Origin of the sequence: Pseudomonas sp. PDM14 (assembly GCF_014851905.1) — a bacterium.
GTDB lineage: Bacteria > Pseudomonadota > Gammaproteobacteria > Pseudomonadales > Pseudomonadaceae > Aquipseudomonas.
Genome location: NZ_JACVAQ010000001.1, coordinates 2074084 through 2188578, shown reverse-complemented (window position 1 = coordinate 2188578; position 114495 = coordinate 2074084). Strand labels below are relative to the sequence as shown.

104 protein-coding genes and 3 pseudogenes (2 of these 107 cut by a window edge) are annotated in these 114495 nt (G+C 64.5%); 59 read left to right on the top strand and 48 right to left on the bottom strand.

Annotated features, from left to right (window positions below; translation table 11 throughout):
* Window positions 1–1707, bottom strand: the 5' portion of a protein-coding gene (prlC, locus tag IB229_RS10330) for an oligopeptidase A (RefSeq protein ID WP_192327915.1). 357 nt of this gene lie to the left of the window's left edge; the window shows 1707 of its 2064 coding nt (coding positions 1–1707); its start codon is at window positions 1705–1707; its stop codon lies off the left edge, out of view.
* A gap of 124 nt (window positions 1708–1831) precedes the next feature.
* Between prlC and IB229_RS10325 the strand changes: the two genes are divergently transcribed.
* From IB229_RS10325 to IB229_RS10315, 3 genes are read left to right on the top strand one after another with little or no spacing between them, the layout of a single operon-like run.
* Window positions 1832–2374 (top strand): gamma carbonic anhydrase family protein, encoded by a 543-nt coding sequence (locus IB229_RS10325; RefSeq protein ID WP_192327912.1) that lies wholly within the window; start codon window positions 1832–1834, stop codon window positions 2372–2374.
* Entirely contained in the window at window positions 2371–2799 is a 429-nt protein-coding gene (locus IB229_RS10320) for a hypothetical protein (protein WP_192327909.1), read from the top strand. Before IB229_RS10325 ends, IB229_RS10320 begins: the two co-directional genes overlap by 4 nt.
* Before the next feature lie 20 nt (window positions 2800–2819).
* Window positions 2820–3467, top strand: a complete 648-nt coding sequence (locus tag IB229_RS10315) for an HAD family hydrolase (RefSeq protein ID WP_192327906.1) — start codon at window positions 2820–2822, stop codon at window positions 3465–3467.
* Here IB229_RS10315 and IB229_RS10310 read toward each other — a convergent pair.
* Genes IB229_RS10310 through IB229_RS10285 form a run of 6 tightly spaced genes read right to left on the bottom strand, consistent with a single transcriptional unit; the run spans window position 3457 to window position 10309 of the window.
* On the bottom strand, window positions 3457–4845 hold the full coding sequence (locus IB229_RS10310; protein WP_192327903.1) for an efflux transporter outer membrane subunit: 1389 nt from the start codon (window positions 4843–4845) through the stop codon (window positions 3457–3459). The genes IB229_RS10315 and IB229_RS10310 overlap by 11 nt on opposite strands.
* A 13-nt stretch (window positions 4846–4858) precedes the next feature.
* The gene (locus tag IB229_RS10305; protein WP_192327900.1) at window positions 4859–6829 is read right to left on the bottom strand and encodes a MacB family efflux pump subunit; all 1971 of its coding nucleotides are present in this window, start codon (window positions 6827–6829) and stop codon (window positions 4859–4861) included.
* Window positions 6823–7995 carry an efflux RND transporter periplasmic adaptor subunit gene (locus tag IB229_RS10300; protein WP_192327897.1) on the bottom strand — a complete coding sequence of 391 codons (1173 nt, stop codon included), beginning with the start codon at window positions 7993–7995 and terminating at the stop codon, window positions 6823–6825. The genes IB229_RS10305 and IB229_RS10300 overlap by 7 nt, the downstream gene beginning before the upstream one ends.
* A gap of 30 nt (window positions 7996–8025) precedes the next feature.
* Window positions 8026–8352, bottom strand: coding sequence for a DUF3325 domain-containing protein (locus IB229_RS10295; protein WP_192329375.1), 327 nt, complete (start codon window positions 8350–8352; stop codon window positions 8026–8028).
* A gap of 17 nt (window positions 8353–8369) precedes the next feature.
* Window positions 8370–10016, bottom strand: coding sequence for a PepSY-associated TM helix domain-containing protein (locus IB229_RS10290; protein ID WP_192327894.1), 1647 nt, complete (start codon window positions 10014–10016; stop codon window positions 8370–8372).
* On the bottom strand, window positions 10013–10309 hold the full coding sequence (locus IB229_RS10285) for a DUF3649 domain-containing protein (protein ID WP_192327891.1): 297 nt from the start codon (window positions 10307–10309) through the stop codon (window positions 10013–10015). Before IB229_RS10285 ends, IB229_RS10290 begins: the two co-directional genes overlap by 4 nt.
* 321 nt (window positions 10310–10630) lie before the next feature.
* On the opposite strand from IB229_RS10285, the gene IB229_RS10280 reads away from it, so the two are divergent.
* The gene (locus IB229_RS10280; RefSeq protein WP_192327888.1) at window positions 10631–11599 is read left to right on the top strand and encodes a hypothetical protein; all 969 of its coding nucleotides are present in this window, start codon (window positions 10631–10633) and stop codon (window positions 11597–11599) included.
* A gap of 40 nt (window positions 11600–11639) precedes the next feature.
* Here the strand turns inward: IB229_RS10280 and IB229_RS10275 are convergent, their stop codons facing one another.
* Together IB229_RS10275 and IB229_RS10270 are read right to left on the bottom strand one after the other, a co-directional pair.
* Window positions 11640–11855, bottom strand: coding sequence for a DUF1161 domain-containing protein (locus IB229_RS10275; RefSeq protein ID WP_225579110.1), 216 nt, complete (start codon window positions 11853–11855; stop codon window positions 11640–11642).
* Window positions 11856–12107: 252 nt separating this feature from the next.
* Complete coding sequence (locus IB229_RS10270) at window positions 12108–13181, bottom strand: aminopeptidase (RefSeq protein ID WP_192327886.1); 1074 nt, start codon at window positions 13179–13181, stop codon at window positions 12108–12110.
* A gap of 119 nt (window positions 13182–13300) precedes the next feature.
* Between IB229_RS10270 and IB229_RS10265 the strand changes: the two genes are divergently transcribed.
* Window positions 13301–13714, top strand: a complete 414-nt coding sequence (locus tag IB229_RS10265; RefSeq protein ID WP_192327883.1) for a hypothetical protein — start codon at window positions 13301–13303, stop codon at window positions 13712–13714.
* A gap of 40 nt (window positions 13715–13754) precedes the next feature.
* Window positions 13755–14171 carry a hypothetical protein gene (locus tag IB229_RS10260; protein ID WP_192327880.1) on the top strand — a complete coding sequence of 139 codons (417 nt, stop codon included), beginning with the start codon at window positions 13755–13757 and terminating at the stop codon, window positions 14169–14171.
* Between the two features lie 224 nt (window positions 14172–14395).
* On the opposite strand, the gene IB229_RS10255 is transcribed toward IB229_RS10260, so the two are convergent.
* From IB229_RS10255 to IB229_RS10240, 4 genes are all read right to left on the bottom strand, one after another.
* The gene (locus IB229_RS10255; RefSeq protein ID WP_318652106.1) at window positions 14396–14821 is read right to left on the bottom strand and encodes an OsmC family protein; all 426 of its coding nucleotides are present in this window, start codon (window positions 14819–14821) and stop codon (window positions 14396–14398) included.
* 88 nt (window positions 14822–14909) lie between these two features.
* Complete coding sequence (locus tag IB229_RS10250) at window positions 14910–15905, bottom strand: LLM class flavin-dependent oxidoreductase (protein ID WP_192327874.1); 996 nt, start codon at window positions 15903–15905, stop codon at window positions 14910–14912.
* Between the two features lie 137 nt (window positions 15906–16042).
* Window positions 16043–16267 (bottom strand): DUF1161 domain-containing protein, encoded by a 225-nt coding sequence (locus IB229_RS10245; RefSeq protein WP_192327871.1) that lies wholly within the window; start codon window positions 16265–16267, stop codon window positions 16043–16045.
* A 130-nt stretch (window positions 16268–16397) separates the two neighbouring features.
* Window positions 16398–16613 carry a dodecin gene (locus IB229_RS10240; RefSeq protein WP_192327868.1) on the bottom strand — a complete coding sequence of 72 codons (216 nt, stop codon included), beginning with the start codon at window positions 16611–16613 and terminating at the stop codon, window positions 16398–16400.
* A 139-nt stretch (window positions 16614–16752) separates the two neighbouring features.
* Between IB229_RS10240 and IB229_RS10235 the strand changes: the two genes are divergently transcribed.
* The 10 genes from IB229_RS10235 (at window position 16753) to IB229_RS10190 (ending at window position 30323) form a co-directional block, all read left to right on the top strand.
* Window positions 16753–17088 carry a DUF883 family protein gene (locus IB229_RS10235; protein WP_192327865.1) on the top strand — a complete coding sequence of 112 codons (336 nt, stop codon included), beginning with the start codon at window positions 16753–16755 and terminating at the stop codon, window positions 17086–17088.
* Between the two features lie 144 nt (window positions 17089–17232).
* Complete coding sequence (locus tag IB229_RS10230; protein WP_192327862.1) at window positions 17233–17739, top strand: sigma-70 family RNA polymerase sigma factor; 507 nt, start codon at window positions 17233–17235, stop codon at window positions 17737–17739.
* On the top strand, window positions 17736–18704 hold the full coding sequence (locus IB229_RS10225; protein WP_192327859.1) for a FecR domain-containing protein: 969 nt from the start codon (window positions 17736–17738) through the stop codon (window positions 18702–18704). The genes IB229_RS10230 and IB229_RS10225 overlap by 4 nt, the downstream gene beginning before the upstream one ends.
* Window positions 18705–18824: 120 nt before the next feature.
* Window positions 18825–21245 (top strand): TonB-dependent siderophore receptor, encoded by a 2421-nt coding sequence (locus tag IB229_RS10220; protein ID WP_192327856.1) that lies wholly within the window; start codon window positions 18825–18827, stop codon window positions 21243–21245.
* Between the two features lie 310 nt (window positions 21246–21555).
* On the top strand, window positions 21556–22074 hold the full coding sequence (locus tag IB229_RS10215; RefSeq protein ID WP_192327853.1) for a sigma-70 family RNA polymerase sigma factor: 519 nt from the start codon (window positions 21556–21558) through the stop codon (window positions 22072–22074).
* Entirely contained in the window at window positions 22071–23036 is a 966-nt protein-coding gene (locus tag IB229_RS10210) for a FecR domain-containing protein (protein ID WP_192327850.1), read from the top strand. The genes IB229_RS10215 and IB229_RS10210 overlap by 4 nt, the downstream gene beginning before the upstream one ends.
* A 360-nt stretch (window positions 23037–23396) precedes the next feature.
* Window positions 23397–25874, top strand: coding sequence for a TonB-dependent siderophore receptor (locus IB229_RS10205; protein ID WP_225578946.1), 2478 nt, complete (start codon window positions 23397–23399; stop codon window positions 25872–25874).
* Window positions 25875–26169: 295 nt separating this feature from the next.
* Entirely contained in the window at window positions 26170–26682 is a 513-nt protein-coding gene (locus tag IB229_RS10200; RefSeq protein WP_192327847.1) for a sigma-70 family RNA polymerase sigma factor, read from the top strand.
* Complete coding sequence (locus IB229_RS10195; protein WP_192327845.1) at window positions 26679–27605, top strand: FecR domain-containing protein; 927 nt, start codon at window positions 26679–26681, stop codon at window positions 27603–27605. Before IB229_RS10200 ends, IB229_RS10195 begins: the two co-directional genes overlap by 4 nt.
* A gap of 306 nt (window positions 27606–27911) precedes the next feature.
* Complete coding sequence (locus tag IB229_RS10190; RefSeq protein WP_192327841.1) at window positions 27912–30323, top strand: TonB-dependent siderophore receptor; 2412 nt, start codon at window positions 27912–27914, stop codon at window positions 30321–30323.
* 261 nt (window positions 30324–30584) lie between these two features.
* Here IB229_RS10190 and IB229_RS10185 read toward each other — a convergent pair whose 3' ends face one another.
* A complete protein-coding gene (locus IB229_RS10185) occupies window positions 30585–31469 on the bottom strand; it encodes a LysR family transcriptional regulator (RefSeq protein WP_192327838.1) in 885 nt (294 codons plus the stop codon).
* Between the two features lie 2 nt (window positions 31470–31471).
* Complete coding sequence (locus tag IB229_RS10180; RefSeq protein ID WP_192327836.1) at window positions 31472–32140, bottom strand: DUF3592 domain-containing protein; 669 nt, start codon at window positions 32138–32140, stop codon at window positions 31472–31474.
* A 134-nt stretch (window positions 32141–32274) separates the two neighbouring features.
* Between IB229_RS10180 and trpB the strand changes: the two genes are divergently transcribed.
* Window positions 32275–33498: a tryptophan synthase subunit beta gene (trpB, locus tag IB229_RS10175; RefSeq protein ID WP_192327833.1), complete on the top strand. Its 1224-nt coding sequence runs from the start codon at window positions 32275–32277 to the stop codon at window positions 33496–33498.
* On the top strand, window positions 33495–34304 hold the full coding sequence (trpA, locus tag IB229_RS10170) for a tryptophan synthase subunit alpha (protein WP_192327830.1): 810 nt from the start codon (window positions 33495–33497) through the stop codon (window positions 34302–34304). The genes trpB and trpA overlap by 4 nt, the downstream gene beginning before the upstream one ends.
* Window positions 34305–34459: 155 nt before the next feature.
* Here trpA and IB229_RS22245 read toward each other — a convergent pair whose 3' ends face one another.
* Both IB229_RS22245 and IB229_RS22240 read right to left on the bottom strand, forming a co-directional pair.
* Window positions 34460–35164, bottom strand: coding sequence for a methyl-accepting chemotaxis protein (locus tag IB229_RS22245; RefSeq protein WP_412547794.1), 705 nt, complete (start codon window positions 35162–35164; stop codon window positions 34460–34462).
* 198 nt (window positions 35165–35362) lie between these two features.
* A pseudogene (locus tag IB229_RS22240) lies at window positions 35363–36235 on the bottom strand (methyl-accepting chemotaxis protein); the annotation flags it as partial.
* Window positions 36236–36720: 485 nt separating this feature from the next.
* Here IB229_RS22240 and IB229_RS10160 point away from each other — a divergent pair.
* The 4 genes from IB229_RS10160 (at window position 36721) to IB229_RS10145 (ending at window position 41087) form a co-directional block, all read left to right on the top strand.
* Window positions 36721–37623, top strand: a complete 903-nt coding sequence (locus tag IB229_RS10160; protein WP_192327824.1) for a LysR substrate-binding domain-containing protein — start codon at window positions 36721–36723, stop codon at window positions 37621–37623.
* Window positions 37624–37772: 149 nt separating this feature from the next.
* Window positions 37773–39059 (top strand): NAD(P)/FAD-dependent oxidoreductase, encoded by a 1287-nt coding sequence (locus IB229_RS10155; protein WP_192327821.1) that lies wholly within the window; start codon window positions 37773–37775, stop codon window positions 39057–39059.
* 96 nt (window positions 39060–39155) lie between these two features.
* Window positions 39156–39716 (top strand): helix-turn-helix domain-containing protein, encoded by a 561-nt coding sequence (locus tag IB229_RS10150; RefSeq protein ID WP_192327819.1) that lies wholly within the window; start codon window positions 39156–39158, stop codon window positions 39714–39716.
* A gap of 18 nt (window positions 39717–39734) precedes the next feature.
* Complete coding sequence (locus IB229_RS10145) at window positions 39735–41087, top strand: glutamine synthetase family protein (protein ID WP_192327816.1); 1353 nt, start codon at window positions 39735–39737, stop codon at window positions 41085–41087.
* 33 nt (window positions 41088–41120) lie between these two features.
* Here the strand turns inward: IB229_RS10145 and IB229_RS10140 are convergent, their stop codons facing one another.
* The 6 genes from IB229_RS10140 to hemF form a co-directional block, all read right to left on the bottom strand.
* The gene (locus tag IB229_RS10140; protein ID WP_192327813.1) at window positions 41121–41591 is read right to left on the bottom strand and encodes a DUF2388 domain-containing protein; all 471 of its coding nucleotides are present in this window, start codon (window positions 41589–41591) and stop codon (window positions 41121–41123) included.
* Window positions 41592–41761: 170 nt separating this feature from the next.
* Window positions 41762–42643, bottom strand: a complete 882-nt coding sequence (gene pbpG, locus IB229_RS10135; protein WP_225579108.1) for a D-alanyl-D-alanine endopeptidase — start codon at window positions 42641–42643, stop codon at window positions 41762–41764.
* 159 nt (window positions 42644–42802) lie between these two features.
* Window positions 42803–43663 (bottom strand): carboxylate/amino acid/amine transporter, encoded by an 861-nt coding sequence (locus IB229_RS10130; protein ID WP_192327807.1) that lies wholly within the window; start codon window positions 43661–43663, stop codon window positions 42803–42805.
* A gap of 5 nt (window positions 43664–43668) precedes the next feature.
* Window positions 43669–44487, bottom strand: a complete 819-nt coding sequence (aroE, locus tag IB229_RS10125) for a shikimate dehydrogenase (RefSeq protein ID WP_192327804.1) — start codon at window positions 44485–44487, stop codon at window positions 43669–43671.
* A gap of 170 nt (window positions 44488–44657) precedes the next feature.
* Window positions 44658–45038, bottom strand: a complete 381-nt coding sequence (locus tag IB229_RS10120; protein ID WP_192327801.1) for a VOC family protein — start codon at window positions 45036–45038, stop codon at window positions 44658–44660.
* Between the two features lie 7 nt (window positions 45039–45045).
* Window positions 45046–46002, bottom strand: a complete 957-nt coding sequence (gene hemF / locus IB229_RS10115; RefSeq protein WP_225578945.1) for an oxygen-dependent coproporphyrinogen oxidase — start codon at window positions 46000–46002, stop codon at window positions 45046–45048.
* Between the two features lie 81 nt (window positions 46003–46083).
* On the opposite strand from hemF, the gene IB229_RS10110 reads away from it, so the two are divergent.
* Entirely contained in the window at window positions 46084–47061 is a 978-nt protein-coding gene (locus IB229_RS10110; RefSeq protein ID WP_192327795.1) for an NADPH:quinone reductase, read from the top strand.
* A 9-nt stretch (window positions 47062–47070) separates the two neighbouring features.
* Here the strand turns inward: IB229_RS10110 and IB229_RS10105 are convergent, their stop codons facing one another.
* From IB229_RS10105 to IB229_RS10095, 3 genes are all read right to left on the bottom strand, one after another.
* Window positions 47071–47628, bottom strand: a complete 558-nt coding sequence (locus tag IB229_RS10105; RefSeq protein ID WP_192327792.1) for an L-threonylcarbamoyladenylate synthase — start codon at window positions 47626–47628, stop codon at window positions 47071–47073.
* A 39-nt stretch (window positions 47629–47667) separates the two neighbouring features.
* Window positions 47668–48756 (bottom strand): DNA-processing protein DprA, encoded by a 1089-nt coding sequence (gene dprA / locus IB229_RS10100; protein ID WP_192327789.1) that lies wholly within the window; start codon window positions 48754–48756, stop codon window positions 47668–47670.
* A 71-nt stretch (window positions 48757–48827) separates the two neighbouring features.
* On the bottom strand, window positions 48828–49853 hold the full coding sequence (locus IB229_RS10095; RefSeq protein WP_192327786.1) for a LysM peptidoglycan-binding domain-containing protein: 1026 nt from the start codon (window positions 49851–49853) through the stop codon (window positions 48828–48830).
* 134 nt (window positions 49854–49987) lie between these two features.
* On the opposite strand from IB229_RS10095, the gene def reads away from it, so the two are divergent.
* The 5 genes from def to IB229_RS10070 are packed head-to-tail and all read left to right on the top strand — an operon-like array spanning window position 49988 to window position 54542.
* The gene (def, locus tag IB229_RS10090; protein ID WP_192327782.1) at window positions 49988–50494 is read left to right on the top strand and encodes a peptide deformylase; all 507 of its coding nucleotides are present in this window, start codon (window positions 49988–49990) and stop codon (window positions 50492–50494) included.
* Window positions 50495–50554: 60 nt separating this feature from the next.
* Entirely contained in the window at window positions 50555–51487 is a 933-nt protein-coding gene (gene fmt / locus IB229_RS10085) for a methionyl-tRNA formyltransferase (protein WP_192327779.1), read from the top strand.
* Complete coding sequence (gene rsmB / locus IB229_RS10080; RefSeq protein ID WP_192327776.1) at window positions 51484–52812, top strand: 16S rRNA (cytosine(967)-C(5))-methyltransferase RsmB; 1329 nt, start codon at window positions 51484–51486, stop codon at window positions 52810–52812. Before fmt ends, rsmB begins: the two co-directional genes overlap by 4 nt.
* 13 nt (window positions 52813–52825) lie before the next feature.
* Window positions 52826–54199, top strand: coding sequence for a Trk system potassium transporter TrkA (gene trkA / locus IB229_RS10075; protein ID WP_192327774.1), 1374 nt, complete (start codon window positions 52826–52828; stop codon window positions 54197–54199).
* A 13-nt stretch (window positions 54200–54212) separates the two neighbouring features.
* The gene (locus IB229_RS10070) at window positions 54213–54542 is read left to right on the top strand and encodes a tetratricopeptide repeat protein (RefSeq protein ID WP_192327771.1); all 330 of its coding nucleotides are present in this window, start codon (window positions 54213–54215) and stop codon (window positions 54540–54542) included.
* A gap of 55 nt (window positions 54543–54597) precedes the next feature.
* Here IB229_RS10070 and IB229_RS10065 read toward each other — a convergent pair whose 3' ends face one another.
* The 4 genes from IB229_RS10065 to IB229_RS10050 all read right to left on the bottom strand — a co-directional run bounded on the left by IB229_RS10065 (window position 54598) and on the right by IB229_RS10050 (window position 57770).
* On the bottom strand, window positions 54598–54867 hold the full coding sequence (locus tag IB229_RS10065; protein ID WP_192327768.1) for a PilZ domain-containing protein: 270 nt from the start codon (window positions 54865–54867) through the stop codon (window positions 54598–54600).
* 61 nt (window positions 54868–54928) lie between these two features.
* On the bottom strand, window positions 54929–55816 hold the full coding sequence (locus IB229_RS10060; protein WP_192327765.1) for a lysophospholipid acyltransferase: 888 nt from the start codon (window positions 55814–55816) through the stop codon (window positions 54929–54931).
* Between the two features lie 130 nt (window positions 55817–55946).
* Window positions 55947–56495: a DNA-3-methyladenine glycosylase I gene (locus tag IB229_RS10055; protein ID WP_192327762.1), complete on the bottom strand. Its 549-nt coding sequence runs from the start codon at window positions 56493–56495 to the stop codon at window positions 55947–55949.
* A 57-nt stretch (window positions 56496–56552) separates the two neighbouring features.
* Window positions 56553–57770, bottom strand: a complete 1218-nt coding sequence (locus IB229_RS10050) for a class I SAM-dependent methyltransferase (protein ID WP_192327759.1) — start codon at window positions 57768–57770, stop codon at window positions 56553–56555.
* A 217-nt stretch (window positions 57771–57987) separates the two neighbouring features.
* Between IB229_RS10050 and glyQ the strand changes: the two genes are divergently transcribed.
* From glyQ to IB229_RS10000, 10 genes are all read left to right on the top strand, one after another.
* Window positions 57988–58935 carry a glycine--tRNA ligase subunit alpha gene (gene glyQ, locus IB229_RS10045; RefSeq protein ID WP_192327757.1) on the top strand — a complete coding sequence of 316 codons (948 nt, stop codon included), beginning with the start codon at window positions 57988–57990 and terminating at the stop codon, window positions 58933–58935.
* Window positions 58935–60989, top strand: a complete 2055-nt coding sequence (gene glyS / locus IB229_RS10040; RefSeq protein WP_192327753.1) for a glycine--tRNA ligase subunit beta — start codon at window positions 58935–58937, stop codon at window positions 60987–60989. The genes glyQ and glyS overlap by 1 nt, the downstream gene beginning before the upstream one ends.
* Before the next feature lie 100 nt (window positions 60990–61089).
* Window positions 61090–61620 (top strand): D-glycero-beta-D-manno-heptose 1,7-bisphosphate 7-phosphatase, encoded by a 531-nt coding sequence (gene gmhB / locus IB229_RS10035; protein WP_192327751.1) that lies wholly within the window; start codon window positions 61090–61092, stop codon window positions 61618–61620.
* Window positions 61621–61634: 14 nt separating this feature from the next.
* Window positions 61635–62408 carry a lysophospholipid acyltransferase family protein gene (locus tag IB229_RS10030; protein WP_192327746.1) on the top strand — a complete coding sequence of 258 codons (774 nt, stop codon included), beginning with the start codon at window positions 61635–61637 and terminating at the stop codon, window positions 62406–62408.
* Between the two features lie 228 nt (window positions 62409–62636).
* Window positions 62637–63260, top strand: a complete 624-nt coding sequence (locus IB229_RS10025) for a CDP-alcohol phosphatidyltransferase family protein (RefSeq protein ID WP_192327744.1) — start codon at window positions 62637–62639, stop codon at window positions 63258–63260.
* A gap of 10 nt (window positions 63261–63270) precedes the next feature.
* Entirely contained in the window at window positions 63271–65028 is a 1758-nt protein-coding gene (locus IB229_RS10020; RefSeq protein WP_192327741.1) for a bifunctional alpha/beta hydrolase/class I SAM-dependent methyltransferase, read from the top strand.
* Complete coding sequence (locus IB229_RS10015; protein ID WP_192327738.1) at window positions 65028–66389, top strand: phosphatase PAP2/dual specificity phosphatase family protein; 1362 nt, start codon at window positions 65028–65030, stop codon at window positions 66387–66389. The genes IB229_RS10020 and IB229_RS10015 overlap by 1 nt, the downstream gene beginning before the upstream one ends.
* On the top strand, window positions 66379–66834 hold the full coding sequence (locus IB229_RS10010) for a hypothetical protein (RefSeq protein ID WP_192327735.1): 456 nt from the start codon (window positions 66379–66381) through the stop codon (window positions 66832–66834). The genes IB229_RS10015 and IB229_RS10010 overlap by 11 nt, the downstream gene beginning before the upstream one ends.
* A gap of 9 nt (window positions 66835–66843) precedes the next feature.
* Window positions 66844–67467 carry a lysophospholipid acyltransferase family protein gene (locus IB229_RS10005; RefSeq protein ID WP_192327731.1) on the top strand — a complete coding sequence of 208 codons (624 nt, stop codon included), beginning with the start codon at window positions 66844–66846 and terminating at the stop codon, window positions 67465–67467.
* Window position 67468: 1 nt separating this feature from the next.
* Window positions 67469–68401, top strand: coding sequence for a phosphatidate cytidylyltransferase (locus tag IB229_RS10000; protein WP_192327728.1), 933 nt, complete (start codon window positions 67469–67471; stop codon window positions 68399–68401).
* A gap of 63 nt (window positions 68402–68464) precedes the next feature.
* Here the strand turns inward: IB229_RS10000 and IB229_RS09995 are convergent, their stop codons facing one another.
* The 5 genes and pseudogenes from IB229_RS09995 to dnaA all read right to left on the bottom strand — a co-directional run bounded on the left by IB229_RS09995 (window position 68465) and on the right by dnaA (window position 75997).
* Window positions 68465–69658 (bottom strand): GGDEF domain-containing protein, encoded by a 1194-nt coding sequence (locus IB229_RS09995; RefSeq protein ID WP_192327725.1) that lies wholly within the window; start codon window positions 69656–69658, stop codon window positions 68465–68467.
* A gap of 236 nt (window positions 69659–69894) precedes the next feature.
* Window positions 69895–72315, bottom strand: a complete 2421-nt coding sequence (gene gyrB, locus IB229_RS09990) for a DNA topoisomerase (ATP-hydrolyzing) subunit B (protein WP_192327722.1) — start codon at window positions 72313–72315, stop codon at window positions 69895–69897.
* A 4-nt stretch (window positions 72316–72319) separates the two neighbouring features.
* Window positions 72320–73421: pseudogene (recF, locus tag IB229_RS09985) on the bottom strand (DNA replication/repair protein RecF).
* Between the two features lie 7 nt (window positions 73422–73428).
* The gene (gene dnaN / locus IB229_RS09980; RefSeq protein ID WP_192327716.1) at window positions 73429–74532 is read right to left on the bottom strand and encodes a DNA polymerase III subunit beta; all 1104 of its coding nucleotides are present in this window, start codon (window positions 74530–74532) and stop codon (window positions 73429–73431) included.
* A gap of 31 nt (window positions 74533–74563) precedes the next feature.
* Window positions 74564–75997, bottom strand: a complete 1434-nt coding sequence (gene dnaA / locus IB229_RS09975; protein ID WP_318652094.1) for a chromosomal replication initiator protein DnaA — start codon at window positions 75995–75997, stop codon at window positions 74564–74566.
* Between the two features lie 523 nt (window positions 75998–76520).
* Between dnaA and rpmH the strand changes: the two genes are divergently transcribed.
* From rpmH to glmS, 21 genes and pseudogenes are all read left to right on the top strand, one after another.
* A complete protein-coding gene (gene rpmH, locus IB229_RS09970; RefSeq protein WP_003246698.1) occupies window positions 76521–76655 on the top strand; it encodes a 50S ribosomal protein L34 in 135 nt (44 codons plus the stop codon).
* A gap of 13 nt (window positions 76656–76668) precedes the next feature.
* A pseudogene (gene rnpA / locus IB229_RS09965) lies at window positions 76669–77072 on the top strand (ribonuclease P protein component).
* Window positions 77065–77301: a membrane protein insertion efficiency factor YidD gene (gene yidD / locus IB229_RS09960; RefSeq protein ID WP_192327706.1), complete on the top strand. Its 237-nt coding sequence runs from the start codon at window positions 77065–77067 to the stop codon at window positions 77299–77301. Before rnpA ends, yidD begins: the two are co-directional and overlap by 8 nt.
* A 3-nt stretch (window positions 77302–77304) precedes the next feature.
* Window positions 77305–78981 (top strand): membrane protein insertase YidC, encoded by a 1677-nt coding sequence (yidC, locus tag IB229_RS09955; protein WP_192327703.1) that lies wholly within the window; start codon window positions 77305–77307, stop codon window positions 78979–78981.
* A gap of 73 nt (window positions 78982–79054) precedes the next feature.
* Window positions 79055–80422, top strand: coding sequence for a tRNA uridine-5-carboxymethylaminomethyl(34) synthesis GTPase MnmE (gene mnmE, locus IB229_RS09950; RefSeq protein WP_192327700.1), 1368 nt, complete (start codon window positions 79055–79057; stop codon window positions 80420–80422).
* Between the two features lie 490 nt (window positions 80423–80912).
* On the top strand, window positions 80913–82805 hold the full coding sequence (gene mnmG / locus IB229_RS09945; RefSeq protein WP_192327697.1) for a tRNA uridine-5-carboxymethylaminomethyl(34) synthesis enzyme MnmG: 1893 nt from the start codon (window positions 80913–80915) through the stop codon (window positions 82803–82805).
* Window positions 82805–83452: a 16S rRNA (guanine(527)-N(7))-methyltransferase RsmG gene (gene rsmG / locus IB229_RS09940; RefSeq protein WP_192327694.1), complete on the top strand. Its 648-nt coding sequence runs from the start codon at window positions 82805–82807 to the stop codon at window positions 83450–83452. The genes mnmG and rsmG overlap by 1 nt, the downstream gene beginning before the upstream one ends.
* A 13-nt stretch (window positions 83453–83465) precedes the next feature.
* Window positions 83466–84254, top strand: coding sequence for a ParA family protein (locus tag IB229_RS09935; protein ID WP_192327691.1), 789 nt, complete (start codon window positions 83466–83468; stop codon window positions 84252–84254).
* Between the two features lie 8 nt (window positions 84255–84262).
* Window positions 84263–85135: a ParB/RepB/Spo0J family partition protein gene (locus IB229_RS09930; protein ID WP_192327688.1), complete on the top strand. Its 873-nt coding sequence runs from the start codon at window positions 84263–84265 to the stop codon at window positions 85133–85135.
* Between the two features lie 164 nt (window positions 85136–85299).
* Window positions 85300–85707 carry a F0F1 ATP synthase subunit I gene (locus IB229_RS09925; protein WP_192327685.1) on the top strand — a complete coding sequence of 136 codons (408 nt, stop codon included), beginning with the start codon at window positions 85300–85302 and terminating at the stop codon, window positions 85705–85707.
* A 16-nt stretch (window positions 85708–85723) separates the two neighbouring features.
* Window positions 85724–86593 carry a F0F1 ATP synthase subunit A gene (atpB, locus tag IB229_RS09920; protein WP_192327682.1) on the top strand — a complete coding sequence of 290 codons (870 nt, stop codon included), beginning with the start codon at window positions 85724–85726 and terminating at the stop codon, window positions 86591–86593.
* Between the two features lie 60 nt (window positions 86594–86653).
* Complete coding sequence (atpE, locus tag IB229_RS09915) at window positions 86654–86911, top strand: F0F1 ATP synthase subunit C (protein ID WP_003097235.1); 258 nt, start codon at window positions 86654–86656, stop codon at window positions 86909–86911.
* 57 nt (window positions 86912–86968) lie between these two features.
* Window positions 86969–87439 carry a F0F1 ATP synthase subunit B gene (locus tag IB229_RS09910; protein WP_192327679.1) on the top strand — a complete coding sequence of 157 codons (471 nt, stop codon included), beginning with the start codon at window positions 86969–86971 and terminating at the stop codon, window positions 87437–87439.
* Window positions 87440–87451: 12 nt separating this feature from the next.
* Window positions 87452–87988, top strand: a complete 537-nt coding sequence (locus IB229_RS09905) for a F0F1 ATP synthase subunit delta (RefSeq protein WP_192327677.1) — start codon at window positions 87452–87454, stop codon at window positions 87986–87988.
* Between the two features lie 21 nt (window positions 87989–88009).
* The gene (gene atpA / locus IB229_RS09900; protein WP_192327674.1) at window positions 88010–89554 is read left to right on the top strand and encodes a F0F1 ATP synthase subunit alpha; all 1545 of its coding nucleotides are present in this window, start codon (window positions 88010–88012) and stop codon (window positions 89552–89554) included.
* A gap of 50 nt (window positions 89555–89604) precedes the next feature.
* Window positions 89605–90465: a F0F1 ATP synthase subunit gamma gene (atpG, locus tag IB229_RS09895; RefSeq protein ID WP_192327671.1), complete on the top strand. Its 861-nt coding sequence runs from the start codon at window positions 89605–89607 to the stop codon at window positions 90463–90465.
* A gap of 30 nt (window positions 90466–90495) precedes the next feature.
* Entirely contained in the window at window positions 90496–91872 is a 1377-nt protein-coding gene (gene atpD, locus IB229_RS09890) for a F0F1 ATP synthase subunit beta (protein WP_192327668.1), read from the top strand.
* Window positions 91873–91914: 42 nt separating this feature from the next.
* The gene (locus IB229_RS09885) at window positions 91915–92340 is read left to right on the top strand and encodes a F0F1 ATP synthase subunit epsilon (protein WP_192327665.1); all 426 of its coding nucleotides are present in this window, start codon (window positions 91915–91917) and stop codon (window positions 92338–92340) included.
* A 111-nt stretch (window positions 92341–92451) separates the two neighbouring features.
* A complete protein-coding gene (gene glmU, locus IB229_RS09880) occupies window positions 92452–93810 on the top strand; it encodes a bifunctional UDP-N-acetylglucosamine diphosphorylase/glucosamine-1-phosphate N-acetyltransferase GlmU (protein ID WP_192327662.1) in 1359 nt (452 codons plus the stop codon).
* A gap of 113 nt (window positions 93811–93923) precedes the next feature.
* Window positions 93924–94694 carry a DeoR/GlpR family DNA-binding transcription regulator gene (locus IB229_RS09875; protein ID WP_192327659.1) on the top strand — a complete coding sequence of 257 codons (771 nt, stop codon included), beginning with the start codon at window positions 93924–93926 and terminating at the stop codon, window positions 94692–94694.
* 11 nt (window positions 94695–94705) lie between these two features.
* Window positions 94706–96541 (top strand): glutamine--fructose-6-phosphate transaminase (isomerizing), encoded by a 1836-nt coding sequence (gene glmS, locus IB229_RS09870; RefSeq protein ID WP_192327656.1) that lies wholly within the window; start codon window positions 94706–94708, stop codon window positions 96539–96541.
* A gap of 121 nt (window positions 96542–96662) precedes the next feature.
* Here glmS and IB229_RS09865 read toward each other — a convergent pair whose 3' ends face one another.
* From IB229_RS09865 to tssH, 13 genes are all read right to left on the bottom strand, one after another.
* Window positions 96663–97451 (bottom strand): hypothetical protein, encoded by a 789-nt coding sequence (locus tag IB229_RS09865; protein ID WP_192327653.1) that lies wholly within the window; start codon window positions 97449–97451, stop codon window positions 96663–96665.
* Window positions 97451–100579, bottom strand: a complete 3129-nt coding sequence (locus IB229_RS09860; protein ID WP_192327650.1) for a glycoside hydrolase family 19 protein — start codon at window positions 100577–100579, stop codon at window positions 97451–97453. Before IB229_RS09860 ends, IB229_RS09865 begins: the two co-directional genes overlap by 1 nt.
* Window positions 100580–100640: 61 nt before the next feature.
* On the bottom strand, window positions 100641–102797 hold the full coding sequence (gene tssI, locus IB229_RS09855) for a type VI secretion system tip protein VgrG (RefSeq protein ID WP_192327647.1): 2157 nt from the start codon (window positions 102795–102797) through the stop codon (window positions 100641–100643).
* A gap of 13 nt (window positions 102798–102810) precedes the next feature.
* Window positions 102811–103773, bottom strand: coding sequence for a serine/threonine-protein kinase (locus IB229_RS09850; protein WP_192327644.1), 963 nt, complete (start codon window positions 103771–103773; stop codon window positions 102811–102813).
* Complete coding sequence (locus tag IB229_RS09845; RefSeq protein ID WP_192327641.1) at window positions 103770–104501, bottom strand: PP2C family protein-serine/threonine phosphatase; 732 nt, start codon at window positions 104499–104501, stop codon at window positions 103770–103772. Before IB229_RS09845 ends, IB229_RS09850 begins: the two co-directional genes overlap by 4 nt.
* A complete protein-coding gene (gene tssM, locus IB229_RS09840) occupies window positions 104501–108028 on the bottom strand; it encodes a type VI secretion system membrane subunit TssM (protein WP_192327638.1) in 3528 nt (1175 codons plus the stop codon). The genes IB229_RS09845 and tssM overlap by 1 nt, the downstream gene beginning before the upstream one ends.
* A 6-nt stretch (window positions 108029–108034) precedes the next feature.
* A complete protein-coding gene (icmH, locus tag IB229_RS09835) occupies window positions 108035–108895 on the bottom strand; it encodes a type IVB secretion system protein IcmH/DotU (RefSeq protein WP_192327635.1) in 861 nt (286 codons plus the stop codon).
* 2 nt (window positions 108896–108897) lie between these two features.
* On the bottom strand, window positions 108898–110229 hold the full coding sequence (tssK, locus tag IB229_RS09830; RefSeq protein WP_192327633.1) for a type VI secretion system baseplate subunit TssK: 1332 nt from the start codon (window positions 110227–110229) through the stop codon (window positions 108898–108900).
* A gap of 3 nt (window positions 110230–110232) precedes the next feature.
* Complete coding sequence (gene tssJ, locus IB229_RS09825; RefSeq protein ID WP_192327630.1) at window positions 110233–110703, bottom strand: type VI secretion system lipoprotein TssJ; 471 nt, start codon at window positions 110701–110703, stop codon at window positions 110233–110235.
* Window positions 110704–110708: 5 nt separating this feature from the next.
* Window positions 110709–111932: a type VI secretion system-associated FHA domain protein TagH gene (gene tagH / locus IB229_RS09820; RefSeq protein WP_192327627.1), complete on the bottom strand. Its 1224-nt coding sequence runs from the start codon at window positions 111930–111932 to the stop codon at window positions 110709–110711.
* 19 nt (window positions 111933–111951) lie between these two features.
* Complete coding sequence (locus tag IB229_RS09815) at window positions 111952–112086, bottom strand: type VI secretion protein (protein WP_192327624.1); 135 nt, start codon at window positions 112084–112086, stop codon at window positions 111952–111954.
* 49 nt (window positions 112087–112135) lie between these two features.
* On the bottom strand, window positions 112136–113641 hold the full coding sequence (locus IB229_RS09810) for a sigma-54 interaction domain-containing protein (protein WP_192329369.1): 1506 nt from the start codon (window positions 113639–113641) through the stop codon (window positions 112136–112138).
* 22 nt (window positions 113642–113663) lie between these two features.
* A protein-coding gene (gene tssH / locus IB229_RS09805; RefSeq protein ID WP_192327620.1) for a type VI secretion system ATPase TssH crosses the window boundary here: on the bottom strand, window positions 113664–114495 show its final stretch. 1778 nt of this gene lie beyond the right edge of the window; 832 of the gene's 2610 nt are visible here — the last part of the coding sequence; its start codon lies beyond the right edge, outside the window — the gene reads right to left on this strand; it ends in the stop codon at window positions 113664–113666.

Sequence of the window (114495 nt, the reverse complement as noted above, 5' to 3'; positions counted from 1 at the left end):
GGCGTGCAGTTCGAAGTCGAACAGGCTGAATTCCAGCTGGCGCACCATCATCAGGCCGGACTGGAAGTTCTTCGCCGCCAGCATCTTGTCCAGCAGGTCCTGGGGCAGCGCCTCGCCGGTCTCGTAGTGGGCGGAAATCAGCGCCAGGCCGTCCGGCTCCCAGCACCAGTTCTCCATGAACTGGCTCGGCAGCTCGACCGCGTCCCAGGCCACGCCGTTGATGCCCGAGGCGCCGGCGTGCTCGACGCGGGTCAGCAGGTGGTGCAGGCCGTGGCCGAATTCATGGAACAGGGTGGTGACTTCGTCGTGGGTCAGCAGTGCCGGCTTACCAGGCGCCGCCGCAGTAACGACTGGCGGGGTGAAGTTGCAAACCAGATTGGCCACCGGACTGATCAGCTCGCCCTGCGCGGTGCGGCGCTTGTCGCGGGCGCCGTCCATCCACGCACCGCCCCGCTTGTTGGCGCGGGCGTAGAGGTCGAAGAAGAAACGCCCGACGTGCTGGCCGTTCTCCTTGATCTCGAACAGGCGCACATCCGGGTGCCAGCCGTCGAAGCCGGACAGCTCCTCGATCTGGATGCCATAGAGCTTCTCGACGATGGCGAACAGGCCGGTCAGCACCTTGTCGATGGGGAAGTAGGCGCGCAGGGTTTCCTGGGAAATGCTGTAGCGCTGCTCGCGCAGCTTCTCGCTGTAGTAACCGACGTCCCAGCTCTGCAAGTCGCTGACGCCCTGCTCGGCGGCGAAGGCGCGCAGCTCGTCGAGGTCCTGCACGGCGAACGGCTTGCTGCGCACGGCGAGGTCGCGCAGGAAGCTCAGCACCTGCTCGGTGGACTCGGCCATCTTGCCGGCCAGCGACAGCTCGCTGTAGCTGGCGAAACCGAGCAGGCGCGCCAGTTCCTGGCGCAGGTCGAGGATCTCGCTCATCACCGGGCCGTTGTCGTTCTGCCCGGCATTCGGGCCCTGGTCGGAAGCGCGGGTGCAGTAGGCGGTGTAGACCTCTTCGCGCAGGGCACGGTCGTTGGCGTAGGTCATCACCGCATGGTAGCTGGGGAACTCCAGGCTGATCAGCCAGCCTTCCAGTTCCTTGGCTGCCGCGGCCTGCTGCATCTGCGCCTTGGCCGAGTCGGTGAGGCCGTCCAGCTGGGCTTCGTCGGTGACGTGCTTGGTCCAGGCCTGGGTGGCGTCGAGCAACTGGTTGGAGAAGCGGCTGGTCAGCTCGGACAGGCGCATCTGGATCTCGCCGTAGCGCTTCTGCTCGGCCGGCGGCAGGTCGATGCCGGACAGGCGGAAATCGCGCAGGGCGTGTTCGAGAATGGTCTTCTGCGCCACGTCGAAACTGGCGGCTTCGGGGCTGCTGGCCAGCGCCTCGTAGGCCTCGAACAGCGGCTTGTTCTGGCCCATCTCGGTCCAGTATTCGGACAGCTTGGGCAGGCAGGCCTCGTAGGCCTGGCGCAGCTCGGCGCTGTTGCGCACCGCGTTGAGGTGGCTGACCGGGCTCCAGGCACGGCCCAGGCGTGCGCCCAGTTCGTCGAGGGCCAGCACCAGGCCGTTCCAGCTCGGCGCCCCTTGCTGGGTCTGCAGCAGTTCGGCGATGGCCGCGCGGCTTTCCTCGAGGATCAGGCTGACCGCCGGCTCGACGTGCTCGGGCTTGATCTGGGAGTAGGGGGGCAGGTCGAAATCTTGCAGAAGAGGGTTGCTGGCGGACACGGCAAGGCACCTTTGATACGCGAAGTCATGGACAGGTTATGGGGGCGCGACGGGCTTTTCACAACCGGAATGCCCCGCATGTTAATTACAATCCAGACAAACCGCAGCCAGAGAGGTTTCTATCGTGGCGATTCGCAAATACCAGAATACGACTCCGCAGCTCGGCCCACGGGTGTTCGTCGACAGCTCGGCGGTGGTCATCGGCGACGTGCAGCTGGGCGAGGACAGCTCGGTGTGGCCACTGACCGTGATCCGCGGCGACATGCACCGCATCCGCATCGGCGCGCGCACCAGCGTGCAGGACGGCAGCGTGCTGCACATCACTCACGCCGGGCCGTTCAATCCCGATGGCTTTCCGCTGCTGATCGGCGACGACGTGACCATCGGCCACAAGGTGACCCTGCACGGCTGCACCCTGGGCAGTCGCATCCTGGTCGGCATGGGCAGCATCGTCATGGATGGCGCCGTGGTCGAGGACGAGGTGATCATCGGCGCCGGCAGCCTGGTACCGCCGGGCAAGGTGCTGCAGAGCGGCTTCCTCTATGTCGGCAGCCCGGTGAAGCAGGCACGCCCGCTGAGCGACAGGGAGCGCAGCTTCTTCACCTACACCGCCGGCAACTACGTGAAGCTCAAGGACCTGCACCTGGCCGAGGGCTACGACCAGTGAAAGCCGTCCGCCATGCCCTGCTGGTGCTGCTGTCGACCGGCGCATTGGGCGCCACGGCCAACGACGTGCGTTGCCTGCAGTCGACCGGCACCCGCACGCCGATCCAGCTGCAGATGACCCTGTTCAGCGGCGCGCAGGGCGGCTGGAGCCGCGCCGGCGAGGTGCAGTACCGCGGCCAACCCAAGAGCCTGCCGATCGTGTTCAAGGACAGCGAGGAGGTAATGGCGGTACAAGGCCGCCCTTCGGAGTTCCGCAGCACCTGGCTGGAAGTGCTGCCGGAGCAGGAACGCATCGGCGGGCGCTACCAGTTCCATCATCAGGGCGCCGTGGTCTTCGCCTTCACCTACACCAGCGCGGCCGGCAAGGTCTTCTCATTCGAGGACGTGCCCGGCGCCCTCGACTCCGGCGACAATTGCACCTGGTAACCCGAACGACAGAGTCATCCATGCACGCACAGACCATCCTCTTCGACCTCGACGGCACCCTCACCGACCCGCGCGAAGGCATCACCCGCTCGATCCAGTACGCCCTGGCCCAGCTCGATATCCATGAACCGGATCTGAGCGCCCTCGAACACTTCATCGGCCCGCCACTGCTGCAGTGCTTCATGAGCAGTTACGACCTGAACGAGGCCACCGGCTGGCAGGCGGTCAACCATTACCGCGAGCGTTTCAAGGTCACCGGGCTGTACGAGAACCGCGTGTTCGACGGCGTCGCCGAGCTGCTCGGCATGCTCGGTGAGCAGGGCCGTACGCTGTACATCGCCACCAGCAAGCCGCGCGTGTTCGCCGACGAGATCGCCCGGCATTTCGACTTCGCCCGCCACTTCAAGGTGATCTACGGCAGCGAGCTGGACGGCACGCGCACCGACAAGGTCGAGCTGATCAAACACCTGATCGCCGAAGAAGGCCTGGACCCGGCCGACACGCTGATGATCGGCGACCGCAAGCACGACCTGATCGGCGCACACCGCAACGGCCTGCAGGCGGTCGGTGTCGGCTATGGCTTTGGCAGCCAGGCGGAACTGATGGCCGAGTCGCCGGCCTGGTACTTCAGCAGCCTGGCCGAGTTGCACCAGGCCTTCACTCGCTAAGCCTCGCCAGGTCGCTGGCCTGCCAACCACCGCCAAGGGCGCGGTACAGCGCCACGCCGGCCTGTAGCCGCGCCAGTTGCAGCTGGGCGCTGTCATCCTGGGCGGCGTACAGGGTGCGCTGGGTGTCGAGCAGGGTGAGCAGGGTTTCCGCACCGGCCCGGTAGCGCGACTCGGACAGACGGAAGGCCAGCTCGGCCTGCTCCAGCACCGCCTGCTGCGCCTGCCACTGCGCCTCGATGCCGGCCAGGGCGTTGAGCGCCAGCTGCACGTCGGCGAAGGCACTGACGACCTGGCTGCGGTAGTCGGCCAGCAATTCCGCGTGGCGCGCCACGGCGAGATCGCGGTTGGCGGCCAAGTAACCGCCGTCGAAGATCGGCGCGACCAGCGCCGCCGCCAGGGAATAAACCGGGTCGGCGAACACATCGGAAACCCGGCGGGCATTGCCACCGGCATTCGCCGTCAGGTTCAGGCGGGGCAGCAACGCGGCGCGGGCGGCCTGCACATCGGCGTTGGCGGCAGCCAGTTGCGCTTCCGCACGCGCCAGGTCCGGGCGCCTTACCAGCAGTTCGCTGGGCACGCCGGCGGCAACCGTTGGCAGGTACAGAACCTCCAAGTGTTGCTCGGCCAGGCCCAGCTGGGCGCTGCTGCCCTGACCCAGCAACACGGCGAGGGCTACGCGACTGTCCTCGCTCTGCTGGCTCAGCGCGGCGAGGGCGCGGCGTTGTTCGGCGACCACGCCGCGCTGCTGTGCCAGCTCCAGGCGCGTGGCGGCACCGGCGTTCTGCCGCGACTCGACGGTACGCAGCACGCGCTCGGCGTTGTCCAGATTGAGCACGGCGATGCGCAGGCGCTGGTCCAGGCCGACACGCTGCAGCCAGCTCGACACCACACCGGCACTGAGGGTGATCTGCAGCGCCGCGCGATCGAACTGGCTGGCCTGCAGCTGGGCCAAGGCGCTGTCACGCCCCGCGTGCAGACGGCCCCAGAGGTCGACCTCGTAGCTCGCCGCCAGACCGGCCGAATAGCCGGTCCCGGCCACCTCGGCATCACCGCCCAGAGGCCCCTCGCGGCCGGCACCGAGGTTGCCGTCGAGCTGCGGCAGCAACGGTGCGCCGGCCATGCGCGCGCTGGCTTCGGCCTGACGCACGCGGGCCACGGCGGCGGCCAGGTCATCGTTGGCCTGGAGCGCCTGCTCGACCAGGCGATCCAGCTCGGCATTGGCGAAGCCGTGCCACCAGTCGCTGCTGATCGGCGTTGCCGCCTGCGCGGCGTGCTGCCACTGCGTCGGGGCAAGCGGCATGGCGCTGGCGAGCGGTTCCTGGCGGGCACAACCGCCCAGGACGAGCGCGGCAAACAGGGGCAACAGGCGATGCTTCATGGAGGACTTCATCCTATTCCGCCGCCAGCGCGACAACCGGGTCGAGGGCGGCGGCGGTCTTCGCCGGCAGGTAGCCGAACAGCAGGCCGGTGGCCACTGCGCAGGCGAAGGCGGCGAGCATGGCGCTCAGGGAAAAGATCAGCGGCACGCCAGCGACGATCAGCGCCGCGCCGACCAGCAGGCCGAGCAGCACACCGATGCTGCCGCCGACCAGGGTGACCAGCACCGCCTCGCCGAGGAACTGCTGGAGAATGTCGCGCTGGCGCGCGCCGGTGGCCATGCGGATGCCGATCTCGCGGGTGCGTTCACGTACGGTCATCAGCATCACGTTCATCACGCCGATGCCGCCGACCAGCAGCGACACGGCGGCGATCAGGCCGAGCATGCGGGTCATGCTGTCCTGGGTGTCGGCCTCGGCCTGGACCTTGGCGGCGGCGTTGTCGACGGCGAAATCCTCGCGGCCATGGCGCGCCAGCAGCAGCTCGCGCACCGCCTCGCCCGCGGCGTTGACCTGGCTGGTGGAGATCGCGGTGAGGGTGGCGTATTCGGGCTCGAGAATGTCCTGGTAGACCCGCGCGCGGCCGGCCTTGTAGGGAATGAAGACCATCTCGTCGTAGTAGTCGGCGCCGGATTCCTTGCCCTTCTCGGCCATCACCCCGATGACCTCGAACGGTGCATCGCCGATCAGCAGCTGCTTGCCCAGCGGCTGCGGTTCGTCGCGGAAGAACTGCTGCCGCGCCTTGTGCCCGAGCACCACCACCGGCGCCAGCGCCTCGTCCTCGGCGGCGTTGAAGAAGCGCCCCTGCGCCAGCGGCCAGTGGTGGATGCCGGGCAGTTGCTCGTTGCTGGAATACACGTAGATGTCGCGCGAGGCGTTGCCGTACTGCACGGTGAGCTGGTTGCCGATCACCGGCGTGGCCAGGTCGACCTCCGGCAGCTTGGCCACCGCGATCATGTCCGCCTCGGTGAGCACACCCCAGGGCCCGCCTTCCTGCGGCTGCGCGCTGTACAGGTACAGCGTGGTGGCGCCCATCGAGGCCATCTGTGCCATCACCTTGTGCTTGGTGCCCAGACCGATGGCGAGCATGACGATCACCGAGGCCACGCCGATGACGATGCCGAGCAGGGTCAGCGCGGTGCGGAAGCGGTTGAGCCACATCACCCGCCAGGCCGAGCGCGACACCTCGTCGAAGGTCTTCCACCAGGGCAGGCGTTCACCCTGCCCGGCCTGCGCCATGTCCGGGACCGGCAGCGCCGGCGCCGAAGCCTGGGCCCGCTCATCCGGAGCGCCGCTGTCGCTGATGATCGCGCCGTCGCGGATCTCGATCACCCGCTGCGCCTGAGCCGCCACGTCGCGGTCGTGGGTGATCAGGATCACCGTGTGCCCGGCCGCCGCCAGCTCGCGCAGCAGGGCCATGACTTCCTGGCCGCTGTGCGAATCGAGGGCGCCGGTGGGCTCGTCGGCGAGGATGATGCGCCCGCCGTTCATCAGCGCGCGGGCAATCGATACCCGCTGCTGCTGGCCGCCGGAGAGCTGGCTGGGACGATGTTCCAGTCGCTCGCCGAGGCCCAGGCGGGCGAGCAGGGCGCTGGCGCGTTCGCGGCGCTGCTCGGCGGACATGCCGGCGTACAGCGCAGGGACTTCGACGTTCTCGCGCGCCGACTCGGTGGCGATCAGGTGGTAGCCCTGGAAGACGAAGCCGAACGCCTCGCGGCGCAGCCAGGCCAACTGATCGGCGTCGAACGCGGCGACATCGCGGCCGGCGAAACGGTACGTGCCCGAGGTCGGCCGGTCGAGGCAGCCGAGCAGGTGCATCAGGGTCGACTTGCCGGAGCCGGAGGTACCGACGATGGCGACGAACTCACCGGCGCCGATGGCCAGGCTGACGCCGCGCAACACCGCCACTTCCGGGGCGCCATCGTGGCCGCCATAGCAGCGGCGGATGTTCTCCAGCTCGATCAATGGCGTGCCGGCAGCTACCACTGGAACCTCGCCACGTGGGTGTCCGGCAGCTCGGCGGTGACCAGTTGTTCGTCCTCGCGCAGGCCATCCAGCACCTCGCCGCGCTGGCGGCTGCGCGCACCGATATGCACCTCGCGCGCTTCCGGGCGACCCTTGGCATTCAGCACGCGGGCGCGAAACAGGCCGACCTGGCCTTCCACCGCCTGCAACGCCTCCAGCGGCACGGTGAGCACGCCCCGCGCGGCGGCGGTGACGAAGGTGACCTGGGCGGTCATCTGCGGCATCAGCTCGCCGTCCTGGTTGTCGACGTCGAACAGCACGGTGTACTGCACCGCCTTCATCACCGGCGCCGCAGCACCGGCTTCCCCGGATGCGGCCGGCGGCAACGGCGGCGACGGCAGGATCTGGCGCACCGTCGCGTGCCAGCGGCGGCCGTCGCCACCGAGGGTGGTGAAGTAGAGGCCGAGGCCCGGCTTGAGCTGGCGGATATCGGCTTCGGAGACCTTGGTCCAGGCGGTCATCGCCGAAAGGTCGGCGATGCGCAGCACGGTCGGCGTCTGGTAAGTGGCGTTGAGGGTCTGGCCCTGCTTCACGTCGACGCCGAGCACGGTGCCGGCAATCGGCGCGTACAGCCGCGTGTAGCTGAGCTGCGCCTCGTTGCCCTTGAGACGCGCCTGGCTCTCGGCGATCTGCGCGCGCAGCTGCTTGAGGCGCGCCTGGGCGGCCTTGAGCGCAGCAGCGGCGACCTGCACGTCTTCCTCGCGGGTCGCCTCGTCCACCACCAGGCGCTGCTGGCGCTGGTGCTGCTGGCGCGCCAGGTCGAACTGCGCCTGCTGCTCCTCGAGCTGCGCACGCAGGCCGTCGAGGGCCGCGCGGTCGGCTTCGACCGTGGCCTGGTGCAGGCTGGCGTCGATCTCGGCGAGCAGCTGGCCCTTCTCGACCCGGTCACCCGGCTCGACATGCAGGCGGGTGACCTGACCGGATACCTGGGCGCCGACATCCACCGACTCACGCGGCTGCAGGGTACCGATGGCCACCACCGTGGCCTCGACATCACCACGGCCGACGGCCTCGGTGGCGAACGCCGGGTCGGGCTCGGCGTTCCACCGCCACAGCGCCGCGAGCACGACAACAGGCACCGCCAGCAGCAGGCTGCGGCGCAGAAACAGGCGGGAAGGGGCACTCATACGACGTTCGTCCTTGCACAAAACAGCGGGTCAGGCAGCGCTCCACACCAGCACGGGCAGGCTGCCCAGCAGGGCCAGGCCCATCAGCAGGGCCGCGCCTTTTGGTCGATACGGCAACAGCAGCACCAGCACCAGGGCAGCGGCGGACAACAGGCCGAACCAGATGACCACGCCGACCGAGCTGCCCCAAGCCTGAATGCACGGCCACAGAGCCACGGCCAGCAGCAGCCAGCCAAGCAGGCGCAGGCCTCGCTGGCGCAGCGGCGCCTTGCGCGACCAGACCTGCTGGTGATGACGGTCCATGCCCAGGCACAGCGCGGCCATGCCGGCGTAGCACAGGGCGCTACCGAGGAGCAGGGCGAGGGTGATCGTCATCACGCCACCCCCGCGTCGGCCGTGCGCACGCTGTCGCGGCGCGACGTGGCCTTCGCCGGTTGCCGGCTCTTCTGCCAGACGCGGCGCGCGGCCCACAGGTTGAGCAGGCCGAGGGCGATGGCCACCAGCTCGACGCCGGCACGTTCGCCGTCGCCACGCTGCAGGTAGCTGACGAACTGGTCGCCAACTACCAGCCAGTTGAGCAGCGGCAGGGCCAGGCAGAGCAGGGCGGTGACCACCAGCTGCTCGATCCAGGCGCGGGTCGCCGGGCGCAAGGCGGCGTGCACGAAGGTCGCCAGCCAGACGGCGAAGAAGGTGGCGATTTCCCACTCCGGCCGGTCGCTGACACCCAGCGGGATGATCCGGTTGCCCCAGAAGAAGGCGATGCAGGCGATACCCAGGCCGGTGATGGAGCCGATGTTGAGCACCTCGATCACCCGGTAGACCTGCGGCGTGCGCGCGCCGAACTCGTTCAGCGAACGCTGGCGCCGCTTGACCATGAACAGGATCGCCCCGGTGGCCATCATCGCCGCGCCAGCCAGGCCACAGATGAAGTACAGCCAGCGTGCGGCGTGCCCGCCGAATGCGGCGAAGTGCAGGTTGGCCATCACCGACTGCACGTCCTGCGAGGCGCCACCGCGCAGCTCGCCCGGCATCTGGATGTCGGTCTGCTCGCCGGTCACGCCATTGAAGAACACCCGGCCGCCACCGTCGCCGAGCAGGCGGTACTCGCCCGTCTTCTCGATGAAGCGACCGAACAGCTGCACCGAGGCGCTGGTGTCGTTGGGGTGCTCGATGCTGACGAAGCTCACCGGGCGTTGCAGCTGCTGCTCACCGCGCACCAGCAGCTCATCCGCCTTGGCCAGCGGCGCGGCAATGCCGGTGATTTCCTGGTGTTCCGGCTGGGCCAGCAGGTCGGCGAAGTAGGCGTCTTCGTTGCTGTAGTGGGTGGCGATGCCCACCGGCATGTACAGCGCGTAGAAGGTGGCCAGGCCGGTGTAGGCGATCATCAGCTGGAACGGCAGGCTCAACACCGACACCGCGTTGTGCGCATCCAGCCAGCTGCGCTGGCCCTTGCCCGGACGGAAGGTGAAGAAGTCCTTGAAGATGCGCTTGTGGGTGATCACCCCGCTGACCAGGCCGACCAGCATGGCCATGGTGAAGAAGCCGACCAGCCAGATGCCGGCGGTGCCACCGTGGAACTCGAAGTGCATGTGCACGAAGTGGTGGCCGCCCTCGCTGTCGCGCTCCTGCGAGCCGTCCACCGGTGCGCCGGTCTTCGAGTCGATGCGGGTGTTGTGGAAGTTCTCCTGCGGGTCCTGCCAGAACAGGCGGATCGACGGGTCCTCGTCGGACGGCAGGCCAACCCCCCAGAAGTGCGCGCCGGGCTGGTTTTCCCTGAACCAGGCGAGGCCCATGCGCACCGCTTGCGGCCGGTCGAAGCCATCGTCCATGCCGGTATCGCCGGTGGCCTCGGCGGCCTGCGGCAGGTGCGGCTTCATCCAGCGCGTGATCGGCTCATCGAACACCCCGAGGGTACCGGTGAGGAACACCACGAACAGCACCCAGCAGGCCCACAGCCCGCCCCAGGTGTGCAGCCAGGCCATGGACTGGCGCAGGCCTTCCTTCTCGACGGTCTGCGTCATGCCATGCCCCTCCCCAACCACCAGCCGGCCACGGCCAGTACCACGGCCGGCAGCAGCAGGCCGAGCCAGGCGCGGCGGTTGTCCTGCACCGCGAAGACCCAGACGATGGCCAGGGTGTAGACGGTGAAGCTGGCCAGCGAGGCGGCCAGGATGGCCTGGCTCTTGGGCAGCGGCAGCACGGCGCCGAGGAAGATCACGGCGCCCGAGGTCAGGGCGTAGCCACCGAAAATAGCGGCGGCGACCCGCGAGAGCAGCACGAGCGAACGCGCGCGGGAAGTAGATATGGGTTTCATGGGCTGGACAGTCGTGGCGGTGAAAGAAACGTGCAGGCGTTATGCAGGCGCGGCGCGAAGGCCGCGGAAAATGCGCGCCTGTACTTCAAAGACGGACGAGAGTATCTAAACCCCCCATCCGTCCGTCGACAAGTTGCAACAGATTGTTTCGCAACTGCGGATTTTTCGCATCTACAAATATTCACGGGCCGCCATGCCAGGCCCCAAGATCGCGGCCCGGCAATAGCGTGACCCATCGCACAGCCGTGCCCAGGCCGCCTGGGTAAGCCGACGGCTGGACCTTATCCTCGACCCTCGCTCCGCCCTGACAAGGATTGCCCGATGCACGCCAACCCGTTCGCCCTCGACACCGCCACGCCCGCGCCGAGCGCCGCCACGCAACCAGCCTCGCGCCTGCCGTTCGCCTTCGCCGGCGCGGCCGTGCTCGCCGGCCTGTTCCTGCTGCTGTTCGGCATCGCGGTAACCGCGCGCATGCTCGACGAGGAACAGTTCGCCAGCTACCTGGAGAGCCTGCCGGTGGTGCTCACCTACGCCATCGCCAACCTGCTGCTGACCGGCCTCGCCGCGCTGCTGATCTGCCGCAGCTACCTGGAGCGGCACAACCTGGCCGGCTTCAGTCAGCGCAATGCGCTGCTCGGCCTGACCCTGCTGCTGGTGACGCTGTTCGCCCTGGTGATCGGCTGGGGCACCTCGCCGCTGCTCGGGCGACTGATGCAGTGGAGCTACGACAACCTTGGCAGCTTCGACCTTGGCCGCCTCGCCACCGAACCGCTGCACTGGGCGCTGTTCGCCCTCGGCACCCTGCTGCCGCTGTGGCTCAGCCTGCACCTGCTGCGCCGCCGCGGCGTGCCCAGCGCCGTACCGCGCCACGTGGCCGGCTGGGAGCCGGCGCTGGCCTTCGGCCTGTGCTTTGCCGTGGTGTGCATGAAACTGCTGATGCTGCTGCCCAGCAGCCTGATCAATCCGTATGGCGCGCCGTGGCTGTCCCTGCTGCTGGCGAGCGGCACGCTGATCTACGGCGGCATCGCCTTCATCGCCGCCCTCACCGGGCTGCCGGCGCGCCTGGCGCGGCACAATCCGGGGCGCCTGGTCTGGGCGGCGCTGCTGTGCCTGGTGATGTGGCTGGTGGCCTGCGTGCTGGCCGCCGCTGCGGTGCTGCTGGCGGCGCTGGGCAACAGCGATCTGGTGCAGCCACCGCTGTTCGTGGTGCTCTCGCTTGGCCTGCTGGCGCTGATCTGGCCGCTGACCCGCCTGAGCCTGCGCTGGGTCTACCGCGCCCAGCCGGCGTGATGCGCGAGGCGCCCGTGTGGCGCCTTAGCCGTTCTTCTGCTCAACCGTTCTTCTGGTAGATGATCTTGCGCGTGCCGTTGGCGCAGCTGCCGACCACCATGTTGTCGTCCTCGACCTCGTCGTTGGCGACGATCTCCAGGGTGTAGCTGGCCACGCCGGCGGCCTGCACCTTCACCTCGATCTCCTGCTTGAGTGCCTCGCAGGACTTCGGCGCCGCCAGCGTCGCACCGCTGAGCAGGCCGAGCGCCACGGCCATCGCCACCCGGCCGCTGATCATCCTCGTCGTGTTCATCGCCCACCTCCACTGTTTTGCGCATACCGCCTGATTGAGACCGAGCCGGCGCGCGGCAAGTTCTGCGCGAGTCCAAGAGCCTGTTCACGATCTTCTGAACTAGCGCCAAACGAGGGCTAGGCGCCCCCGCAAAAATGGCCGAGGAACGCACTGGGCTCGCATCCGAGGCCGTTTTTAACGCTGTTTGGCCGACGGGCAGGAGATCGTGAACAGGTTCTAACGGGCATTCAGGCGTTGCAGAGCCTGCAGCCGCGCCTCCGGTGCCAGCCGCCCCAGCTGTTCGGCGCGAGCGTAGAAGGCCGGCCAGTCGCCCTCGACCTCGCGGAACAGCGCAGCGAAGGCCGGTACCCACTGGTCATAGAGGCCGAAGGGCAACAGCTTGGCGTTGTTCAGGGGCGCGTTGATCCAGGCGTCGTAGCGCCGGTCGCCCTGCCACTGGCCGTCGCGCAGCTGGCGGTATTCGGCACGCAGGCGTTCGAACTCGGCGGCCTTGGCCGCACGCTTGTGGGCGTCGTCGAGCGGGCCGTCGTAGAGCTGTTGCAGGCGCTCGCGGCTGGCCAGGATCAGCGCGGTGAACTGCCGCCGTTGCTGCTCGCCACCGGCATCCGTTTCGGCGAGCCCCTGGCTGGCACGCCACTGCTGCAGGCCCTGCTCCTCGACGAAGCTGGCGAAGGACTCGTTGAAGGCGGTGTCGTCCTGCACGTACAGACGCTGGTGGGCCAGCTCATGGAAGATCAACGCGGCCAGGCGCTGGTCGTCCCAGCGCAGCATGGTGCTGAGCAGCGGGTCATCGAACCAGCCGAGGGTCGAATAGGCTTCGACACCACCGACGTAGGTGTCCAGCCCCTGCCGCTGCAACAACGCCGCCGCGCCGCGCGCACGACCGAGGGCGTAGTAGCCGCGGTAGGCGACGCAACCGGCGATGGGGAAGCAATGGGTCTGCGGCGCCAGGGAGAGTTCAGGGGTGGCGAACACGTTCCACACCACGTAGGGACGCTGCAACGGGGCGTACACCCGGTAGCTGCCGTTGTCGGGCAGGGCCAGGTGGCTGCTGGCGAAACGCCGGGCCAGCTGCGTCTGCTGCAGACGGCGTTGCAGGGCGGGGTCCTGCGCCGGATCGGCGAGCAGGTCGGCCACCGGCTGGCGGGCACGGAGCAGGTCGAGATGGCCGCGACCGAGCTGCGCGTAGTACTCCAGCGAGGCGCAACCGCTCAGCAGCGCGGCGAGCAGCAGGGGAACCGAGGCGCGCCGGGTGCGGTCGAGTAAGGCGATGAGAGAGGGCGGCAACATGGCCATGAGCCTATGGCATCGCCCCCTGTTCGCGCTACCGCGCTGCATCGCGCGCCCTCGTCACGCACCGTCCGGGCAGAGCCCGCCCGGTTGTTTTCCTGCCGCACCGAGGAGCCACCATGACCCGTTCGCCCCTGCTCTGCCTGCCGCTTCTGCTCAGCGGCTGCAGCCTGCTGCCCAGCCACGACCCGAGCCAGGCCTGGATCGACCTCACCAGCCAGGAGCACGAAGCGCTGCAGGCCACGCAGGTGGACGAGAAGGAACTGGAGGATGATCGCTATTTCCAGATCAGCCCGGGCAAGCACGAGCTGGAGGTGCGCTTCAGCTTCGAGGTCGACCCGAGCAACATCGGCCCGGACAGCCAGGCGCTGCCGCGCACCTGCCTGCTGACCCTCGACTACGACGCCTTCACCGCTGGCGAACGCTATCGCCTGCAGGCCGGCAGCCGCGGCTTCCGCCCCTGGGCGCAGCTGTACAACGCCCGCGGCGAGCGTCTGGCACGAGCCCGCGAGGGGCGCTGCGGGGAGGTCTGATCAGGGTTATGCTGACGTCATCATTTTCGAGGACCCCGCCATGCGCGCCTTGCTGCTGCTTTCGCTGCTGACCCTGGGTGCCTGCGCCAGCACGCCGCCACCAGAGCCCGACCCGCAACAGGCTTGGGTCACCCTGGCGACCGAGCCGGGTGACAGCCTCACCGCCCATGAACTGGACGGCACGCGCCTGAGCGACGGGCGCTATTTTCAGGTGCCCGCAGGCGAACACAGCCTGCAAGTGCGTTACCGCTTCGAGCGTACCGTGGCCGGCAACCCGATGAGCATGGAAGCCACCGAGATCACCTGTTTCCTGCGCGTGCGCTATACCGGTTTCGCTGCCGGCCAGCGCTACCGTTTCGAAGCCCGACCACTGGCGGCAAAAGCCCAGGGCTGGCTGTACGACGAGCAGCGCCAGGCTGTCGCCCGCGCCAACGTGCTGCGCTGCGGGCCGTACTGACACCACGGCACCACCGCAATGCGCATGGAGGGTGACGTGCAGGTACAAACCCGCAGGGCGGAATAGACGCCAACACCAGACCATCGGCTACCGAACCGAATGCGCCGGCAGGCCTCTGGCGGGTGAGGTGACACCCAGCCAATGCCGGCGCTTGCCTGCACGGAAACGGCGTCACTAGCACCCGACGAAATCATGACGGCTGGCAACCAGCCGTCACCTGGGGCTCAGCTTTCCAGCGAAGCCTGCAGGGTGATCTCGGCGTTGAGCAGCTTGGACACCGGACAACCGGTCTTCGCCGCTTCCACGGCCTGCTCGAACTTGGCGCGGTCGGCGCCGGGGATCTTGGCCTTGAGGGTCAGATTGACGGCGGTGATGGTGAAGCCGCTGTCGTCCTTCTCCAGCACCACTTCGGCCTGGGTGTCGATGCTCTCGGCGGTCATGCCCGCCTCGCCCAGCTGCAGCGACAACGCCATGGAGAAACAGCCGGCATGCGCCGCACCGATCAGCTCTTCCGGGTTGGTCCCCGGTTGGCCCTCGAAGCGCGTGTTGAAGCCGTAGGGGTTGGCCTTGAGGGCGCCGCTCTGGGTCGAGATGGTGCCCTTGCCGTCCTTGATGCCGCCTTGCCAGTGCGCCGATGCCGTCTTCTTGATTGCCGCCATGATGCGTCTCCTCGATGGGGGGTGGTCTAGTTCAGAGAGACCACGGCGGCACAAGTTCGACCCGTATTCGGTTGGTGGCTCAGCGCAAGCCGGCAAGGATCTCGAAGCTGCGCAGGCGATCTGCCGATTCGTAGACGTCGCAGGTGAAAATCAGCTCGTCGGCCTGGGTCTGCTCCAGCAGCACGTCCAGCCGCGCGCGGACCTTCTCCGGCCCCCCGATCACCGCCAGGCCGAGGAAGTCGCCCACCGCCTGCTGCTCGTGCGGCTGCCAGCGGCCGACCATCGACGCCACCGGCGGGCGCAGCACCAGGCTCTCGCCACGCATCAGGGCGAGCACGCGCTGGTATACGCTGGTGGCGAGGAATTCGGCCTCCTCGTCGGTGGGCGCGGCAATCAGCGGTACGCCGATCATCACGTAGGGCTTGTCGAGCACCGCCGAGGGCTGGAAGTTGTCGCGGTAGATACGGATCGCCTGGTGCAGGTAGCGCGGCGCAAAGTGCGAGGCAAAGGCGTAGGGCAAGCCCTTCTGCGCGGCCAGCTGGGCACTGAACAGGCTGGACCCGAGCAGCCAGATCGGCACGTTGGTATCGGCGCCGGGCATGGCGATCACCCGCTGGCCAGGCTGACGCGGGCCGAGCAGGGCCTGCAGTTCCTCGACATCCTGGGGAAAGTCGTCGGCGCTGCCCAGGCGATCACGGCGCAAGGCACGCGCGGTGGCCTGATCGGCGCCTGGTGCTCGGCCCAGGCCCAGCTCGATGCGCCCGGGGTACAGGCTGGCCAGGGTGCCGAACTGTTCGGCCACCACCAGCGGTGCATGGTTGGGCAGCATGATGCCGCCGGAGCCGAGGCGCAGGGTGCTGGTATTGGCCGCCAGGTAGCCCAGCAGCACGGCGGTGGCGGAACTGGCGATGCCGTCCATGTTGTGGTGCTCGGCGACCCAGTAGCGCGAGAAACCCAGGCGTTCGACGTGCTGCGCCAGGGCCAGGGAATTGTGCATGGCCTGCGCCGGGCTGCCGTCGTCGCGAATCGGCGCCAGGTCGAGCACGGCGAGTGGAGTAGTGGCCAATCGAGTCATACAGCCTCCTCAGGTTGATCACCTGTATCTGGGGACAGTCGCGGCAAACACAATCCTGACCACTCGAATCGGTTCATGCCACGGATCGACGGGCAGAAAAAAGCCGGCAGGCGCCGGCTTTTTCAGGATCTCGTCACTCAGCCGCGCTGGTAGACGATTTCCTTGCTTCCCGCTTCGCAGCTGCCGACCACGGTCTTGTCGGTGACGCTGCCCTTGTCGACGACCTCCAGGGTGTAGGCGGCGACGCCCTTGTCCTTGAGTTTGGCGTCGATCTCGGCCTTCAGTTCGTCACACGGCTTGCCCGCGGCAAGGGCGGAACCGGCGAGGGAAAACAGGGTTGCTGCCAACAGCAGTCGTTTCATGGTTAACGCTCCTTCGTATGCAATGGAAAAACTCAAACAAGGCAGAACACGGGCCAGCGGCCCTGGGGTTGAATGCGCGTACGATCCTCTTGCAACTACGCCGCAACACGCCTTGCACCAGCGAATCGCCTTAGCTGTCGCCGATGCGGAAGCCGACTTTCAAGGTCACCTGATAGTGGCCAACCTTGCCGTCGACGATATGCCCACGGGTCTCCACGACTTCAAACCATTCGAGGTTGCGCACCGATTTGGCGGCTTCGGCCAGCGCATTGCTGACGGCGTCCTCGATGCTGGTTTTCGACGATCCGACCAGGTCGATGAGCTTGTAAGTGTGATGGTCCGACATTGCAATTCTCCTCAGTCAACTGAACAGGGTGCTCGTCCTCTTGAGTCACGCAGGCCGACGGATTAGTTCAGATTAGCTGCACTTCCTGCACCTGGCGCAGTCGGACCTTTTACCTTCACTCGGCTAAAGGAGCCCGCTCATGGCCTTTTTCACTTCGCACAAAGCGCACCAGAAAGCCCTGCACAGCATTGAAACCGAGATCGAACACCTGATTCGCAGCCTCGACACGCTGAAAGGCGAACTGGGCGAAGAGTCCAGCAAATCCCTGCGCGGCCTGCGCAGCGGTGCCGAACGCGCCCTCGGCCACTCCCGCGCCCTGCTCGGCGAGGCCTATGAAGAAGTCCGCGAGCGCACCCTGCAGGCCGGCGCGGCCACCCGCGACTACAGCCGCGAGCATCCGGTGGCCACCGCCAGCATCGTGGCCCTCGGTGTTGCCGCCGTCGCCGGCTGGCTGCTGCTGCGCGACCACGAGTAAACCCGGCAGGCAGCGCCCGAGCGGGCGTTGCCTCACCTCTCCAATCTGCCGCCGACCCGCGCCAGCGTCGACGGTCGATTGCTGCTGTGGGCGATACCTCTGTAAGATGAGAACGATTCATATCTAGCAGTTGGAATTACCCGCGTGGCCATTCCGTCGAGCAGCAAGCTCGGTTTCTTCTTCAGCGACCACCATCGTTGGCTCCTGCAGCACGTGCAGCGCCGCCTGCGTAGCCGTGCGGATGCCGAAGACACCGCCGCGGAAACCTTCTGCCAGCTGCTCGCCTCACGCGTCGACCCGGACAGCATCGAACAACCGCGGGCCTACCTCTCGACCATCGCGCGCCGGTTGATCTTCGACCGCCATCGCCGCCGCCAGCTGGAACTCGCCTACCTCGAACGCCTCGCCGCGCTGCCGGAACAGCTGGCGCCATCGCCGGAAGAACAGGCGCTGCTGGTCGAAGCCATCGCCGCCATCGACCGCAGCCTCGCCGGCCTGCCGCTGGTGGTGAAGACCGCGTTCCTCTACAGCCAGCTCGACGGCCTCAGCTATGTGGAGATCGCCCGGCGCCTGGACCTCTCCGAACGCACCGTCAGCCGCTACATGAAGCAGGCCCTGCGCCAGTGCTACCTCAGCGGGGCCACGCCATGAGCGCCAGCCTCGACCGCGCCAGCGAAGAAGCCATCGACTGGATGGTGCGCCTGCGTGCCGGGCACATCGAGCCGCAGCAGCAGGCACGCTTCGAGCGCTGGCTGGCCAGTGACCCGAGCCACGCCGACGCCTGGGCTCGTCTGCAGGAGCGCCTCGGCGGCCACTACGACACCCTGCGCAACCTGGAGCGTCGCGCCCCCGGCCAGGCCGGCGAGGCACGCAAGGTGCTGCTGCAACCGGCCACCTCGCGCCGCGACGTGCTGCGCGGCCTGGTCGGCGTCGGTCTGTTCGGCGGCGGCCTGTGGCTCGCCGCGCGCAGCCAGCCGGGCCAGGCGCTGCTCGCCGACCTGCACACCGGCAACCAGCGCGGCCGCTTCACCCTCGCCGATGGCAGCCAGCTGAGCCTGAATGCCGGCAGCGCGGTCGACCTCGACTTCGATGCCAGCCGCCGCCTGCTGCACCTGCGCCACGGCGAACTGGTGGTGCAGGTCGCACCGGATGCCGCACGACCGTTCATCGTGCGCAGCGCCCAGGGGGACATCCGCGCACTGGGCACGCGCTTCCTGGTGCGCCAGGACGAACAGGCAACACGCGTGGTGGTGCTCGAACACGCGGTGCGCCTGAGTCTGCGCAGTGGCGCCAGCAGCGCCGATCTGCAGCAGGGTGACGCCGCTCTACTGCACCCGGCGCGCATCGAACTGCTCGGCAGCGGCCAGCTGCACCGCGCCGACTGGCTCGACGGCCGTCTGAGCGTGCTCGACGAGCCGCTGGGCAGCGTGATCGACGCGCTGCGCCCCTACCAGCCGGGGCTGATCCGCGTCGCCCCGGCGGTGCGCGATCTGCGCGTGCAGGGCGTGTTCCTCCTCGACGACCCGCAGCGCACGCTCACCGCTCTGGCAGAAACCCTGCCGATCCGCGTCGAGCGCTATGGCCCGTGGCTGACCCTGCTCGGCCCACGGGAGTGAGTCGCGGGCTCTGCGGCGGGTCGCGAAAAATATTTATGAAAATTATTCCCATCCGTGTCCGGTTTTCATTTCTCATCCCACCTATCTCCTGATATCGCCCACTTACTCAGGAGAAACCTCGTGTCCAAACCCTGGCCCCGCGCCATTGCCATCGCCGTAGCGCTCGCCGCCAGCGGCCCGCTCGGCTACGTCTACGCCCAGCCTGCCGCGCAGCAGCAGGTGCTCGAATTCAACCTGCCGGCCGACAGCCTGGGCGTGACGCTGAATGCCATCGCCAGCCAGAGCGGCCAGGTGGTATCGCTGGAGCCGGTACTGGTGAAGGGCAAGCAGGCACCGGCGATTCGCGGCAGCATGACCGCCATCCAGGCCATGCAGCGCGCGCTGGAAGGCAGCGGCCTGGAGCTGCGCACCACCGAGAGTGGCAACTTCAGCGTGCAGCCCGCCAGCGCAGGTGATGGCTCACTGGAGCTGGGCGCCACCAGCGTCAATGCCGACCTGCAAGGCGCCACCACCGAAGGCAGCGGCTCCTACGCCGCCCGCGCAGTGACCATCGGCAAGGGCACGCATACGCTCAAGGAAATTCCCCAGTCGGTCACCGTGATCACCCGCCAGCAGCTGGACGATCAGGACATCACCGACCTGCGTGACGCGGTCAACCACACCACCGGCCTGGTCGGCGCCACCGGCATCGGCCCGGGCATGGTGATTTCCTCGCGCGGCTTCCAGATCGACGACTGGCAGTACGACGGCGTGCCGGTCCCGCGCAACTTCTATGTACTGGGTAACTGGGCGACCCAGGACCTGGTGTTCTTTGACCGCGTGGAAATCCTCCGAGGTGCCGCCGGCCTGCTGCAGGGCGCCGGCAGCCCCGGCGGGGCGATCAACCTGGTGCGCAAGCGCGGTCAGATGGCGCCGACCGTCAGCCTTACCGGCAAGGCCGGCTCGTGGGACCGCTACGGCCTGCAGGCCGATGCCGGCGGCCCGCTGAACGACAGCGGCAGCATCCGCGGGCGCATGGTGGTCGACCAGGACGACAGCCACTCCTTCACCGACTACGCGTGGAGCAAGACCACCTCACTGTACGGCTCGCTGGACGTCGACCTCAGCCCGGACACCACCCTGGGCATCGGCATGAGCAACTCCGACCTCGACTCGCGGCCGATGGTGCGCGGCCTGCCGCGTTACCCGGACGGCAGCGACATCGGCTTCTCGCGCTCGACCTACAGCGGCGCCAGCTGGAACCGCAACGACATCGAGCAGACCACCGTCTACCTCGACCTCGAACACCGCTTCGACGACAACTGGCGCGTCAAGGCCTCGGCCCTGCGCATGAACGAGCACAACGACTCGGTCCACCAGCGCATGCACGGTGATGTCGCCGCTGACGGCAGCGGCCTGAACTTCGCCGACTGGATCACCAACTTCGAGTCGAAAAAGCTCGGCCTGGACATGTACCTCAACGGCACGTTCGAGGCCTTGTCCCTGGAGCAGGAAATCACCGTCGGCGGCAACTACTCCAAGTACACCTCGAACGACTTCTACGCGCGGCGCTTCGTGGCGGGCGGCAATATCTTCGACATCGACCACCACCGCCCCGAGCCGACCCTGGCGGACATCCTCGCCTCGCCAGGCGGCCGCGCCACCAATGCCGCCTACGACGTGCGCCAGAAGGGCCTGTACGGCAGCTGGCGGGTGAAGCTGGCCGAACCGCTGACCGCCGTCATCGGCGGCCGTGTGAGCTGGTACGACTACGCCTACATGCTGCCCGACGACGACTACAAGGACAGCATGAGCGAGACCGGCGAGGTCACCCCCTACGTCGGCCTGGTCTACGACCTGACCCGCGAGTGGGCGGTCTACGCCAGCTACACCGACGTGTTCGAACCGCAGAGCGGGCGCACCGCGCAGCAGCAGATGCTCGAACCGGTGATCGGCAGCAACTATGAAGTGGGCCTCAAGGGCGAACTGCTCGACGGCCGGGTCAACACCTCGCTGGCGCTGTTCCGCTACGACCAAAAGAACCGTGCAGTGACTGACGAAGCCTCGGGTTACGCCTGTGACGGCTGGTACTGCTCGACGACCTCCGGCAAGGTGCGCAGCCAGGGCCTGGAAGCCGAGATCAGCGGTGAAGTGCTGACCGACCTGCAACTGTTCGCCGGTTACACCTACAACACCACCAAGTTCATCGACGATCCGGAAAACGAGGGCAGCATCTACAGCCAGTGGACGCCCAAGCACATGCTGCGCATGTGGGCCGACTACCAGCTGCCGGGCGATTGGAACCGCGTCAGCGTCGGTGGCGGCTTCACGTCGCAGAGCCATACCGTCAGTTTCGACCGTGAGTTCGACGTACCCGGCTTCACCGTGTGGAGCGCGCGCCTGGGCTACGAACTGACCCCGGAGATCGACCTGGCGCTCAACGCCAACAACCTCTTCGACAAGCGCTACTACCTGCCCGGCTTCGCCGCCGTGGACGGCAGCAACAACTTCGGCGACCCGCGCAACCTGATGTTCAGCGTCAAGTACACGCCCGAGTTCTGAGCCCCGCCGTCACCGAACGCCGCAATTGATCGTTCCCACGCTTTGCGTGGGAACGCACCTGAGGACGTTCCGCGTCCGTGGCTCACGAGGCTTCAGGTCGACCGTAGGGTGGGCCGGGCGGCGCTCCGTTTCAGCCCACCATTCCCTCATCTCATCGGTGGGCTGAAGCCCACCCTACTCTCCGTTCCCGAGGCGCTGAGAAGGCGTCGAAACCAAAACGCCCTCTACCTTCGAACCATTCCCAATCCCGCCGCACACCCGTAGACTTGAGACACGTTCTTATTTGCGTCTCATGTTCATGGAGGGGCGAATGTCCACGACATTCCCCGACGTACCGCCCCCGCAGGATCTGCACGATCTCTATCGCGACCACCACGGCTGGCTGCAGGGCTGGCTGCGCAAGCGCCTGGGCGACCGCGAGCGCGCCGCCGACATCGCCCAGGACACCTTCCTGCGTCTGCTGGTGAGCCGGCGCCTGCCGGCATTGGGCGAAGGCCGGCTCTACCTGGCGCAGATCGCGCGCAACCTGGTCATCGACCAGTGGCGCCGCCAGCGCATCGAACAGGCCTACCTCGACAGCTTCGCCGCGCTGCCGGAACCGGAACTGCCCTCGCTGGAAACCCGCGCCATGATCATCGAGACCCTGCTGCAGATCGACGCCATGCTCGACGCCATGCCGGCCAAGGTGCGCGAGGCCTTCCTCCTGTCGCAGTTCGAGGGCCTGACCTACCCGCAGATCGCCGAGCGCCTGCAAGTCAGCGTCAGCTCGGTGCAGAAGTACATGCAGCGCGCGATCACCGCCTGCTACCAGGTGCTGTACGCCGAATGAACCACGCCGACGCCCCAATTGCCCCCGCCATCGTCGAGCAGGCCAGCCACTGGCTGATGCTGCACTGGGGCGGCGAGCTGAATGGCGAACAGCAGCGCCGCTTCGCCGAATGGCAGGCGGCCAACCCCGAGCACAGCCGCGCCTGGCAACGCCTGGAACGCCTGCAGGGCACCCTCGGCGCGGTGCCGACAGACACCGCCCGCCGTGTGCTGCGCGACATGCCGGACGCACGACGGCGGCAGACGCTCAAGCTGCTCGGCAGCCTGCTGCTGATCGGCGGCACGGGCTACCTGGCGCAGTCGCAGCTGCCCTGGCGCGAGGCGCTGGCCGACCTGCGCAGCGGTACCGGCGAGCGTCAGCAGTACACCCTGACGGATGGCAGCCGCCTGAGCCTGAACAGCGCCAGCGCGGTGGACATCCGCTACAGCGCCCACGAGCGGCGTATCCGCCTGCTCGATGGCGAGCTGCTGCTCGACAGCGCGGAGGACCCGGCCCGGCGGCCGCTGATCGTCGAGACCGCTGCCGGTGAAATCCAGGCGCTGGGCACGCGCTTCTCGGTGTACCAGGTCGACGGCGGCAGCCGCGTCGACCTGTTCGCGGGCGAGCTGGAACTGCGTCCGCGGCACGCGCCCGTCACGCGCCTGCAGGCCGGGCAGCAACGCTGGTTCTCCGCCGTGCGCCTGGGCAAAATCGGCCGCGCGGACCCCAACGCCATCGCCTGGAACGACGGTCGCCTGGTGGCCGAGCGCATGCCGCTGGGACGCTTTCTCGCCGAGCTGGCGCGGCACCGCCCTGGCGTGCTGCGCTGCGACCCGGCCGTGGCCGAGCTGCCGCTGACCGGGGTGTTTCCGCTGGCCGACACCGACCGCGTACTGACCGCCCTGCAGCAATCGCTGCCCGTGGATGTCCACAGCCTGACCCGCTACTGGGTCACGGTCGGCCCGCGCGCACGCCTTGCGTAGGAGGGCTGGCGGCGCGCGCGACTATCCATCGTTTTTAGCCATCCGGACGTGCGTGATGGCTACGTTGATCGTTCCCACGCTCCGCGTGGGAATGCCGCCCGTAGCGCTCCGCGCCGCAGACCATCCTCCAGCGCTGGACCTTACGGACGCAGAGCGTCCTCAGCATGCGTTCCCACGCAGAGCGTGGGAACGATCAACAACGATCAACAACCGGCTGTACACCTGCACCTGACAACCCACGCCCACAGCAGCCCAGAAGCCACCCGCAAAAAACTTCACTCTGGCCTTGTCGGTTTTGCCGACTCGTTCGGGATACCCCTTGAAATCAATCAAGAAGCATTCTCAAGAGGATCATCCAGAATGCCGTACCTGCCCACTTCGCACCGTACCCGGCTCCACCTTTCCATTCGCCGCGCGCTGTTCACCGGCCTGCTGGCCGCCAGCCCGCTGCTGATCGCTCCGCAGGCCCAAGCCGCGCCTGCCGCCAGCGAACAGGTGCGCAGCTACGCCATCCCCGCCGGAAACCTCGACCAGGTGCTCAACCGCTTCGCCAGCGAAGCCGGCATCCTGCTCTCGGCAGACTCGCGCCTGACCGCCGGCAAGCACAGCGCCGGGCTCAACGGCAGCTTCGCCGTGGATGAAGGCTTCAGCCGCGTGCTCAGCGGCACCGGCCTGCGCGCCATCAACGCCCAAGGCAACTACGCACTGGAGGTGGCGGTCGACAGCGGCGACTCCCTCGAACTCGGCGCCACCAGCGTCAACGCCACCGGCCTGGGCAGCACCACCGAAGGCACGGGCTCCTACACCACCGGTGCCGTGACCATCGGCAAGACCGCGCAATCCATTCGCGAAACCCCGCAATCGGTCAGCGTGATGACCCGCCAGGTGATGGACGACAAGAACCTCACCAGCCTCGAGCAGGTGATGGCCAAGACTCCGGGCATCACCTTCAGCCAGCGCAACTACGGCGCCCACGTGTTCCAGTCGCGCGGCTTCGTGCTCGGCGAGGAAAGCTACCTGATGGATGGCGTGCCCGGGCAGGCCTACACAGTGACCGGCTGGCTGCCGCCGGACATGGCGATCTACGACCGTGTCGAAGTGCTACGCGGGGCCGCGGGGCTGCTGGTCGGCGCCGGCGATCCGGGCGGCGCAGTCAACCTGGTGCGCAAGCGCCCCACCGCCGAGCCGAAGTTCTCGGTCAGCACCCGCGTCGGCTCCTGGGACAACTATCGCCTGGACCTGGATGGCAGCCGCAAGCTCAACGACGCCGGCACCCTGCGCGGGCGCTTCGTCGCCGCCTACGAGGACAAGGGCTCGTACCTCGACCAGAAGAAATCGAAAACCCCGCTGCTCTACGGCATCGTCGAAGGCGACCTCAGCGACGACACCACGCTGACCTTCAGCCTGCGCCGGCAGACCGGCCGGATCGACGGCTATTCGATCTTCGGCCTGCCGCGCTACAGCAACGGCCAGTCCCTCGACATCTCCCGCTCCACCGCCCTGGTGCAGGATTGGAACCGCCATGAAACGGAGATGAACGAAGCCTTCGTCGAACTCGACCACCGCTTCAACGACGACTGGACCAGCACCACCTCCTTCACCTATTCCGACGGGGGCTTCGAGCAGGACCTGGCCTACGCCCGCGGCGCGATCAACCCGGTGACGCAGGCCGGCTCGACCTTCCGCGGCGTGCAGTTCCGCGAACTCGACGTGACCAGCAAGAGCGTGGACAGCCACGTCGACGGCAGCTTCGAGGCCTTCGGCCTGACTCACCAGGTCACCATCGGCGCCAACTGGTCGCAGCAGAACGTGAACGACAAGATGGCCGACATCTTCTTCTCGGTGGCCGATCGCGTGCCGGTCGACGTGTTCGACGTCAACCACCACGCCTTCGCCAGACCGGCGCGCCCGGCCTGGACCTCGATCACCGACCTGGTGGACGAGCGCTACGGCCTCTACGCCAACACCCGCCTGCACCTGTCCGAGCCGCTGAGCCTGATCCTCGGCGCGCGGGTCAGCTGGTTCGACTATGACTTCGACTACAAGCGCCAGGTCTACAGCAACATCGACGACTACGTCACCAAGGAGACCGGCCAGGTCACGCCATTTGCCGGCCTGATCTACGACATCGACCAGAACTGGTCCTGGTACGCCAGCTACGCCGACATCTTCCAGCCGCAGAGCCGCTACCGTGACGTCAGCGGCGCGGCGCTCAAGCCCGCAGTCGGCGTCAACTACGAAACCGGTATCAAGGGCGAGCTGTTCGACAAACGCCTGAACCTCTCCGCGGCGCTGTTCTACGTGAAGCAGGAAGACGTGATGGCGGAAGATACCGCCAACAGCGGACTGTGCCCGGACAACGACGAGTGGGACACCTGCTACATCAACGGCACCGTGCAGCGCAGTAAGGGGGTCGATCTGGAAGTCAGCGGCGAAGTGCTGCCGGGCCTGCAGATGCTGGCCGGCTACACCTACAACATGACCCGCAGCAGCAGCAGCAGTGGCGGCCCGGTCTCCAGCGATACGCCCAAGCACCTGGCACGGGTGTCGACCAGCTACACCCTGCCGGGCGACTGGAACCGCCTGACCGTCGGCGCCGGTGTTTCCGCGCAGTCGCGCTACGAGAACGAGACCTGGGATGGCTACACCTACGGCGCCGCCGGGCGGGCGATCTGGGATGCGCGCGTGGCGTGGAAGCTCGACCAGAACTGGCAGGTCGCGCTGGTTGGCGAAAACCTGCTCGACCGCAAGTACTACGTAGCCGCCGACGGCACCGACCGGGTCAACCTGTTCGGCGCCCCACGCAGCTACATGCTGACCCTGCGCGGCGACTTCTGATCCGATCGTTCCCGCGCTCCGCGTCCGGTTTGCCCGCACGGACTTCATCTGCCGCGCATGACGCGGAGCGCCATTCGGCGGGGGTCCACACAGAGCGTGGGAACCATCAAAATCTCTTCGTAGGGTGGGCTTCAGCCCACCACTCTGAGCCCGTATCGGTGGGCTAAAACCCACCCTGCGACGAGCAAGCCCGCCGGTTTTTCACCCGCGCCCTTCGCAAGCATTCCCAACCGACCACCCGCACCCGTAGAATTGCGACAAATTCTTATTCGCGAATTTGTCTCCAGGAGTCGGGATGTCCACGCTGTACCCCGATACGTCCCACGCTCAGGTGGATGCGCTCTATCGCCAGCACCACGGCTGGCTGCGTGGCTGGCTGCGCCAGCGCCTGAACTGCTCTGCCGATGCCGCCGACCTGGCGCAGGACACGTTCATTCGCGTGCTGCTGGCGCGCACTGCCGGCTCCCTGCGCGAGCCGCGTCACTACCTGGCGACCATCGCCCGCGGCCTGGTGATCGACCTCTACCGCCGCCGCAGCCTGGAACAGGCTTACCTCGACGCACTGGCCGCGCGTCCCGAGCTGTACGCGCCGTCTGCCGAAACCCGCGTGCTGATCCTCGACAGCCTGATGGCTATCGACCGCCTGCTCGACGGCCTGGGCCCGCGCACACGGGCGATCTTCCTCGCCGTGCAGCTCGACGGGCTCAGCTACGAAAAGGCCGCCGAACGCGTCGGCGTGTCGGTCAGCACCGTGCGCAAGCACTTGGCTCGCGCACTGCTGCACTGCCTGCTGCTGGACGACGCATGAAGGCCGTCCTCAACGATGCTGTGCACTGGTACGTGCGCCTGCACGACAGCAGTGCCAACGACTTCACGCGCGCCCAGTGGCAGACCTGGCTCGCCGCCGACCCGCAGCATGTGCAAGCCTGGGCGCGTATCGAGCAACTGCAGCAGCGCCTGGGCAGTGCACCTGCCGGGCTGGCCAGCGTCACCCTGGAGCAGGCGCGCCAGCAGCGGCGCAGCGCGATCAAGATGCTCGTGCTGCTGGCTGGTGCCGGTGCCGTCGGCTGGCAGGGCTATCGGGTATCGCCGCTGAGTGCCGACTACGCCACCCGCGTTGGCGAGCGTCGGCAGTTGACCCTGGCCGATGGCAGCCGCCTCGACCTCAACACCGACACGCGGGTGGATATTCGCTTCGACGCGACGCAGCGCCTGATCCACCTGCGCCAGGGCGAAGTCCTCATCCACACCGGCAAGGATGCGCGCCCGCTCAGCGTGCAGACCGCCGAAGGCCGCATCCTCGCCCTCGGCACCCGCTTCAGTGTGCGCCAGGAGCCCGGCCTGAGCCGCGTGGTGGTCAGCGAACATGCCGTGCAAGTGCGCCCGCAACTGGCGCCCGAGCAGGTGGTGCGCGTGGATGCCGGGCAGAGCCTGAGCTTTGCCGCCGACCGCTGCGGTGCGCTGCAACCCATGGCCCCGGATGCCCAGGCCTGGACCCGCGGCATGCTGGTGAGCGTGGACTGGCGCCTGGCCGATGTGGTCGCCGAACTCGCGCGCTATCGCCCCGGCTACCTCGGCTGTGCCGAGCAGGTCGGCGAGCTGCGTCTGTCCGGCGCCTTCAACCTCGACGACAGCGAAGCCGCCCTGGCCAGCCTGCAGGACGCCCTGCCGATCCAGCTGCGCCGCCTGACCCGCTACTGGGTGCGCATCGAGCCCAGGCAACACACCTAGGGTGGCCTCTACGGTTAGCGGAAGTGCTCGCGAAACCATCACGCTCTGCAATCCACGCTCCGTACGCGGCGAAACATCGCCTGCTCGATTACGCAGCGCACACCCATTCGTATTGCGTGCTGCATCGACGCTCAGCGTCGCTGCCCCACTCTACACAGCCGTGCCGCTCGGCCTGCCACTGATCGTTCGTCGCTCAGCCCGGCGAGATTTTTTCGCGCCAGGGGTAACAGATTTTTCTCACTGCTTCGGCTCCACCTGCACGCGCGCATCAGACGACGCCCATGCCAACCCAACAGGAGCCCCTTGATGTCCACCCGACCTTCCCCGCTCGCCCGCAGCATCCGTCACGCCGCTCTGGCCCTGAGCCTCTGCGGCTCGGCTCTCGCCACCAGCGCGGCCTGGGCCGAACCGCTGGCCTACAGCATTCCTGCCGGCAGCCTGGCCGCGGCGATCAGCCAGTTCGCCGCCGCCAGCGGCGTGACCATAAGCTTCAGCAGCGAGGAGACCGCCGGCCTGCAATCGCCCGGCCTGCAGGGCAGCTTCGAGCTGGAGCAAGGGTTTGCCCGGCTGTTGCAAGGCAGCGGGCTGCAGGTGCAGCAGGCGGGGGAGAAACGTTACGTGCTGATCAAGCCGCAAGGCGGCAGCGCACTGGAGCTGGGCGCCACCAGCGTCAACGCGGCCGGCCTGGGCGCGACGACCGAGGGCACTGGTTCGTACACCACAGGCGTTACCAACACTGCCACCAAGATGAACCTGTCGATCCGTGAGACACCACAGACGATAAGCGTCGTGACACGTCAGCGCATGGACGATCAGCACTTGGCCAGTGTGACCGATGTGTTGAACCAGACCCCGGGCATCACCATGTCCCAAGATGGCGGTGAGCGCTTCAACATCTATTCCCGCGGCAGCGCCATCGACACGTACCAGTTCGATGGCGTCACTACCAGCCAAGAAAACCAAACGCGCAACATGCCCAGTACCCTGCTGGACATGGTTCTGTATGACCGGGTCGAAATTATCCGCGGTGCCACCGGATTGATGACCGGAGCCGGTGAGCCAGGCGGTGTGATCAACCTGATCCGCAAGAAGCCCACTCGTGAATTCAAGTCCTATATCCAAGGCAGCGTTGGCTCGTGGGACAACTACCGCAGCGAAGCGGATGTCTCTGGCCCGCTGACCGAAAGCGGCGATGTACGCGGTCGCCTGGTCGCTGCCAAACAGGACAATCAGAGCTTCATGGACTGGTACGGGCAGAAACGCGAACTTGCCTACGGGGTCATCGAAACCGACCTGACCGACACCACCCTTGTGCGCTTTGGCATCGACTACCAGAAATACAAATCGACCGGCTCCGCTGGTGTTCCTCTGCTGTACACAAATGGTCAGCAAACTGATTTTTCGCGATCCACCAGCTCCGGTGCGCGCTGGATGTACGACGACTTCGAAACACTGAACTACTCCTTCGCTCTGGAGCAGCAGCTGGGTAATGACTGGACGCTCAAAGTCGCTACCAATTACATGGATGTTGATCGTGATGCCGACCTGGGTTGGTACCGCAGCACATCGGGCTTCAGCTACCTGAACCAGGCGACCGGAGCGGCCAGCGCCGAGCGCGCGAAAATCTCGGCTCACCAGGTGCAGAAAGGGGCGGACGTGAACCTGCAGGGCACCTACGAGCTGCTAGGTCGCGCCCACGAGCTTGTCTTTGGTTACAGCTACGCGGAATACGAAAACAACCACGACTCCCTGTCAGGCGGCATAGCAAGTTTCAACTTCTACACGTGGGACAACCAACTGGCCCGGGGAGCCTATACACCATCCTTGATATTCGATATCAAGACCCGCCAAAGCGGCTATTACATAGCCAACCGTTTCAACCTCACGGATGAGCTGCATCTGCTGTTGGGCGCGCGGGCCTCGAACTACAGCTATGACTCCAGCCTCACCTCGCTGATAGCCAAAACTCATACCCCTAGCAAGATGCGCGCGAGCGGTGAAGTAACCCCCTACGCGGGCTTGGTCTACGACCTGACGCCTGAGCAGTCCGTCTATATCAGCTACACCGACATCTTCAAGCCGCAAACGGCCATGGACAAGGACGGCCAAGTGCTCGATCCAGTGGTCGGCAAGAACTACGAACTGGGCTGGAAAGGCGAATTCTTCAATGGTCGCCTGAATGCCAATGCCGCCATGTTCAGGGTAGAGCGGGACAACTTTGCAGAGCTGGATCCGGGCCAAACGACACCCACTGGAGCCGCTGCCTCACGAGCAGTCGACGGCGCTAAAACCAAAGGCCTTGATCTCGAAATTGCAGGCGAGGTCACTCCGGGCTGGAACGTTCAGACTGGTTACGCCCATACCCGAACTGAGAACGCTGATGGAGAGCGCCTGACCACCCAATTACCCATGGACACCTTCCGGCTCTGGAGTACCTATCGCCTTCCTGGGGATTGGGAAAAACTGACGGTAGGCGGGGGCGTCAACTGGAACTCTGGCAAATCGCTGACCTTCTCCCGCTACAACAACGCCAAGGTGAAGGATGACGACTATGCCGTCGCCGGCCTTATGGCCCGCTACCAGATCAACGAGCACCTCACCTCGACGTTGAACATCAACAACCTTTTCGACAAGAAGTACTACGCCGGTATGGCCGGGAGCTATGGCCACTACGGCGCGCCGCGCAACGCCATGCTGGACCTGCGCTACGACTTCTGAGGCACAGGGGAAAACCTGATCACCGTTACTCCCGCCGGTATCAGCCCAGGATCGCGGCAGCATCTTCGGCGCCCCACGCAGCTACATGCCGACCCTGCGCGGCGACTTCTGATCTGATCGTTCCCACGCTCCGCGTGGGAACGCATTTCAGGACGCTCCGCGTCCGTACAAGCCACACGAAAGCTGCGCCTGACACGAAGCCCACCCTACGACGACACATAAGCCTTCCTGAAGCTCGGCAGAATGCTGGGCCGCAGCGTTCTAGCTCAGCTCGTTGCGCAGCCATTCGGCCAGGCGTTCGGCACGGCGATCCAGGCGCCGCGCCGGCACCCACAGCGCCAGGCGGGCCGAGGTTTCGGCGAAGCCCCAGGGCGCAACCAGGCGCCCGGCCGACAGGTCATCGACCACCAGCTGCTGCGGCGCGATGGCCACGCCGAGGCCGGCAGCCGCCGCTTCGAGGAGGAAATACAAATGCTCGAAGCCCTGCCCCTGCTGCAGCTTGTCCACCTGCAAGCCATACGCTGCCGCCCACTGCGGCCAGGCCTGCGGGCGCGACACGGTGTGCAGCAACGGTTCGCCGAGCAGCGCGCTGGCCGGTGCCCCAGCCAATTCGGCATGCCGGGCATAGCGCGGGCTGAGCACCGCGCCGATGCGTTCGGCCGAAAGTTCGTAGACCTGCATGTCGGCCGGCCACGGCGGCTCGGCGAACAGCAGGGTGGCGTCCACGCCGGGGCGCCGTGGGTCGAGTTCGCCTTCGCTGGCGGACAGCTGCAGGCGCAGCTCCGGCAGGTCGCGGTTGAGGCGGTCCAGACGCGGAATGAACCAGCGCGCCAGCAGGCTGCCGGGGCAGGCCAGCACGAAGGGCGCGTCGTGGGTCTGCCGTTTCAGCTCGCTGCACACCTCACGCAGACGGCCGAAGGCATCGCCGGCGGCATCGCGCAGGCGCACACCGGCGTCGGTGAGCTTGAGGCCGCGGCCATCCTTGACGAACAGCACCACGCCAAGCTGCTCCTCCAGCGCACGGATCTGCCGGCTCACCGCGCCGTGGGTGACGTGCAGCTCGTCCGCCGCGCGGCTGACGCTGAGCAACCGCGCAGCCGCCTCGAAGGCGTGCAGGGCATTGAGCGAGGGCAGCTCCTGGCTCATGCTCAGTCGGCCAGCTGCGGCAGGAAGCTGACATCCATGCTGTAGCGCTTGGGTTTTTGCGGGTCAATCAGTACGCGCATCTGCTTATCCTTGAGGTAAGGGCTGGGGTCGAACCAGAGGTTCTCGCTGGAGAACAGGTGGACCTTCTGCGTCGCCGGGTTATGCCACTGCGCGACGATCTTCCAAGGATGCCGGCCGTTGACGCTGAGCGCCTCGTTGCGCGCCACTTCCATCAGCTCGGCATACACCGGCGTGCCGCTCACACGCAGCTCGGCGGCCCGTCGACGCGCCAGCAGCGGCGGCAGCACGAACAGCGAACCGAGAAGCAGGAACACGCTGCCAATACCACCGACCACCAGGCTGGCAAACCAGTTCTCCATGAACGTGTCGAGGTGCGCCTGGTCCGGCTTGAGCGGCTCGTAGAGCACCGCCACCGACTCACCCACATCGAAGCTCGGCGGGTTGCTGCAGACCCCGGCACGGAATTGCACGGCCTCGCCGCGCTCGGTGGAAAACTCAATGGTAGGGCAGCCACCGCTGACATCCACCACCGTACCCTGCCCGGCGACCATCACCGTCTGCGCCTCCAGGCGAAGCAGCAGTAGACCAATGGCCAGCGCCAGCATCAAGGCACCAATACCCGGAAAAATCCACAACCAGCCCATGCGCATCGGTACACTCCTTGTCCGCCAGATCATTTGATTATTGATCAAAACTCACAGTTACGCGCGCAATAATCGGTTTTTCATCCCGCCTTGCCGCCGTAAACTGGCGCCATTGTCTGACTACCCCACGGATGCCTGCCATGCCTGGTTCACAGAATTCCTACCGCAACGGCCCTGACGCCAACGGCCTGTTCGGCTCGTTTGGCGGCCAGTACGTTGCCGAAACCCTGATGCCGCTGATCCACGACCTGGCCGCCGAATACGAGAAGGCCAAGGCCGACCCGGAATTCGCCAGGGAACTGGCCTACTTCCAGCGCGACTACGTCGGCCGGCCGAGCCCGCTGTACTTCGCCGAGCGCCTGACCGAGCACTGCGGCGGGGCGAAGATCTACCTCAAGCGCGAAGAGCTGAACCACACCGGCGCGCACAAGATCAACAACTGCATTGGCCAGATCCTCCTGGCCAAGCGCATGGGCAAGAAACGCATCATCGCCGAGACCGGCGCCGGCATGCACGGCGTGGCCACCGCCACCGTGGCCGCGCGTTTCGGCATGGAATGCGTGATCTTCATGGGCACCACCGACATCGATCGGCAGCAGGCCAACGTGTTCCGCATGAAGCTGCTGGGCGCCAAGGTGATTCCGGTCACCGCCGGCACCGGCACCCTCAAGGACGCGATGAACGAAGCCCTGCGCGACTGGGTGACCAACGTCCACGACACCTTCTACATCATCGGCACCGTGGCCGGCCCGCACCCGTACCCGGCGATGGTGCGCGACTTCCAGGCGGTGATCGGCAGCGAAACCCGCGACCAGATGCAGGCCCAGGAAGGCCGCCTGCCGGACTCGCTGGTCGCCTGCATCGGCGGCGGTTCCAACGCCATGGGCCTGTTCCACCCGTTCCTCGATGACGCCAGCGTGCAGATCATCGGTGTGGAAGCCGCCGGCCACGGCGTCGAGACCGGCCAGCATGCGGCCAGCCTGAACGGCGGCGTCCCCGGCGTGCTGCACGGCAACCGCACCTACCTGCTGCAGGACGACGACGGTCAGATCACCGACGCCCACTCGATTTCCGCCGGCCTGGATTACCCCGGCATCGGCCCCGAACACGCCTGGTTGTTCGACATCGGCCGCGTCGAGTACACCTCGATCACCGACAAGGAAGCGCTCGCCGCCTTCCACCAGTGCTGCCGCCTGGAAGGCATCATCCCGGCGCTGGAAAGCTCTCACGCCCTGGCCGAAGTGTTCAAGCGCGCACCGAGCCTGCCCAAGGATCATCTGATGGTGGTCAACCTCTCCGGCCGCGGCGACAAGGACATGCAAACCGTCATGCACCACTACGACGAACAGGAAGAACATATATGAGCCGCCTGCAGACGCGCTTCGCCGAGCTGAAACAACAGAACCGCGCCGCCCTGGTGACCTTCGTCACCGCTGGCGACCCCAACTACGACACCTCGCTGGCGATCCTCAAGGGCCTGCCGGCCGCCGGCGCCGACGTGATCGAGCTGGGCATGCCGTTCACCGACCCGATGGCCGACGGCCCGGCCATCCAGCTGGCCAACATTCGCGCCCTGGCGGCCAAGCAGAACCTGGTGAAAACCCTGCAGATGGTCCGCGAGTTCCGCAAGGACGAGCAGGCCACGCCGCTGGTGCTGATGGGCTACTTCAACCCAATCCACAAGTACGGCGTCGAACGCTTCGTGGCAGACGCCAAGGAAGCCGGTGTCGATGGCCTGATCGTGGTCGATCTGCCGCCGGAACATAACGTCGACCTGTGCGACCCGGCCCAGGCTGCGGGCATCGACTTCATCCGCCTGACCACGCCGACCACCGACGACAAGCGCCTGCCGACCGTGCTCAACGGCAGCTCCGGCTTCGTCTATTACGTCTCCGTGGCCGGCGTCACCGGCGCCGGATCGGCGACTCTGGAACACGTACAGGAAGCCGTGGCGCGCCTGCGTCGCCACACCGACCTGCCGATCAGCATCGGCTTCGGCATCCGCACCCCGGAACACGCGGCGACCATCGCCCGCCTGGCCGACGGCGTGGTGGTCGGCTCGGCGCTGATCGACCAGATCGGCAAGGCCGAGAACGACCAGCAGGCCATCGACGGCGTGCTGAGCCTGTGCGCCGCCCTGGCCGAAGGGGTCCGCGGCGCCCGCGCCTGATCCATTGCGCCAACAAAAAGCCGCTGCTTCCGTGAGGAGGCAGCGGCTTTTTCGTGGGCGCCGCGTCTGGTGGATCGGTAAAGCGTGACCCCACCCTACGCCTGCATTCCTCACGCGCCTTTCAGCTGACCTCTAGCACCGCACCACTGCGCGCGTCACACGCGGAAGTGGCTGACCAGGGTCTGCAACTGCGTCCCCAGGCGCGCCAGCTCGACGCTGGAGGCGGCGGTTTCGTCACTGGCCGCTGCGCTCTGCTCGGAGACGTCGCGCACGTTGATCACGCTGCGGCTGATTTCCTCGGCCACGGCGCTCTGCTCTTCGGCGGCGGCGGCGATCTGCAGGTTCATCGACTGGATGCTCGACACGCGCTGGGTGATGCCCTCCAGCGCCTCGCCGGCCTTGCGCGTGAGGGCCACGCTGCTGTCGGTGAGGGTGCGGCTGTTGTGCATCACCTCGGCCACCTGCTGCGTGCCGCTCTGCAGGCCAGTGACCAGCTCGGCGATTTCCTCGGTGGACTTCTGCGTGCGCTGCGCCAGGCTGCGCACCTCGTCGGCGACCACGGCGAAACCACGCCCGGCCTCGCCAGCCCGCGCTGCCTCGATGGCCGCGTTGAGCGCCAGCAGGTTGGTCTGGTCGGCGACCGCGCGGATCACGTCCATCACGCCGCTGATCTTGTCGCTTTCCTGCTGCAGCACCTGCAGGGCATCGGTGGAGCGGCCGACTTCCACGGCCAGGCGCTCGATTTGCGCCACCACCTCGGCCACCACGCGGTCGCCCTCACGGGCTTCGCCGTCGGCTTCGTTGGCCGCCTGCGAGGCGCTCTCGGCGTTGCGCGCAACCTCCTGCACGGTCGCCGCCATCTCGTGCATGGCGGTGGCGACCTGGTCGGTCTCGACCTTCTGGATATTCACCCCGGCACTGGTCTGCTCGGTCACCGCGGACAGCTCCTCGGCGGCGCTGGCGATCTGCGTGACGCTGTCGCGGATGCCGCCGATCAGCTCGCGCAGGCTCACGCCCATGCGGTGCACGCCCTGTTGCAGCAGGCCCAGTTCGTCGCGGCGCTGGGTGTTGAGGTCGGCGGTCAGGTCGCCAGCGGCGATGCGCTCGACCACGCCCAGGGTTTCGCGCAGCGGACGGGTGATCTGGCGGGTGATGATCACCGCGGCCAGGGCACCGAGCACCAGCGCCAGCAGGGCACTGAAGATCTGCAGGGAGAGGGCGCTGGCACTTTCGGCATCGCGGCGCTCGAACTGGATCTTCATCAGCTCCTCGTCGAGTTTGACGATGACCTGGCCCTGGGTGGTCATTTCCGCACGGGCGGTGTTGATCGTCTCGATGCTGGCCTTGTACTGCTTCACTGCCGCTTCGTAGCGAGCCAGGGCCTGGGTGGCTGGCGCGATCAGGCTGGCGTCGAAGCTGTCATCCAGGCGCCCGAGCATGGTTTTGGCCTGCTCCAGCTGCTGGATGGCCAGCTGCTCGGACTTGGCATCCGCGGTGAAGATGTAGCCGCGCACTTCGTAGCGCGCCAGCAGCAGCTCCTCACGGGCCTTTGCCACAGCCTGGAAGTCACTGAAGCGATCCGGCTCGTCCGGGCGCTGCCCCACGGCTGCGGCCAGGGCATCGAAGGCCGCCAGCGCCGCCTGGGCACTGCCGACCATTTCCAGACGCGCCGCGGCACGGGCCTGGTAGCCGGCGCGCATGGCGTTCAGCGAAACGCGGTAGTCGTCGATGACCTCGCCCTGCTGCTGCAGGCGCTGCAGGTTTTCCGGGCTCTTGAAGCGCGCGGTCACGTCTTCCTGCAGGCGCTCGTAGTTGTCCAGCGCGGTGAGCACGGTCTGCGCCACGGCTTCGTCGCCGTTGGCGACCATGTACTGCAGGCGGGTGACGCGCAGCTTGGTCAACTCGGAGTCGAGGCTGGCGATATCGCCCATCCAGTTGCTGCGGTTGATCAGGCCGTTGATGCTGTTCCAGCTGGTGATCGCCAGCAACAGCGTAAGGGCCAGCACCAGGCCGAAGCCCAGGCCGAGTTTGTAGGTGACAGTAAGGTTGCCGAACCAGGTCTTCATGGGAGGCCTCAAGAAGTCGAAAAAACCATTGTGTGACTGGTGTTTTGTTCTTCTTGAGCCAGTCTCCGCCAGCGCGGGGGCGAACTTGAGCACAAATTGAGCAGCACTGACAAGTCACTGACGCCAACAAATGATCTATCAGGATATGTCCGGCAGCGCGGAATACCCGTGGCAGAGCACAGCGGACCGGGTCGTGCCGGTGCTGGGCATAGGGCCGGACAAGCACCTCACAGCGTCATCGCTCAACTGGGCCACATCGTCATGGCGCCCGTTGCCGACACCGCCTTTCCTCGCCAAACTCATGCGAGAAAACCCATCCTGTCCCGTAAACAATTGCTTGAAGATCAACAATGAAAACCACCCTCGATGAACTGCTCGCCCTCACCTGCGTGGTCGACAGCGGCTCCATCACCGCGGCCGCCGAGCAGTTGGGGCAGACGCCATCGGGTGTCAGCCGGGCGCTCAGCCGGCTGGAGGAGAAGCTCGACGTCACCCTGCTGCGCCGTACCACCCGGCGCCTGGAGCTGACCGAGGAGGGCGAGGCGTTTCTCGCCCAGGCGCGGCGCATTCTCGCCAGTGTCGAGGAGGCCGAGGAACAGATGGCCTTGCGCCGCCAGCGGCCGGCGGGGCGCCTGCGCGTCAACGCCGCCTCGCCATTCATGCTGCATGTGATCGTGCGCCTGGTCGCGGGCTTTCGCGCGCGCTACCCGGCCATCGAGCTGGAGCTGCACAGCAGCGAGCAGATCATCGACCTGATCGAGCAGCGCACCGATCTGGCCATCCGCATCGGCCCGCTGCGCGACTCCAGCCTGCATGCGCGACCACTCGGCAGCAGCCGCATACGCGTGCTGGCCAGCCCGGCCTACCTCGCCGCGCACGGCACGCCCGACTCGGTGACGGCCCTGGAGCACCACGACCTGCTCGGCTTCACCCAGCCGGACAGCCTCAACCTGTGGCCGCTGCGCCACGCCCTCGGCGACAGCCTGAGCATCGTGCCGACGCTCAAGTCGTCCAGCGGCGAAACGCTGCGCCAGCTGGCCCTGGCCGATGCCGGGCTGGTCTGCCTGTCGGACTTCATGACCGCCGGGGATCGCGCCAGCGGCGCGCTGGTCGAGGTGCTCGCGGCCCAGACCCTGGAGGTGCGCCAGCCGATCAACGCGGTCTACTACCGCAACACGGCGCTGGCCTCGCGAATCGCCTGCTTCGTCGATTACTTGAGCGAATGCCTGGCGCAGGAACCCTGGCTGAACTGATCCGCGCCGCAACTCCATGAATCCTGAAAACACCCGCACCCGGTGATTGCTGGGCATTTGCGCCGATTTCGGACGCCTGCGCTTGGCCGCGTGAATTCTATCGTGTATTTTTTCATGAACTTTCTAACAAGAAATTTCACGAGCCTTTCATGTTCAAGCAGTCTGCACAGCACATCGGCACCTATTACGCCGCGACCTACGGCAGCCTTCCACTGCGCCCGCGCCTGGAGGGTCGCAGCGAGACGCAGATCCTGATCATCGGCGGCGGCTTCAGTGGCCTGCACACCGCCCTGCGTCTGGCGCTAGCCGGCAAGAGTGTTGTGCTGCTGGAGGCCAGCCGCCTGGCCTGGGCCGCATCCGGGCGTAATGGCGGACAGGCGCTGCCGGGCTGGTCGTGCGACATGCCGCCGTTCGAGAAGGCCCTCGGCCTGGAAGGCGCACGGCAACTGTGGGACAGCATGGTCTGGGCCGCCGAGGAAATGCGCGAGCTGCCGCAACGCCATGGCTTCGATATCGACTACCGCGCCGGCGCGCTCTACACCGCCGTACTGCCACGCCGTGTGCGGCAACTGCAGGAAAGCCAGGAGGAGGCGACAGACAAGTACGGCTACCGGCAGCTGCGCTTCATCCCCAGGAACGAGCTGTCGGAGTGGATCGCCAGCCCGCGCTACCTGGGCGCGCTGTACGACAGCGGTGCCGCCCACCTCAATCCATTGAAGCTCGCCCAGGGCCTGGCCGATGCCATCGAGAAAGCCGGTGGGCGCATCTTCGAGCAGAGCCGGGTACTCGACTACCGCGAGACGGCCGACGGCTATGTGGCACGCACCGAGCAGGGCGAGGTACAGGGCGACGTCCTGGTACTGGCCTGCAACGCCTACATTGATCGCCTCGACCGTAGCCTGGCGAAACGCCTGTTGCCGGTCGGCTCCTACCAGGTGGCTACCGCACCGCTGGACCCGGAACTGGCGCGCTCGCTATTCCCGCGCGGCACCTGCGCCATCGACAACCAGTTCGTCCCCGACTACTTCCGTGTAACCCCGGACAACCGCCTGCTGTTCGGCGGCGGCTGCACGTACCTGGGCGGCATCCCCAAGGACGTGCCGGCGGCCACGCGGCCGTATCTGGAGCGGGTGTTCCCACAGCTGCGCGGTGTGCAGATCGACTACGGCTGGGGCGGGCACATCGACTGCACGATGCAGCGCACCCCGGATGTCGGGCGCAGCGGGCAGAAGTACTGGCTGCAGGGCTTTTCCGGCCACGGCATCCTGCCGACCCTGGCCGCCGCCCGCGCGGTGAGCGATGCCATTCTCGGTGACGAACGCCTGCTCGGCCTGTACCAGGGTCTGAGCAACCCGCGCTTCCCCGGTGGCGACCTGCTGGCCGCGCCAATCGAGGCGGTGGGCAAGGCCTGGTATCGGCTGCGCGACAGCTTCTGATCTTCCCGTACGGTGCGCCGTGCGCACCACAAGGCCACGCTCAGGCAAACACCGCTCAGCACCCAGCTGAGCCTGACGGCAACACAGGAAATACCGATGGACATGCAGGATGAAATCGAAGGCCTGGCGATCCTGGTGCGCGATCTGCGCAAGCACAAGAACGTCACCCTCAATGAACTGGCCGAACGCATCGGCCGTTCGGTGGGCTTCCTCTCCCAGGTCGAACGCGGCCTGTCACGCCCGACCGTGGCCGACCTCACCACCATCAGCGAAGCGCTGGGCGTGCCGACCACCTATTTCTACAGCCTGAACAAGCCCCGCGCGGTGCGCTGGGTGACCCGCCCGGACGAGCGCCGCACGCTCTACTACGCCGGCGGCATCACCGATGTGTTGGCCTCGCCGAGCATGTCGGCCGGTTTCTCCATGCTCGAAAGCCATCTGGAGCCCGGCGCCACCAGCGGCGAGGGCCATCTGGACGATAGCTCCGAGCAGGGCGGTTTCGTCCTCGAAGGCGAGCTGACCGTCTGGTACGGCGATGACCACGCCGAGCCGGTGACCCTCTATCGCAACGACAGTTTCCAGCTGCCGCCGCACGCGCAATTTCGCTACGCCAATCTTTCCGACCAACCGACGCGAGTCCTCTGGGTCTTCACCTGACCCGTGCAGATAGCCACCATGACCACAACAACGACATTCCCCGACCTGCTCAGCGAAGTCCGTGCCTTCCGCGCCGCCAACCCCGATGTGCGTTATGTCGAGCTGATCTGCCTGGACATCCCCGGGCATTTCTACGGCAAGCGCTACCCGCTGGAGATGCTCGAGAAGGTCGCCGCCGGCGGCCCGCTCAAGGTGCCGCAGAACTGCGTGCTGCTCGGCGCCCAGGGTGGCCTGCACCCGATTGGCGACTACTGTTTCAACGATGGCGACCCGGACGCGCCGCGCCGGCTGATCCCCGGCACGCTCAAGCCAGTGCGCTGGGAGAAGCAGCCGATGGGACAGATGCTGATCAGCTCCGACGGCACCGAGGCGCCCATCGAGTTCGAGCCGCGCGAGGTGCTGGCCCGCGTGCTCAAGCGCCTGCAGGCCCGAGGCATTCGCCCGGTGGTGGCCTTCGAGCTGGAGTTCTACCTGTTCGACCGGGCACTTTCAAACGGCCTGCCACAGTTCCCCCGCGACCCGCTGACCGGTGACGCCGACGACCAGCCGAACATGCACATCGAACGCCTGACGCGCTTCTCCGACGTGCTCCACGAAACCGTGGAGGCGGCGCTGGAGCAGGGCGTGGCGGCCAACGTGATCACCGCCGAGCTCGGCCCCGGCCAGTTCGAGATCAACTTCGCCCACTGCGACGATGGCCTGCAGGCCGCCGACTGGGCCGCGCTGTTCACCCGCAGCACCCGCGGCGTGGCCATGCAGCACGGCTACCGCGCCAGCTTCATGAGCAAGCCCTACCTGCAGGCGCCGGGCAGCGGCATGCACGTGCACGTCAGCCTGTACGACGCAGCCGGCAACAACCTGCTCGACGGCGACCAGCAGCGCCCGCTGCGCCATGCCGTGGCCGGCTGCCTGGAGCTGCTGCCGCACTGCATGCCGATCTTCTCCGCCAACCACAACGCGTTCCGCCGCTATGGCGCCATGGTCAACTCGGCGAGCAAGGCCAGCTGGGGCTTCGAGGACCGCGACGCGTGCATCCGCATCCCCGAGTCGGACGGCAAGAACCTGCGCATCGAACACCGTATCGCCGGCGCCGACGCCAACCCGTATCTGGTGCTGGCCGCCATCCTCAGCGGCATGGAGTACGGCCTCGATCAGGCACGCGAGCCGATCCCCTCGCTCAACGAGGACCGCGGCAGCGGCATCGACTTCCCCAAGGACATGCTCACCGCCGTGGCGGCGATGGCCTCGCACGAGGTGATCAAGGAGAAACTGGGCAGCGAGTTCGTCTTCGTCTACTGCGAGAACAAGCGCCAGGATCACCTGGACTTCATGAATGAGGTCAGTGCGCGGGAGTACCGCTGGTTCCTTTAGGCCAACAGGCCAACGCCGGTAGGGCGGCCGGCGTTATACGCCGCCGTCTGCTCGCGGCAAAGACACCAGCAGGAGCAGCTCGCTCAGCGCCTGCCGCGAATAGGTATCGAACTGACGAAACCGACGCAGGTGCTCGATTGCAGCCTCCAGGTGCACGCCTTCGTAGCGGCCCTCCGTTGCCAGGTACAAAGCAGCATCATCGTGGGCTCCGACGATCTTTTCCTCTGCGCCGGCAAATACTTCCGAGGTCAACTCGCTGCTGAGATGCAGACAGATGAAACCCGACAACACGACATCCAATACCGTGCCTACCGGTAGCAACGTGGACTGCCAGCCATTGTCGTGCCCAAAGGCGCTGTCGACGGACGTCTGCGCAGTCAGCGGCAGGTCGGTGTCGTAGCCGAGAATTTCATCCGGCATGAATGCCTGCGCATGCAGGCTGACAGCCAGAGCAAGTAGCCCGGTCAGGGTAGGTCGCAGTACGAGTCGTACAGGTGTGGCCATGAATATTCCTCCTTGAATGGCTGATTCACGAGCGCCTTCCTGGCGCCGGCGCAGAATCTAGAGGCACGCGACCAACAGAACGCTGCGCCCGGTCACATCCCGGCCAGCTGACTCACAGAAACAAAAAAGCCCGGCATAGAGCCGGGCTTTTTTGTGCGACGAACCGACGCCTACTGCGACGCCTGCATGGTCCGCGCGCGTTCCACCTGACGTTGTTGCTTGTAGGCCAGTGCGGCCGGCGCCACCGGGGTGATGCGGCCGGTTTCCACCCATTTCTTCAGGCGGTTGGCGTCGGCCATGTGGGTGTATTTGCCAAAAGCATCCAGCACCACGAAGGCCACCGGCCGACCGTTCATCACGGTGCGCATCACCAGGCAGTGGCCCGCCTTGTTGGTGAAGCCGGTCTTGGTCAGCTGAATGCTCCAGTCGGCCTTGTGCACCAGGCGGTTGGTGTTGCGAAAACCCAGGGTGTAGTTGGGCTTGCGGAAAGCCACGGTCTTCTCCGGGGTGGAGCTGAACTGGCCGATCAGCGGGTACTGCTGGCTGGCCTTGAGCAGCTTGACCAGATCGCTGGCGTTGGACACGTTCTTCTCCGACAGGCCAGTCGGCTCGGCGTAGCGTGTGGAGGTCATGCCCAGAGCACGGGCCTTGGCGTTCATCGCCGCGACGAAGGCCGGCACGCCACCCGGGTAATGGTGGGCGAGGGCGGAGGCGGCACGGTTCTCCGAGGACATCAGGGTCAGCAGGAGCATTTCGCGGCGGCTGATCTGGCTGCCGACCCGCACGCGCGAATACACGCCACGCATCTCGTGCACGTCACGGATGATCACCGGCAGCTCTTCGTCCAGCGGCAGCTTGGCGTCCAGGGTGACCATCGCGGTCATCAGTTTGGTCACCGAGGCGATCGGCACGATCAGGTTGGGATTGCTCGAATAGAGCACCTGGTTGGTGTTCAGGTCGACCAGCAGGGCGCTGCCGGAGGCCAGTTCCTGGGTCGGTTTGCCGGCGGCGGGCGCGGCGTTGGCAGTGGCGGCCACTAGGCCAAGGAGCAGGACGCTCAGGACGGACTGGAGAATGTTCACTAAGGCGCTCCACTGGGCTGGGAATGGGAAGCCAGAGCGGTCCTTGCCGGCCGGCGCAGTATACGGAAAGCCGCCGCGCGCTTGAAACCTGTCGTCAGGTCGCCCGTTGGATACTGATGGCCAGCTTGATCAGGCCAGCGCGGGGCGCCGACCGAGACGGCTGAGCCACAGCGAGGCGAGGATGATCGCGCCGCCCAGGGCCAGGCGCGGCAGGTCGGCGTCGCGGTTCCAGATCAGCAGGTTGACCACCAGCCCGGCCGGCACGTGCAGCTCGTTCATCACCGCCAGCGTGCCGGCATCCACCCGCGTGCTGCCCTTGACCCACCAGAACATCCCCAGCGCCGTGGCGAACAGCCCCATCCACAGCAGCACGCCCCACTGCACGGCAGTCTGCGGCAGCTTGCCGGCATCGCCGAAGAGCAGGAACGACGGCACCACCAGCAGCATGGCGCCGAGGAAGAAGTGGCCGAAAAAGCAGTGCAGCGGCTGCTCCGGCTGATAGCGCAGCAGCAGGCGGCGACACAGCACCTGGCCAGCCGCGAAGGTGACGTTGGCCAGTTGCAGGAGCAGGAAGCCGATCAGGTACTCGCCTTCCAGCGGCTCGAAGCGAATGATCACGCCACCGCCGACCGCCACCAGCGCGGCGACCAGCGCCCAGGGGTTGAGGCGACGTACCAGGGCATCGTCGAGCAGGGTCACGTAGATCGGCGTGAGCACGGTGAACAGCAGCACCTCGGGCACCGTGAGCACCTGAAAGCTGCGGTACAGGCACAGGTAGGTGATGCCGAACTGCAGAGCGCCGGCCAGCCAGAATCCGGCCAGCAACCGCAGCGGCAAACCGCGCCAGCGGGTGAACGGCAGAAACACCAGGGCCGCCACGACGACCCGCGCGAGCACGGCGAAATCGCTGTCGACGCGACCCGCCAGGTACTCGCCGATCAGGCTGAAGGAAAAGGCCCAGAGAACGGTGACGATCAGCAGATACGGCATCGTGATCAGACCAGTTGGCGGCGCAGTTCGGCCAGCACCGGCGCGCTGTCGGGGCGCACGCCGCGCCAGAGGAAGAACGCCTCGGCGGCCTGCTCGACCAGCATGCCCAGGCCATCGATGCAGCGCGCAGCGCCGTGCTCGGTGGCCCAGCGGTTGAACGCGGTCGGCTCCTTGCCGTACATCATGTCGTAGCAGACCGTGTGACCAGGGCGGATCAGGCTGGCGTCCAGCGGCGGCAGCTCGCCGGCCAGGCTGGCCGAGGTGCCGTTGATGATCAAGTCGACCGGCTCGCTGAGCCAGTCGAAACCACTGGCGGCCACCGGACCGAGGCTGGCGAACTCGTGGGCCAGTTGCTCGGCCTTGGCCACCGTGCGGTTGGCGATCACCAGCGCCTGCGGCGATTGCCCCAGCAGCGGCTCGAGCACCCCGCGCACCGCGCCGCCGGCACCGAGCAGAAGAATGCGCGCGTCGTTCAGGTCGAGGCCGGCGTTGATCGTGAGGTCGCGAACCAGGCCCGCGCCGTCGGTGTTGTCACCGAGCAGGCGGCCATCGTCGAGCTTCTTCAGGGTGTTCACCGCACCTGCGCGGCGCGCACGCTCGCTGAGTTCGTCGGCCAGGCGAAAGGCTTCTTCCTTGAACGGCACGGTGACATTGCCGCCACGGCCTTCGGCGAAGAACGCGCGGGCGAACCCGGCGAAGTCGTCGAGCGGCGCCAGCAGCGGCTCGTAGCTGAGCGCTTCGCCGGTCTGTGCGGCGAACAGGCGGTGGATCAGGGGCGACTTGCTGTGGCCGATGGGATTGCCGAATACGCCATAGCGATCCATGAATCACCTTCCGAGTTGATTCGTATGCCGCCGGCAGTGGACGGTGTACGCGAATGATGGAGACCGCCGCGAGCAGCCCCTCTCGGGCGCAGACACTGGCTGGCGCGAAGCGGGCCGCCGGGCTCAACCGATTCGGGCTGGCGACTCGCCGCGAGCAGCACTCCAGGGTGCTATTGCGGGCGGGACAGCTCGATCAGGTTGCGGTCGGGATCGCGAATGTACACCGAGACGATGGGTCCGGTCGCGCCGGTGCGCGCGACAGGCCCCTCTTCGATGGCCACGCCACAGGCGTGCAGGTGCTCGATCACCTGCTCCAGCGCAGTGCTGACGATGAAGCACAGGTCGGCCGAGCCGGGCGTGGGCCGCTCGGCCTTGGGCTCGAACTCGGCGCCGCGCTGATGCAGGTTGATCTTCTGCTCGCCGAAATTCAGCGCCGTGCGCCCTTCGCCGAAGCGGATGGCGCGCATGCCCAGCACGTGGCTGTAGAAGTCACAGGTGACCTCGATGTCCGCCACGGTGAGCACCAGATGGTCGAGCCGCTCGATGCGCATGCGCGGCTCAGCCCTGCAGGCCGAGCCAGTCGCGGTCGGTGAGGAAGTACTCGGTCAGGCGCGCTTCCTCGCTGCCCGGTTCGGGCTTCCAGTCGTAACCCCAGCGCACGTGCGGCGGCAGCGACATGAGGATCGACTCGGTACGCCCGCCCGACTGCAGACCGAACAGCGTGCCGCGGTCGAACACCAGGTTGAACTCGACGTAGCGCCCACGGCGGAAGGCCTGGAACTCGCGCTGCTGTTCGGTGAATGGCGTGGCCTTGCGCCGCTGCACGATGGGCAGGTAGGCGTCGATGTAGGCATCACCGATGGCGCGGATGAAGGCGAAGCTGGTGTCGAAGTCCCACTGGTTGAGGTCATCGAAGAACAGCCCGCCGATGCCGCGCGGCTCGCCGCGGTGCTTGAGGTGGAAGTAGCGGTCGCACCATTCCTTGTAACGCGCATAGACGTCGTCGCCGAACGGCGCGCAGGCGTCGCGGGCGACCTGGTGCCAGTGCACGCAGTCTTCTTCGTTGCCGTAGTAGGGGGTCAGGTCGAAGCCACCACCGAACCACCAGACCGGCTCCTCGCCTTCTTTCTCGGCGCTGAAGAAGCGCACATTGGCGTGGGAGGTCGGCACGTGCGGGTTCTCCGGGTGGATCACCAGCGACACGCCCAAGGCCTCGAAGCCACGCCCGGCCAGTTCCGGGCGATGGGCGCTGGCCGACGGCGGCAGGCTGTCGCCGAACACATGGGAGAAGTTGACCCCACCCTTCTCGATCAACGCGCCGTTTTCCAGCACGCGGGTGCGGCCACCGCCACCCGCGGGCCGTTCCCAGGCATCCTCGAAGAAACTGGCGCGGCCATCCTCGGCTTCGAGGGCGGCGCAGATACGGTCCTGCAGATCGAGCAGATAGGCCTTCACGGCCTCGGTACGTTCACTCACGGCATCAACCCGGATGATCGAAAAGGAGGGCGCAAGCATACCATCGCCACCCCCGCCCAAGGCTTGACGGGGATCAGCCCAAGCGCTTGGATGGCAATCTTTGCAGACGGAGCGCACGACATGGCCAAACGTATCCAGTTCTCCCGCCACGGCGCCAGCGACGTGCTCGACTACCTCGACTACAGCGCCGCCGAACCAGGCCCGCAGGAGGTGCGCGTGCGCAACCGCGCCATCGGCCTGAACTTCATCGACACCTACTACCGCAGCGGTCTCTATCAGCCACCAGCGCTGCCCTCCGGGCTCGGCACCGAGGGCGCGGGGGAAGTCGAGGCGGTGGGCAGCGAGGTCAGCCAGTTCCGCGTCGGCGACCGCGTCGCTTACGCCACCGGCCCGCTCGGCGCCTACAGCGAGCTGCACGTGCTACCGGCTGCCAGCCTGGTACGCCTGCCCGACGCGATCAGCTTCGAGCAGGCCGCCGCACTGATGCTCAAGGGGCTTACCGTGCAGTACCTGTTGCGCCAGACCTTCGAGGTACGCGCCGGCCAGACCATCCTCTGGCATGCCGCCGCCGGCGGTGTCGGCCTGCTCGCCTGCCAGTGGGCGCGCGCCCTCGGCGTGCAGCTGATCGGCACCGTGTCATCCGCGGAAAAGGCCGAGCTGGCCCGCACCAATGGCGCCTGGGCGACCATCGACTACAGCCGCGAGAACGTGCCGCAACGGGTACTGGAGCTGACCGGCGGGCAAAAGTGTCCGGTGGTCTACGACTCGGTCGGCAAGGACACCTGGGAGATGTCGCTGGACTGCGTGGCCCCACGCGGCCTGCTGGTCAGCTTCGGCAACGCTTCGGGCGCGGTGAGCGGGGTCAACCTCGGCATCCTCGCGCAGAAGGGCTCGCTGTACGTCACACGACCGACGCTGTTCTCCTACGCCAACACCGCCGAACGCCTGCAAGCCATGGCCGACGAGCTGTTCGCCCTGGTCGCTGACGGCAGCCTCAGCGTGGAGATCGGCCAACGCTTCGCCCTCGCCGACGCGGCCAAGGCGCACGACGCGCTGAGCAGCCGGCAGACCACCGGCTCGACCATCCTCCTGCCCTGAGTACGCGCTCTAGGAGGGGCGAATCACGTCGCCGCTGCGCAGGTCACGGATCAGGCTGGGGTTCTTGCGCCCACCGAGGGCGCCGCCGAGCACGCCGTCGAGCTCAGCGGGAAAGTACTGCTGCACCCGCAGGCGCGAGCGGGCGGCAGGGCGGCCGCTGCGGTTGGCCGAGGTCGACACCAGCGGCCCGGTCAGTGCGCACAGGTCACGCACCAGCGGGTGCGCGCTGACACGCAGGGCGACGCTGTCGTGCTCACCAACGATCCACTGCGGCAACCGGTTCTGGTGCGGCACCAGCCAGGTGTTCGGCCCCGGCCAGCTGCCGGCCAGGCGCTCGATCCAGCGCTCGGGCAGGTCGTAGAGGAGGAAGTCGAACTGGTGGATGTTGTCGGCGACCAGGATCAGGCCCTTGTGCATCGGCCGCTCCTTGAGCGCCAGCAGGCGGTCCACCGCCAGCTCGTCCCACGGGTCGCAGCCCAGGCCCCAGACGGCCTCGGTCGGATAGGCGATGACCCCACCCGCGCGCACGATCTGCGCCATTCGCTGTACTCGCCACCTGTGCATCATCCACCCCCACCGATTCATCTGGCGGCGAGTGTACCTAGCTCAGCCGGCGCGGTGTACCCAGCGCCCGGCTTCGCAGGTGACGCGCCCTTCCAGCTCCAGATCGGTCAGGGCAGCCAGGGTCTGGCCCAGGTCGAGGCCGCAGGCGAGCGCCAGGCTCTCGCTGCTGTGCGGCGCCGCACGCAGCTGTACCAGCAGCGGATGTTCATCGGTTACCTCGGGCTCGGCTGACGGTAGCGGCGTCTGCCAGCCACGCAGGGCTTCGAGAATGTGCTCGACGCTTTCCACCAGGGTCGCACCGTCGCGGATCAGCTGATGGCAGCCACGTGCGCCGGGATGGTGAATCGAGCCGGGGATGGCGTACACCTCGCGGCCCTGTTCGGCCGCCAGGCGCGCAGTGATCAGCGAACCACTGGAAGGGCTCGCCTCGACCACCAGCACACCCAGAGAAAGGCCGCTGATGATGCGGTTACGCCGCGGGAAGTTGCTCGCCTGTGGCGGGCAATCCAGCGGCAGCTCCGAGACCAGCGCCCCACCTTCGGCGGCGATCCGCGCAGCCAGGCCGACATGCCGCTGCGGGTATAGCCGCAGCAGGCCGGTGCCGAGTACGGCCACGGTCTTGCCGGCGACGGCCAGGGCACCCTCGTGCGCCGCGCCATCGATCCCCAGGGCCAGGCCACTGGTGATGACGAACCCACCGCCTGCCAGGCTGCGGGCGAAGGCACTGGCGGTGTCCAACCCGGCCCGGCTCGCGCGACGGCTACCGACCATGGCCAGCTGCGGCCGCTCGAGCAGGCTTGGATCGCCGGCCACGAACAGCAGCGGCGGGGCGTCGCTTAGCTCGGCCAGCAGCGCCGGGTATTCCGCGTGGTCCCACATCAGCAGATGCTGGTCCGGCTGCTCCAGCCAGGCCAGCGCCTCGGCGGCACGCTGGCGAACCAGCGGGCTGCGCCGCGCTTCGGCACATGCGGCCGGCAAGCCAAGGGCTCGCCAGGCAGCGGCGGGTGCACTGAGCGCGGAGGAGGCAGAGCCGAAGGCATCGAGCAGGCGGCGAAAACGCCGTGGCCCGAGTTCGGGCAGGCAGTGCAGACGCAGACGCGCCTCGAGTTCGGAGGGCGATATCGGGGTCATGGCGATCATCCTTGATCGGTGACGAAGCGGGGGCAGAAAGCAGAACCCCCGCAGTGCGGGGGTTCGGGGTTTTACGGGTTCTTCACCTTGTCGAGCAAGGCCAGGTCGCGGGTGGCGTAGAGCACCAGACCGTAGCTGAGCTTCTCGTAGGCGCGGAATACCATCAGCAAGCCGGAGCGCTCATCCGGGATCTTCAACAGTTCACCAGTGATGCGATCACGCACGGTCTCGCCAGTCTTGTAGACGGCGAGGACGTTGCCTTCCTTGAGGCCGTCGACCTTGCCCTTGTTGATGGTCACCACGTCGAACTGACCGACACGGTTGACGCCACGCGGCACATCGAGAATCAAGCCATTGATGTCGCCTTCCGGCTCGCTCGGCATGAAGGTCGAGTTCACCGCACGCTCTTCGGTGGGGAACAGACGGTCACCGAGGCGCACTTCCTGAGTGGAACGGCTAACAGCGATGGTGGCGATATCGCCTTCTTCGGCTACGACTTCACCGGTACCGATGTCGTCGGCGTTGATACCGAGGAATTCCTTGGTATCCGGGTCGGTGTAGATCTTGCCCTGACGGAAGATGCCATAGACCGGGTCGGTTTTACTGAAGCTGCCACGCGCGTAGATCCGGTCACCCGAGCCACTGACCACGCGCTCGGCGTTGCCGGCGACAATGTAGGGCTGACCAGCGAACTCTTCCGGGGTGTCGACGATGCGGTTGCTCAGCAGGAAGCTATTGATCGCCTCCAGCGGGATGGTCGGGATGGCATCGGCGATCGGGGTGCTGCGCACATGCGGCGACAGCTTGACGGTACCGCGCGAGGCGCCGCGATTGAGCTGCAGGCGCGGCTGGCCGTCGATGTAGACGAGGCTCAGGGTATCGCCCGGGTAGATCAGATGTGGGTTTTCGATCTGCGGGTTGGCGTGCCACAGCTCCGGCCATTTCCAGGGCTGGCTGAGGAACTTGCCCGAGATATCCCAGAGGGTATCGCCCTTGACCACGGTGTAGCGGTCCGGATGACCTTCCTTGAGCTGCACTTCTGCCTGGGCCAGACCGCCAACGGCGAGAAGCAGCAGGGCGAGTAGTGATTTCCTCATGCGGTGAATCCCTTTATTATGTGGCGGACGCCTGTAAGCCGCTGAAGACGCGGCTTTAAAGCCGTTTTTCAAAGCTGCTCAGCATATTAGCAGCGGTTTTTGACTTTATTCCACAAGTGCATCACAAACATCCTATGGCGATTCTAAACATCCTCGAATTTCCCGATCCGCGCCTGCGCACCATTGCCAGGCCGGTCACCGTGTTCGACGACGCGCTGCACAAGCTGATCGACGACATGTTCGAGACCATGTACGCCGCACCGGGCATCGGCCTCGCTGCAACGCAGATCAATGTGCACAAGCGCCTGGTGGTCATGGACCTCTCGGAAGACAAGAGCGAGCCGCGGGTTTTCATCAACCCGGAGTTCGAATCGCTGACCGAGCAGATGGACCAGTACCAGGAAGGCTGCCTGTCGGTACCCGGCTTCTACGAGAACGTCGACCGCCCGCAGAAGGTCAAGATCAAGGCCCAGGACAAGCACGGCGAGCCCTATGAACTGATCGCCGAAGGCCTGCTCGCAGTGTGCATCCAGCACGAGTGCGATCACCTCAACGGCAAGCTGTTCGTCGACTACCTGTCTACCCTCAAGCGCGACAGGATCAAGAAGAAGCTGGAAAAGCAGCACCGCCAGCAGGCTTGATCGCCGAACCCCAAAGGCTTGCCTCGGCAAGCCTTTTTCTTTTCACCTAGCGAGTCCTCCATGCGCATCGTCTTTGCCGGCACCCCCGAATTCGCTGCCCAGCACCTGCAGGCCCTGCTCGACGCCGGGCGTCAGGTGGTGGCCGTCTACACCCAGCCCGACCGCCCCGCAGGCCGTGGGCAGAAGCTCACGCCCAGCCCGGTCAAGCAGCTGGCGCTGGCGCACGACATCCCCGTGCTGCAGCCGCCAACCCTGCGCGCCGCCGAAGCCCAGGCCGAACTGGCGGCGCTGGCCCCGGACCTGATGGTGGTGGTCGCCTACGGCCTGATCCTGCCGCAGGTGGTGCTGGATATCCCGCGCCTGGGCTGCATCAACAGCCATGCCTCGCTGCTGCCGCGCTGGCGTGGCGCCGCACCGATCCAGCGCGCGGTGCAGGCCGGTGACGCTGAAAGCGGTGTCACGGTGATGCGCATGGAAGCGGGGCTCGACACCGGCCCGATGCTGCTCAAGGTGACCACGCCGATCTCCGCCAGCGATACCGGCGGCAGCCTGCACGATCGTCTCGCCGAACTCGGGCCACAGGCGGTGCTGCAGGCCATCGACGGCCTGCAGGCCGGCACGCTGCACGGCGAGGTGCAGGACGACAGCCTCGCCACCTACGCCCACAAGCTGAACAAAGACGAAGCGCGCCTCGACTGGGCGCGCCCGGCACTTGAGCTGGAACGCCTGATCCGCGCCTTCAACCCCTGGCCGATCTGCCACAGCACGCTGAATGGCGAGCCGCTCAAGGTGCTCGCCGCCAGCCTGGGCGAAGGCAGCGGCTTACCAGGAACCATCATCGCCGCCAGTCGCGACGGCCTGACCGTGGCCTGCGGCGCAAGCGCCCTGCGCCTGACCCGCCTGCAACTGCCCGGCGGCAAGCCACTGGCCTTCAGCGACCTGTACAACAGCCGTCGCGAGCAGTTCGCCCTAGGCCTGGTTCTCGGTCAATGAATCCGCGCCTGGCCGCCGCCCGCGCCCTGGCCAGCGTGCTCAACGGCAAGGCTTCTTTGGGCAGCAGCCTGCCGCCGCTGCTGGACAAGGTCGACGCCCGGGACCGCGGCCTGGCCCAGGACCTGGCCTTCGGTGCCGCGCGCTGGCAACCGCGCCTGGCCCTGCTCGCCGAGAAGCTGTTGCAGAAGCCGTTCAAGGCCGCCGACCGCGATGTCGAGGCGTTGCTGCTGGTCGGTCTGTACCAGCTGTTCTACACGCGTATCCCGGCTCATGCCGCCATCGGCGAGACCGTCGCCTGCATCGACACGCTGAAGAAGACCTCGCTCAAGGGCCTGCTCAACGCCGTGCTGCGCAACGCCCAGCGCGACAGCGAAAGCCTCTTCGCCAGCCTGGACCGCGACCCGGTGCTGCACACCGCACACCCGCGCTGGTTGCAGAAGGCGCTCAAGGCGCACTGGCCAGAGCACTGGCAGGCGATCTGCGCCGCCAACAATGCCCATCCGCCGCTGATCCTGCGCGTCAACCGTCGCCACGGCAGCCGTGACGCCTACCTCGCCGAACTGCGCGAAGCCGGCATCGCGGCCGAGTCCTGTACGTTCAGCCGCGACGGCATCCGCCTGCTCGAAGCTCAGGATGTGAAGACCCTGCCGGGCTTCGCCGAAGGCCGCGTCAGCGTGCAGGACGAGGCTGCGCAACTGGCGGCCGACCTGCTCGACCTGGCGCCCGGTCAGCGCGTACTGGATGCCTGCGCCGCGCCCGGCGGCAAGACCTGCCACCTGCTCGAGGCCGAGCCAGGGCTGAGCGAAGTGATTGCCCTCGACCTGGAACCCAATCGTCTGCTGCGGGTGCGCGAGAACCTCGAGCGCCTCGGTCTGGATGCCACGCTGATCGCCGCCGATGGCCGTGACACGGCGCACTGGTGGGACGGCAAGCCGTTCCAGCGCATCCTCCTCGATGCACCGTGTTCCGCCACCGGGGTGATCCGTCGCCACCCGGACATCAAGCTGACCCGCCAGCCCGACGACATCGCCGCGCTGGCCGTGCTGCAGGGCGAGCTGCTCGATGCCCTGTGGGCGACGCTGGAGGTCGGCGGTGTGCTGCTCTACGCCACCTGCTCGGTGCTGCCGCCGGAGAACAGCGACACCATCGCCGCCTTCCTCGCTCGCACACCGGGCGCCCGTGAGCTGGATATCGCCGCCCCGCCCGGCCAGCCTACCGCCGGCCTCAAACCGGCTCACGGCCGTCAGCTGCTGCCACAGGTCGACGGCCATGACGGCTTCTACTATGCCAAGCTGATCAAGATCGCCGCGGCAGCCCGCGGCTGAGGAAAGGAAGCGCATGAAAATCATCATTCTCGGCGCCGGCCAGGTTGGCGGCACACTGGCGGAACACCTGGCCAGCGAGGCCAACGACATCACCGTGGTCGACACCGACGGCGACCGCCTGCGCGACCTCGGCGACCGCCTCGACATCCGCACCGTGCAAGGCCGCGGCTCGTTCCCCACGGTGCTGCGCCAGGCCGGTGCCGACGATGCCGACATGCTGGTGGCAGTGACCAACAGCGACGAAACCAACATGGTCGCCTGCCAGGTCGCCTACACCCTGTTCCACACGCCGACCAAGATCGCCCGCGTGCGCGAGTCGGCCTACCTGACCCGCGAGGCGCTGTTCAACAACGAGCACATCCCGGTCGACGTGCTGATCAGCCCCGAACAGGTGGTGACCAACTACATCAAGCGCCTGATCGAATACCCCGGCGCGCTGCAAGTCATCGACTTCGCCGAGGGCAAGGCTCAGCTGGTCGCGGTCAAGGCCTACTACGGTGGGCCCCTGGTCGGCCAGCAGCTCAAGCAACTGCGCCAGCACATGCCCAACGTCGACACCCGCGTCGCCGCAATCTTCCGCCGCAACCGGCCGATCATGCCCAAGGGCGACACCATCATCGAGGCCGACGACGAGGTGTTCTTCATCGCCGCCCGGGCGCACATCCGCGCGGTGATGAGCGAGATGCGCCGCCTCGAGGACAGCTACAAGAAGGTGGTGATCGCCGGCGGCGGGCACATTGGCGAGCGCCTCGCCGAGGCCATCGAAAGCCGCTACCAGGTGAAGATCATCGAGATGAATGCGGCGCGCTGCCGCCACCTCTCGGACAGCCTGGAAAGCACCATCGTCCTGCAGGGCAGCGCCTCCGACCGCGACCTGCTGGTGGAAGAGAACATCAACGACGCCGACATCTTCCTCGCCCTGACCAACGACGACGAGGCCAACATCATGTCGTCCCTGCTGGCCAAGCGCCTGGGCGCGCGCAAGGTGATGACCATCATCAACAACCCGGCCTACGTCGACCTGGTCCAGGGCGGCGACATCGACATCGCCATCAGCCCGCAGCTGGCCACCATCGGCACCCTGCTGACCCACGTGCGCCGCGGCGACATCGAGAGCGTGCACTCGCTACGACGCGGCGCGGCCGAAGCCATCGAGGCCATCGCCCACGGCGACGCCAAGTCGAGCAAGGTGGTGGGCAAGGCCATCGGCGAAATCGACCTGCCGCCAGGCACCACCATCGGCGCGATCATCCGCGACGAGGAAGTGCTGATCGCCCACGACGCCACGCGCATCGAGAGCGGTGACCACGTGATCCTGTTCCTCGTCGACAAGAAGTACATCCGCGACGTGGAGCGCCTGTTCCAGGTCGGCCTGACCTTCTTCTGACACGGAGTCACCCATGCTCGAATCCCTGGAGAGAATGCTGGCCAAGGGCGTCGACAACGCCCTGCTGCGCTTTGGCCTGGGCAAAGGCTACCTCGACGCCGGCGAGCCGGCGCAGGCCGCCGAACACCTGCAGAAATGCCTGGGCTTCGACCCCGGCTATTCGGCGGCGTGGAAGCTGCTCGGCAAGGCTTGCCAGAGCCAGGGGCTGATCGAGGAAGCGCGCCAGGCCTGGCACAACGGCCTGGAAGTGGCGCGCAAGCGCGGTGACAAGCAGACGGAAAAGGAGATGCAGGTATTCCTGCGCAAGCTGGACAAGCAACACCCGGAACGGGGTAGCGACTAGCTCGGTTCGATTCGGCAGGGCGCCAACCTTCAGGCCGGCGCGGACGAGCGGGGCGTTATTGCTTTTCCAGGAAGCTCAGGCCGACGCCGAGCGGCTCGACCCGTACCACCTTCATCTTCAGGATGGGCGCCTCGATCGGCAGGCCCTGGACCTGACCGCTGACTTCCTCGTCGACCTGCAGCAGGCTCTGCGCATCGTCGACCACCACGAACACGCCGGTCTCGGAGATATCGCGGGTCATCACCAGCAGTTGGCCATGCACCGGGTGGTCGATGCGCAGCTGGACTTTCAGCGGCGTACGCAGGTGATCGCGCTTGTTATCCATGACTATCCTGTCGACTGCTGGAATGAAGTGGCTCAAACGGTACTGACTAACCGCCGCCGGATCAATACCACTTCTCTTCGCCAGGCGGGCGCTTCTTGAAACGCTTCATCGTCCACATGTACTGACTGGGGGCGGCGCGCACCTGTTTTTCGATACCGGCATTGAGCGCCGCCACGGCTGCTTCCACATCATCGCCGTACAACGCTTCGGCAGGCGCTTCGAATACCAGGCGATAACCGCTGCCATCGTCGAGGCGCAGGGCATGCATAAACACGCCGGTCGCCTTGTGCCCATTGACCAGCGATGGCACGAACTTGCTGGTCAATGCAGGAACGCCGAGGAAGGGCACGAATACGCCACTGGAGAGGCTCGGTTCCGGATCGGCGGCGATCCCGGCTACACCACCACGGCGCACGGTCTTGATCAGGCCGAGAATGCCTTCCTTGGTGGACGGCGCCACGCTATTGCCCAGGCGCACACGCTGTTTGACCAGCATGTCGTCGACAGCCTTGAGCTTGAGTGGACGGTAGAGAATCACTGGTTTGCACAGCGAGCTGACGTACTGCAACAGCAGCTCCCAGTTGCCCAGGTGGCTGGTAATCAGTACCACGCCCTTGCCGGTATCCAGTGCCTGCTGCAGCACCTCCATGCCTTCGACATGGCGAATCAGGGTAAAGGCTTTCTGCGACGGCCAGATCCACGCGCAGGCGCTTTCCGTGAAGGTCTTGCCGATATCGCGCAGGCTCTCGCCAACCAGACGCTCGCGGGTGGCTTCGTCCATGTGCGGGAAGCAGTGGCGCAGGTTGATGCGCACCACCTCGCGCGAGCGGGTCGGCAGTTTCCAGTTCAACCAACCGATCAGCGCGCCAATGGCCTGCACCGCGCGCCATGGCAACAGGGCGAACAGACGCAGCAGACCGACGACCAGCGCGCCTTTGAGCTTCTCCACGGAGCACTCCCGAGTAAATAAAGCCGGGCATTGTAGCGATTGTGACCGCCCGGTCCAGCCATGCGCTGCCGGCAGCACCAACGCCGCCGTCAGGCTCCGTGGAAAAGCGCGGCGCAGAGCCTTCGGCAGATCAGCTCAATTGAGCGTAGCGGTCACAGTCGCGGGTGTGGTCCATGACCATGCCGGCGGCCTGCATGTAGGCGTAGCAGATGGTCGGCCCGACGAAGTTGAAGCCCAGTTTCTTCAAAGCCTTGCTCATCGCCTCGGCTTCCGGGGTTACCGCCGGCACGTCGCCACGGCCGCTGAAGTGATTGATCTTCGGCGCACCGCCGACGAAGGACCAGAGCAGCGTCACCGGGTCTTCCAGCTTGAGCCAGGCCTGGGCGTTCTGTCGCGCGGACTTGAGCTTGAGGCGGTTGCGGATGATGCCCGGGTCCTGCATCAGGGTCTCGATCTCGTCATCGGTCAGGCGCGCCAGGCGCTGCGCGTCGAAGCCGAACAACACCTTGCGGTAGTGCTCGCGCTTCTTCAGCACGGTGATCCACGACAGCCCGGCCTGAAAGCCTTCGAGCAAGAGCATTTCGAACAGCCATTGCGGGTCGCGCTGCGGCACGCCCCACTCTTCATCGTGATAGGTCATGTACAGCGGATCGTCGTTACACCAGAAACAGCGCGGCATGGCGTTTACATCCAAAGGGAGTCGTGCCGCACTGTAGCGCAGAGCACGAGGTGACCGTTAAAAGCGCCCGTCCGCCTGCAACAGGGTTTCCAGGCAGTGCTCCTGAATCCCGTAGAACTGCTTGATGCCCTGGATCTTCTCCAGCAGCGCACTCGGCTCCACCGGCTCGGGGCGCTTCACCGCCAGAATCATCTTGTTCTTGTTGGTGTGCTCCAGGGAGACGAACTCGAACACCTTGGTCTCATAGCCGCTGGCTTCCAGCAGCAGGGCGCGCAGGCTGTCGGTGACCATCTCGGCTTCCTGGCCAAGGTGTACGCCGTATTGCAGCATGGGTTTGAGCATGGCCGGCGTATGCATCTGCGGGCGGATCTGCTTATGGCAGCAGGGCGAGCACATGATGATCGCCGCGCCGCTGCGAATGCCCAGGTGCAGGGCGTAGTCGGTGGCCACGTCGCAGGCGTGCAGGGCGATCATCACGTCGATGGCGGCGGGGGTGTAGGTGCGCACATCGCCGTGCTCGAAGCGCAGCCCCGGCTGCTCCAGGCGGGCGGCAGCCGTGTTGCCCAGGCGCACCATGTCTTCGCGCAGCTCCACACCAGTGACTTGGCCTTGCAGGCCCAGGCTGTTGCGCAGGTAGTCGTGCATGGCGAAGGTCAGGTAGCCCTTGCCCGAACCGAAGTCGACGGCATGGATCGGCAGCTGCGGATCGCGCTGCTGCAGCGGCGAGTGACTCAGGGCGTGGGAAAACACCTCGATGAACTTGTTGATCTGCTTCCACTTGCGCGCCATCGCCGGCACCAGTTCGTGCTTGGCGGTGGTCACTCCCAGATCCGAGAGGAACGGTCGGCTCAGTTCGAGGAAGCGCTTCTTCTCCCGGTCATGGCCGGCGGCCGGCGCCTCGCGCTCGGTAGCCTTGCCGACGAACAGGCGCGCCTTGTCCTTCTTGCCGAAGGTCAGCTGCACATCCTCGGTCAGCGACAGCAGGTGGGCGTTCTTGAACGCCGCCGGCAGCAGGCTGGCGATATGTGCGAGGGCTTCGGCCACAGGCAGGTTCTTGGTCAGGTCGCGGGTCTTGTAGGTGGAGACGAACGATAGGCAGGCCTGGCCTTTGACCGTTACCGGGCGAATGGTCAGGCGCTGCAGCTCGGCTTCCTCGCCCTGGTACTTGCTCAGCAGCAGCTTGACCAGGGTGTTCTGCACCACGCTGATTTCCAGCAGGGCGAGAAACTCGTCGCGAGCGGCAGTGGCGGCGGAGGGCAGAGGTTCGACTGACATGGAAAAGGCCTGAGTAAGCGCTGCCGGTACTGGCAAGGGGCGTAATGCTACAGGGTCCATCGCATCCCGTGCGCACTGGCTGATCAACACCCGCCGGGCAACGCAGGCAGCACCCGACTTTGCGCGATCTCCCGGCCTGGCGGCCGCCATCTCCCGTGCGGGTTTCATCGGGTATACTGCGCGGCTTTATGCCAACACCCCGATACCGGTGAAATTCGTGAGCCAGACAACGCCCGACGTAAGCACCTTCCAAGGTCTGATCCTTGCCCTGCAAAGCTACTGGGCCGAACAGGGTTGCGTGATCCTGCAGCCCTACGACATGGAAATGGGTGCAGGTACCTTCCACACCGCCACCTTCCTGCGCGCCATCGGCCCGGAAACCTGGAACGCTGCCTACGTGCAGCCCTCGCGGCGCCCGGCTGACGGCCGCTACGGCGAGAACCCCAACCGCCTGCAGCATTACTACCAGTTCCAGGTGGTGCTCAAGCCGAACCCGGACAACATTCAGGACCTGTACCTGGAGTCGCTGCGCCGCATCGGCGTCGACACCCTGGTGCACGACATCCGCTTCGTCGAAGACAACTGGGAATCGCCAACCCTCGGCGCCTGGGGTCTGGGCTGGGAAGTCTGGCTCAACGGCATGGAAGTCACCCAGTTCACCTACTTCCAGCAGGTCGGTGGCGTCGAGTGCTACCCGGTCACCGGCGAGATCACCTACGGCCTTGAGCGCCTGGCCATGTACCTGCAGGGCGTCGACTCGGTGTATGACTTGGTCTACTCCGACGGCCCGTTCGGCAAGGTCACCTACGGCGACGTGTTCCACCAGAACGAAGTGGAGCAGTCCACCTTCAACTTCGAGCACGCCAACGTCGACAAGCTGTTCGACCTGTTCGACTTCTACGAGTCCGAGGCCAACCGCCTGATGGAGCTGAAGCTGCCGCTGCCAGCCTATGAAATGGTGATCAAGGCCTCGCACAGCTTCAACCTGCTCGATGCCCGCCGCGCGATCTCGGTGACCGCGCGCCAGCAGTACATCCTGCGCGTGCGCACGCTGTCGCGCAGCATCGCCCAGAGCTACCTGCTGGCCCGCGCCAAGCTCGGCTTCCCGATGGCCACGCCGGAGTTGCGTGATGAAGTGCTGGCTCAGTTGAAGGAGGCCGAATAATGAGCGCTCAGGATTTTCTGGTTGAACTGGGCACCGAAGAGCTGCCACCGAAAGCGCTGAAAAGCCTCGGTGACGCCTTCCTCGCTGGAATCGAAAAAGGTCTCAAGACTGCAGGCCTGAGCTACACCAACGCCCGCGTCTACGCCGCGCCGCGCCGCCTCGCCGTGCTGGTCGGGCAGCTGGCCGCGCAGCAGCCGGATCGCACCGTCAACCTCGACGGCCCGCCCGTGCAGGCGGCGTTCGATGCCGACGGCAACCCGACCCAGGCCGCCTTGGGCTTCGCCAAGAAGTGCGGCGTCGACCTCGCCGAGATCGACCGCAGCGGCGCGAAACTGAAATTCAGCCAGTCGATCGCCGGCCAGCCGGCTTCCGGCCTGCTGCCTGGCATCGTCGAAGCCTCGCTCAACGACCTGCCGATTCCCAAGCGCATGCGCTGGGGCGCGCGCAAGACCGAGTTCGTCCGCCCGAGCCAGTGGCTGGTGATGCTCTTCGGCGACGCGGTGATCGACTGCGAGATCCTCGCGCAGAAGTCCGGCCGCGTTTCGCGCGGGCATCGTTTCCACGCCAACCGTGACGTCGCCATCGGCAGCCCGGCAAGCTACGCCGAAGACCTGCGCGCCGCCTACGTGATCGCCGACTTCGCCGAGCGTCGCGCGCAGATCGCCGCCCGCGTCGAGGAACTGGCCCGCGCCGAGAACGGTAGCGCCATCGTCCCGCCGGCCCTGCTCGACGAAGTCAGCGCCCTGGTCGAATGGCCGGTGCCGCTGGTCTGCTCCTTCGAGGAACGCTTCCTCGAGGTGCCGCAGGAAGCGCTGATCACCACCATGCAGGACAACCAGAAGTACTTCTGCCTGCTCGACGGCAACGGCAAGCTGCTGCCGCGCTTCATCACCGTGGCCAACATCGAATCGAAGGACCCGGCGCAGATCGTCGCCGGTAACGAGAAGGTCGTGCGCCCACGCCTGACCGACGCCGAGTTCTTCTTCAAGCAGGACAAGAAGCAGAAGCTGGAAACCTTCAACCAGCGCCTGCAGAACGTGGTGTTCCAGGCCCAGCTCGGCACCGTGTTCGACAAGGCCGAACGCGTCTCCAGGCTGGCCGCGTTCATCGCCGAGCGCATCGGTGGCGACGCCGAGCGTGCCGCTCGCGCCGGCCTGCTGTGCAAGTGCGACCTGGCCACCGAGATGGTCGGCGAGTTCCCGGAAATGCAGGGTATTGCCGGCTACTACTACGCCCTCAATGACGGCGAGCCGGACGACGTGGCCCAGGCGCTGAACGAGCAGTACATGCCGCGCGGCGCCGGCGCCGAGCTACCGCAGACCCTGACCGGTGCCGCCGTGGCCGTGGCCGACAAGCTCGACACCCTGGTCGGCATCTTCGGCATCGGCATGCTGCCCACCGGTTCCAAGGATCCGTATGCCCTGCGCCGCGCCGCGCTCGGCGTACTGCGCATCCTCATCGAGAAGGACCTCGACCTCGACCTCAGCGCCGCCATCGCCTTCGCCATCCAGCTGTTCGGCGACAAGGTCAAGGCCGACGGCCTGGCCGCACAGGTGCAGGACTTCATCTTCGACCGCCTGCGTGCGCGCTACGAAGACGAAGGCGTGGACGTTGCCGTGTACCAGGCCGTGCGTGCTCTGAACCCCGGTTCGCCGCTGGACTTCGACCAGCGCGTGCAGGCGGTGCAGATGTTCCGCTCGCTGCCGGATGCCGCCGCCCTGGCCGCCGCCAACAAGCGCGTGTCCAACCTGCTCGGCAAGTTCGAGGGTGAGCTGCCGGCCAGCGTCGAGGCGCACTACTTCGACAACCCCAGCGAATTCGCCCTGTACGCGGCGATCCAGCAGGCCGATCACGCGGTGCAGCCACTGGCCGCCGAGCGTCGCTACCGTGAAGCACTGGAACGCCTGGCGGGCCTGCGCGAGCCAGTGGACGCGTTCTTCGACGCGGTGCTGGTGAACGCCGAGGACGCCTCGGTACGCGCCAACCGCTATGCCCTGCTGGCGCGCCTGCGCGGGCTGTTCTTCGGCGTTGCCGATATCTCTCTGCTCGGCTGAGGAAACGGCGGATGGGTTGAGGGCGCAGTCCCGATACCCATCTTGCCCACGCCATGCATAGCGCTCCGCTCAACCACCCAACGGAACGGAAACCGCTCCGATGAAACTGCTGATTCTCGACCGTGACGGCGTCATCAACGAAGACTCCGACGCCTACATCAAATCCCTCGACGAATGGCTGCCGATCCCCGGCGCCATCGACGCCATAGCGCGCCTGAGCAAAGCCGGCTGGACCGTGGCCGTGGCCACCAACCAATCGGGCCTGGCGCGCGGCTACTACGACCTGCCCACTCTCGAGTCGATGCACGCCCGGCTGCGCCAACTGGTGGCAGAGCAGGGCGGCGATGTCGGCCTGATCGTGCACTGCCCGCATGGCCCGGACGATGGCTGCGACTGCCGCAAGCCGAAACCCGGCATGCTCCGGCAGATCGCTGCGCACTACGGCACGGAACTGGCAGGAACCTGGTTCGTCGGCGACAGCGCGGGTGACCTGCAGGCGGCGGTGGCCGTCCATTGCCAGCCAGTGCTGGTAAAAACCGGCAAAGGCGAACGGACCCTGGGCAAGCCATTGCCAGCGGGAACCCTGATATTCGATGATCTGGCGGCCATCGCCGATCAGCTTCTTCTCTAGAGAACCCGAGCCCCATGACGACAGTGCAGGCCATCAGAACCTTCTTCTTCTACCTGCTGCTGTCATCCAGCTCCTTCTTCTGGTGCATCCTCTGCGTGTTCGTCGCGCCGTTCCTGCCATTTCGCGCGCGCTACCGCTTCGTCATCCAGACCTGGTGCCGCAGTGCCACCTGGCTGGCCAGGGTGGTCGTCGGCATCCGCTATGAAGTGCACGGCCTGGAAAACATCCCGGACACGCCCTGCGTGATCCTCGCCAAGCACCAGAGCACGTGGGAAACCTTCTTCCTCTCCGCGTTCTTCGAGCCGCTGTCGCAGGTGGTCAAGCGCGAGCTGCTGTATGTGCCGTTCTTCGGCTGGGCGATGGCCATGCTGCGGCCGATCGCCATCGACCGCAGCAACCCCAAGGCCGCGCTCAAGCAGCTGGCCAAGCAGGGTGCCGAGCGCATCGAGCAGGGCGCCTGGGTGCTGGTGTTCCCCGAGGGCACGCGGATTCCGCCGGGGCAGATCGGCAAGTTTTCTCGTGGCGGTGCAGCCTTGGCGGTGAACGCCGGCCTGCCGGTGCTGCCCATCGCCCACAACGCCGGCGAATTCTGGCCCAAGCAGGGCTGGGCCAAGTACCCGGGCACCATCCAGGTGGTCATCGGCCCGCTGATGCATGCTGAAGGCAGCGGCCCGCGGGCCATCGCCGAACTCAACGAACGCGCCTTCAACTGGGTCAGCCAGACCCAGGCACAAATCACCGGCGACGCCGTGGAAGTGGCCGCCACAGACGTCTCCAGCGTGGCCTGACACCGCTGTGGATAAGCTGTGCACGAAAAGCCGGCAGAACGCCATTAATCAGCTCAACTATCTGATTTTCATGGTTTTTAGCCTAAAAACAGTTACCTCCACTGCGGGGCATAAGTTTTCTCGATAGCGCCGCCCATATCGGCAAATAGGCGAGCGGCGCACGCCGGTGCTGGCCGCAAAGGAATAAGCTACGGCGAACCCGCCGGGCTGCTGAAAAGGAATTTCTACATGCTGTCGATTTACCAGCTCAAACCGCGCTTCCAGAACCTGCTGCGTCCCGGCGTCACCCGCCTGCACGCACGCGGCGTGACCGCCAACCAGGTGACCCTCGTCGCCGGTATCGTCTCGGTTCTGCTTGGCGTTCTGCTGACCCTGTTCAGCGAGCAGCTGTGGCTGTTCGCCCTGATCCCGCTGTGGATGATCCTGCGCATGGCGCTGAATGCCGTCGACGGCATGCTCGCCCGCGAATTCGGCCAACAGTCCAGACTCGGTGCCTACCTCAACGAACTCTGCGACGTGATCGCCGACAGTGCCCTGTACCTGCCGTTCGCCCTGCTGCCCGGGGTTTCGCCGCTGCTGGTGATCCTCGTGGTGCTGTTCGCGGTGATCAGCGAATACACCGGCGTGCTCGGGCCGATGGTCGGCGCCTCGCGGCGCTATGACGGGCCGATGGGCAAGAGCGACCGCGCCTTCTGCTTTGGCGTGCTCGGCGCCGGCGTGGCCTGCGGGCTGCTGGCCGCCGCCTGGATCAACGGCGCGCTGGCGGTGATCCTCGCCCTGTTGCTGTACACCCTGTTCAACCGCGTGCGCCAAGGCCTGGCCGAAGTCGCACAACCCTCCCATTCGGAATAAGGACATTTCGATGCGCGAAGCCCAGAACCTCGTTTTCACCACCCACGATGGCGTCGAGCTGCTTTATCGCCACTGGCCCGCCACCACCGCCGATATCCGCACGCCGCGCCGCGCCGTGGTGATGTTCCACCGCGGCCACGAACACGGTGGACGCATGGCCCATCTGGTCGATGAACTCGACCTCGCCGACTTCGACTTCTACGCCTGGGACGCCCGCGGCCACGGCCTGTCGCCCGGTGCGCGCGGCGACAGCCCGAGCTTCGCCACCAGCGTGCGTGACGTGCAGACCTTCATCGACCACATCGCCACGCGCCACGGTATCGCCGTCGAAGACATGGCCGTACTGGCACAAAGTGTCGGCGCGGTGGTGGTGTCCACCTGGGCCCACGACTACGCGCCGAAGATTCGCGCCCTGGTGCTCGCCTCGCCGGCCTTCAAGGTCAAGCTCTACGTACCCTTCGCCCGCCCCGGCCTCAAGCTGATGCGCGCCTGGCGCGGCAATTTCTTCGTCAACAGCTACGTCAAGGCGCGCTTCCTCAGCCATGACCCGGCGCGCATCGCCTCGTTCGAGAACGACCCGCTGATCACACGACCGATCTCGGTGAACATGCTGCTCGGCCTCTACGAAGCAGCCGACCGCGTGGTGGCTGACGCCCAGGCGATCCAGATCCCCACGCAGCTGCTGATCTCCGGGGCCGACTTCGTCGTCCACCGTAAACCGCAGGAACAGTTCTTCGAACGCCTGGGCAGCCTGCGCAAGGAGAAACACATCCTGCCCGGCTTCTTCCACGACACCCTGGGCGAGCGCGACCGCGCCCATGCCCTGGTCCGTGCGCGGCGCTTTATCCTGCGCAACTTCGAGGAACCGCTCAGCCGCCCTTCGCTGCTGGATGCCGACCGTCTCGGCCTGACCTGCGCCGAATCGGAAACGCTGGCCGCGCCGCTGCCGAAGAACTCCCTCGCCGACCTCTACTGGCGCAGCACCCGCGCCGGCCTCAAGCTCGGCAGCGGTCTGGCCGACGGCGTCAAACTGGGCTTCGCCACCGGCTTCGACTCCGGCAGCACGCTGGACTACGTCTACCGCAACCATCCCAGCGGCAAGGGCGCACTGGGCCGGCTGATCGACCAGAACTACCTGAACTCCATCGGCTGGCGCGGCATTCGTCAGCGCAAGGTGCACGCCGAAGAGCTGCTGCGCCTGGCCATGGCCAATCTGCGCGAACAGAGCAAGGCCGTGCGCATCGTCGACATCGCCGCCGGTCACGGCCGCTACATCCTCGAATCCCTCGACGGCCTCGAGCACAAGCCGGACGCCATCCTGCTGCGCGACTACAGCGACATCAATGTGCGCGACGGCGCCGCGCTGATCGAACAGAAAGGCCTTGGCGCCATCGCCCGCTTCGTCAAAGGCGATGCCTTCGACAAGGCCGATCTCGCTGCCCTGGAGCCGAAGCCGACGCTGGCGGTGGTCTCCGGCCTCTACGAGCTGTTCGGCAGCAACCAGATGGTCGGCGATTCGCTGGCCGGCCTGGCCGCCGCGGTGGAAGAGGGCGGTTACCTGGTCTACACCGGCCAGCCGTGGCACCCGCAACTGGAGCTGATCGCCCGTGCGCTGACCAGCCACCGTGACGGCCAGCCCTGGGTCATGCGCCGCCGCAGCCAGGCGGAAATGGATCAGTTGGTCGAGGCCGCAGGCTTTCGCAAGATCACCCAACGCATCGACGAGTGGGGCATCTTCAGCGTCTCCCTGGCGCAGCGGGTGTCCTGATGAACAGCGACTCCACTGCACGAGAAACCGGGTTGTGGAAGCGTGGGGTGCTCTGGCTGCTGTTGCTCGGCCCGCTGTTTTTCGCCAGCTACGGTTTCGCCAACTGGCTGACCCAGCAGCGCAGCGACGTCGGCAGCCTGGTCTTCGCCTGGGAGAGCCAGACGCCGCTGTGGCCTTGGACCATCGTGCCCTATTGGTCGATCGACCTGCTCTACGGCCTGTCCTTCCTGCTGCCCAGCAGCCGACGCGAGATGGATCGCCACGCCCTGCGCCTGCTCAGCGCCCAACTGATCTGCGTTGCCTGCTTCCTGCTCTGGCCGCTGCGCTTCACCTTCGAGCGCCCGGAGCTGAGCGGCGCCTTCGGCTGGATGTTCGATGTGCTGATGGGCTTCGACAAGCCCTTCAACCAGGCGCCTTCGCTGCACATCGCGCTGCTGGTGGTGATCTGGGTGATGTTCGCCCAGCACACCCGCGGCCTGCTGTTGCGCGGCCTGATGCATGGCTGGATGGCGCTGATCGGGATTTCGGTGCTGACCACCTGGCAACACCACTTCATCGACGTGCCCACGGGCGTGCTGGCCGGCCTGCTATGCGTTTGGCTGTGGCCGCAGGAGGGCATCCGCCCGCTGCTCGGCTGGCAGACCACGCGCGTGCTGCAACGCTGGCGTCTGGCCCTGCGCTACGCCTTCGGCGCGGCGCTGTGCAGCGCATTGGCAGTCAGCCTGGGTGGTTTCGCATTGTGGTTGCTGTGGCCGGCGACGGCGCTGCTGCTGGTGGCGCTGAACTACCTCGGCGTCGGCCAGGCCGGCTTCCAGAAGCAGGCTGATGGCCGCCTGACCCTGGCGGCACGCTGGCTGTTTGCGCCTTACCTGCTCGGTGCCTGGATCAATTCCCGGTTGTGGACGCGCCGTCATCCGCACGCCGGCGAAGTGGTCGCAGGTATCTGGCTCGGCCGTCTGCCCCGTGCGCAGGAAGCCTGGCAGTATCCAGCGCTGCTCGACCTGTGTGCCGAGCTGCCGATGGACAGCTCCGGGCAATCGACCTATCGCTCGCTGCCGCTGCTGGATCTGCTGCCACCCACGGCAGAGGACTGCCAGCGCGCGGCGCATGCCATCGAGGCGCTGCGCGAGCACGGCCCGCTGCTGGTCTGCTGTGCGCTAGGTTACTCGCGCAGCGCCTGCGCTATTGCCGCCTGGCTGCTGCAGTACGGCGGCTGCCAGAGCGTCGACGACGCGCTGCTACGGATTCGCCAGGCGCGCCCGCAGATCGTCCTTGGCGACGAGCATCGGCAGGCCCTGACACTGATGCAGCGGCTGCCCGACTCTCAACCCATCATTCGCGAGGTGGTCCATGGCCTCTGAAATGTCCTTGCTGCTGATCGCCAGCCTGCTGCGCCGCGGCCGCCAGATCGACCAGCTTTCTACCGGCCTGACCCTGCTGGGCCTGGCCGGCGGACTGCTGCCGATGCTGATCGGCCGCGGCAACCTGCTCATGGCTCTGCCCTGCGTGCTGCTGATCCTGCTTGGCCTGGTGCAGAAGTACTGGGCCATCCGCACGGCCCTCGATGCGGAGCTGTTCGCCGCCCTGGCGGCGGATCCGGCGCAGCGTGGGGTACGTATCGCCGAGCTCGACAGCGCCCTGCTCGAGCTGCACCTGCAACCCGCCACACACGCCTCACGCCCCTGGGATGCACGCATCCGCGGCGCCTGGCGTCTGCTGCGCCTGCAAGCCCTGTGGCTGGCCGCGCAACTGTTTCTGGCCCTGACCATGATCCTGGTCGTGCCCTGGTTTTCCTTCGCTGGATAGGAGTTGTCCATGCTCGCTTCACTCACCGCCTTCGCCATCACCTCGGGAGCACGCCTGCTCACCGGGGCTCGCGCGCTCTGGCTGGGCTGCACTGCGCAGCCGGTCCAGCGCCTGTACTACGCCAACCACAGCAGCCACGGCGACTTCGTCCTGCTCTGGGCCTCGCTGCCGGACGAGCTGCGCCGGCGCACCCGTCCGGTCGCAGGCGCCGATTACTGGCAGAAGGGCGGGCTGCGCAGCTTCCTGATCAACGACGTGTTCAACGGCGTGCTGGTCGACCGTGACCGCAGCAATCCCGAGCACAACCCGCTGCAGCCGATGCTCGACGCGCTGGAGCAGGGCGACTCGCTGATCATCTTCCCCGAAGGCACGCGCAACCTCAGTGACGAGCCGCTGCTGCCATTCAAGAGCGGCATCTTCCACCTGGCCAATGCCGCACCGCAGGTCGAGCTGGTCCCGGTATGGATCGCCAACCTCAACCGCGTCATGCCCAAGGGCAGGGCGCTGCCGCTGCCACTGCTGTGCACGCTGAGTTTCGGTGCGCCGCTGGAGCGGCTGGCCGACGAAGACAAGGCCGCGTTCCTCGAACGCGCGCGCAACGCCCTGCTGGAACTGGCGCCCGAGGAGGCCTGAGATGGATCGTAATACCCTGCTGCTGTTCGCCGGTATCGGTGCCGTCCTGCTCCTGGCCTCGCTGATCGGTTTCATCCTCAAGCGCCGCTCCGGCGGCGCGCCCAACGCGGTGATCGACAACCTCAACGCCCGCATCAACGCCTGGTGGGTAATGGTGCTGGTGATCGGTATCGCCTTCCTGTTCGGCAATATCGGCGTGATCATCCTGTTCTACGGCGTGTCGTTCTACGCCCTGCGCGAGTTCATGACGCTGACCCCAACCCGGCGCAGTGACTACCCGGCACTGGTGGCCGCGTTCTACTTCGCCCTGCCGGTGCAGTACCTGTTGATCGGCATCGACTGGTACGGCATGTTCAGCATCTTCATCCCGGTCTACCTGTTCCTGCTGCTGCCGATCCTGGCCTCGCTGGGTGGCGATACCACGCGTTTTCTCGAGCGCGCGTCGAAGGTGCAGTGGGGGCTGATGATCGCGGTGTACTGCATCTCCGCGGTGCCGGCGCTGCTGACCCTGGACATCCCGGGCTACGAAGGGCGCAACCTGCTGCTGATCGCCTGGCTGGTGATCGTCGTGCAGCTCTCCGACGTGCTGCAGTACGTCTGCGGCAAGCTGTTCGGCAAACACAAGATCGCGCCGCTGCTGTCGCCCTCGAAGACCGTGGAAGGCTTCGTTGGCGGTGTGGCCCTGGCCACCCTGGTCGGCGCCCTGCTGTGCTGGATTACCCCGTTCAGCTTCTGGCAGGCCGCCGGCCTGGCACTGACCGTCAACCTGCTCGGCTTCGCCGGTGGCCTGGTGATGTCGGCGATCAAGCGCGATCGCGGCGTGAAGGACTGGGGCCACATGATCGAAGGCCACGGCGGCATGCTCGACCGTCTGGATTCGGTGTGCTTCGCCGCACCAATCTTCTTCCACATGGTGCGTTACTGGTGGGCGTGATCGTCAGCGCCTGACAAAAAAGCCCGGCACATGCCGGGCTTTTTCATGCCGCGTGAACACCGCTCAGAGCGCTGCACCCGCAAGGCTGCGGAAACCATCCTGGGCATCGCCTGCCTGCAGCAGGCGCAAGGTGTTGCGCCCATCCTGCTTGGCTGCATACAGCGCCGCATCCGCCCTGGCGATGAGGCTGTCGGAGCTATCCCCGGGACCCGGCACACCGCACCAGAGCCCGGCGCTGAAGCTCAGGGGGATGCTGCGCTTGCCGAACAGGGCAGGGTTGGCAGCCAGGGACTGGCGAAGTGCATCGACCACGGTCATGGCCCCTGCAGGTGGGGTATCGGGAAGCAACAGGAGAAACTCTTCGCCACCGTAACGGCCGATGGTGTCGGACTGGCGCAGTTGCTGCGACAGGTGACGTACGCAGTGGCAGAGCACTTCGTCGCCGGCAAGGTGGCCGTACTGGTCGTTGATCTGCTTGAAGTGGTCGATGTCGATCATGGCGATCGCCAGCGAGCTGCCGGCACGCCGTGCGCGCTCCAGCTCGCCCGACAGCTGCTCGAGGATCGCCCGGCGGTTGAGCATGCCGGTCAACGCATCGCGCAGGGCCATGTGGTGCAGCGAAGCCTCACTGCGCTCCTTGGACAGCAGCACCAGGCCCAGCGAGAACATCATCACCGTCACCGTGCCGATGCTGACGGAGATGGTCTGCTTGAGGTTGCTGACGTCGTACTGCATCTCCGGCGCCGTGCCGAACAGAATGGCCACTACCCGCAAACCGAGGCCGATCAGGCTGATGCCGCCGCCGATGATAAGCAATACATGCGCGCGGCCGCCTGGCGAGGCACGTCGCTGCGCAACGACAACGATAAGTAGACATTGCAGCATCAGCACACTGGAGGAGGCGAGCATGCGCGGCTCGCGGTGCTCGATCAGCACGACCATCAGCAAGGCCATCAACAGCGGCAGGCTCAGGACCATCCACCAGGGCACCGCCAGCGCACGGATGCGATAGATGCTCGCCAGGTAGAAGGCCAGGGCTACTGCCAGCAGCGTGTTGGCCACGCTGTAGGTCAGCCAGAGTGGTGCATGGCCGTAGAGGGTGTAGCAGACGTAGGCCAGCGCATGGGCCAACAGGCCGCAGCCGGTGGTGAACAGGCCGTCACGGTGATTCACCTGGCCAGCGAGGATCAGGCAAAAGGCCATGACCGTGGCGACGAGGGCAACGCAGGCAAAAATAGTGGGCGTATGGGCAATCATGGGAGCCTGGGGTCGTGGCTGTCAGCCCTGGTTGGCGGCCCTGTGGCGGCCCTCGCGGTCTTCAGCTGCATCTGGTTTCAGCCACTATAGAAGAAGCTGTCCACCCGCGAACAGCCAGATGATGCGACGCCCATGCGAGACGGGTGGCGAAGCTCACTCGTAGATGCCGCAACTACCTGATTGAAAACAAAAAACCCGGCAGATGGCCGGGTTTCTCGCGACAACGAAGCAGTGAATCAGAAGTCCAGGTTGGACACCGCCAGGGCATTGCTTTCGATGAAGTCGCGGCGCGGCTCCACGGCATCGCCCATCAGGGTGTTGAAGATCTGGTCTGCAGCGATCGCGTCCTCAATGGTGACCTTGAGCATGCGGCGCACGGACGGGTCCATGGTGGTTTCCCACAGCTGCTCCGGGTTCATCTCGCCCAGCCCTTTATAGCGCTGGATGCTGTGACGCTTGGTGCTTTCGGTCATCAGCCAGGTCAGGGCTTCCTTGAAGGTGGTGACCGGCTTCTTGCGCTCGCCACGCTGCACGTATGCACCGTCTTCCAGCAGGCTGTTCAGCTGCTCGCCGAGCGTGGTTACCGTGCGGTAATCGTTGCTGGCGAAGAAATCACGGTTGAAGGTGATGTAGCTGGACAGACCGTGGGCCATGATCTCGACTTCTGGCAGCCACAGGTGACGCTCGCGATCTTCACGCAAGCTGGCGGTGAAGGTCTGGCCGGATTTCTCCACGCTCTTCAGGCGTGCCTGCAGGCCTTCCAGCCAGGTTTGCATGGCGGCCTGGTCGGCCAGTTGCTCGACCGGCACGCGCGGCAGGTAGACGAAGTGCTCGGTGATGTCCTGCGGGTAGACGCGGGACAGACGGCCGAGGGTCTTCATCACACTGCGGTAATCGTTGACCAACTTCTCCAGCGCTGCGCCGGAAAGACCCGGGGCATTCTCGTTGACGTGCAGGCTGGCCTCGTCGAGGGCCGACTGGGTCATGTATTCCTCCATGGCCTCGTCGTCCTTGATGTACTGCTCCTGCTTGCCCTTCTTGACCTTGTACAGCGGCGGCTGGGCGATATAGATGTAGCCACGCTCGACCAGCTCCGGCAACTGACGGAAGAAGAAGGTCAGCAGCAGGGTGCGGATGTGCGAGCCGTCGACGTCAGCGTCGGTCATGATGATGATGTTGTGGTAGCGCAACTTGTCGATGTTGTACTCGTCGCGACCGATACCGCAGCCAAGTGCGGTGATCAGCGTGCCGACTTCCTGAGAAGAAATCATGCGGTCGAAACGGGCACGCTCGACGTTGAGGATCTTGCCCTTGAGCGGCAAGATCGCCTGGGTCTTGCGGTTACGGCCCTGCTTCGCAGAACCGCCCGCGGAGTCCCCTTCCACGATGTAGAGCTCGGACAGTGCCGGGTCTTTTTCCTGGCAGTCGGCCAGCTTGCCGGGCAGGCCGGCGATGTCCAGCGCACCCTTGCGGCGGGTCATCTCGCGCGCTTTACGGGCTGCTTCTCGGGCACGGGCGGCGTCGATCATCTTGCCGACCACGGCTTTGGCTTCGTTGGGATTTTCCAGCAGGAAGTCGGAGAAGTACTTGCCCATCTCCTGTTCCACCGCGGTTTTCACCTCGGAGGAGACCAGCTTGTCCTTGGTCTGCGAGCTGAATTTCGGGTCCGGCACCTTGACCGAGATGATCGCGGTCAGGCCTTCACGGGCGTCGTCGCCGGTGGTGGCCACCTTGAACTTCTTCGCCAGGCCTTCGGCCTCGATGTAGTTGTTCAGGTGGCGGGTGAGGGCGGAGCGGAAGCCGGCCAGGTGAGTACCGCCATCACGCTGCGGGATGTTGTTGGTGAAGCACAGCAGGTTCTCGTTGAAGCTGTCGTTCCACTGCAAGGCGACTTCCACACCCACGCCATCTTCCTCGCGCTGGATGTTGAAGTGGAACACTTGGTTGACCACGGTCTTGTTGGTATTCAGGTATTCGACGAACGCCTTGAGGCCGCCCTCGTACTTGAATAGCTCTTCCTTACCGCTGCGCTCATCCTTGAGGACGATACCGACACCGGAGTTGAGGAAGGACAGTTCGCGCAGGCGCTTCGCCAGGATGTCCCAGCTGAAGTGGATGTTGTGAAACGTCTCTTCGGACGGTTTGAAGTGGATCTGTGTACCCGAGCCATCGGCATCGCCAACCGCCGCCAACGGGGCTTGCGGTACGCCGTGCACGTAGGTCTGTTCCCATATCTTGCCGCTGCGGCGAATGGTCAGGATCAGCTCTTTCGACAGAGCGTTGACCACCGAGACACCCACGCCGTGCAGGCCGCCGGATACCTTGTAGCTGTTGTCATCGAACTTACCGCCGGCGTGCAGCACGGTCATGATGACCTCGGCGGCGGAGACGCCTTCTTCCTTGTGGATGTCCACCGGAATACCGCGGCCGTTGTCACGTACGGTGATCGATTCGTCCGGATGGATGGTGATGCTGATCTCGCTGCAGTGACCGGCAAGGGCTTCGTCGATCGAGTTGTCGACCACCTCGAAGACCATGTGGTGCAGACCGCTGCCGTCATCGGTATCACCGATGTACATGCCTGGTCGCTTGCGTACGGCATCCAGTCCCTTGAGGACCTTGATACTGTTGGAGTCGTACGTTTGGTTTTCGCTCATGCCTTCACTCCCGGTGGTCGTGTCTGGGTGATACAGCCATGTTCCACGTGGAACATAGCGACCGGCGTGTCCGTGCGCCAGCCATCGCTCAATAGTTCGTGGTCGACACAGGTGATGAACACCTGACACTGCAAATCTTCGAGCAGTCGGCACAAGGCCTGTCGATGTTGCTCATCCAGCTCCGACGGCAAGTCGTCCACCAGATAGATGCATTGGCCATGTTTGGCCTGATTCAGCAGATGCCCCTGGGCAATGCGCAAGGCGCATACCACCAGCTTCTGTTGGCCGCGGGACAGAATCTCCGCGGCATTGTGTGCCCCCAAACGCAGGCGCAGATCTGCACGCTGCGGTCCGGCCTGGGTGTGTCCCAGTTGCTGATCGCGGGACAGGGTGGCGGCCAGTACATCGGTCAACGCCTTGTCCTTATCCCAGCCGCGGTAGTAACTCAGGGTCAGCCCCTGCAGATCCACCAGCTCACTCAGCACCTGTTCGAATACCGGCTTTAACGCCTGGATATACGCCCTGCGATAGCCGTCCAGTTCATCGCTGGCCAGGCAAAGTTCGCGGTCCCAGGCCGCTTGTGCAGCGCTGTCCAGTGTACCATGCCGCAGCCACGAGTTCCGTTGGCGCAGGGCCTTCTGCAGGCGTTGCCAGGCCGGGAGGAAGCGTTGTTCCACGTGGAACACTCCCCAATCGAGGAACTGCCGACGAATCTTCGGTGCCCCCTCGAGCAGACGAAAGCTGTCTGGATTGATCACCTGCAGCGGCAGCACTTCAGCCAGTTGCGCCATGCCACGCGCATTCTGCCCATCGATACGAATCTGCAGCTCGCCCTGGCGGTCGCGGGAAATTCCAAGGTTGCTGGAGCGCTGCGCATCCAGAGCGACCTGACCGAAGACGGTACAGGCAGGTTGTTCGTACTGGATCATCGGCAGCAGCTTGTTGCTGCGGAAAGAGCGGGCGAGGCCGAGCAGGTGAATGGCTTCCAGCAGGCTGGTCTTGCCGCTGCCGTTGTCGCCATGAAGGATGTTGATGCGCGGGGAGGGGGAGAGCGTCACCGGGTGCAGATTTCGCACCGCGGTGACGGTGACGCTGGAGAGGGACATTCAGGGGTTACAGGCGCATCGGCATAACGACGTAGGACGAATCGTCATTGCCTGCTTCCTGAACCAGCGCGCTGCTGTTGGCATCGGAAAGGATCAGGCGCACCTGCTCGGTGGTCATCACGCCCAGCACATCGAGCAGATAGCTGACGTTGAAACCGATTTCCAGCGAGCCGCCGTTGTAGTCGACCGCCACTTCTTCCTCAGCCTCTTCCTGTTCCGGGTTGTTCGCCTGGATCTTCAGTTGGCCGCTGGCCAGCTGCAGGCGAATACCCCGGTACTTCTCGTTGGACAGGATCGAGGTACGGCTGAAGGCTTCACGCAGTGCCTGGCGGTCGCCGATCACCAGCTTGTCGCCACCACGCGGCAGCACGCGTTCGTAGTCCGGGAACTTGCCGTCGACCAGCTTGGAAGTGAAGGTGAATTCGCCAGTGGTAGCACGGATGTGATGTTGGCCGAGCACGATGGCCACTTCGCCATCCTGCTCGGTGAGCAGACGGGCGAGTTCCAGGATGCCTTTGCGCGGCACGATCACCTGGTGCTTTTCGGTGTGTTCGATGGCCGCTTCCATGGAGCACATCGCCAGGCGGTGACCATCGGTAGCCACGGCACGCAGGATGCCGGTCTGCACTTCGATCAGCATGCCGTTGAGGTAGTAGCGCACATCCTGCTGGGCCATGGCGAAACTGGTGCGCTCGATCAGGCGACGCAGCTTGCTCTGCACCAGGCTGAAGTTGAACGAGCCCGGGCCTTCCTCCACGGTCGGGAAATCGTTGGCAGGCAGGGTGGAAAGGGTAAAGCGGCTACGGCCAGCCTTGACCACCAGCTTCTGCTCGTCGAGGCGAATATCGATCAGCGCGTCGTTCGGCAGGCTTTTGCAGATATCCATCAGCTTGCGCGCCGGGACGGTGATCTCACCCGGTTCCGCGCTGTCTTCCAGAGTCACACGGCCGACCAGTTCGACTTCCAGGTCGGTGCCGGTCAACGACAGCTGCTGGCCCTCGACGACCAGCAGCACGTTCGAGAGTACCGGCAAGGTCTGACGGCGTTCGACGACGCCCGCGACCAGTTGCAGAGGTTTCAACAGGGCTTCGCGTTGAATGGTGAAATGCATGGTCTCGTCCCTTTGCCTTAAAGGCTGCGTGTCAAGTTGTCAGGGTGCGCAGCAGGTTCTTGTAGTCCTCGCGGATGTCCGCGTCGGATTCCCGCAATTCCGCAATCTTACGACAGGCATGCAGAACTGTGGTGTGGTCTCTTCCGCCAAACGCATCGCCGATTTCCGGCAGGCTGTGGTTGGTCAGCTCCTTGGACAACGCCATCGCCACCTGGCGTGGGCGAGCCACCGAACGCGAGCGGCGTTTGGACAGGAGATCGGAAATTTTTATCTTGTAGTACTCGGCCACCGTGCGCTGGATATTGTCCACGCTGACCAGCTTATCCTGCAGGGCCAGCAAGTCCTTGAGCGACTCGCGAATCAGCTCGATGGTGATGGGCTGGTTGGTAAAGTGCGAGTGGGCGATCACGCGCTTGAGCGCACCCTCGAGTTCGCGCACGTTGGAACGAATGCGCTGGGCGATGAAGAACGCAGCGTCGTGTGGCAGATCGACCTTGGTCTGCTCGGCCTTCTTCATCAGGATCGCCACACGGGTTTCCAGCTCGGGCGGTTCGACTGCAACGGTCAGGCCCCAACCGAAACGGGATTTCAGGCGCTCTTCCAGCCCCTCGATTTCCTTCGGATAGCGGTCGCTGGTGAGAATCACCTGCTGGCCGCCTTCGAGCAGCGCGTTGAAGGTATGGAAGAACTCCTCCTGCGAACGCTCCTTCTTGGCGAAGAACTGGATGTCGTCGATCAGCAGTGCATCGACCGAACGGTAGAAGCGCTTGAACTCGTTGATCGCGTTGAGCTGCAACGCCTTGACCATGTCGGCCACGAAACGCTCGGAATGCAGGTAGACCACCTTGGCATTCGGATTCTTCTTCAGCAGGTGGTTACCCACCGCGTGCATCAGGTGGGTCTTGCCCAAGCCAACACCGCCATAAAGGAACAGCGGGTTGTAACCATGCTTGAGGTTGTCGGCCACCTGCCAGGCTGCCGCGCGGGCCATCTGGTTGGATTTACCTTCGACGAAGTTTTCGAAGGTGAACGTACGGTTCAGGTAGCTGGTGTGCTTGAGCGCACCTTCGACCTGCACCGAGCGTTCGGCGGGACGTTGCGCAGGCGGCGGCGCCACAGCGACTGGCTCACTCGGCACCTCTTGGCGCACCGACGGCGACGGATTGGAGGGCGCAGCCGGAGCGACTGAAACAGCTGGAGCACGAACGGCTGCCGCGCTGCGCTTGCTACCTATTAATAAGGAAAGGGCTGGGGCCAGTCCGCTGGCACGTTCGGCCAGTAGCTCGAGCAGACGGACCAAGTACTTTTCGTTGACCCAATCCAGTACGAAACGATTAGGGGCATAGACGCGCAGCTCGTCACCCTCGACTTCTACCTGCAAGGGTCGAATCCAGGTGTTGAATTGCTGGGCCGGCAACTCGTCGCGAAGCAACTCGACACACTGTTGCCAAAGTTCAACAGACACAGACATCCCCTAGGTAACCACGGTCAACGAGCCAAAAAAGCAGCCTGCATTGTAGCCCCCGTGGTAAGAGTTATCCACATGTAATAGGGCCTAGGCACATTGAAAATCAAGGCCTTATTGGTTTACATGGGATTATGCGCGGCACTCATGAAATCTGTGGATAAGGCCGCCTGAACCAGCTGGACAAGTTGGTGCAAAACCCTGTTCAAAACCTCGCTGTGGATAAACTACTCTTTGTTCCACAGCCTGTACCCAGCTGCAGCACACTCAGCACACGTCTTTTCTACAGTGTTCAGATACGCTGTAGCCCTCGTCATTTCTAGCGTACAGCGGGTTGTCCACAGAAAGTGGCTTCTCTAAGCGTTATAAACAGATCTAGATCTTTAAAGATCTCTATCCTTTTATCTTCTTTCTCACACAAAGCCCGTACGGAAATTGACCTGGCCTCAGTGTTTCACTAGAATCGCCGGTCTCTTTAAACGGGGGCCATTCCGGCCCGCAGTGGATCACCCAGGTACGCACCATGAAACGCACTTTCCAACCCAGCACTATCAAGCGCGCTCGCACCCACGGTTTCCGCGCTCGCATGGCCACCAAGAACGGCCGCGCCGTCCTGTCGCGTCGTCGCGCCAAAGGCCGCAAGCGTCTGACCGTCTGATAAACCGGAACGGGTGGTGAATCGAGACTTCAGTCGGGAAAAGCGCCTGCTAACTCCTCGGCAATTCAAATCGGTCTTCGATTCACCCAGCGGTAAGGCTCCTGGCAAAAACGTCCTGCTCCTCGCCCGCATGAACGATCTTGACCATCCCCGCCTGGGTTTGGTGATCGGAAAGAAAAGCGTCAAGCTTTCTGTCGAGCGTAATCGCCTCAAGCGCCTGATCCGGGATTCGTTCCGGCACAACCAGGATCTGCTCGGCGGTCTGGATATTGTCGTGGTGGCACGCAAAGGGCTTGGTGATCTGGAAAACCCCGAACTGCACGAGCAATTCGGCAAACTCTGGAAACGCCTGGCCCGCCAGCGGCCTGGCCCTGAACCCGCACCGAATCAGGGGTGAGCGACAGTCCCCATGCGTAAACTGGCGATCATTCCGATCCAGTTCTACCGCTACGCCATCAGCCCTTTGATGGCTAATCACTGTCGCTTCTATCCCAGCTGTTCCTGCTACACGCAAGAGGCCATCGAACTGCATGGTGTCTTGCGTGGTGGCTGGCTCGGCATACGCCGCCTGAGCCGCTGTCATCCCTGGAACCCCGGTGGTTACGACCCGGTTCCGCCCCTTTCCTCTCCTTCGATGACCGAGTAATCCATGGATATCCAACGCTCGATCCTGCTCGTCGCCCTGGCGGTCGTGTCCTACCTAATGGTCCTGCAATGGAACCAGGATTATGGCCAGGCTGCCCTGCCTGCCCAGAGCGCCCTGGTTGCCAGCAACAGTGCCCCCGATCTGCCGGACTCCCCGTCTGCCGTCACTGCTGGCAGCAATGACGACATTCCGGCCGCGAACAGCGAACAGCAGCAACCGGAAGCCGCTCAGGCTGCCAAAAGCGACGAGCTGATCCGCGTCAAGACCGACGTGCTGGACCTGGCCATCGACCCGCGTGGGGGTGACATCGTCCAACTGACGCTGCCGGCCTACCCGCGCCGTCAGGACCGTCCGGAAATCCCGTTCCAGCTGTTCGACAACGGCGGCGAGCGTCTGTACCTGGCGCAGAGCGGCCTGATCGGCAGTAACGCACCGGACAAGAGCAGCGGCCGTGCCCTGTGGTCGAGCGAGCAGAAGCAGTACCAACTGGCTGATGGCCAGAACGAGCTGGTCGTCGAGCTGAAGTACAGCGAAGCCGGCGTCAACTACGTCAAGCGTTTCAGCTTCAAGCGTGGCCAGTACGAACTGGGCGTCGCCTACCGCGTCGACAACCAGACCGCCCAGGCCTGGAGCGGCAACATGTTTGCCCAGCTCAAGCGTGACAACAGCGGCGACCCGTCCTCCACTACCGCCACCGGCACCGCCACCTACCTGGGCGCCGCCATGTGGACCAGCGAGGAGCCCTACAGCAAGGTGTCGATGAAGGACATCGACAAGCAACCGCTGAAAGAAACCGTGCAGGGCGGCTGGGTTGCCTGGCTGCAGCACTACTTCGTCACCGCCTGGATCCCGGCCAAAGACACCAGCAACGTGGTGCAGACCCGCAAGGATAGCCAGGGCAACTACATCATCGGTTTCACCGGCCCGACCCTGAGCGTCGCTGCCGGCGCGCAAGCCGAAACCAGCGCCACCCTCTACGCCGGTCCGAAGATCCAGAAACACCTGGCCGAACTGTCGCCAGGCCTGGAATTGACCGTCGACTACGGCATCCTGTGGTTCCTTGCCCAGCCGATCTTCTGGCTGCTGGAACATATCCACAGCATCCTCGGTAACTGGGGCTGGTCGATCATCGTCCTGACCATCATCATCAAACTGGCCTTCTTCCCGCTCTCCGCCGCCAGCTACAAGTCGATGGCGCGCATGCGTGCGGTATCGCCAAAGCTGCAGGCGCTGAAGGAGCAACATGGCGACGATCGCCAGAAAATGTCCCAGGCGATGATGGAGCTGTACAAAAAGGAGAAGATCAATCCGCTCGGTGGCTGCCTGCCGATCCTGGTGCAGATGCCGGTGTTCCTGGCTCTTTACTGGACCCTGCTGGAAAGCGTCGAGATGCGTCAGGCCCCGTGGCTGCTGTGGATCACCGACCTGTCGATCAAGGACCCGTTCTTCCTCCTGCCGATCATCATGGGCGCCACCATGTTCATTCAGCAGCAACTGAACCCGACACCGCCGGATCCGATGCAAGCCAAGGTGATGAAGCTGATGCCGATCATCTTCACCTTCTTCTTCCTCTGGTTCCCTGCCGGTCTGGTCCTGTACTGGGTGGTCAACAACGTCCTGTCCATCGCCCAGCAGTGGTACATTACCCGCAAGATCGAGGCGGCCGCGGCGAAAGCCTGACCCACGCCGTCGCGATAGCCAACGCCCCATTCGTGGGGCGTTTTGCTATCTGCCCTTTACCGAGGAAGCCAGCATGTCCGCAGCCCGTGAAACCATCGCCGCCGTCGCCACTGCCCAAGGGCGTGGTGGGGTGGGCATCGTCCGGGTTTCCGGGCCACGCGCACGCGCCATCTCCATCACCCTCAGCGGCATCGAAGCCAAGCCGCGGCATGCCCACTACGGCCCCTGGCATGATAACGAAGGCGAAGTGATCGACGAAGGCCTGCTGCTGTTCTTTCCCGGCCCGCACTCCTTCACCGGCGAAGACGTGCTGGAACTTCAGGGGCATGGTGGGCCGGTGGTGCTCGATATGCTCCTGCAGCGCTGCCTGGAACTCGGCGCCCGCCAGGCACGCCCGGGTGAGTTCAGCGAACGCGCCTTCCTCAACGACAAGCTCGACCTGGCCCAGGCCGAAGCCATCGCCGACCTGATCGAAGCCAGCTCGGCCCAGGCCGCGCGCAATGCCGTGCGTTCGCTGCAGGGCGAGTTCTCCCGCCGGGTACATGGCCTGACGGAAAAACTCATCGCCCTGCGTATCTACGTGGAAGCGGCCATCGACTTTCCCGAGGAAGAGATCGACTTCCTCGCCGATGGCCATGTATTGGGCCTGTTGGACGGCGTACGAGCAGAGTTATCCACAGTACTGCGCGAGGCCGGCCAGGGCGCGCTGCTGCGCGACGGCATGACCGTGGTCATCGCTGGTAGACCCAATGCCGGCAAATCCAGCCTGCTCAACGCCCTGGCGGGTCGAGAAGCGGCAATCGTCACCGAGATCGCCGGCACCACCCGCGATGTCCTGCGCGAACATATCCACATCGATGGCATGCCATTGCATGTGGTGGACACCGCGGGCCTGCGCGATACCGACGACCAGGTCGAGCGCATCGGCGTCGAGCGCGCGCTCAAGGCCATCGGCGAGGCAGACCGCATTCTTCTCGTGGTCGACTCCACGGCGCCTGAATCACGTGATCCGTTCGCGCTGTGGCCGGAGTTTCTCGACAGCCGCCCGACACCGGAGAAGGTCACCCTGATCCGCAACAAGGCTGACCTGTCGGGTGAAGCGATACAGCTGGAAACCTGCGAAGACGGCCACGTGACGTTGAACCTGTCGGCCAAGTCTGCCCAAGGCCTGGAGCTGCTACGCGATCACCTCAAGGCCTGCATGGGCTACGAACAGACCGCCGAGAACAGCTTCAGCGCTCGTCGTCGCCACTTGGAAGCCTTGCGCCAAGCCTCCGCCCACCTGGAGCATGGTCGTGCCCAACTGACCCTGGCCGGAGCCGGCGAACTGCTGGCCGAAGACCTGCGTCAGGCTCAACAGGCCCTGGGGGAAATCACAGGGGCGTTCAGCTCGGACGACCTGCTCGGGCGGATCTTCTCCAGCTTCTGCATCGGCAAGTAATCTTTTCTACGAAGAAGAACCGACTCACCGTTGGGGGCATTCGGCTGCGCGCTGTTTGGTCAAAAAATCTGCGTGCATGAGTTATACAGACGCCATAAGACCTGTGGAAAACCCGGCCTGAGCTCGTTAGATAACCCCCCTGAAAACCTGCTGATAACTCAGCCTGTGCATAACAGGCCTTTTAATCCACAGCTATCTGCCAGCTTGCCCCCCGGTAAGTGGCAGGATCAGCACAGGGTTGTCATTCGCTGAATGTATTGAATCCAGTGGGATACAGACGGTTATCCACAGAAAAGTGCTTCACCATACATAAACATAAAAATAAGGCTTTATAAAAATTCATTCTTTTATTCTTTATAAGCCTGACGCTTTACCGACTGGCTATTTTTTGTGCAGAAGGCTTCATTCACCCAGGCTAAATCCCTATACTTGCGACCCTTCTCGCTTTTCAATCAAAAGCCCCCCTTTATCTACAGGCACGAGGTGCGTGGTGGACTTCCCTTCCCGTTTTGACGTGATCGTGATCGGCGGCGGCCATGCCGGCACCGAGGCTGCGCTGGCAGCCGCACGCATGGGCGTGAAGACCCTGCTGCTGACCCACAATGTCGAAACCCTTGGCCAGATGAGCTGCAACCCGGCCATTGGCGGGATCGGCAAGAGCCACCTGGTGAAGGAAATCGACGCCCTCGGCGGTGCCATGGCGATCGCTACCGACAAAGGCGGCATCCAGTTCCGCGTGCTCAACAGCCGCAAGGGCCCTGCGGTGCGGGCTACCCGCGCACAGGCCGACCGCGTGCTGTACAAGGCGGCGATTCGCGAGATTCTGGAAAACCAACCGAACCTGTGGATATTTCAGCAGGCAGCCGACGACCTGATCGTGGAGAACGCCGAAGTCAAAGGCGTGGTCACCCAGATGGGCCTGCGCTTCTTCGCCGAGTCGGTGGTGCTGACCACCGGCACCTTCCTCGGCGGACTTATCCACATCGGCCTGCAGAACTATTCCGGCGGCCGCGCTGGCGACCCGCCCTCGATCGCGCTGGCCCAGCGCCTGCGTGAGCTGCCGCTGCGCGTCGGGCGCCTGAAGACCGGCACGCCACCGCGCATCGACGGTCGTTCGGTGGATTTCTCAGTGATGACCGAGCAACCCGGTGACACGCCGATCCCTCTGATGTCGTTCCTCGGCAAGCAGGAGCAGCACCCGCGTCAGGTCAGTTGCTGGATCACCCATACCAACGCGCGGACCCACGAGATCATCGCCAGCAACCTCGACCGTTCGCCGATGTACTCCGGCGTGATCGAAGGCATCGGCCCGCGCTACTGCCCGTCGATCGAGGACAAGATCCACCGCTTCGCCGACAAGGACAGCCACCAGGTGTTCATCGAGCCGGAAGGCCTGACCACCCACGAGCTGTACCCCAACGGCATCTCCACCTCGCTGCCGTTCGATGTGCAGTTGCAGATCGTGCGCTCGATCCGTGGCATGGAAAACGCCCATATCGTGCGGCCCGGCTACGCCATCGAGTACGACTACTTCGACCCGCGGGACCTGAAGTACAGCCTGGAAACCAAGGTCATCGCCGGCCTGTTCTTCGCCGGGCAGATCAACGGCACCACCGGTTACGAAGAAGCCGGTGCCCAGGGCCTGCTGGCCGGCGCCAACGCCGCGCTGCGTGCTCAGGGCAAGGACAGCTGGTGTCCGCGCCGTGACGAGGCCTACATCGGTGTGCTGGTCGACGACCTGATCACCCTGGGCACCCAGGAGCCCTACCGCATGTTCACCTCGCGCGCCGAGTACCGGCTGATCCTGCGCGAAGACAACGCCGACCTGCGCCTCACCGAGAAAGGTCGCGAGCTGGGGCTGGTCGATGACGAGCGCTGGGCGGCCTTCGAGGCCAAGCGCGAAGGCATCGTGCAGGAAGAACAGCGTCTGAAGAGCACTTGGGTACGCCCGGGAACGCCCCAGGGCGATGCCATCGCCAGTCGTTTCGGCACGCCGCTGACCCACGAGTACAACCTGCTCAACCTGCTCAGCCGTCCGGAGATCGATTACGCCGGGCTGGTCGAAGTCACAGGTGGCGGTGCCGAAGACCCGCAAGTCGCCGAGCAGGTCGAGATCAAGACCAAGTACGCGGGCTACATCGACCGTCAGCAGGAAGAGATCCAGCGTCTGCGCGCCAGTGAAGACACCGTGCTGCCCGGCGATATCGACTACGCCGGCATCTCCGGGCTGTCCAAGGAAATCCAGAGCAAGCTGGGCAACAGCCGCCCGCAGACGCTCGGCCAGGCCTCGCGGATTCCTGGGGTGACCCCGGCAGCGATCTCGCTGCTGCTGATCCACCTGAAAAAGCGCGGCGCCGGCCGTACCCTGGAGCAGAGCGCCTGATGTCCGCCGTTACGTCCCGTCACGCCGAGGAACTCGCGCAAGGCGCGCTCACTCTGGGCGTGGCGTTGTCCGCGCAACAACAGGAACAGCTGCTGGCCTACCTGGCCCTGCTGATCAAATGGAACAAGGCCTACAACCTCACGGCGGTGCGTGACCCGGACGAGATGGTCTCGCGCCACCTGCTCGACAGCCTCAGCGTGGTGCCCTTCGTGGCCGAGCGCGGCGACAGCTGGCTGGACGTTGGCAGTGGCGGCGGGATGCCGGGCATCCCCTTGGCCATTCTGTTTCCCGAACGGCAGTTCACCTTGCTCGACTCCAACGGCAAGAAGACCCGCTTTCTTACCCAGGTGAAGCTGGAACTCAAGCTGGCCAATCTGGACGTTATCCACAACCGGGTCGAGTCGTTCCGTCCGCCGCAGCCGTTTGCCGGTATCTGCTCGCGTGCGTTCAGCTCCCTTGAGGACTTCAGCAACTGGACCCGCCACCTCGGTGATGGAGAAACCCAGTGGCTGGCGATGAAGGGCGTGCACCCGGATGACGAATTGCAGGCCCTGCCCGCGGACTTCCGCCTGCAAAGCACGCACGTGCTCAAGGTTCCCGGTTGCCAAGGCCAGCGCCATCTGTTGATACTGCGTCGCTCGGTCTAAGGGGAAGCACAAGATGGCCAAGGTATTCGCGATCGCCAACCAGAAAGGCGGGGTCGGCAAGACCACCACCTGCATCAATCTGGCTGCCTCGTTGGTCGCTACCAAGCGCCGTGTGCTGCTCATCGACCTCGATCCACAGGGTAACGCCACCATGGGCAGTGGTGTAGACAAGCAGACCCTTGAGCACTCGATCTACGACGTGCTGATCGGCGAAAGCACCGTCGGCGAGGCCATGCAGTTCTCCGAGCATGGTGGCTACCAGCTGCTGCCAGCCAACCGCGACCTCACCGCCGCGGAAGTAGCCCTTCTGGAAATGAAGATGAAGGAGAGCCGCCTGCGCTATGCCTTGGCGCCGATCCGCGAGAACTACGACTACATCCTCATCGACTGCCCGCCAGCGCTGTCCATGCTCACGGTCAACGCCCTGGTCGCCGCCGATGGCGTGATCATCCCGATGCAGTGCGAGTACTACGCGCTGGAGGGATTGTCCGACCTGGTCAACAGCATCCAGCGCATCGCCCAGCTGCTCAATCCGTCACTGAAGATCGAAGGCTTGCTGCGCACCATGTATGACCCGCGCATCAGCCTGACCAACGACGTCAGCGCGCAGCTCAAGGAACACTTCGGTGAGCAGCTCTACGACGTGGTCATCCCGCGCAACGTGCGCCTCGCCGAGGCGCCCAGTTTCGGCATGCCGGCGCTGGTCTACGACAAGCAATCCCGTGGCGCCATCGCCTACCTCGCCCTCGCCGGCGAACTGGTGCGCCGCCAGCGTGCCAACGCTAAAACTGCTACTGCATAAGGAATCCCATGGCGATCAAGAAACGAGGACTCGGCCGCGGGCTGGACGCTCTGCTCGGTGGCACTTCCGCCGCTGCGCTGGAGAACGAGGCGGTACAGGCCGACACTCGTGAGCTGCAACACCTGCCCCTGGACCTGATCCAGCGTGGCAAGTACCAGCCCCGTCGTGACATGGATCCATCTGCCCTGGAAGAACTGGCTAACTCGATCAAGGCGCAGGGTGTGATGCAGCCGATCGTGGTGCGCCCGATCGGTGGCGGCCGCTTCGAGATCATCGCCGGTGAACGCCGCTGGCGCGCCAGCCAGCAGGCCGGCCTGGACAAGATCCCGGCAATGGTTCGCGAGGTGCCGGACGAAGCCGCCATCGCCATGGCACTGATCGAGAACATCCAGCGCGAAGACCTTAACCCGATCGAGGAAGCCGTCGCCCTGCAGCGCTTGCAGCAGGAGTTCGAGCTGACCCAGCAGCAGGTGGCCGACGCGGTGGGCAAGTCGCGCGCGACCATCACCAACCTGTTGCGTCTGATCGCCCTGCCGGAAGAGATCAAGACCCTGCTGTCCCATGGCGATCTGGAAATGGGCCATGCCCGTGCACTGCTCGGATTACCGGCTGAACAGCAGGTAGAAGGGGCGCGACACGTTGTCGCACGAGGTCTCACCGTACGCCAGACCGAAGCCCTCGTTCGCCAGTGGCTGAACAGCAAGGAAAAGCCGGTTGCCGCTCCCAAGGCCGACCCCGATATCAATCGCCTCGAACAGCGCCTAGCCGAGAAGCTAGGGGCTCCCGTGCAGATCAAGCATGGCCAGAAGGGTAAGGGCCAGCTGGTCATCCGCTACAACTCGCTGGACGAGCTGCAGGGTGTTTTGGCACACATCCGCTGAACCGCGGAAACAATTGCACATCTTTGGTGCTGTAGCGGGCGGTCGGAATTCACTACACGCCAGTTGAATGGGGGTAGAACCGCCCCTATACTCTGCGCGCATTTTGTCGGCACAAAGTATGCCAAGTCGTTGATTTTAGGCGGCCGACGCCAGAGGAAGCTGTGATGGATGTACGCACGCCAAACCGCCTGCCCTTCCATCGTCTGCCGGTGTTTCCGGTGCTGCTTGCCCAACTGGCCGTGACGCTGTTGGTTGCTGCTGTTCTGTATGGATGGCGTGGCCCGGTGAGCGGTTACTCGGGACTCTGTGGGGGGCTGATTGCCTGGCTTCCCAATGTGTATTTCGCCCACAAGGCGTTTCGCTTCAGCGGGGCGCGGGCTGCTCAGAATATCGTCCGTGCGTTCTACGCCGGCGAGGCGGGCAAACTGATTCTGACGGCAGTGCTTTTCACACTGGCGTTTGTGGTGGTGAAACCACTTGAGGCACCGGCACTTTTTGGTGGCTTCGTCCTGGCGCTCAGCGTCGGATGGTTTTCCCCGCTGCTGATGAGAACAAGACTTTCGAGACCTTAGAGCGTTTGAGGCAACCATGGCAGAACAAACCGCTTCGGGCTACATCCAGCACCACCTGCAGAACCTGACTTTCGGGCAACTGCCGAATGGTGATTGGGGCTTCGCCCACACCGCACAAGAAGCAAAGGAAATGGGCTTCTGGGCATTCCACGTGGATACCCTGGGTTGGTCCGTATTCCTCGGCCTGATCTTTATCCTGTTGTTCCGTGCGGCCGCCAAGCGCGCCACCAGTGACCAACCGGGTGGTCTGCAGAACTTCGTCGAAGTGCTGATCGAGTTCGTCGACGGCAGTGTCAAGGACACCTTCCACGGCCGCAACAACCTGATCGCTCCCCTGGCCCTGACCATCTTCGTCTGGATCTTCCTGATGAACCTGATGGACTTGGTGCCCGTCGACTTCCTGCCGATGACTGCGGCCTGGATTACCGGCAACGATCATCTGTTCTTCCGCGTGGTTCCAACCACCGATCCGAACGCGACGCTGGGCATGGCCCTGTCGGTGTTCGCCCTGATCGTCTTCTACAGCATCAAGGTCAAGGGCATCGGCGGTTTCCTCGGCGAGCTGACCCTGCATCCGTTCGGCAGCAAGAACATCGCCGTGCAGATTCTGCTGATTCCGGTCAACTTCCTGCTCGAGTTCGTCACCCTGATCGCCAAGCCGATCTCGTTGGCCCTGCGACTGTTCGGCAACATGTATGCCGGCGAGCTGATCTTCATTCTGATTGCCGTGATGTTCGGCAGTGGCATGTTCCTGCTCAGCACCCTGGGTGTTGCGCTGAACTGGGCGTGGGCCGTGTTCCACATCCTGATCATCACCCTTCAGGCGTTCATCTTCATGATGTTGACCATCGTCTACCTGTCGATGGCTCACGAAGATAACCACTGATTTTGTTTTACCGCTTCACTTAAACCCCTAACCAATACGACATAAAAAGTCGGAGGAAAAATGGAAACTGTAGTTGGTCTCACCGCGATTGCTGTTGCCCTGCTGATCGGTCTGGGCGCTCTGGGTACCGCCATTGGCTTCGGCCTGCTGGGCGGCAAGTTCCTGGAAGGCGCTGCGCGTCAGCCGGAAATGGTCCCGATGCTGCAGGTCAAAATGTTCATCGTCGCCGGCCTGCTGGACGCCGTGACCATGATCGGCGTTGGTATCGCTCTGTTCTTCACCTTTGCTAACCCCTTCGTTGGTCAGATCGCCGGCTAATCACTCGTTCTACGAGCTGATTGGTTAGACGAAACAACGAACGAGCGAGGTGTTGGCGTGAACATTAATGCAACCCTGATTGGCCAGGCCGTTGCGTTCTTCATTTTCGTGCTGTTCTGCATGAAGTTCGTATGGCCTCCGGTCATCACGGCTTTGCGCGAACGCCAGAAGAAGATCGCTGAAGGTCTGGACGCCGCCAACCGTGCGGCTCGCGATCTGGAACTGGCCCACGAGAAAGTGGCCCAGCAACTGCGCGAAGCCAAAACCCAGGCTGCTGAAATCATCGAGCAGGCCAAGAAACGCGGCACTCAGATCGTCGACGAAGCCCGTGATCAGGCTCGTGTCGAAGCTGACCGTGTGAAGGCTCAGGCTCAGGCCGAGATCGAACAGGAACTGAACAGCATCAAAGACGCGCTGCGTGCCCAAGTGGGTGCTCTGGCTGTCGGCGGTGCCGAGAAGATCCTGGGTGCGACCATCGATCAAAACGCGCATGCGGAGCTGGTTAATAAACTGGCCGCCGAAATCTAAGCGAGGGCGATCATGGCAGAACTGACCACGCTGGCCCGACCTTACGCCAAGGCTGCTTTCGAGTACGCCCAGGCCCATCAGCAACTGGCCTCCTGGTCAGCCATGCTCGGCCTGGCTGCAGTGGTGTCGCAAGACGACACCCTGCAAAGCGTGCTCAAGGCCCCGCGTCTGACGAGTACAGAAAAGGCCACCACTTTTATTGAAGTGTGTGGCGACAAGTTCGATGCGCAGGCACGCAACTTCATTTCCGTGGTAGCCGAAAACGGTCGTCTCGACCTGTTGCCGGCCATCGCTGCCGAGTTCGAGCTGTACAAGGCCGAACAAGAAAAGTCGGTGGACGTGGACGTGACCAGTGCTTTCGCATTGAGTACAGAACAGCAAGACAAACTCGCCAAGGTTCTCAGCGCACGGCTCAGTCGAGAAGTGCGTCTGCACGCAACGGAAGACGCCTCCCTCATCGGTGGTGTCGTGATCCGCGCGGGCGACCTGGTTATCGATGGCTCGGTTCGCGGCAAAATCGCGAAGCTGGCCGAAGCGTTGAAATCTTGAGTTTGAAGGGGCAGCAGAGCAATGCAGCAACTCAATCCTTCCGAAATTAGTGAAATCATCAAGGGACGTATCGAGAAACTCGACGTCTCTTCCCAGGCCCGTAATGAAGGCACCATCGTCAGCGTATCTGACGGTATCGTGCGCATTTTCGGTCTCGCCGACGTCATGTACGGTGAAATGATCGAGTTCCCGGGCGGCGTCTACGGGATGGCGATGAACCTCGAGCGCGACTCCGTCGGCGCCGTGGTTCTGGGTGCCTACCAGTCGCTGGCCGAAGGCATGAGTGCAAAGTGCACCGGCCGCATCCTGGAAGTCCCGGTTGGTCCGGAACTGCTGGGTCGCGTGGTCGATGCCCTGGGTAACCCGATCGATGGCAAAGGCCCGCTGAACAACGTCGCTACCGACGCTGTTGAGAAGGTCGCGCCGGGCGTGATCTGGCGTAAGTCGGTCGACCAGCCGGTACAGACCGGTTACAAGTCGGTCGATGCCATGATCCCGGTAGGCCGTGGCCAGCGCGAGCTGATCATCGGTGACCGTCAGATCGGTAAGACCGCTCTGGCCATCGACGCCATCATCAACCAGAAGAACAGCGGCATCCGTTGCGTCTACGTAGCTATCGGTCAGAAGCAATCGACCATCGCCAACGTGGTGCGCAAGCTGGAAGAAGCCGGTGCTCTGGGCAACACCATCGTCGTAGCTGCCTCGGCATCCGAATCGGCTGCTCTGCAGTTCATCGCGCCGTACGCCGGCTGCACCATGGGCGAATACTTCCGCGACCGCGGTGAAGACGCCCTGATCGTGTACGACGACCTGTCCAAGCAAGCCGTTGCCTACCGCCAGATCTCCCTGCTGCTGCGCCGTCCACCGGGCCGCGAAGCGTACCCAGGCGACGTTTTCTATCTCCACAGCCGTCTGCTGGAGCGCGCTTCCCGCGTTTCCGAAGAGTACGTCGAGAAGTTCACCAATGGCGCCGTGACTGGCAAGACCGGTTCCCTGACCGCTCTGCCGATCATCGAAACCCAGGCTGGCGACGTTTCCGCGTTCGTTCCGACCAACGTGATCTCGATCACCGACGGTCAGATCTTCCTGGAATCGGCCATGTTCAACTCGGGTATCCGTCCGGCCGTCAACGCCGGTATCTCGGTATCCCGTGTGGGTGGTGCTGCGCAGACCAAGATCATCAAGAAGCTCTCCGGTGGTATCCGTACCGCTCTGGCTCAGTACCGTGAACTGGCGGCTTTCGCCCAGTTCGCTTCTGACCTGGACGAAGCCACCCGCAAGCAGCTTGAGCATGGTCAGCGCGTCACCGAGCTGATGAAGCAGAAGCAGTACGCACCGATGTCGATCGCTGACATGGCGCTGTCGCTGTATGCCGCTGAGCGTGGTTTCCTGACCGACATCGAAGTCGCCAAGGTCATCAGCTTCGAGCAGGCTCTGATCGCCTACTTCAACCGTGATCACGCCGCTCTGATGGCGAAGATCAACGAGAAGGGTGACTTCAACGACGACATCGATGGCCAGCTGAAAGCCGGTATCGAGAAGTTCAAGGCCACCCAAACCTGGTAAGCCGCAGCGGGGGCCGCGAGGTCCCCGCTTGCTAACCTGATAGGTGTTACATGGCAGGCGCAAAAGAGATTCGCAGCAAGATTGCGAGCATCAAAAGCACGCAGAAGATCACCAGCGCCATGGAAAAGGTGGCGGTCAGCAAGATGCGCAGAGCACAAATGCGCATGGCTGCTAGCCGTCCCTACGCGGAGCGTATCCGCCAGGTGATTGGTCATCTGGCCAACGCCAACCCGGAATATCGCCATCCGTTCATGATCGAGCGCGAAGTCAAGCGTGTCGGTTATGTTGTGGTGAGCTCGGACCGTGGTCTGTGTGGTGGTCTGAATACCAACCTGTTCAAGGCTCTGGTCAAGGACATGGCGAGCAATCGCGAGCAAAACGTAGAGGTTGATCTCTGCGTGATTGGTACCAAGGGTGCGGCGTTCTTCCGCAGCTTCGGTGGCAATGTCGTTGCTGCGATCAGCCACCTGGGCGAACAACCGTCGATCAATGATCTGATCGGTTCCGTCAAGGTCATGCTCGATGCATACCTCGAAGGTCGCATCGATCGTCTGTCCGTGGTCTCGAACAAGTTCATCAATACCATGACGCAAAAGCCGACAGTGGAGCAGCTCGTTCCCCTGGTGGCGACTCCGGAAGCTGAGCTCAAGCATCACTGGGACTACCTGTACGAACCCGACGCCAAACAGCTGCTCGACGGCTTGATGGTGCGTTACGTGGAATCGCAGGTGTATCAGGCGGTGGTCGAGAACAACGCAGCTGAACAGGCTGCCCGGATGATCGCGATGAAGAACGCCACCGACAACGCTGGCGATCTGATCAAAGGCCTGCAGCTGATTTACAACAAGGCGCGTCAGGCAGCGATCACCCAGGAAATTTCGGAAATCGTCGGCGGCGCTGCCGCGGTTTAAGAACGGTTCAAATATTCAGAGGAACCAAAGATGAGTAGCGGACGTATCGTTCAAATCATCGGCGCCGTTATCGACGTGGAATTCCCGCGTGATCAAGTGCCGAGTGTTTATGAAGCGCTGAAAGTAGTCGGCGCCGAAACCACCCTCGAAGTTCAGCAGCAGCTGGGCGACGGCGTGGTTCGCTCCATTGCGATGGGTTCGACCGAAGGCCTGAAACGCGGCCTGGACGTCACCCGTACCAACAAGGCCATCTCCGTACCGGTCGGTAAAGCGACCCTGGGCCGGATCATGGACGTGCTGGGCAACCCGATCGACGAAGCTGGCCCGATCGGCGAAGAAGAGCAGTGGGAAATCCACCGCCCTGCGCCGTCGTACGCCGAGCAAGCGGGCGGTAACGACCTGCTGGAAACCGGCATCAAGGTTATCGACCTGGTCTGCCCGTTCGCCAAGGGCGGTAAAGTCGGTCTGTTCGGTGGTGCCGGTGTCGGCAAGACCGTGAACATGATGGAACTGATCCGAAACATCGCCATGGAACACAGCGGTTATTCCGTGTTCGCTGGTGTGGGTGAGCGTACTCGTGAGGGTAACGACTTCTACCACGAGATGAAGGACTCCAACGTTCTCGACAAAGTGGCACTGGTCTACGGTCAGATGAACGAGCCGCCAGGCAACCGTCTGCGCGTGGCACTGACCGGCCTGACCATGGCCGAGAAGTTCCGTGACGAAGGCCGTGACGTTCTGCTGTTCGTCGACAACATCTACCGCTACACCCTGGCCGGTACCGAAGTATCCGCACTGCTGGGTCGTATGCCGTCCGCTGTGGGCTATCAGCCGACCCTGGCCGAGGAAATGGGCGTTCTGCAAGAGCGCATCACCTCCACCAAGAACGGTTCGATCACCTCGGTACAAGCCGTATACGTACCTGCGGACGACCTGACCGACCCGAGCCCGGCGACCACCTTCGCCCACTTGGACGCCACCGTCGTACTGTCGCGTGACATCGCCTCCCTGGGTATCTACCCGGCGGTCGATCCGCTCGACTCGACTTCGCGTCAGCTGGACCCGAACGTGATTGGCCAGGAGCACTACGACACCGCTCGCGGCGTTCAGTACGTGCTGCAGCGCTACAAAGAGCTGAAGGACATCATCGCGATCCTCGGCATGGACGAACTGTCGGAAGAAGACAAGCAGCTGGTATCCCGTGCTCGTAAGATCCAGCGCTTCCTGTCCCAGCCGTTCTTCGTGGCCGAAGTCTTCACCGGTTCGCCAGGCAAGTACGTTTCCCTGAAGGACACCATCGCTGGTTTCAGCGGCATCCTCAAAGGTGACTACGATCACCTGCCGGAGCAGGCGTTCTACATGGTTGGCGGCATCGAAGAAGCCATCGAGAAAGCCAAGAAACTGTAATCACCCGTGCGCCCGGCAACGGGCGCTTACGTGAGGCTAGATATGGCTATGACAGTCCATTGCGACATCGTCAGCGCAGAAGCGGAGATTTTCTCCGGTCTGGTCGAGATGGTAATCGCGCACGGCAACCTGGGTGATCTTGGTATCACTCCGGGCCACGCCCCGCTGATTACCGATCTCAAGCCGGGTCCTATCCGCCTGATCAAGCAAGGTGGGGAAGCCGAGGTGTTCTACATCTCCGGTGGTTTCCTCGAAGTGCAGCCGAACATGGTCAAGGTTCTCGCCGACACCGTGCAGCGTGCTGCCGATATCGACGAAGCTGCAGCCCAGGAGGCCCTCAAGGCCGCCGAGAAGGCCCTGAACGAGCAAGGCGCGGAGTTCGACTACGGTTCCGCGGCCGCTCACCTGGCCGAGGTCGCAGCCCAGCTGCGTACCGTGCAACAGCTGCGCAAGAAGTTCGGCGGTTAATCCACCGGCTTCATCGCAACGAAGTAAAAGGGTAGCCTTGGCTACCCTTTTTCTTTTCTGCCGTTTTTATCCACAGGTGGTCCTCCGCCTGTGCCCGTTCAGGATTCCGTCATGTCCCTCGATATCGTCATCCTCGCCGCCGGCCAGGGCACCCGCATGCGTTCGGCCCTGCCCAAGGTGCTGCATCCGGTTGCCGGCAAACCCATGCTCGGCCACGTCATCGATACTGCCCGCCAGCTTTCGCCGCGCAAGATTCACGTGGTGATCGGTCACGGCGCCGAGCTGGTACGCGATCGTCTGGCGGCTGACGATATCCACTTCGTGCTGCAGACCGAGCAGCTCGGCACCGGCCATGCCGTGGCCCAGGCACTGCCGGCGCTCGAAGCGGACAAGGTGCTGATCCTCTATGGCGACGTACCGCTGACCAAGGTGGAAACCCTCACCCGTCTGCTCAAGCAGGCCAACGAAAGCCAGCTCGGTCTGCTGACGGTCAACCTGGCTGACCCCACCGGCTATGGCCGTATCGTTCGCGATGCCAACGGCGTGGTCCAGGCGATCGTCGAGCACAAGGACGCCAGCGAGGCGCAGCGCGCCATCCGCGAAGGCAACACCGGCATTCTCGCCGTGCCGGGCAAGCGCCTCGGTGATTGGCTGGGCCGCCTGTCGAACAGCAATGCCCAAGGCGAGTATTACCTCACCGACGTCATCGCCATGGCCGTGGCCGACGGCCTGGTGGTGGCCACTGAGACCGCCCAGGACGAGATGGAAGTGCTGGGCGCCAACGACCGCATCCAGCTGTCGCAGCTCGAATGCCACTATCAGCAACGCATGGCCCGTCAGCTGATGGCCCAGGGCGTGACCCTGCTCGATCCGCATCGTTTCGATGTGCGTGGCGAGGTTACGGTCGGGCGTGACATCACCATCGACATCAACGTGATCCTCGAAGGCAAGGTCGTCATCGAAGATGACGTGCAGATCGGCCCCAACTGCGTAATCAAAAACAGCACGCTGCGCAAGGGTGCCATCGTCAAAGCCAACAGCCACCTGGAAGGTGCCGAACTGGGCGAGGGCGCCGATTGCGGCCCGTTCGCCCGTCTGCGCCCGGGTGCGGTGCTGGGGGCCAAGGCCCACGTCGGCAACTTCGTCGAGCTGAAGAACGCTGTCCTCGGCGAAGGCGCCAAGGCCGGTCATCTCAGCTACCTGGGCGATGCCGAGGTCGGTGCACGCACCAACATCGGCGCCGGCACCATCACCTGCAACTACGATGGCGCCAACAAACACCGCACGGTGCTGGGCGAAGACGTGTTCATCGGCTCCAACAGTTCCCTGGTGGCGCCGCTTACCCTGGGTGATGGCGCGACCACCGGCGCCGGCTCCACCGTGACTCAGGATGTAACGGCCAACACCCTGGCTGTGGGTCGAGCCAAGCAGCGCAATATCGAAGGCTGGAAGCGCCCGACCAAGAAGTAGGTCGGCTTCACTGAAAAGGCGGCTACACGCCGCCTTTTTTGCCTGTGCGGATTGACCTTTTTCTTTCGTTAGGTTTTTATTCGGCAACTTATCTTTCGAATCGAAACTTAACCATGTCGAAACGCAACACGCCGCAACGTCGCCATGCCGTCCTCGCCCTGCTTGATGTGCAGGGCGAAGTCAGTGTGGATGAGCTGGCCAAGCGTTTTGCCACCAGTGAAGTGACGATTCGCAAGGACCTCGCCGAGCTGGAAAAAAATGGCCTCCTGCTGCGCCGCTATGGTGGCGCAGTGCCGATGCCGCAGGAACTGATCGGCGAGCCCGCCCAGCCGGTTTCTCCTGGCAAACAGGCCATTGCCCGCGCCGCTGTTGGCTTGATTCGCGAGCATGCCCGCATCATCATCGACAGCGGCAGCACCACGGCGGCGATGATCGCTCAGCTTGGTCAGCAGCCTGGCCTCGTGGTGATGACCAACTCACTGAACGTGGCCAATGCCCTGCGTGACATCGAGCACGAACCCGTGCTGTTGATGACCGGCGGCACCTGGGATCCGCATTCCGAGTCCTTCCAGGGCCAGGTCGCCGAACAGGTGCTGCGCTCTTATGACTTCGACCAGCTGTTCATCGGCGCCGATGGCATCGACCTGCAGCGCGGCACCACCACCTTCAACGAGCTGCTCGGTCTGTCGCGGGTCATGGCCGAGGTGGCGCGCGAAGTCATCGTCATGGTCGAGAGCGACAAGGTCGGCCGCAAGATTCCCAATCTGGAACTGCCCTGGGGCAGCATCCATACCCTGATCACCGATGACCGCCTTAACGAACAGGCGGCGGAACAGATACGCGCGCGCGGGGTGAACCTGATCCTCGCCGCGGCGCAACCCTGAGGAGAACGAGCATGTGTGGCATCGTTGGCGCCGTCGCCGAACGCAACATCACCCCGATCCTGGTCGAAGGCCTCAAGCGCCTCGAATACCGTGGCTATGACAGCGCCGGCGTTGCTGTCTTCGATCTCGCCGGCCAGCTACAGCGCCGTCGCCGTGTCGGCAAGGTCGCCGAACTGGAACAGGCCTTGGCCGGCGAGCCGCTCAATGGCCACCTGGGCATCGCCCATACACGCTGGGCCACCCACGGCGTGCCGAGCGAGCGCAACGCCCACCCGCACTTCTCCGGTGAAGAGCTGGCAGTGGTGCACAACGGCATCATCGAAAACCACGAAGCCCTGCGTGAACGCCTCAAGGGCCTGGGCTACGTGTTCACCTCGGAAACCGACACCGAGACCATTGTCCACCTGCTGCACCACAAGCTCGCCGAACTGGGCGACCTGACCACCGCACTCAAGGCCGCCGTGCCGGAACTGCATGGCGCCTATGGCCTGGCCGTGATCAGCGCCAAGCAGCCGGACCGCATCCTCGCCGCGCGCAGTGGCAGCCCGCTGGTGATCGGCCTCGGCCTGGGCGAGAACTTCCTCGCCTCCGACCAGCTCGCGCTGCGTCAGGTCACCGACCGCTTCGTCTACCTGGAAGAAGGCGACATCGCCGAGATCCACCGCGATAGCCTGCAGATCTGGGACGTCGCCGGTCAGCCGGTGCAGCGTGAAGCCGTGCAGTACCACGAAGGCGCCGAAGCCGCCGACAAGGGCGAGTACCGCCACTTCATGCTCAAGGAAATCCACGAGCAGCCCAAGGTCGTGCAGCGCACCCTGGAAGGCCGCCTCGGCAACGATCACGTCATGGTCCAGGCCTTCGGCCCGCAAGCTGCCGAGCTGTTCGCCAAGATTCGCAACGTGCAGATCGTCGCCTGCGGTACCAGCTTCCACGCCGGCATGGTTGCCCGCTACTGGCTCGAAGCCCTGGCCGGTATTCCCTGCCAGATCGAAGTCGCCAGCGAGTTCCGCTACCGCAAGGTCGTGGTGCAGCCCGACACCCTGTTCGTCACCATCTCCCAGTCCGGCGAAACCGCCGACACCCTGGCCGCCCTGCGCAACGCCAAGCAGGCCGGCTACTTGGCCAGCCTGGCCATCTGCAACGTCGGCACAAGCTCCCTGGTACGTGAATCCGACCTCACCCTGCTGACCCAGGCCGGCCCGGAAATCGGCGTCGCCTCGACCAAGGCCTTCACCACCCAACTGGTCGGCCTGCTCCTGCTTACCCTCGCCATCGGCCAGGCACGCAACACCCTCGAAGCCGGTGTCGCCGCCGAACTGGTCGAAGAGCTGCGCCGCCTGCCCACCCGCCTGGGCGAAGCCCTGGCCATGGACAAGACCGTCGAGAAAATCGCCGAGCTGTTCGCCGAAAAACACCACACCCTGTTCCTCGGCCGTGGTGCGCAATACCCGGTGGCCATGGAAGGCGCGCTCAAGCTCAAGGAAATTTCCTACATCCACGCCGAAGCCTACCCGGCCGGCGAACTCAAGCACGGCCCGCTGGCCCTGGTGGACAGCGACATGCCCGTCGTCACCGTGGCGCCGAACAACGAACTGCTGGAAAAGCTCAAATCCAACCTGCAGGAAGTCGCCGCGCGCGGCGGCCAACTGATCGTCTTCGCCGACGAGAAAGCCGGGATGAGCAACGGCGAAGGTACCCACGTGGTGAACATGCCGCACATCCACGACGTACTGGCACCGATCCTCTACACCTTGCCGCTGCAACTGTTGTCGTACTACGTGGCAGTGTTCAAGGGCACCGATGTCGATCAGCCACGTAACTTGGCTAAGAGCGTGACGGTGGAGTAAGTCGTAAGGGTGAGATAAAAAAGCGGGCCAATGCACGCTTTTTATTGTGCTCTGGTTTCGTCACTCCGCGATAAATAAATTAAGCAGAGAATCTTCAACGTATTTGGATTTACGTGCTTACTCAATAAGTTGTTGATATTGATTTTAGTTCTGTAGGTATTTCATATTGCTTGCCGTTGTATTGAATGGTGAATTTGCGGCTGTTAATGTATTTGTTGAGTTCTATGCATGCCCCTTGTTTGTCATAAGCTAAAATTTCTTTGGTTTTTATAGTTACGATCAGTTTGTTCTTTTTATTTTTTATTTTTGGGGAAATGGCTATAGTTGAATATTTATTTTCCCCTTTAAAACCACAAAATCCATCCCCTTCACCATTATAAGTTGAGGTCACGAGCCCACTGACTACCTTCTCTATTTTTTGGTTTTTTGGAACATACAGATTTATGAATTCTTCTTGGAATGGGTTTGCTCTAGATTGATTTTGTTGAAAAATTCTTACGCCGAATGCAATTTCCTCGGGAGATATTCTGTATGTTGCCGTGTCAATAGATAGTGACTTTGGTTCAATAGCATCTATCGTCACTATTTTAGTTTCGTTGACTAGGCTTTCTATAGCTCCTGTTTTAGAGTTGACAATGGCGATGGCCATGCCGAGATAGTTTTCTTCTGACTCCCCAATTTTCTTTGTGTGGCCGTAGGGCTGTAACAGCACGGATTTACCATTTTGGGAAGGCCAGATCTTGCAGTTGGGCGGTATTATCAAAAAATCAATATCGCCTTGTATGTTTTCGGATCCAAGAGTTATTTGTATATTTCTTTTCAATTCAGCTAGGGCCGGGTCTGTATTGAAACAAGAGAATGCGCTTGTGCAAAATAAAGAAGTTATAAAAAAAATAAAGTGGCGTGCCATTAATTGAATTCCTTGAAAGTACCATTATTTATAATGTTGTTCATGTGCTCGCGCCTTTCACCGTAGCTGCTTGTGTACTGATTTATTATTGCAGTTACTGCATTAGTTTTTGTGTCTATGTTTTCTGAGGTGGTGGTGTCGGCAATTTCATATAAATTGTAGCGCAGCCAGAAAAATACCCCCGCTCTTATGCCGTAAAACATCTCTCCTAGTAGTTCTGGATTTTCTACAAAATTGACATTCTCACCTGGCCAAAGCAATGAATACTTATTGTGAAAGTCAGAATAGTTAAATTTACCTGTAGTCTGTTTAAGGCCTCTACCTTTGTATTTCCAGCCATCTCCGCTTTCAATACTTCCATTACCAAGTGAAACGTTTCCGTTGACACCGTTATAGGCTCGATTCGCTATTGCTTCTTGGTTTGCTGGATGTTGGCTCGATCTTCCATAATCATGTGCTTCAGCCGGATGGTGTAAGAAGTAGCTAAATGTAGATATCAAGCCAGCCGGCGCGTAGTTAAATGATTCCGTTAGGCTGAATTTTAAACCTACCTCAGTTCTAACTTGTGCAAAAAAGTGAGATAGACGATACATCGTGTTGAGTTTGTATTCTTCCAAGTATGGATTTAGATTGTCGGCTAATTCTTGTAGGGTTTCATCAGAAACAAAAGTGCTAGTCCATATTGTTCGCAACATTTCTACGGTGACTTTCTTATTTTTATTTGTGCGGAAATTAGTTGAAATTACGATAGGGTTAAAGTGCCACACCTTCCCATTAGCATTTAGCCTCTGCCTATCTGCCAACTCTACCCACCAACTCAGCTTTTCAATTCGCTGTTTCTCTTTCTCCCAGTCTAGATTTGGTTCTCCGGGAGTGTGTGACATTAACGGATCAAGCTCATTCCATTTGGCAGAGTTCGAGAGCCACTCGCTCTCGTAGTGAGTGATAAGCAAAGAGAGCTGTTGGGCCAGCCAAGGCTTGCTGAGAGCTTTTTTGATTTCGGCAGGAGTGAGTTTTTTATCGCGCACGCCAGCAGCGTCAGGCTGATCGATTATTTCAAATAGCTGTTTGAACAGCGCCCCGCGTTCGGCTTCATCGATTTGTGCTGCGTAGCTCTGGGTTTCTTCGGTTGAGAGGGCCCCTTGCGCGCCTAGGGTTTGCGCCTGCTGGCCGACAATGGATGTTGCGTCCTCTATCTGGCTGAAGCCAGGCCATTCCCAGGGGGAATGCTCAGTAACGATGAGGTCGGCCTCGGGTACCCAGCCGGAGATTTCATGCCCGGCGGTGTTGGCGACAGTCACGTACCACCAACGGGTTTTCTCGGTATTCGCGTCGACGGCCTTGTGGGCGGTGCTGAGATCGTTCCAGGAGGCTTTGCTGAGGATGCGTTCGAAGCCGCACGCGGGGCCATCTGTTGCCTGGCTCAGGGGAAAGCTATTCCACGCATCCAGAGTACTGCTGGTACTGGCACGCTGACCCTGAGCATTGAGTGCGCTGCGCTTAACCCAAACAGGGGTATTCAGCTTCACTCCAATCTTGCGCATTGGGCGTCCGGGGGAAATGCTCCCACTGACGTAGGGCTGTGGATCAGTACCATCAGCCAGATAGGTTTCCATCAGGAAGTCGACCTGATCTGGCAGTTCGCTTACATCAATACCGTGTGCGCCGGCGATGGTGTTTTTTTGGCTGGCATCTAACGGGTACTGCTTGCTGCCATAGGTACCTAGGTCGCTCTTGTTGACCTTCAATATGACGTACGGCTGTACCTTGGCCCAGCAACCTTCAGTTGGAGAGTCGGCCGCGGTTTTCGCGTCAGCGCCACTCGCGATCTGGCTATCTGCTGCTATGGGCTGGATGACCGTAGATCCTTTGTGAATCTTGATCAGAGTCTTCTGTTCTGCGGGCAAGCCTTCTGTCCATACTCTGCTCTGGCTGATAAAAGCTGGTACGTCATCACAGCTGAATACCTCCAGGTGCAGCATCGATCGGGGGCTGCTGTCGTCGATATTCTGGTACTGGCCGATATGGCCGATGAGCTCACCCGCCTTGATCGCTACGGGTTGATCCAGCACCACCACGCTGCCGTCGTGGGCTTTGGGTTCATGGGTGATCTCCAGTGAGTCAAGCCAGACAAAACCCGGGAGATTGCCGCTGCTGTCTGCGGGAAGCGGGGGGACAGCTGTGCCGCTGACAATTCCCACCAGCTTGCGGTATTTACCGGCTGCCCCTTCGTTGCTGATACGTAGTTGTGTGCCTCTAGGCAGCAGGGCGAGGATGTCACCGTGTACAGTTGCCGAGCGCACATTCAAGCCTTGCTGAACTGGCGCGATGGGATCTTTGGCGCCCTCACTGATGAGGTAGCGATTGCTACCCAGGCTTTTCATTTCATCCTTGTAAGCCCAGCAGTTTCCTGGCTCCAGTCCTGCAATGGCTGGGCCGATGCTGGCCAGTTTCAGCCAGCCGGCATGCTCGTTATCAGGCCCGTCAGCCGCCTCGACGATGGTGCCGCGCGGCAGTGTCGCCAGGATATTCTCGTACTCTGAACGATGTGGATCGGTAGAGGGGACCTTGTAGTGGGCCCGCACATTCAAACCTAGCAACTTGTCGGGAGCGTCTGCCTTTACTTTGCACAGTCCGTCAGCCCAGAAGCTGGGGCGCGGCAAGGCAGGTTGGGCTTGGTAACTAGCCCAATCTTGCAGGTGCATATACAGGCTGTAAAAGGTTAGTACTGGAGCACAGGCGACTGCCTCTGTGGCTTGCTCAACGGGTTTTGGTGGCAATTCCAGGCGGTGTTTGACCAGTACAAAGCCGGTGGAGAAGGGCAGGAGTACCGCTGTTGGACCCTCTCCATATTGGGTGGCGGGATAGTGCTCGTCGATGCGATAGGCGATCACTTCGCCATCGGCGATGCAGCGTACGTCCGATTGATCGAGCACAGCTCCTGTCGCCTCATCGAAATGCACGCCGCCGTGCCAGTTGCCGCTTGCCCCCATCGGATAGAAACCATCTTTGGCCTGAGCCAGAGCCGCGTAGTAAATCTCGGGGTTGGCGATGTCCTTGCTAGCCGTTCCGTCGGCGCCCTTGAGCTTGAATGGAAATGCCCAGTTGATTGGTTTGTGTTCTGCCATGGTGATTTGACCCGATTCCGTTCCTTGGTGGCATGTTGGTTAGCCGCATGCCTGGTCCTGATTAGCTGGAGAAGTTGAGCATCCGCTTCGGTTGCTGTTTTAGGTTGCTCAGACTGTTTCCTAGGCCTCCATCCAACAAATTCCCCGCCTTATCCGCATCCGCTGCGCCCGGTAGTACCGGTGGCTTGATCGCGATACCCGAACCAACACCCGGCGCTCCACCGGCGTTGATCCTGGCCAGCGGACCCACCAGGGTGATGCCGCTCGGATCTAGTTTGATAAAGCTGCCGCCCGCCTTGAGGGTGATCTCTAGGCCGGCTTCGATGACCAGTTTCTGCCCGGCCTTGAGGTGGATTTCCCGACCGGTTTCGGTTAGTTGGGCAGTGCCGAGTTGGAGATGCTGGTTGTGCACAACGGTGAGGTGATCATCGGTGCGCACCTCCACCCTGCGGTCGGCGTGGGTGGTGCGGTGTTCCTCGGCTTGCAGCTCGGTGTAGCTGTTGGCTTCCACCGTAGTGTGGCGCTCGTGGCCAACGCGGATTTTCTGGTCGTGCTCGATGTTCTCGTCCCAGTCTTTCTGCGCGTGCACATAGATCTGTTCCTGGCCCGTGCGGTCCTCGATGCGCAGTTCGTTGTAGCCGCCACCGCCGGGTGAGCTGAGGGTTTTAAATACGCTGCGGGTCATGTTGGCCGGTAAATCGTAGGGGACCACGTGTTCGGTGTGGTACAGGCAACCGGTCACCAGCGGCTGGTCGGGATCACCTTCGAGGAAGGTGACCAGCACTTCCATGCCGACCCGTGGGATGGCGATGCCGCCGTAGCGGTCGCCGGCCCAGCTGGAGGACACGCGCAGCCAGCAACTGCTCCTGTCGTCGGCGTTGCCTTCACGGTCCCAGTGGAACTGCACCTTGATCCGGCCGTGTTGGTCGCAGTGGATTTCCTCCCCGGGCGGACCGGTGACCACAGCTGTCTGGCTGCCCAGCACCCGGGGTTTGTGGTGTTTCAGGGCAGGGCGATAGACCTGCTGCCAGGGGGTGGCGGTGAATCGGTTGCGGTAGCCTTGGTGGAAATCTTCGGAGTTTCCTGGCGCACCCTCACCCCCGGCCCCTCTGGACTCGCCACGTCCCTGTGGCTCGGCCTGCGGCCAGCCAGCGCTGCCTAAATCGGCTGTCCTGCCCATTTGTCCGGGGGGAGAGGGGAGTTGTCCTTCGAGGAAGCTGGTTACCGCTTCTTCCAGCACCTGCGGCTGCTTGCCTTCGTGGATCACCTCCTGCAGCAACCACAGGTCGTTCCAGGCTCGCTTCGGATGGTCGGAAATTTCCAGCAGATGGCCGCTGACCAGTTTGAGCTGGTCGCTGTGGCCTTCGGCCAGTTGGTAATCGGCGCGATGGCGTTCCAGCGCGCGCTGGCTGAGGTGCTTGCCGCGGCCGCGGTCGGTGTAGCGGCCGGGGTAGTCGTAGTCTTCCAGGTCGGGTTTGAATTCACTCTTGGCACCGGCTTCGAGGAGCAGGCGCGGTTTCTCGAAGTCGTAGTCGCGGCGGGTGACGCGGCTGGTGCGGGTGGCCAGGCGCAGGCCGAAGCGCTTGATCACCGGCTCGTCGGCGACCAGGCCACTGTCCTGCACATAGGCCGTGGGTTGGCCCAGGCGCGGGAAGCTGGTCTGGTCGTCGCCGAATACCAGCACATGACCCTGGCCGCTGTGTTCGAAGTGGTAATGCAGGCCTTCTTCCTCGCACAAGCGCTGGACGAAGTGCAGGTCCGTCTCGTCGTACTGCACGCAGTAGTCGCGTTGTGGATAAACCGTCGGACCGAGCTGGAAGCGGTAGCTGCCAGCGAGGATGCCGTGTTCTTCCAGCACCCTGGCGATGATCTGCGGCACGCTCAGGTGCTGGAAGATGCGCTGGTTATAGCGCTGCGCCAGCCAGGCCAGCCTGGGCTGCAGCGTCAGGCAGTAGCAGGTCAGGCGCTTGCCCGATTCACCCTGGGCAGCGGCATGCACCAGGCCATGGATGCCGCTGCCGCCTGGGTCGAAGGCGAGAAATGCCGCCTGACCGAGTAGCGCCTGCAGGTCCAGATCGGCGCGTTCACTGATCACGTCGACCTCGAATCTGTAGGGTTGGTCGAGGGCTTCACGGCCCTTGAACTGGAGCACCTGCAGGTCGTGTTCGAGACTGTCCAGGGTCAGGCTGAAGTGGGTCTGGTTGGCGGAATTGAACATGCTGACGTCCTTGTCAGAGGGCGGGCCTGCGGCGCAGCCACTGCGGCAGTCGCGAAGCACGGGGTTGGCGAAAGGCCTGCAACAGGTCTGGCAGGCTGCCGCGCTGAGCGGGATCGAAAGCCAGCGCAGCGCGTAGCGCCAGCCAGGCGGCACGGGGCAGATCGGCAGGGGCGTGCAGCGGCAACTCCATCGCCTTGGCCTGTTTGGCGCTCTGTCGGCGGAAAGGGTGTTGGCCGCTGCACAGCTCGTAGATCACGCAGGCCACCGCGTAGACATCGGCAGTCGCGCTGAGCGGGGCGCCGTCGAGCAGCTCGGGGGCGGCGTAGCGCGCCGTCCAGGCGGCGAAGCGTTGGCGTGCCAGGCGCGGCAGGCCGCTGAGAAAGCCTTCGCGGGCTTGGCCCAGGCCGAAATCGAACAGGCGTACGTCGTCATCGCCGAGCATCAGATTGCTCGGCTTGAGGTCGCCGTGCAGCACGCCCTGGCCATGGGCATGCTGCAGCGCTTCGAGCAGGCTGAGCGCGACCAGGCGCGCTTGTGGCCAGGGCAGGCCGCTGGGGTATTGCAGCAGCACGTTGTCCAATGTGCAGCCGCCGAGCAGCTCCATGGTGATGAAGGCACGCTGACTGTCGTGGTCGATCTCGAAACTGTAGAAGCGCACCAGATGGCGCTGGTTGAGGCGCGCCGTCAGGGCGAACTCGCTGTAGAGCAGCGCGCTGGCATCCGGGTATTCGGCGAAGTCTTCGCTGAGGATCTTCAGCGCCACGCAGGGCTGTGGCTCGCCGAACTGCTCGCGCAACAGATCGCGCGCCCGGTACACCGCGCCCATGCCACCGACACCGAGCAGTCGCTCGATGCGATAGCGCCCGCACAGCACCTCGGGCAGGTCCTTGGGCAGGGGGCGGGAGGTCCGTGGCGAGCGCTCAGCCATGGTCGTCAGGTCGGCAGCTTCGCGGGCCGCGAGTGGCGCATTGCTCATCGGTTGATCACCACAGCGCTGAGGTTGTCGCGGGCACTGCCCTGCAAGGCGACGTCGAACAGACGCTGCAGGGCCAGCAGCGGGCTGGGCCGCAACAGCGCGGCGCTCAGTTCGTTGTGGTCGAGCTCTTGGTAGAGGCCGTCGCTGCACAGCAGAAACACGTCGCCGGGCAGACTTTCCAGTTCGAGGATGTCCAACTGCAGGTCTTCGCTGGCGCCAATCGCCCGGGTCAGTGCCTGGGCGCCGGGATGATTGGCGGCCTCTGCCGCACTCAGTCCACGTTCGGTGATTAGTTGCTGTTGCAGCGAATGGTCGCGGCTGAGCTGGAACAACTGGCGCCCGCGCAGCAGGTAACAGCGGCTGTCGCCGACCCAGACGCAGACCACGCGGCTGCTTTCGGCGAGCAGCGCCACCACCGTGCTGCCGACCAGCAGATCCGGCGTTTCGCTGGTCAGTGTCAGGCCCAGGCAGAGGTGTCGGTTGAGCCGATGCAGGCACTGGCGCAACGCTTCCAGGCGGTCATCGAAATCACCATCGGCAGGCAGCTCGGCCAGGCTTTCGACGATCAGGCGGCTGGCCAGGTCGCCGCTCTGGTGCCCGCCCATGCCATCGGCAACCACCCACAGGCCCTGTTGCGGCAGGTCGAGAAAGGCATCCTCGTTGCGCGCGCGCACCTTGCCGGTATCGGTGCGCGCGGCGCTGTGCCAGAGGCGTTGACGAACCTGCATCAGAGCGCCGCCGGCAGCTTGAAGTCGCGCAGCAGGGCGACATCGAAGGGATTGGGCGAGCGCTGGCTGTGCAACAGGTACTTGGCCTGCAAGCCGTTGAGGTTGGCCTTGAGCAGCAGCACGTCGCGGCCGCTGTGGTTCTCCACCTGCATCAGGTCGAGCAGGCGGAACAGCGACCAGGGCCCGCTGTTCTTCTCGATACCGACACGCCGCCCGCCCTGTTCCTCGAGGACCAGGCTGCTGCTTTCGCTGTCGCCTTCGCTGGGCCAGCGGAACGCGGTGGCGACGATGGGGCCATGACGGTATTCCATCTGCTGGCCGCCGACACGGAAGTCAGCGCGGTTGAGGCTGTAGTCGAGGGCAAACGGCTCCAGCTTGAACAGCACCAGTGGCTCCGCCGGGTTCTCGGCGAAGAAGCTGCGGCGGATGGTCTGGGTGTGGTTCATCTGCGTAAGGAAATCCGCCGACAACGGCAGGACCCGGCCGTCCATGCGCCGCAGCTGATAGCCGCCGTCGCTGTCGCTGACGAAGTCCTTGAGATAGCGCTCGACGAAGGCGTCGGCCACGCCGTTGGCCTTGAAGAATTCGCGGAAGTCGGCGATGGCCACGTCGCTGTCGCTCTTCGCGCTGAACGGGTAGCGCTTGCGCAGCGAGGTCTTGTAGAACGCGTAAAGCTCGTTGTGATAACGCTTGTTCAGGTAGCCATAGGCGTCGCCCAGGACCAGTTGCCAGCTGTCGTCGGCGATCAGCGTCAGCCAGTTGCCTACCGGTTGCGGCAGCCGCGCGGCGTTGCTACGCACCCGGTTGATCGCATCCGGCTGGCCGGCCATGCGTGCCTTGGCCATCTCGAAGGCAGCCTGCTGCGGCGCGCTGGCGTGACCGATGCCATTGAGCTGCAGCTGCAGGGCGTCCAGTGCCTGCAGGGTGGCGGCCAGCTCCGGGCCGGCGCCGCTGTTGTCGTCGAGCAGGCGGTGCAGCGGCTCGAAGCGGCGTTGCAGAGCGCGGCGCGCGGTATCCGGCAAGCTCTTGGCAACCGCATCGAGTCCTTTGCCGGCCGCGGCTGCGGCGAGCTGGCCCTTCTTGCCCAGGCGGAAGTCGGCCTGTTCGGTATGCTCGTCGAGCTGGTCGGCCGCCGAGGCCAATTGGTCGAAGCGGGTGTTGTCGCGCACCTCCACGAGGACCTGCAGCAACGGCGAGTTGGCCGCGGTCAGGGCGGTGAGCTGGACGATGCCCTGGGCTGTATTGCCGATCGGCTCCAGGCCCAGCTGGGCGATGGCGTCACCCCAGTGGTTGGCGTAGTCGCGAAAATACAGCTGCTCCAGTTCGACCATCAGGCGGCCAAGGTCGCGCTCGCTGAGGTCGTTGCCTTCGCCCAGCACCCAGTTGTCGCTGAGCAGGCCACGGACCAGGCCGAAGCCCTGGGTGATGAAGAACTGCTGATAACCCTTTTGCGTATACAGCCCGGGGATCACGTAGTCGCTGCCGAGGAACAGCGTGGCCTGGCCGCCCAGCGCTTGGGCCAGGCGGTGATCGGGCAGGCTGCGGGCCTCGTCGCGGAGCATTCGGTAGACCACCTTGGCCAGGGACTCGCTGCGCAGGATCTGCCGCGCCTCGGCTACCAGCGGCTCGTTCAGCGGATAGGCGCTGAACGGCTCGGCGAGCAGGCGCTGGAAGTGGCGGCTGAGACCCTTCTGCGTGCTGTCGTCGCCGGCGTAGCGCAACGACCAGTCGGCCGCCATCCATTCCTGCAGGAAGGTCGCTTCACGGCGCTCTTGCAGATTGAGCATCAGGTAGGCGCGCAGGCTGCCGAGCAGCAGTTCGCGGTCGTCGCGATTGGCGCGAATCTGCGCTTCCAGCTGCCGTGCCACACGGGGCAGCAGTTCCTGCTCCAGGCTGCGGCGGTAGGCCGCGGCGAGCTGCGGTTGCACCTGCGGGCCCTGGTACAGACCGCCGCGTTCGAGCGGTGAGGCGGCCATGGCAGGCGCGAACACCTGGGTCGCGGCGTAGCTGTCATCGAGCAGCGGCAGGGCCTGTTGCGCATCGTCCTGGCTGCCCAGGCCTTCGGCCTTGCGCGTCAGCTGCAGGGCGAGGTCGCGCAGCTGTTCGAGGCGCGCGTGGTTGGCCGAATAGGCCGTGCCCCAGAGCAGGCCGCAGAGCACCAGGCAGGCGGCAGCACCGGCGTAGAACGCACGCTGGCGCCAGTCGATGCGGCGCAGCTCCTGGTCGTCCAGCCCGGCCAATTCGGCTTCGGGGAAGATCACCCGGCTGAGCAGTTGATGAATGAAGCGCGCGCGGCCGCTGCGGTAGGTGGGCAGGGTGCTGCCGGCCAGGCCGAGGTGGCGGCCGATTTCCGCGGTGCTCGGTTCGAGGCTGTCCTGCAGGTGCGGCGCGCTGGTCAGGTAGAAGCCGCGCAACTGGCTGGCGCGCTGGTAGCGGTTGCCGCTGAAGGCCAGTTCCACCAGCAGACACAGCCGCTCGCCGAGCTGGCCTAGCTGGTGCGGGAAGTCGAGGATGCGCCCGCGGCGCTGGGTGTCGCGCTCCTGATGGATGCGCAGGATCACCTGGCTGTTGAGACGGCGCAGCAGCTCCTCGAATTCCTGGCGGACCACGGCGGCGTCGGTGCCCTGCTGTTCCTTGCGAAAGCTGGCGCCGAGCACCTGATCGCTTTCCTCGCGGCTGAGCTGGTCGAAGAACTCGTCGAAGCCGATGACCTTGTCGGCCTTGCTCAGCACCAGGTACACCGGCACCTCGACGCGCAGTTCGGCGTGCAGCTCGTGCAGGCGCTGGCGCACCTGGCGGGCGAAGGTTTCCAGCTCCAGTTCGTTGGCATACAGCAGGGTGTCGACCGGAATGCTCACCAGCACGCCGTTGAGTGGCCGGCTGCGGCGCTTGCCGAGCAGGCGCAGCAGGGTGTGCCAGGCGCTGCCGTCGACGGCGGCGTCAGGCTGGGTCAGGTAGCGCCCGGCGGTATCGAGTAGCACGGCGTGGTCGGCGAAATACCAGTCGCAATAGCGGGTGCCGCCGACGTTGCGGGTCATGCGCTCGGTATCGCCGCTCAGCGGAAAATCCAGCCCGGAGAAATCCAGCAAGCTGGTCTTGCCGCTGCCTTCGGGGCCGAGCAGCAGGTACCAGGGCAACTCGTTACGCCACCTCTCGCTGCGCCCGCGATACAGGCTGGAGGTGCGCAGGGTACGCAGCGCCTGCTTGAAGCGGCTGCGCAGCTCGGCCTGCTCGTCGCCGATCAGGCCATCGCGGCGCAGTCGCTCCTGGGCGTCGATGTCGTCGGCCTCGCGCTTTCTGCGCACGCCGGCGCGCCAGCCGACGAAGACCATGGCCAGGCCCCAGACCAGAAACAGCAGGCTGATGCTGATCAGGCGGCTCTCGGTGGGTGCCCAGAACTTGTGCTCGGCGACCGCCAGCAACGGCCCGACGAACCACACCAGCAGCGTCGCGACCAACACCAGGCACAGGCTCCAGACCCAGGTCTGGCGGAAGAGCACCGCGGTTTTCTTGAGAAAGTCCTTCATCTCAACTCATCCCTGAACAGATGGAGCGGGGGCGGCTTCTACCGCCTGATAGGGTTGCAGCACCGTGCCGCGCTGCTCGTGCAGCACCCAGCTGAAGCTGGCATAGAGCAGGGCGAGGGCGGCGACCGTGGCCAGCGCCACCAGCCAGCCGGGGACGATGCGCACCAGCTTGCGCCGGCCCTGGGTGAGGCCCTGCCAATGCGGCGACAGCTCGCGCGGGATATCGCCGCGCAGCTGGCGGATCTGCCGGTACAGACTGTCGCGGATCGCGTCCAGTTCGAGCATGCCGCGTGGCAGCACGCGGTACTTGCCCTCGAAGCCAAGCGACAGGCAGAGGTACATCAGCTCGAGCATGACCAGGTGCTTGACCGGGTTGCGCGCCAGGTGCTCGAGCAGCTGGAAGAACTTCTCGCCGCCGAAGGTCTCGTTGTGAAAGGTCGACAGCAGGCTCATCTGCGACCAGGCGCTTTCGTTGCCCCAGGGCGTGGTCACCACCGCTTCGTCGACCACGGTGCACAGCACGTAGCGCGCGGCCATCACCTGGCCGCCCTCCACCCCTTCTTGCAGGGCGCGGTGCTCGAACAGCTTGATCGCCACGCCGAGGCGTTCGTTCAGCGCCTGGAAGTTCTCCGCGCTGGTGCTGGTCTTCAGCCGCACCACTTCGGACAGCAGCAGCGCCGCCGCGGCGACCAGCGGGTTGAAGCTGATGTTGAAGACTTCTGCCGGGCGCATGCGCGCGGCGTAGACCATGCGCTCCTCGAGCTGCTCGAAGCGCGGCGTGGCAAAGTCGGTGAGCGGGCCTCGCGGTGCGGTGCCTTCACCCTGGCGGTTGAGGACGACCGTCTTGTCCTGTGCATCCTTGATCATGTTCAGCTCCTGATCGCCCAGAATTTCAGCTCGAGCCCGGTGAAGTCACCGGACACGTGGAAGGCAAAACCGCCGGAGCTCTCCAACTGCGCCAGTTCCTCGGCGCTGAACTCCAGGGCGAAGTAGGTCTTGCCCGCGTGGAAGGGAATCTGCCGGGGCGCGACCGGCAGCGGTTTGGCCTTGATCCCCGGCAGGTGCAGGTTGACCAGTTGGCGGATACGCTCGACGGCAGCGATCTTCAGGTGCGCCGGCAGGCGCTTGCGCAGCTCCTCGGAATCGCACTGGGCGCTGGCGGCGAGGATGAACGTGGCGCTGCCGAGCAGCGCATGGTCCTGCAGTGGCGACACCTGGATGCCGTACTGGCGCTGCTGCAAGGGCAGCTCGATGGCGTGCTGTTCGAGCACCATCGACAACACCTGGCGCAGCGCCTCCATCAGCTTGCGGAAGCTGCCGGCCTGGTCGTTGTGCAGGTAACGGCTGTCCAGGCGTGGGCGCTTGTGGTCGCTGGCGAAGGTGGCCAGCTCGCCGAGCAGGCCGACCAGTTCGCGGTAGAGCAGCTCCGGGTGCATCTGCTCCAGGCTCAGGTAGTGGCGCAGCTGCGGCTCGTAGCGGTTGACCAGCTGCAGCATGAGGAAGTCGCCGACCTCGGTGTTGCCCAGCTTGCCGGCGGCACGCACGCGTTCGGCGAGGATGTCGCCGCGGTGGCCGAGCAGGCTGATCACTTCCTTGAGGCACGACAGCAGGTAGCCGCTGGCCTGGGTGTGCAGGAAGGTCGGGCTGTGGTCCGGGTCGAGGGCGATGACGCCGTCCGGGCTGGTGTCGAGAATCTCCGCGACCTTGAGCGTGACGAAGGCCTGCTCGCTGCGCTGTTCGCCGAGTAGCAGGCGGAACTCCGGCCGCCCGCAGCTGACCTGGCTGACGGTGATGTCGCCGGCATTGGAGTCGGCCACGTCCAGCTCGCAGGCACGGTAGCGGGCGAGCACGTCCTGCTGTTCGCCGCGGCGGCTTTCGATGTGGTTGCCGGTGACCAGCGGCAGGGCCAGGTACACCGGCATGGTGGAGGTGTTCGCTGGCACGTCGAGGGCCAGCGGTTCGCGGCTGGCGTCGATCTCGAACAGGCTGCCGTCGGGCAGTACGCCACTGGCCTGGCTGATCACCAGCTTGCCCATGCCGAGGAACTGGTAATCGATTTCCAGGCTGAAGAAGCCCCAGGGGTAGCAGTCCTGCAGGCGCGTGCGCGACTTGAGCTGGTGCTCGTAGTAGCGATCGTTCTGCTGGAAATGCTGGGGGCGCAGGAGCATCCCTTCCTGCCAGACAACCTTGAGCATATCCATGGCTCAGTCCCCCGCGCCGTCGCGATTCAGCGCCTGCAGGCCGCGCTCGTCTAGGCGCAGGGCGGCCTGATTGATCTGGCCTTCCTGGAGCGAGACGACGTAGCGCCAGGTCGCTTCCGGCAGGTCGCGGTAGGCAGCGATCACGCCGACGTAGCGGCTGCCCGACTGTACCGAGAGCTTGAGGTCGCGCTGTTCGCCGGGGCGGACCTCCAGTTCCTCGAAACTGATCAGGTCGGGCATCAGCGATTCCTTCGGCCGCTGGTACAGGGAGAAGAAGTCGCTGTTGTTGAACGACGAGGGATTCTTCAGCTCCAGCAGGCGCACCACGATGGGCGAAGGCCGGCCGTGCAGGTCGGGGTTGAGGGTCTCGCTGGCCTGCAGGCGCAGGTCGAGCTTGGTCATGTCGGAGTAGGGCGACAGGCTGGCGCAGCCGCTCAGGGCAACGAGCAGGGCGAGGGTGAGAAGACGGCGCATGGCATTCATCCTTGAAAGTCCGTATTGAGCGTGGCGATCAGGCGCACCTGCTCTTCGTAGGTCCTGGCGAAGTCGCGGGCGAACAGGCGCTCGCTCCAGTCGTTGTCCTTCTCCAGGGCACGGAAGTGGCGGCGGTAGGCGCGCCAGCGGCTGGCGGAGGTGGCGAGCAGTGGCTTGCGGTGCTGCTCGAACTGCAGGGTCAGCTGCTCGGGCGCGAACTGCTGGAGCAGGCCCTGCACGGCGGCGCGGCTGGCAGCGAACAGGGCCACCTGGTGCGCCTGCAGGTCGCGGTAGGCGCGGCCCATGGCCTGTTCGGCGCTGAGCTGGCCGGGCTTGCCGCTGCGCAGCAGGGTGGTCAGCGCTTCGCTGGCATCGGCGCTGTGCTTGAGCGGGTTGTTGCCGGCGCTCTGCACGGTGGTCAGGGCCAGGCGCAGCTCGTTCTTCAATTCTCCACGGGTGCGCAGGCTCTGCTGCAGGCCGCCGACGCTCTGGCGCAGCAGGCGGGCAGCCTGCAGTGCCAGCGCCTGACGCGCCGCTTCGTCGAGGTCGTCGAGGCGTACCCCCAGGGCGTCGGCGAAGCGCGGCCAGAAGGCATCGTCCAACGGCGCCGCTGGTGCCGATGAGGCACTGGGCCGGGGTGGCGCCGGACGTGTGTCCAGCGGTGCCGGCTCGGCCTGCGCCACCAGCTCCGGTAGCAGCAGGCTTTCCATGTCGATGCGCGCGTACTCGCTGCGCGTCGCTTGCTCCTCCGGCGCCTGCACCAGGCCGGCGAACTCGTCCAGGGTGCTGTAGCCGCGCGGGCGCTGTTCCAGTGCGGCGATCGGGTCGAGGGCGAGAAAGGCGTCGTCGGGAATGATGCTACCGGCCTGCTGGCGTTGGCCGATCTGTTCCTCGAACTGCGCCGGGTCTTGCAGCACGCGGGCGCGGATCTCCAGCTCGCCGAGGCAGTACACGCAGCCATGCTCGACGCGTTGCGGCTCGCCTTTGGGCAGGCGCGCGCCGTTGTCCCTGAGCTGGATGCCGTTGCTGCTGGTATCGGTGAGATAAAAATGCCCGTCGCTGTAGCTGACCTGGGCATGACGGTTGGAGAGGATGCGTTTGCTGTCGGGGATCGCCCAGTCGCAGTCCTCACCACGGCCGATCACGCCACCGGCCTTCTTGAAGGTCTTGCTGGTCAGCAGGCCCGGGGCGAATTGCTGGGTGCTGACGACATCGAATACCAGTTCCATTGGTGTGTGCTCCTTGCCATCACTTGCCGCGTTGTTCGGCCTGCGGGTCGCCCAGAGGGCGGTAGTCATCATCGCTGGATGTGTAGTTACCGGCGCAACCGCCGAGGCATGCGAGCAGTACCAGCAGGGCGGCACTGCAGAAACGCTGGGACATCGTGGGTTCTCCAGGTGTGGTGGGATAAACGGTGGTAATCGGCGGCGCTTCAGACATCGGCCGGGCTGATACTCAGCCGGTCCATGCGGTACAGCAGGGTGCGTCGCGGCAGGCCCAGTTCGCGGGCGGCCTGGCTCTGATTGCCACGGTTCTTGCGCAGGCAGTCGAGCAGCAGATTGCGCTCGACCTGTTCCATGCGTTCGCGCAGGTTCATGCAGCCATCGTCGGGCCTGCTGTCGCGGCGCAGGGCGAAGTGCTCGGGCAGCAGTTCGCCGCCTTCGCAGAGCAGCACGGCGCGCTCGACCAGTCCCTTGAGTTCGCGCACGTTGCCGGGGAAGGCGTAGGCGGCGAGATGGGTGAGGGTGGTGTCGGCCCAGCGGCAGGTATCACGCTGCAGAAAAGTGCTGGCCGTGTCGGCGAAATGCCGCGCCAGTTGCAGGATGTCTTCGGCGCGGTCGCGCAGTGGTGGCAGTTCGATGGGAAAGTGCGAGAGGCGATAGAACAGGTCTTCGCGAAACCGCCCCTGCTCGACCAGGCTGCGCAGGTCGCGGTGGGTGGCTGCGACGATGCGTACATCGACGCGGTGGGTCGCGGTGCTGCCCAGCGGGCGTACTTCACCTTCCTGCAGCACGCGCAGCAGTTTGGCCTGTAGCGCCAGCGGCATGTCGCCGATCTCGTCGAGGAACAGGGTGCCGCCATCAGCAGCATCGAACAGGCCCTTGCGGTCGCGCTCGGCGCCGGTGAAGGCGCCCTTGCGGTAGCCGAACAGCTCGCTCTCCAGCAGGCTTTCCGGCAGTGAGGCGCAGTTCTGCACGATGAACGCCTGGCTGCGGCGGAAGCCGCAATCGTGGATGGCACGTGCGACCAGTTCCTTGCCGGTACCGGTTTCTCCGGTGAGCAGCACACTGACCGGGTTGTGCAGCACTTTGCCGAGCAACTGATACACCGCGCGCATCGCCGGGCTGCTGCCGATCAGACCATAGTCGCTGGGTAGCGCCGGGCTGACCGCTTCCGGCGCGGCCGCCTTGGGTGCGCGCAGGCGTTGCAGCAGCTGGTGCTGGGCCAGGGCGAAGGCGCCCAGGCTGGCCAGCGAGGCGGCGAAGCCGTCGAGGTCGCGGGTGCTGCTGCTGGCCACCAGCAGCAGACCGGCGACGCGTGCCTGTTCATCCTGCAGCGGCAGGCACAGCAGGCTGCGCCAGGGCTTTTCCGCCGCCGGCAGGAAGCTGGTCTCGTGCAGGCTGGGGTCGAGGCTGGCCAGGCTCAGGTGGCGGTTCTGGCACAGGCAGTACTGCAGCAGCTGCTCGCCGTCATAGTCGCTGGACAGGCTGGTCTCGTGCTCGGCGAGCTGGCCGTCCAGCCATTCGGCGGTCAGCGTCAGGCGCGTGTGGGTACTGTCCAGCAGGTACAGCTGGGCCAGGCGGCAGCCGCTGAGCTGCGCCGCCGCCTCGGCCAGGGCTACCGGCAGGCGCTCGGCACCGGCCAGGCGAGACAGGCGGGTGAACTGCTGCAGCAACTGTTCGGCATAGGCCAGCGGCTGGGCGATCTGGCCCAGCAGCGGCGCAGCTCCGATGATTTTCTCAATCGAACTCACAGGCCAGCGCTCCTTCACCGTCCAGGGTGGCATGTACGTGGGAGATGGCGGCGCCGCTGGCCATGGCATCCAGCAGACGGTCGGCGATGCGCGGCAGCACGCTCTGCTCCAGCAGCTGGTCGATCAGCCGCGCGCCGCTCTCGCCGCTGGCGCAACGCGCGGCCAGGTGCTCGAGCAGGGCCGGGCTGTGGCTGAAGCTCAGCTTGCGCCGGGCTAGACGCTGGCCGAGGCGCTGCAGCTTGAGCTGAATCAGCTCGCGTAGCACGGCGCCGGCCACCGGGTAGTAAGGCACCACGCGCATGCGTGCCAGCAGGGCCGGCTTGAAGTGGCGACTGAGGGTCGGGCGGATCGCCTCTTCCAGCTGTTCCACCGGCGGTCGCTGCTCGCCAGCGCAGAGCGCTTCGATGCTGTCGCTGGCCAGGTTGGAGGTGAGCAGGATCAGGCAGTTGCGAAAGTTGATCTCGCGGCCTTCGCCGTCGTTGGCCACGCCCTTGTCGAAGATTTGGTAGAAGACGTTCATTACGTCTGGATCGGCCTTCTCCACCTCGTCTAGGAGAATCACCGAGTAGGGCTTCTGCCTTACGGCCTCGGTGAGCATGCCGCCCTCGCCGTAGCCGACGTAGCCGGGCGGCGCGCCGATCAGCCGGGAGACGGTGTGCTTCTCCTGGAACTCGGACATGTTGATGGTGGTGAGGAAGCGCTCGCCGCCGTACAGCAGGTCGGCCAGGGCCAGGGCGGTCTCGGTCTTGCCCACGCCGCTGGGGCCGACCAGGAGGAGCACGCCGGCCGGCGCGTCGTCCTTGTTCAACCCGGAGGCG

Coding starts and splice junctions, on each gene's coding strand:
- yidC (WP_192327703.1), top strand. CDS start 77,305: ATGGATATCCAACGCTCGATCCTGCTCGTCGCCCTGGCGGTCGTGTCC.
- IB229_RS10315 (WP_192327906.1), top strand. CDS start 2,820: ATGCACGCACAGACCATCCTCTTCGACCTCGACGGCACCCTCACCGAC.
- IB229_RS10210 (WP_192327850.1), top strand. CDS start 22,071: ATGAACCACGCCGACGCCCCAATTGCCCCCGCCATCGTCGAGCAGGCC.
- IB229_RS09885 (WP_192327665.1), top strand. CDS start 91,915: ATGGCTATGACAGTCCATTGCGACATCGTCAGCGCAGAAGCGGAGATT.
- dnaN (WP_192327716.1), bottom strand. CDS start 74,532: ATGCATTTCACCATTCAACGCGAAGCCCTGTTGAAACCTCTGCAACTG.
- hemF (WP_225578945.1), bottom strand. CDS start 46,002: ATGCTTGCGCCCTCCTTTTCGATCATCCGGGTTGATGCCGTGAGTGAA.
- IB229_RS10275 (WP_225579110.1), bottom strand. CDS start 11,855: ATGGCCGTGGCGCTCGGCCTGCTCAGCGGTGCGACGCTGGCGGCGCCG.
- IB229_RS10065 (WP_192327768.1), bottom strand. CDS start 54,867: ATGGATAACAAGCGCGATCACCTGCGTACGCCGCTGAAAGTCCAGCTG.
- trpB (WP_192327833.1), top strand. CDS start 32,275: ATGCCTGGTTCACAGAATTCCTACCGCAACGGCCCTGACGCCAACGGC.
- IB229_RS10190 (WP_192327841.1), top strand. CDS start 27,912: ATGTCCACCCGACCTTCCCCGCTCGCCCGCAGCATCCGTCACGCCGCT.
- IB229_RS09815 (WP_192327624.1), bottom strand. CDS start 112,086: ATGTCCCAGCGTTTCTGCAGTGCCGCCCTGCTGGTACTGCTCGCATGC.
- IB229_RS10215 (WP_192327853.1), top strand. CDS start 21,556: ATGTCCACGACATTCCCCGACGTACCGCCCCCGCAGGATCTGCACGAT.
- IB229_RS10250 (WP_192327874.1), bottom strand. CDS start 15,905: ATGACTCGATTGGCCACTACTCCACTCGCCGTGCTCGACCTGGCGCCG.
- IB229_RS10130 (WP_192327807.1), bottom strand. CDS start 43,663: ATGCCGTATCTGCTGATCGTCACCGTTCTCTGGGCCTTTTCCTTCAGC.
- tagH (WP_192327627.1), bottom strand. CDS start 111,932: ATGGAACTGGTATTCGATGTCGTCAGCACCCAGCAATTCGCCCCGGGC.
- IB229_RS10290 (WP_192327894.1), bottom strand. CDS start 10,016: ATGACGCAGACCGTCGAGAAGGAAGGCCTGCGCCAGTCCATGGCCTGG.
- IB229_RS10070 (WP_192327771.1), top strand. CDS start 54,213: ATGCTCGAATCCCTGGAGAGAATGCTGGCCAAGGGCGTCGACAACGCC.
- mnmE (WP_192327700.1), top strand. CDS start 79,055: ATGTCCGCAGCCCGTGAAACCATCGCCGCCGTCGCCACTGCCCAAGGG.
- IB229_RS10235 (WP_192327865.1), top strand. CDS start 16,753: ATGGCCTTTTTCACTTCGCACAAAGCGCACCAGAAAGCCCTGCACAGC.
- IB229_RS10000 (WP_192327728.1), top strand. CDS start 67,469: ATGGATCGTAATACCCTGCTGCTGTTCGCCGGTATCGGTGCCGTCCTG.
- atpG (WP_192327671.1), top strand. CDS start 89,605: ATGGCAGGCGCAAAAGAGATTCGCAGCAAGATTGCGAGCATCAAAAGC.
- IB229_RS10150 (WP_192327819.1), top strand. CDS start 39,156: ATGGACATGCAGGATGAAATCGAAGGCCTGGCGATCCTGGTGCGCGAT.
- IB229_RS10260 (WP_192327880.1), top strand. CDS start 13,755: ATGCGCGCCTTGCTGCTGCTTTCGCTGCTGACCCTGGGTGCCTGCGCC.
- IB229_RS10265 (WP_192327883.1), top strand. CDS start 13,301: ATGACCCGTTCGCCCCTGCTCTGCCTGCCGCTTCTGCTCAGCGGCTGC.
- glmU (WP_192327662.1), top strand. CDS start 92,452: ATGTCCCTCGATATCGTCATCCTCGCCGCCGGCCAGGGCACCCGCATG.
- trpA (WP_192327830.1), top strand. CDS start 33,495: ATGAGCCGCCTGCAGACGCGCTTCGCCGAGCTGAAACAACAGAACCGC.
- atpA (WP_192327674.1), top strand. CDS start 88,010: ATGCAGCAACTCAATCCTTCCGAAATTAGTGAAATCATCAAGGGACGT.
- IB229_RS10105 (WP_192327792.1), bottom strand. CDS start 47,628: ATGATGCACAGGTGGCGAGTACAGCGAATGGCGCAGATCGTGCGCGCG.
- IB229_RS10055 (WP_192327762.1), bottom strand. CDS start 56,495: ATGCCGCGCTGTTTCTGGTGTAACGACGATCCGCTGTACATGACCTAT.
- tssK (WP_192327633.1), bottom strand. CDS start 110,229: ATGGATATGCTCAAGGTTGTCTGGCAGGAAGGGATGCTCCTGCGCCCC.
- IB229_RS10310 (WP_192327903.1), bottom strand. CDS start 4,845: ATGAAGCATCGCCTGTTGCCCCTGTTTGCCGCGCTCGTCCTGGGCGGT.
- IB229_RS09905 (WP_192327677.1), top strand. CDS start 87,452: ATGGCAGAACTGACCACGCTGGCCCGACCTTACGCCAAGGCTGCTTTC.
- glyS (WP_192327753.1), top strand. CDS start 58,935: ATGAGCGCTCAGGATTTTCTGGTTGAACTGGGCACCGAAGAGCTGCCA.
- trkA (WP_192327774.1), top strand. CDS start 52,826: ATGAAAATCATCATTCTCGGCGCCGGCCAGGTTGGCGGCACACTGGCG.
- def (WP_192327782.1), top strand. CDS start 49,988: ATGGCGATTCTAAACATCCTCGAATTTCCCGATCCGCGCCTGCGCACC.
- atpE (WP_003097235.1), top strand. CDS start 86,654: ATGGAAACTGTAGTTGGTCTCACCGCGATTGCTGTTGCCCTGCTGATC.
- IB229_RS10185 (WP_192327838.1), bottom strand. CDS start 31,469: ATGAGCCAGGAGCTGCCCTCGCTCAATGCCCTGCACGCCTTCGAGGCG.
- IB229_RS10095 (WP_192327786.1), bottom strand. CDS start 49,853: ATGAGGAAATCACTACTCGCCCTGCTGCTTCTCGCCGTTGGCGGTCTG.
- IB229_RS10200 (WP_192327847.1), top strand. CDS start 26,170: ATGTCCACGCTGTACCCCGATACGTCCCACGCTCAGGTGGATGCGCTC.
- IB229_RS10145 (WP_192327816.1), top strand. CDS start 39,735: ATGACCACAACAACGACATTCCCCGACCTGCTCAGCGAAGTCCGTGCC.
- gmhB (WP_192327751.1), top strand. CDS start 61,090: ATGAAACTGCTGATTCTCGACCGTGACGGCGTCATCAACGAAGACTCC.
- rpmH (WP_003246698.1), top strand. CDS start 76,521: ATGAAACGCACTTTCCAACCCAGCACTATCAAGCGCGCTCGCACCCAC.
- IB229_RS09860 (WP_192327650.1), bottom strand. CDS start 100,579: ATGGCAGAACACAAACCAATCAACTGGGCATTTCCATTCAAGCTCAAG.
- tssI (WP_192327647.1), bottom strand. CDS start 102,797: ATGTTCAATTCCGCCAACCAGACCCACTTCAGCCTGACCCTGGACAGT.
- IB229_RS09930 (WP_192327688.1), top strand. CDS start 84,263: ATGGCGATCAAGAAACGAGGACTCGGCCGCGGGCTGGACGCTCTGCTC.
- IB229_RS10010 (WP_192327735.1), top strand. CDS start 66,379: ATGGCCTCTGAAATGTCCTTGCTGCTGATCGCCAGCCTGCTGCGCCGC.
- rsmB (WP_192327776.1), top strand. CDS start 51,484: ATGAATCCGCGCCTGGCCGCCGCCCGCGCCCTGGCCAGCGTGCTCAAC.
- tssM (WP_192327638.1), bottom strand. CDS start 108,028: ATGAAGGACTTTCTCAAGAAAACCGCGGTGCTCTTCCGCCAGACCTGG.
- IB229_RS10015 (WP_192327738.1), top strand. CDS start 65,028: ATGAACAGCGACTCCACTGCACGAGAAACCGGGTTGTGGAAGCGTGGG.
- IB229_RS22245 (WP_412547794.1), bottom strand. CDS start 35,164: ATGGCGGCGACCGTGCAGGAGGTTGCGCGCAACGCCGAGAGCGCCTCG.
- IB229_RS09845 (WP_192327641.1), bottom strand. CDS start 104,501: ATGCAGGTTCGTCAACGCCTCTGGCACAGCGCCGCGCGCACCGATACC.
- IB229_RS10005 (WP_192327731.1), top strand. CDS start 66,844: ATGCTCGCTTCACTCACCGCCTTCGCCATCACCTCGGGAGCACGCCTG.
- IB229_RS10180 (WP_192327836.1), bottom strand. CDS start 32,140: ATGCGCATGGGCTGGTTGTGGATTTTTCCGGGTATTGGTGCCTTGATG.
- IB229_RS10245 (WP_192327871.1), bottom strand. CDS start 16,267: ATGAAACGACTGCTGTTGGCAGCAACCCTGTTTTCCCTCGCCGGTTCC.
- IB229_RS10280 (WP_192327888.1), top strand. CDS start 10,631: ATGCACGCCAACCCGTTCGCCCTCGACACCGCCACGCCCGCGCCGAGC.
- IB229_RS10300 (WP_192327897.1), bottom strand. CDS start 7,995: ATGAGTGCCCCTTCCCGCCTGTTTCTGCGCCGCAGCCTGCTGCTGGCG.
- atpB (WP_192327682.1), top strand. CDS start 85,724: ATGGCAGAACAAACCGCTTCGGGCTACATCCAGCACCACCTGCAGAAC.
- atpD (WP_192327668.1), top strand. CDS start 90,496: ATGAGTAGCGGACGTATCGTTCAAATCATCGGCGCCGTTATCGACGTG.
- IB229_RS10240 (WP_192327868.1), bottom strand. CDS start 16,613: ATGTCGGACCATCACACTTACAAGCTCATCGACCTGGTCGGATCGTCG.
- IB229_RS09935 (WP_192327691.1), top strand. CDS start 83,466: ATGGCCAAGGTATTCGCGATCGCCAACCAGAAAGGCGGGGTCGGCAAG.
- IB229_RS10025 (WP_192327744.1), top strand. CDS start 62,637: ATGCTGTCGATTTACCAGCTCAAACCGCGCTTCCAGAACCTGCTGCGT.
- aroE (WP_192327804.1), bottom strand. CDS start 44,487: ATGGATCGCTATGGCGTATTCGGCAATCCCATCGGCCACAGCAAGTCG.
- IB229_RS10225 (WP_192327859.1), top strand. CDS start 17,736: ATGAGCGCCAGCCTCGACCGCGCCAGCGAAGAAGCCATCGACTGGATG.
- IB229_RS10120 (WP_192327801.1), bottom strand. CDS start 45,038: ATGCGCATCGAGCGGCTCGACCATCTGGTGCTCACCGTGGCGGACATC.
- IB229_RS10030 (WP_192327746.1), top strand. CDS start 61,635: ATGACGACAGTGCAGGCCATCAGAACCTTCTTCTTCTACCTGCTGCTG.
- IB229_RS10160 (WP_192327824.1), top strand. CDS start 36,721: ATGAAAACCACCCTCGATGAACTGCTCGCCCTCACCTGCGTGGTCGAC.
- glmS (WP_192327656.1), top strand. CDS start 94,706: ATGTGTGGCATCGTTGGCGCCGTCGCCGAACGCAACATCACCCCGATC.
- rsmG (WP_192327694.1), top strand. CDS start 82,805: ATGTCCGCCGTTACGTCCCGTCACGCCGAGGAACTCGCGCAAGGCGCG.
- IB229_RS09925 (WP_192327685.1), top strand. CDS start 85,300: ATGGATGTACGCACGCCAAACCGCCTGCCCTTCCATCGTCTGCCGGTG.
- IB229_RS09850 (WP_192327644.1), bottom strand. CDS start 103,773: ATGAGCAATGCGCCACTCGCGGCCCGCGAAGCTGCCGACCTGACGACC.
- yidD (WP_192327706.1), top strand. CDS start 77,065: ATGCGTAAACTGGCGATCATTCCGATCCAGTTCTACCGCTACGCCATC.
- IB229_RS09865 (WP_192327653.1), bottom strand. CDS start 97,451: ATGGCACGCCACTTTATTTTTTTTATAACTTCTTTATTTTGCACAAGC.
- icmH (WP_192327635.1), bottom strand. CDS start 108,895: ATGATCAAGGATGCACAGGACAAGACGGTCGTCCTCAACCGCCAGGGT.
- tssJ (WP_192327630.1), bottom strand. CDS start 110,703: ATGCGCCGTCTTCTCACCCTCGCCCTGCTCGTTGCCCTGAGCGGCTGC.
- IB229_RS10285 (WP_192327891.1), bottom strand. CDS start 10,309: ATGAAACCCATATCTACTTCCCGCGCGCGTTCGCTCGTGCTGCTCTCG.
- IB229_RS09995 (WP_192327725.1), bottom strand. CDS start 69,658: ATGATTGCCCATACGCCCACTATTTTTGCCTGCGTTGCCCTCGTCGCC.
- IB229_RS10205 (WP_225578946.1), top strand. CDS start 23,397: ATGCCGTACCTGCCCACTTCGCACCGTACCCGGCTCCACCTTTCCATT.
- IB229_RS10270 (WP_192327886.1), bottom strand. CDS start 13,181: ATGTTGCCGCCCTCTCTCATCGCCTTACTCGACCGCACCCGGCGCGCC.
- IB229_RS10110 (WP_192327795.1), top strand. CDS start 46,084: ATGGCCAAACGTATCCAGTTCTCCCGCCACGGCGCCAGCGACGTGCTC.
- IB229_RS09875 (WP_192327659.1), top strand. CDS start 93,924: ATGTCGAAACGCAACACGCCGCAACGTCGCCATGCCGTCCTCGCCCTG.
- IB229_RS10155 (WP_192327821.1), top strand. CDS start 37,773: ATGTTCAAGCAGTCTGCACAGCACATCGGCACCTATTACGCCGCGACC.
- IB229_RS10195 (WP_192327845.1), top strand. CDS start 26,679: ATGAAGGCCGTCCTCAACGATGCTGTGCACTGGTACGTGCGCCTGCAC.
- IB229_RS10050 (WP_192327759.1), bottom strand. CDS start 57,770: ATGTCAGTCGAACCTCTGCCCTCCGCCGCCACTGCCGCTCGCGACGAG.
- gyrB (WP_192327722.1), bottom strand. CDS start 72,315: ATGAGCGAAAACCAAACGTACGACTCCAACAGTATCAAGGTCCTCAAG.
- IB229_RS10020 (WP_192327741.1), top strand. CDS start 63,271: ATGCGCGAAGCCCAGAACCTCGTTTTCACCACCCACGATGGCGTCGAG.
- fmt (WP_192327779.1), top strand. CDS start 50,555: ATGCGCATCGTCTTTGCCGGCACCCCCGAATTCGCTGCCCAGCACCTG.
- IB229_RS10140 (WP_192327813.1), bottom strand. CDS start 41,591: ATGGCCACACCTGTACGACTCGTACTGCGACCTACCCTGACCGGGCTA.
- dprA (WP_192327789.1), bottom strand. CDS start 48,756: ATGACCCCGATATCGCCCTCCGAACTCGAGGCGCGTCTGCGTCTGCAC.